This window comes from Spirillospora sp. NPDC052269 (assembly GCF_040679435.1).
In the GTDB taxonomy this organism is placed as follows: Bacteria; Actinomycetota; Actinomycetes; order Streptosporangiales; family Streptosporangiaceae; genus Spirillospora.
The window spans coordinates 235-115,577 of sequence record NZ_JBFAUU010000004.1 but is presented as its reverse complement, the minus strand read 5'-3'; the positions used below and the strand labels follow the sequence as shown (position 1 = coordinate 115,577).

Sequence of the window (115,343 nt, the reverse complement as noted above, 5' to 3'; positions counted from 1 at the left end):
GTACGCTGCGGGTGGTTCACCGAACGATGCTCGGAGTTGGTGCGCATGACGTCCTCCCCGTCCGCTTCCTCGTCTGTGTCCCGGGCCGCGCGGCCCGGTCCCGCCTCGTCCCGGACGACTCCGCCGCCCGGTGCGGCCACGCCCGCCCCCTCGGGTGACCGCGCCGATGTCGCACTCGCCGCGCTGGCGGGGTTCGACGGGTGCTTCGGGTGCGGCGGCGAGGCCGAGAACGGGCTGCGTATTCGTCACACCGGTGTCGAGGACGGCGTCATGACCTGCGAGTTCACCGTCCGGCGGGAGCACCAGGGCGCGCCCGGCCTGTGCCACGGCGGGGTGCTCGCCACCGCGATGGACGAGGCGCTCGGCGGCGCCGCCTGGCTGCTCGGCCACCGTTATGTGACCGGACGGCTGGAAACCGACTACCTCGCTCCGGTCCCCGTCGGCTCGGAGGTGTACCTGCGGGCATGGTGCACCGGCGTCGACGGGCGTAAGGCTTACCTGGAAGGGGAGGCGCGGGTGGGCGGACCGGATGGGACCATCGCCGTCCGGGCCGCGGGTGTGTTCATCGAGGTTCCCGGAGAACACTTCGTTCCGGAGAGCTGACGGGCAAGCTACGGAAATGCCACGGGCGAGCCGCGGGCAGGGACGCCACGGTTGGGCCACGGGGCCAGGGCCGGCCATTAGAGGAGCTGATCGTCATGGGTGTTCGCGTCGAACGCGACGGGACCGTCACCACCGTGATCCTGTCCCGGCCCGAGGTGCGCAACGCGGTGGACGGGCCGACGGCCGAGGCGCTGGCCGAGGTGTTCCGGGAGTTCGACGCCGACGACGACGCGTCCGTGGCCGTCCTGTGGGGCGAGGGCGGGACGTTCTGCGCGGGCGCCGACCTCAAGGGCATGGGCGACGGGCGCGCGAACCGCGTCGCCCCGGACGGGGACGGCCCGATGGGCCCGACGCGCATGCGGCTGTCCAAGCCGGTCATCGCGGCCGTCGCCGGGTACGCCGTCGCGGGCGGGCTGGAGTTGGCGCTCTGGTGCGACCTGCGGGTCGTCGAGGAGGACGCGGTGTTCGGCGTCTACTGCCGCCGCTGGGGCGTCCCGCTGATCGACGGCGGCACGTTCCGGCTGCCGCGCCTGATCGGGACGTCCCGCGCGATGGACATGATCCTCACCGGACGTCCCGTCGACGCGGACGAGGCGTACGACATCGGGCTCGCGAACCGGGTCGTCCCGACGGGGACGTCGCGGGAGGCGGCGGAGGAACTGGCGGCCTCACTCGCGTGCTTCCCGCAGGCGACCCTGCGCAGCGACCGCCTCTCACTGCTGGAGAGCGACGGAAGACCCGAGGAGGAGGCCATCGCGGTCGAGTACCGGCACGGCCTCGGCTCGCTGGACGCGGCGTTCACCGGCGCTGCGCGGTTCGCCGCCGGCCGCGGACGGCATGGTGATTTCGCCGACATCTGACGACAAGATCAACTTGGGCTTGATCGAACGGGATTCGGCTTCTAGGTTCCGTAACGGACCACCCGTGAGGAGCCGAGATGACACTGACGGTAGGCGAGGCCGGCAGGGCCCTCGCGACCCCGTCCGCCTACGCCGATGATGTGCGGTTCCACGAGGCGCTCGCGCTGCTGCGCCGCGAGTCGCCCGTGCACCGCGTCGAGGTGGAGGGCTACAACCCGTTCTGGGCGATCACCAGGCACGCGGACATCATGGAGGTCGAGCGGCGCAACGACCTGTTCCTGAACGCGCCGCGCCCGATCCTCGGCACCGCCGTGTTCGACCGGATGAACTCCGCGCGCAACGACCAGGGCACCGCGATGCGCACGCTCATCCACATGGACGACCCCGACCACCGGGTCGTCCGGGCGATCGGCGCCGACTGGTTCCGGCCGAAGGCGATGCGCGCGCTCGAACCGCGCGTCCGCGAGCTGGCCCGCCGGTACGTGGACCGGCTCGCGGACCTCGGCGGACGCTGCGACTTCGCGCAGGAGGTGGCCGTCCACTTCCCGCTGTACGTGATCCTGTCGCTGCTCGGCCTGCCCGAGTCGGACTTCGACCGGATGCTGAAGCTCACCCAGGAGCTGTTCGGCGGCGACGACGAGGAGAGGCAGCGCGGCACGACGCCGGAGGAGAAGCTCGCCGTCGTCCTCGACTTCTTCGCCTACTTCCAGCAGCTCACCGCCGCGCGCCGCGCGAACCCCACCGACGACCTCGCCTCGGCCATCGCCAATGCCCGCGTGGACGGCGAGCCGCTGAACGACATGGACACCGGGTCGTACTACGTCATCATCGCGACGGCGGGGCACGACACCACCTCGTCCACGATCGCGGGCGGGCTGCACGCCCTGATCACCCATCCCGACCAGCTCGAACGGCTGCGCGGCGACATGTCCCTGATGCCGCTCGCCGTGGACGAGATGATCCGCTGGGTCACGCCGGTCAAGGAGTTCATGCGGACGGCCACGACCGACTACGAGCTGCGCGGCGTGACGATCCCGAAGGGCGACTCGCTGCTGCTGTCCTACCCGAGCGCGAACCGGGACGAGGACGTCTTCGACGACCCGTTCCGCTTCGACGTCGGGCGTGACCCGAACAAGCACCTCGCGTTCGGGTTCGGCGTCCACTACTGCCTGGGCGCGGTCCTCGCCCGGATCGAGGTCCGCGCGTTCTTCGAGGAACTGCTGCCCCGGCTGGAGACGGTCGAACTGGACGGCGAGCCGATCAGCACCGCCACCACGTTCGTCGGCGGCCTCAAGCGCCTCCCGATCCGCTTCACCCTGAAGGGCTGACCCGCCATGGCGTCCGCGACGGAGCCCGAGCCACGGCCCGCGACGGCCAAGGTGTCCGCGACGGCGGCGGTGTCCGCGACGGCCGGGACGGGCGGGACGGCCGGGGTGTCCGCGACGGCGGCGGTGCTGCGCGCTCATGACGGGCCGTACACGCTGGAGCCGGTGGAGCTGTCCGAGCCGGGACCGGGTGAGGTGCTCGTCCGGATCGCGGGCGCCGGGATGTGCCACACCGACCTGCTCGGACGCTTCGCGGACGAGCGCGGCGACCGGCTTCCGAAGCCCGTCATCCTCGGCCACGAAGGGTCGGGGGTCGTCGAGGCGGTCGGGCCGGGCGAGAGCGGCGGGCTCGCGGCCGGCGACCACGTCGTCCTGTCATACGACTCGTGCGGGCTGTGCGCGAACTGCCGCGACGGACGGCCCGGCTACTGCGCCCGGATGGGCCGCCTCAACCTGGCCGCCGTGGTTCCGGACGGCCGTCCGCGTGCTTTCGACGAGGCCGGATCGCCCGTCCACAACCGGTGGTTCGGGCAGTCGTCGTTCGCGACGCACGCGATCGCGACCGTCCGGAACACCGTGAAGGTCGATCCGGAAGCGCCGATCGAGCTGCTCGGGCCGCTCGGCTGCGGGATCCAGACGGGCGCCGGGTCGGTGCTGCTGGCGCTTTCGGTCCGTCCGGAAGAGGCGCTCGTGGTGTTCGGCGCGGGTGCGGTCGGGCTGTCCGCCGTGATGGCCGCGCGGCTCGCGGGCGCGGACCCGATCGTGGCCGTCGACCTGCACGCCTCCCGCCGCGACCTGGCCCTGGAGCTCGGCGCGACGCACGCGCTGGACGGCGCCGACCCCGACCTCGCCCGCCGTCTCCGGGCCCTGGTTTCGGACGGGTTCCATCACGCGCTCGACACGACCGGGCGGCCGGACGTCGTCGCGACCGCCGTCGCCGCGCTCCGCACGACCGGCGTCTGCGGCCTCGTGGCCGTGGGAGGCGAGGATTATCGACTCGATTCCACCCTCATGCTCATGGGTCGGACGGTTCGGGGCATCATCGAGGGCGATGCCGTTCCCCAGACCTTCGTCCCCCGGATGCTCGACCTGTGGCGGCGCGGCCTGCTGCCGTTCGACCGCCTGATCCAGACCTATCCGCTCGCCGACATCGCCCGCGCCGAGGCGGACGCGCTGTCCGGCACGACCGTGAAGCCCGTCCTGCTGCCGTAGGGCCGTCCCGCCCGGGGCCGCGAGGACCGGCACCCACCCCGCTCTTCCGCGACGTCCGTGAACCCCCCGAGGTGGACATGAGCACCGAAGACCGCGCCCTCGCCCTCGTTCTCGGAGAGACCCGCCCGGACCCGGGCGAGCTCGCGACCCTGTTCCGGGCGCTGCCGCCCGTCGAGCCCGGCGGACTGTCCGGGCTCTGGCGCGGCGGGGTGTTCGACCCGGAGGACCGGATGGCCCGCATGCTCGCCCGGCTGCGCTGGTACGGCAAGCGGTTCAGCGACCCCGAGAACGTGGACCCGCTGGTCTGCCGCACCGACGACGGCGCCCTCTACACCTATGACGGGATGGGCTCGGCGCGGCTGCGCGAGGTCGTGTGCGACGGCGTCGCGTCCGTCGCGATGATCTACGACGGGCGGCCGATCATCGACCACTTCCGCCGGATCGGCGACGACGTCCTCATGGGCGCGATGGACGCCAAGGGCGAGGCGTCCCTGCTCTACTTCCACCTCACCCGCGACCCCGACGAGCGCTGAGGCCCGGCCGCCTAGCGGACGCGGTGGAGGAGTTCGCGCCCGGATGAAAGGCGGCGGACGTTCTCCATCGCGACCTCGAAGTAGCGGTCCCACGTCTCGTGCGTGAGCCACGCGACGTGCGGCATCACCACGACGTCCTCGCGCTTCAGCAGCGGGTTGTCGTCGGCCACGGGCTCCTGTTCGAAGACGTCCAGGCCCGCGCCCGCGAGGTGGCCGGAGTCGAGCGCGTCCACGAGGGCGCGCTCGTCGATGACCGCGCCGCGGGCGGTGTTCACGACGACCGCGCCGGGCCGCAGCAGCGCCAGCCGGTCGCGGTCCAGCAGGTGGTGCGTCTCGCCGGTGAGCGGGATGTGCACCGACACGATGTCGCTCGCCCGCAGCAGGTCGTCCAGCGGACGCCACGCCGGGTCGTCCGGACGCGGCGTCCGCGAGGTGTACAGGACGGTCGCGCCGATCGCGGTGAGCATCCCGCGCAGCAGCGTCGCGATCTCGCCGCCGCCGAGCAGGCCGACGGTCCGCCCGGCGATCTCGCCGCCGGTCAGCGCGGGGTCGGCGGGCCAGCCGCGGCCCGCGCGGGTGTGCGCGTCGAACGCGACGACCTTGCGGAGCGCGGCGAGCATGAGCAGCAGGCTGGTCTCCGCGACGGCCTGCGCGTTGCGTCCGGGCATGTTCGCGACCGCGATGCCGCGTTCCCCGGCCGCGTCCAGGTCGATGGTGTTGACGCCCGTGCCGAGCTTCTGGACGAGCCGGAGCTTCGGCGCGCGGTCGAAGTCCGCGCCGGTCAGCGGGCGCAGGACGTGCCAGATGACCTCGGCGTCCGGGAGCAGTTCGGCGAACCTCGCCTCGTCCTGCTCCGAGCAGGTCACCACGTCCCAGCCGGGCCGGTCGAACTCCCCGTCGTAGTGCAGCAGGATCCGCACGCCGCCCCCTCCCGATCGCGCCACGTGGTCAGCGGACTATCTTGCCGGGAGGAGGGACGTCCCCGCCGGGCGGGGGCCCGCGCGAGCTCGGGAGGTTCGGGATGGGCGGAGCGATCTGGGCAGGACGGCGGCCCGTGGTGCTGGCGCCGATGGCGGGCGGCGCGGGCACGCCGGAGCTCGTCGCGGCCGTGGTCGAGGCCGGTGGCCTGGGCTTTCTCGCGGCCGGGTACAAGACCGCCGCGGGGATGCGCGCCGACATCGCGGCGGCGCGGGCGCTGACCGGCGGTCCGATCGGCGTGAACCTGTTCCTGCCGTCCCATGACGAGGCGGACGACGCTGCCGTCGCCGCCTACCGCGACCGGCTCGCGGACGAGGCGTCCCGCCTGGGCGTCGAGCCCGGCACGCCCAAGGCCCGCGACGACGACTACGACGCGAAGGTCGCCGACCTCCTCGCCGACCCGCCCGAGCTGGTCAGCTTCACCTTCGGCTGTCCTTCCCGCGACATCGTCGGCGCGTTCGGCCAGGCAGGTGTGACCACTGTGGTCACCGTGACGACCGTGGACGAGGCGCGCGAGGCCGTGGAGTCGGGCGCGGACGCGCTCTGCGTCCAGGGCGCCGAGGCGGGCGCGCACCGGGGCTCGTTCACCAACACGACGGAGGGCGCGCTGCCGCTGCGCGAGCTGCTGCCCGCCGTCCACGCGATCACCGGCCTCCCGCTGCTGGCCGCCGGAGGCGTCGCCACCTCGGGGGACGTCGCGGAACTCCTCGACCTCGGCGCGGTCGCGGCCCAGGTCGGAACGCTGTTCCTGCGCTGTCCGGAAAGCGGCGCGACGCCCGTGGCCAAGGCCGCCCTCGCCGATCCCCGCTTCACCGAGACGGCCGTGACCAGGGCGTTCAGCGGACGTCCCGCGCGCGGACTGGTCAACCGGTTCATGATCGAGCACTCGGACGAGGTCCCGGCCGTCTATCCGGACGTTCATTACGTCACATCCCCGCTCCGCAAGGCCGCCGCCGAGCGCGGCGACGCGGACGTGGTCAATCTCTGGGCCGGAACGGCCTTCCGCGGCGCCACCGAAAGCCCCGCCGCCGACGTTCTGGATCGCCTTACCCCACGTTGACCTTTCCATTACCGGGGGTTGGGTGGAATGCCCGGCGGGGCGGGTGACAAACAGGGGTGAAACGCCGCTAGGTTGTGCCATCGGGGATCGTTTGACGGGGAGGTTGCCGGGTGGGGACCGGTCTTTCTGCTGCCTCAGGGCGGCTCGTCGCGGGCATCGGCTGCGCGGCACTTCTGCTGGCCGGACTGGCCGGATGCAAGACGTCGGGCGCGTCCGAGAGCAAGGGGCCGGAGGGCGCTCCGGCGAACGCCAAAGGCAAGGACGGGGCCGACAAGGTCGATCCGGCCGCCTGGGGGAAATGGGGCCTGAAGCCGATGCGGCCCGCGCCCGCGCCGCCGGCCGACAAGCCGATCAAGCTCTCGAAGAAGGGCCCGGCGAAGGTGTTCAACACCGTGCCGACCCAGGAGAAGATCGTGTTCGTCACGATCGACGACGGCGCGGAGAAGGACCCGAAGTTCGTCGAGATGGCGCGTGAGCTGCGCGTCCCGTTCTCGATGTTCCTGATGAACGACGCGGTCAGGATGAACTACGGGTACTTCAAGCCTTTGCAGGCGCTCGGGAACCACGTCCAGAACCACACGCTGAACCACCCGGTCATGCGCAACCTGGGCCCGGACGCCCAGAAGGCGCAGATCTGCGGCGACCAGTCGATCCTGGTGAAGCAGTACACGACCAAGCCGTACCTCTTCCGCCCGCCCTACGGCATGTACAACCTGGCCACCCAGGAGGCCGCGGCGGCCTGCGGGATCCATGGCATCGCGCTGTGGCGCGAGTCGATGCAGATCCACAACATGCAGTACGACGACGCGCAGAAGAAGCTGCACCCGGGCGACATCATCCTCGCCCACTTCCGCGGGCCGAAGGAGCTCAAGGGCTCGACGATGACGCAGATGTTCGCGGCCATGCTGAAGCACATCAACCAGCAGGGCTACACCGTCGCCCGCCTGGAGGACTACGTCCGCCCGCCCGTCTAGGACGCCCCACGGTCGCCCGCCTGACCGATTCCGTCCGGAGTTTCCGTTCCGCCCTCGCCGGGGAAAGGGACTCCATCGGACGGAGGTGACGGACGGGCATGCAGGGGCAGGGGTGGGTCCAGCTCGGTGAGCTGCTGCTGGCGATCGTGCTGTCGGCGGCCATCGGGGTCGAGCGCGGCCTGCGCAACAAGAGCGCGGGCGTCCGCACGCACACCCTGGTCGGCGTCGGCGCGGCCCTGTTCATGCTGGTCAGCAAGTACGGCTTCCAGCACGTGCCGGGCCCGCACGTGTCGTTCGACCCGTCCCGGGTGGCGGCGCAGATCGTGTCCGGCATCGGGTTCATCGGCGGCGGACTGATCTTCGTCCGGCGGGACGCGGTGCGCGGGCTGACCACCGCCGCCGTGGTCTGGGTGACCGCCGCCGTCGGCATGGCCGCGGGCGGCGGCCTCTGGCTGCTCGCGATCGCCGTCACGGTCGCGCACTTCGGGGTGGTCCTGGGGCTGAACACGATCGTCCGGTGGCTGCCGCTGGCGCGCTTCGCGCGGACGCCCGGACGCGTCCGCGTGCGCCTGAGCTACAAGGACGGACGCGGCGTCCTGCGGCGCGTCCTCATGGAGTGCACCCGCCGCGGGTTCGTGGTCGAGGAGGCGGCCGTCGACCGCGAGTACCTGGACGACGAGGCCGACGTCGGACGCGACGAGCGGCACGGCCGGGACGAGGCCGACCACTTCCGCACGGCCGCCGTCACCCTCGTCCTGGACGGCTCGGGCGACGTCCACGGCCTCACCGCCGCGCTCTCCGAGCTGTCCGGCGTCATCGCCGTCCACACCGGCGGGGAGCACGACGACCACGACTGACCGCCGCCCGGTTTCCCCTGAATGGCGAAAGGCCCGTGCATGACGCCCCATCGCGGACTCGGCCGACGAGGAATGCCTTGCGTTCGGACCCTTCGTGTTCACCATAAGTCAGCCCCGGCCTCTCGTAAAGAGGCGGTCACCCTTGGTGAGAGAGGGGTCAGTGCGCCTTGCGGGTGGAGGTGTTGCGGACGTGGTTCCGCCGCCTCGCGCGGCATAGGGATTGCCCTATGCGGCATCCGCAACCATTGTCCTGCTTTGAGGGGCCGTTCAGGCTGCATGGAGACCGGGGCTCCCACCCCGCCGTCGGGTGTGCTCCACCGCCAAGGACGCCTCGCGTCCGGAGCCGACCGCGACGGTGCGGTCCCCTCGGTGCCGCCATAGCCGAGGGGGCCGCCCCAGCGGCCTGCGTGCCTGGGACCCGCGCATGGCCGACGGCAAGGGTGTGCTCGACGAGCGACCGGTCGCCTCTGGGCGCGTCGCCAAGGTACGCGTCCTCGTCCCACGGAGGGATTCGCCCCGTGAGCTCCCACCACCTGCCCAGGCGCGCCGGACTGACCGTCCTCGCCGCCGTGGCGCTGACCGCCGCCGCCGCACCCGGCGCGCACGCGGCCCAGCCCAAGCCGCACGACCCCGCGCAGACCGCCCGCCAGCTGGCCGAACAGCTCGGCGGACGCTCGGCGGGCGCCTACGTCGACCGGGCGAGCCACAAGCTCGTCGTCACGGTCACCAACGACGCCGACGCGCGGACCGTCCGCGCCGCCGGCGCCGAGGCCCGCACGGTCGGCCGCGACGGCGCCGCGCTGCGCGCCGCGACCGCCCGGCTCGGAAAGACCGCGAAGGTGCCCGGCACCGCGTGGTCCGTCGACCCGCGCACCGACCAGGTCGTCCTGTCCGTGGACCGGACGGTCACCGGATCCAAGCTCGCCAAGGTGAAGGCCGCGGCGGCCGCGCTCGGGTCGTCGGTGCGGATCAGGCAGGTCAGCGGCACGTTCAAGCCGCTGATCAGCGGCGGGGACGCGATCTACGGCGGGAACGTCCGCTGCTCGCTCGGGTTCAACGTGCACGACTCGAGCGGCACCGCGTACTTCATCACCGCCGGTCACTGCGGCAACGACGCGTCCACCTGGACGGACGAGAGCGGCAACGAGCTCGGGCAGAACTACGACAGCCAGTTCCCCGGGACCGACTACGCGATCGTCCAGTACACCGGGAACGCCGACCACCCGAGCGACGTCGACCTGTACGACGGCACCACGCAGCCGATCACGCAGGCCGGGGACGCGTACGTCGGCGAGTCCGTGCAGCGCAGCGGCAGCACGTCCGGCGTGCACGGCGGCACGGTCCAGGGCCTGGACGCGACCGTCAACTACCAGGAGGGCACCGTCAACGGCCTGATCGACACCGACGTGTGCGCCGAGCCCGGCGACAGCGGCGGCTCGCTGTTCGACGGCACCTCCGCCCTCGGCCTCACCTCCGGCGGCAGCGGTGACTGCACGTCCGGCGGCGAGACCTTCTTCCAGCCGGTCGGACCCGTCCTCAGCGCCTACGGCGTCGACGTCGGCTGACCGGTCCCCTCACTCCCGGCCGGCCGCCGTTACCCCGCCGGCGGCCGGCCGGGCGTCCCGCCCCAGCTCGGCGAGCGCGGTGCGGGCCCGTTCGACCAGCGGGTCCGGGTCGCCTGCGCGCCACACCAGGTGCTGCGTCGTGGACGTCCCGGCGAGCGGGCGGGCGGCCACCCCGACGCGGCGCAGCGAGCGCATCGCGTCGGCCAGCACCGCGCCGCCGAACCCGGCCGCGACCAGCGCGAGCAGCGTCGGGACGGTGCGTCCCTCGGCCGTGATCCGGGGCGTCACCCCGGCCCGGTCGCAGAGGGCGATGACCTCGTCGTGCGAGCGCGCCGACACCTCGCGCGGCCACAGGACCAGCGGGATCCGGCCGAGCGCGCTCAGCGGCAGCGGTCCCGTCCCGTCCGCGAGCGCGTGGTTCTCCGGGACGAACAGCGTCATCGGCTCGCGCCACCACACCCGCGTCGCGAGCCGCGCGTCCCCTCCGGGCAGCCGCTGGACGGACAGGTCGTACCGTCCGGAAAGGACGCCGTCGGACATGTCGGCGTCGCTGAAGCTCTCCTCCAGCCGCAGGTCGACGCCCGGCAGCTCGCGGTGCAGCCGTCCGAGCGCGGCGCCGAGCGGCCCGTTGATCCCGGACGGCCCGAACGCGACGGTCAGCCGTCCGGACAGTCCGCGCGCGGCGAGCCGGACGTCCTCCAGCGCCCCGTCCGCCTCGGCGAGGATCACCCGGGCCCGGCGCAGCAGCGCCCGCCCGGCCCCGGTCGGGACGAGCCCGCGCCCCTCCCGCTCGAACAGCCGCGTGCCGAGCTCCCGCTCCAGTTCACGCAGCTGGCGGCTCAGCGTCGGCTGCGTGAGATGCATCCGCCGCGCCGCCGCGCTGATCGATCCCTCCTCGGCGATCGCGACGACGTAGCCGAGCAGCCGAATCTCCATCCATACCTCCCAGGCATGGGAAGCATAGAACATCATGCCTTGGGGGCAGTTCCTCGGCCCTGCCGGGACAAGATCGGTACATCGCCTCAAGCGGAGTGGAAAAGGAGCACGCGATGAACCGGAACGAGCGTTTCGAGCACGGCATGGAGATCCTGGAGCGGGTGGACGGCGAGGGCGGGCAGCGCGTCGTCGCGTCGCTCGGCGACGTGTCGCCCGAGCTCGGCCACCAGGTGGTGGCCTGGGCGTTCGGCGACATGTACGACCGGCCCCAGCTGGCGCCGCGCGACCGCCAGCTGGTCACCCTCGGCATCCTGGCCGCGCTCGGCGGCTGCGAGATCGAGCTGGACGTGCACATCAACGCGGCGCTGAACGTCGGGCTGACCGCCACGGAGATCTCCGAGGCGCTGCTGCACACGGCCGTCTACGCCGGGATGCCGCGCGCGATCAACGCGACCCTCGTCGCCAAGAAGGTGTTCGCCGAGCGGGGCCTCCCGCCTGTCCGCAACAGTGATGATCACCTAACCTCGGCGGAGTGACCGACCGAGGGGGACGCATGACCTGGTACGAGCCGACCGAGACCGAGCGCGCCCACCTGCGCCGCTGCGTGGACCTGGCCGCCGAGGCCCTCGCGGACGGCGACGAGCCGTTCGGCTCGGTGCTGGTCGCGGCGTCCGGCGAGGTGCTGTTCGAGGACCGCAACCGCGTCAAGGACGGCGACCGCACCCGGCATCCCGAGTTCGAGATCGCGCGCTGGGCCGCCGCGAACGTCCCGGAGTCCGAGCGCGCCGCCGCGACCGTGTACACCTCCGGCGAGCACTGCGCGATGTGCTCGGCCGCGCACGGCTGGGTCGGCCTCGGACGCATCGTCTACGCGTCCTCGACCGTGCAGCTCGGCGCCTGGCTGGACGAGCTGGGCGCGGCGACGCCCGCGGCCGTCCGTCCGCTCGCCATCAACGAGGTCGCGCCGGACCTCCCGGTGGACGGCCCGGTGGAGGAGTTCGCGGACGAGATCCGGGAGCTGCACCGCGTCCTGCAGAGCCGAGGCTGAAGCCGCAGGTCAGGCCGGTGGAAGATCACTGAGCGTGGGTATGTGTCCCTCCGGGGGACGGCGGAACGGCCGTCCGGAACGAGGGGGGAGCAGGCGATGAGTGATCTCGTGGCGATCGCCTACGACGACGTGGAGACCGCCGAGCGGGTCCGGGACAAGGTGCGGGAGCTCCAGACCCAGCACGTCATCGAGGTCTCGGACGCCGTGGTGGTGGAGCGCCGCCAGGACGGGAAGATCAAGCTGCACCAGTCGGTGAGCACCGTCGGCGCGGGCGCGGCGGGCGGTGCGCTGTGGGGAGGGCTGATCGGGCTGATCTTCCTCCAGCCGCTGATCGGCGCGGCCATCGGCGGCGCGACCGGCGCGGCCATGGGGGCCGCCACCGACATCGGCATCAACGACCGGTTCATGCGCCAACTCGGCGAGGGCCTGCGTCCGGGCGCGGCGGCGGTCTTCCTACTCATCACCAAGAGCACGCCGGACAAGGTGCTGCCCGAACTCGCGCATTTCGGCGGCCAGGTCATCCAGACCTCGCTGTCGGAGGAGCAGGAGGAGCAGCTCCGCGAAGCCCTCAAGGGACAGCCCGCGGCGCCGGAGCACCACGACTCCGGCAGCGCCATGCCCGCCGACTGACCGCCGGCCGAGTCGGCGGATGCCGGGTGACGGGCCCGGTTTGTCCTGGCCGCCCCGGTTCGGTGATCATGGACGGATGAGCGTCACGCGACTTGTCACCCTGGCCGACGCGGCCGAACTCGCCGACCTGTACAGCGCGAACCGGGAGTTCCTCGCGCCCTGGGAGCCCGTCCGCCAGGAGGACTTCTTCACCGAGGCCGGGCAGCGCGCGGGGCTGACCGTCATGCTCGACGACCACGCGCACGGGAGGGCGGTGCCGCGCGTGATCGTGGACGACGACGGTGCCATCGCCGGACGTGTCAGCCTCGTCGACATCGTCCGGGGGGCGTTCCAGTCCGGGAACCTCGGCTACTGGGTGAGCGGCACCGCGAACGGGCGCGGGCTGGCCACGCGCGCGGTCGGGGAGATCGTGGAGATCGCCTTCGACGGCCTCGGCCTGCACCGCGTGCAGGCCGCGACGCTCGTGCACAACGAGCGCTCGCAGCGGGTGCTGGGGCGCAACGGCTTCGTCCGGTACGGGATCGCGCCGGACTACTGCAAGATCGCGGGACGCTGGCAGGACCACGCGCTCTACCAGGCCATCCGCGCGGAGGGCTGAGGCAGGAGTGCCCGCCCCGCGAGGGGCGGGAGCGTCCGGCCGCCCCGTGTGGGGCGGCCGGACGGGGGCCTAGCGGCCCCGGTTGAACTGCCGGGTGGGCGTGCGGCCGGCGTTCTTGCGCCCGTGGTCCTTCACTGCGGCCGCCCGCGGGTTCTTGAAGTCGTTCTTGGACTTCTTCTTCGCGAGGGCCTTGGCGAAGGGCGTGGTGTCGTCGTTTTGGGATCGCATAAAGAATCCACCTTCCAGGCATGCTCGAATTCGGCCTGTGAAAGGCCGCGAAAAATGGTCGGCGGTCCGTGCGGGCAGGCGTCGGGCATGACTGGACGCACGCATGGGGCGTGGACAGGCATGCAGAACGAAGCCGAGGGACGGCCGAGGGAAGAGAGATGGGGAGCGGCCGCGGACGTGCGCGTCGTTCAGGACGGGCACGTGGCGGGCGGCTCAACCCGGAAGATGAATCACAGCTCCATGGCCGCAATATTAGTGGGATGCCCGGGGATGTTGTCAACCGATAATTCGCGGATTCTCGCGGAATAATGCGCGGCGCCCTGTTCGGCACGCCGTTTGGCGCGATGTGTGGGGTACGTGTCGTTGACGCCATCGCGGGCGGGCAGCACGCTTGGAGGTGTGAAGCGTGTCGTGTTCGTCGTCTACGACGGGTTCCAGTCGCTCGACCTGTCCGGTCCGTTCGAGGTGTTCTCGTTCACCGGGCGGTACGAGTGCCTGGTCGTCGCGCCCGAGGCCGGGGAGGTCCGCGCGCACAGCGGGCTGCCGGTCGTCGCGCGGCACGGCGTCGCCGGCCTCGACCCGTCCGGGGGCGTCGACACGCTCGTGGTCGTGGGCGGGGCCGGGGTGGACGCGGCCGCCGGGGACGAGGCGCTGGTCGGCTGGATCAGGGACGCGGCGCGAGGCGCCCGGCGGGTGGCGTCGGTGTGCAGCGGCGTGCTGCTGCTCGGCGCGGCCGGTCTCCTCGGCGGCAGGCGCGTCACGACGCACTGGGAGCGCGAGGAGCAGGTCCGCCGGGCGCATCCGGAGGCCGTGGTCGACTGCGACCCGATCTACGTCCGGGACGGCCGGGTCTGGACCTCGGCGGGCGTGACCGCCGGGATGGACCTCGCGCTCGCCCTGGTCGAGGACGACCTCGGCCGGGACGTCGCGCACCTGGTCGCCCGCGAGCTGGTGATGTTCCTGCGCCGGCCGGGAAGCCAGTCGCAGTTCAGCGTCCCGCTGTGGACGGCCCGTCCCTCGAGCGACCCGATCCGGATGGCCGTGGACGCGGTCAACGCCCGCCCCGGCGACCGGCACGGCATCGCCGACCTGGCCGAATGCGCCGGGCTCAGCACCCGGCAGCTGCAGCGCCGGTTCACCGCGGAGATGGGCGTCCCGCCCGGCGGATACGTCGAGCGGGTCCGGATCGAGGCGGCGCGGCGGGCGCTCGCCGAGACCGCCGAACCGGTCGAGGCGCTGGCCCGGCGGCTCGGCTTCGGCACCGGCGAGACGCTGCGCCGGGCCTTCCACCGGACGGTCGGCGTCGCGCCGTCCGACTATCGCGAACGGTTCAGATCGACGGGAAGGGACGTCTGATGACGACTCAGGGACTGACCTATGGACTGCTGTTGTTCGACGGCGCGGAGGAGCTCGACTTCGCCGGCCCGTGGGAGGTCTTCACGGCCTCCTCGATGGTCCGGGAGGGCGCGGACACCGCGGTGCTGATCTCCGCGACGGACGGGCCCGTCCGGTGCAACAAGGGCATGCGGGTGCTGCCGCACGCCACCTTCGACGACCACCCCGACCTGGACGTCCTGCTCGTCCCGGGCGGGAACGGGCGCGTCCGGGCCGGTCAGGACCCGGTGACCACCGGGTGGCTCGCGGCGGCCGCGGCCAAGGCCCGGTGGGTGACCAGCGTGTGCACCGGCTCGCTGCTCCTGCACGACGCCGGGCTGCTGGACGGCAGGAAGGCCGCGACGCACTGGGCCGCCGAGGACGAGCTGGACGCGCGCGAGGGCGTCACGCTCGTCCGGGGCGAGCGGTTCGTCGTGGACGGCAACGTCGTGACCAGCCAGGGCGTCTCGGCGGGCATCGACATGGCGCTGTGGCTGATCGGCCAGCTGCACGGCGTCGACCACGCGCGCGGCGTTCAGAAGTACATCCAGTACTTCCCCGAGCCGCCCTACGCCGACTGAGTCAGAGCGGCTGCTCGGCTTCGGCTTCGGCCTCGGCGCGCATCTCCTCCATCTCGCGCAGCACCTTCTTGCGGGCGCGGGTGGAGAGGCGGTCGATGTAGAGCTTGCCGTTCAGGTGGTCGGTCTCGTGCTGGAGGCAGCGGGCGAGCAGCCCCGTCCCCTCGACGGTGATCGGGTTGCCCTCGAGGTCGAAGCCGTGGCACGTGGCGCGGTCCGGGCGGGCGAGCGGCGCGTGCGGGCCGGGCACCGACAGGCAGCCCTCGTCGCCGTCGTCGAGGTGCCGGTCCGGGCCCTCGGGCAGGACGACCGTGGGGTTGCAGACGACGCCCTTCTGGTGGACGTCGTCCGCGTCCGGGCAGTCGTAGACGAAGATGCGCAGGTCGACGTCGATCTGGTTCGCGGCGAGCCCGACGCCGTCGGCCTCGTACATGCTGGCGAACATGTCGTCCGCCAGGGCCGCGAGGTCGGCGTCGTAGCTCTCCACCGGACGCAGGGGGCGGTGGAGGATCGGCTCCCCCACCACGGTGATCGGTCGTGCCTGTCCGCTCGTCATGGCCTGCATGGTAGCCAGCCGAGGGTCCAACCTGCGCAAAGGGCGGTTCGGGACGATAATCACGGTCATGCGGTTCGGGGTTCTCGGGTCGACGGCGGCGTGGCGGACGGACGGGACACAGGTCCCGCTCGGTGGCCCGGCTCGCCGTGCCCTGCTGGCGTTGTTGCTGGTCAGGCCGGGTGAGGCGGCGTCCGCGGAGGGCCTGGCAGACGAGCTCTACCCGGGGGACGGGCAGGGCGGCCGGGGTGGTCCGGCGCACGCGCTCCAGTCGCAGGTGTCGCGGCTGCGGGGCGTCCTGCGTCCGGACGCCGACATCGAGAGCACCCCGGCCGGATACCGCCTGACCAGCGCCGACACGGACGCGGCCCGGTTCGAGGCGCTCGCGGACGACGGCCGCGCGGCGCTCGCCGCCGGGGACGCGTCCCGGGCCGCCGACCTGCTCGCCGAGGCGCTCGGCCTGTGGCGCGGCCCGGCCTTCGCGGACGCGGCGGAGACGACGTCCGGCGGCGCCGCGGCCACCCGCCTGGACGAGCTGCGCTTCGCCGCGCTCGTCGCCCGCGCCGAGGCGGATCTGGCGCTCGGCCGCCACGACGCCGCCGTCGTCGAGCTGCGCGATCTGATCGCGCGGCATCCGCTGCGCGAGGACCTGCGCGCCCTGCTGATGCGGGCGCTCGCGGCGGGCGGACGGCAGGCCGAGGCGCTCACCTTCTTCGAGGAGACCCGTGTCCTGCTGGCGGACGAGCTGGGCGCCGACCCGTCGCCCGAGCTGACCGCGCTCCACCAGGCCCTCCTCCAGGGCGCGCCCGCCGCGCCGCCCCCGGCCGCCAGGCACCCGAGGACGGCCCGCCCCGGCACTCCCATCAGCGGTTTCGTCGGACGGGACGACGACGTCGCCGGTGTGCTGGACGGCCTGGCGTCCGGACGGCTCGTCACCCTCTTCGGCCCGGGCGGCGTCGGCAAGACGCGGCTGTCCGGGGAGGTCGCGCGGCGCTGGGACGGCGAGGTCGCGTTCGCGCCGCTCGCGCCCGTCGCCGATCCCGCGCAGGCCGTGATCCAGGCCCTCGGCCTGCGCGAACACGGCCTGCTGGGCGGCCCCGGGGCCGATCCCGACCCCGAGGAGCGGCTGGTCGCCGCGCTCGCCGAACGCGATCTGCTGCTCGTCCTGGACAACTGCGAGCATGTCGTCGCGGACGCGGCGAACCTGGCCTGGCGTCTCCTCTCCGAGTGCCCTGACCTGCGGATCCTCGCGACGAGCCGGGAGCCGCTGGACGTGGCGGGCGAGCGCCTGTGGCAGGTCCGGCCGCTCCCGCAGGACGACGCGGTGCGGCTGTTCGAGGAGCGGGCCAGGGCCGCGCGCCGCGACGTCGTCCTGCCCGGGGCGCTCGTCCGGAAGGTCTGCGCCGCGCTGGACGATCTGCCGCTCGCGATCGAGCTGGCGGCGGCCCGGCTGCGCACGCACGAGCTGTCGGACGTGGCGGAGCGCCTGGACGACCGGTTCGCGCTGCTCGCGCGGGGCAGCCGCACCGCCGACGCCCGGCACCGGACGCTCCGCGCCGTCGTCGACTGGAGCTGGGAGCTGCTGACCGAGGACGAACGCGCGGCGGCCCGCCGGTTCACCGTGTTCGCCGGGGGAGCGACCGCCGCGACCGCGCTCGCCGTCGCGCGCGCGGACGAGGAGACCCTGACGGCCCTCGCCGACCGCTCCCTGCTCGACTTCTCCCAGGGCCGCTACCGGATGCTGGAGACGATCCGCGCCTACGGGACGGAGAAGCTGGACGAAGCGGGCGAGGCGGACGAGATCCACGCCGCGCACGCCGCCCACCTCCTCGCCCTCACCGCGGGCGCCGACCTCCTCGGGTCCGGGCAGCTCGCGGCCCTCGACCGGCTCGCCGCCGAGCACGACGACCTGTTCGCCGCGCTCCGCCGGGCCATCGGCGCCGGACGGGCCGGGACCGCGTCCCGCCTGCTCACGGCCATGTCGATCTACCTCTGGATCCGGGGCCTGGCGGGCTCGGCCGCGCCGCTCGCCGCCGCGATCCTGGACCTCCCGGACGCCGACCGCCCCGGCTCCGGGCCGCCGCCCGAGGAGTACGCCGTCTGCGTCACGATCGCCGGGACGCACGCGACCGAGCGGCAGCGCGAGCGCGCCGCGTCCGCGCTGGCCGAGGCGGAACGTCCGCTGAGGAACTCCATGGCCGCGCTGCAGTGGCTCATGAACTCGGTCGGCGGCGGTGACGTGAGCGTCCAGTTCAGGACGCTGATGGCCGAGCGTGAGAGCCCGGACCGCTGGGCGCGGTCGGCGGCGCACCTGATGTCCGGCTACCCGCAGCTCGCGCAGGGCGACCTCGCGCAGGCCGAGCAGGAGTACCAGACGGCCGCCGACGGCTTCCGTGAGCTGGGCGAACGCTGGGGGACGGCCCTCGCTCTGGACGCCCTGGCCGGGCTCGCCGCGATGGCCGGGGACACCGCCCGCGCGGTCGCCCTCACCGACGAGGCGCTGGCGCTCGCCGGGGAACTCGGCGCGGCCGACGACACGGCCGACCTGCTCTGCAACCGCGGCGACCTCCGCGCGGCGGACGACCCGGAGGCCGCCCGGGCCGACTACGCCGAGGCCGCCGCCGTGGCCCGGCGCGCGGGAAACGCCACCTGCCTCGCCGCCGCCTTGCGCGGGCTAGCCGACATGGCCTTGGCCAAGGGCGACAAGGACGAAGCCCAACACCTCTACGAAGAGGCCCTGGAGCACTTCGACCCGACCTGGGTGAAGAGCGTGGGCAACCGCGTCCGCACCCTCATCGGCCTAGGACGCATCGCCGAACCCGCCCCGAAGGCCGCCGACCTCTACCTCCAGGCCGTTGAAGTGGCCGCCACCATCGGCGCGCTATCGGAAGCCGCTCGTGCCGTCGTCGCCCTCGCGCGCGTGCGCGAAGGGGAGGAGGCTGCTCGCCTGCTCGGCGCTGCGACCGTCCTACGCGGAATGGACGCGGTGAACGATCCCGACGTCACCGAGATCGAACAGGCGATGCGGGCGCGGCTCGGGGACGACGCCTACACGGCCGCCTACCGGGAGGGCCTCCGGCTCAGCCACGACGAGGTTCTGCTTCTGGCGGGGCTGTCCGAGGAGACCGTCCAGAGCACGCCACTTCACGTCCTTCCGGAGTTCTAGACGGCGGCGGTGAGCCGGCGGTGAGGTCGCGGTGAGCGGCCTCCCGCAGAGTCATGGCCATGACGAAGAACATCCTGATCTCGGGCGCCTCGGTCGCCGGTCCCGCCCTCGCCTACTGGCTCCACCGCCACGGCCACTCGGTCACGATCGTCGAGAAGGCCACCGACCTCCGTGACGGCGGCTACGCCGTCGACTTCCGGGGCAAGGCGCACCTGCGCATCCTCGAGGAGATGGGCGTGCTGGAGGACATCCGCCGCGAGCAGACCCACACCGGCGCGATGGTCTACGTGAACACGAACGGCAAGAAACTGGCGTCCATGCCCGCCGACCTGTTCGCGGGCGACGTGGAGATCCTGCGCGGCGACCTCGCCCGCATCCTGTTCGAGAAGACCGCGCCGTACACCCGGTACGTCTTCGGCGACTCGATCGCCCGCCTGGACGAGGACCCCCACGGCGTGACCGTCACCTTCGACAGCGGCCAGGCCGGACGCTACGACCTGGTCATCGGCGCGGACGGCCTGCACTCCAACGTCCGGCGGCTCGCGTTCGGGCCGGAACAGGACCACGTGTCCCACCTCGGCCTCTATTGCGCGATCTTCACCGTCCCGAACTACCTCGGCATCGACCACGCGGGCCTCGCCCACACCACGCCCGGCAAGGTCCTCACGATGTACAGCGCGCGGGAGAACACCGAGGCCAAGGCCGTGTTCTACTTCTCCGCGCCCCTCACCGACATCGACCGCCGGGACGTCGGGGCGCAGCAGCGGCTGCTCGCCGAGACGTTCGCGGGCAGCGGCTGGGAGGCCGACCGGCTGCTCGGCATGATGGCGGACGCCCCCGACTTCTACTTCGACTCGGTCAGCCAGGTCCGCATGGACGGCTGGACGCGCGGCCGCGTCGCCCTCCTCGGGGACGCCGCGTACTGCCCGTCCTCCCTCTCCGGGATGGGCACCGGCCTCGCCATGGTCGCCGCGTACGTCCTCGCGGGCGAGCTGGCCGAGGCCGGTGGCGACCACCACGTCGCGTTCGCCCGCTACGAGGAGGCGATGCGCGAGTACGTCGCGGGATGCCAGAAGCAGGGGCAGGGCGTCGCGAAGATGATGGTCCCGGAGAACCGCGTGATCGCGTGGCTGCTCCGGCAGAACTACAAGCTCATGCCGTACATGCCGGGCAAGAAGATGATCGCGAACAGCGTCCGGAAGACGGCCGAGAACATCGCGCTGCGGACCTACCGGGTGCGGCGGTCGAGCCAGACCGGGACGATCGTGAGCGCGAGCAGCCCGGCCGTGATGGCGAACCCGCCCGCGTAGGACGCGACGGACACCACGATGCCGAACCCGACCGCGCCGACGCCCATCCCGCCGTCGTACGCGATGTTCCAGAGCGCGCTGACCCGGCCGAACTCCGGCCGGGTCACGCGGCCGAGCATCAGCGCGAGCGTGGCCGTCTGCGCGATGCCGAACCCGGCCCCGAACAGGCCAGGCCCGAGGATCACCGCGACCGGGTTGCCCGTCCACACCAGCGTCGCCGCCCCGGCCGTGGTCAGCAGGACCATCGGGACGAGCAGCGGCCGCGCCCCGTACCGGTCGGCGAACCGCCCCGACAGCCAGCGCGTGACCGCCGTCGCGAGGGACTGGGCGAACAGCGACCCGGCCACCAGCCCGGCCGTCGCGCCGTGCACCGCGAGCGGCAGGAACGTCTGGAGCACGCCGGTGGTGAACGTGATCGCCGCGAAGATGATCGCGGGCCGTGCCAGCTCGGGCCGCAGGGCGGCGGCGAGCAGCCCGCCGTGCTCGGCCGGCTCGTCCTCGCCCGCCTCGCCCTCGCTCGCGCCGCGCACGCCCGGGAGCCCGCCCGCGACGGCCAGCGGGACGACCGCGACCACCGCCGCCGCCACGAACAGCACCCGGAACCCCGTGTGCTCGCTGAGCCAGATCCCCAGCGGCAGGCAGGACAGCGCGGGGACCCCGACCGCGATCCCGTAGACGCCGAGCGCCTCGCTCCGCCGTTCGGGCGCGACGGTCTCGGCGATGAGCGCCGTGCCCGCGACGACCATGATCCCGAGCCCCGCGCCGCGCAGCGCGCACGCCAGCAGGACGACGGGCAGCGCGCTCGACGTGAGCGGCAGCAGCGCCGGAACCCCCATCAGGAGGAGGCCGGCGGTGAGCGTCAGGCGGTAGCCGTAGCGGCTCGCCAGCCGCGGCGTCACCGGCTCCAGCAGGATGGTCGCGAGCATCATCGTGCCGGTGGTCAGCCCGGCCCCGAACCCGCCGCCGCCGTGCCGCGCCGCGAACAGCGGAAGCGTCGACATCAGCAGGTAGCAGCTGGCCATCCCGCCGAACGAGAGCACGCACATCGTCACGTAGGCGCGGGTGAAGATCGGGGGCCGGACGGTCTCGGGTGTCCGGGTCGGGACATCCTGGACGCTCACAGGCACGCTCCTCGCGAGGCAGGGTCGATGGGATTTCCATCGTCCGCCGAGGGGACGGTCCGGAAATCAGGCAATAACCCTATTTTCCCGGCTCCCCGTCGTGGGACGGCCCCCGCGAGCGCTAAGCCGGTCGCGTTCCGGCAGGTGAGGCTCCGGCCGGGCCGCGGAGCGCGGCGGGGTCGACGACGTCCAGGACGGGGAGGAGGCGGCGCTCCTCGTCGGCGAAGTGGGCGTCGATCTCGTCCGCCAGCCGTGAGATCTCCTCGAGCCGCCGGCCGGGGTCGAGGTCGGTCCGGGTGCAGAGGGACTCCAGCTCGGCGCGCTTCTCGGCGAGGACGACGTGCTGGCGGCGCAGTTCGTCCAGCATCGGGGCGAGGGCCGGATACAGCCGCTCGATGCGCGGGAAGACGCCCTCCTCCTTGCCGTGGTGCGACTCCAGGTCACCGCACACGGTCAGGCAGTGCGAGCGCAGCTGCTCCAGCAGTGTCGGCGTCGGCTCGGCGCCGAAGGCGGCGGCCTCGAAGAGGTCGCGGAGCGCGGTCCGGAGGTCCTCGTGGACGCGGGCGAGCTGGGCGCCGATCGCGTTCTCGCGCGCCGCGTCCACCTTGTACAGGACGACGACCGGGAACGTCCGGGTCGTCCGTTCCCGGTACGCGGCGAACGCCTCGGACGACTCGGCCATCCGCGCGAACAGCCGGTCCCGCTCCTCGCCGTGCGCCGGGATCGCGGTCGCCGTGTACGTGGACGTCCCGATCTCGACGGTGACGCGCGGGTCCTCGACCAGGTTCCGGAACCAGAGCGGGTCGTGGTCGCTGCCCGCGTTGGTGGCGAAGACGACGGGACGTCCGTGACCGTCCTCCTGGTAGGCGAGGGGCGCGGTCCGCGGCTCGCCGGAGCGGGCGCCGGTGGTGGTGAGCAGCAGCAGCGGCGTCCCGGCGAAGTACCCGCCGACCTTCCCGCCGTTGGCCCGGAACTCCTCGACGATCGGACGGTTGCGCTCGGTGTGGGTCATGTCCCTGGCCTCCGCTTTATGCTGAACCCGGCGAATCATGTTTGCTTTGCAAGCAAATCTACTTTGGATGCAAAGGTATCTGTATGTCAACGGGCCGGGAGTCCAAGGGGGCGGACGTCCATGCCGAAGGTTCGGACGTCCACGCCGGGGGTGCGGATGTCGAGACCGGCATCCGCGCGATGCTGCTGCTCATGCCGCGTCTGATCGGCCGGACGAAGAAGCTGCCGCCGCCGGAGTCGCTGTCCGGGTTCGCGCTGGCGCCGCGCCACCTCTCCCTGCTCGGCTACCTGGTCTTCGACGGCCCGATGCCGGTGAACGCGCTGGCCGAGCGCCTGGAGGTGGCCCCGACCACGGTCAGCCTCATGGTCGGCGACCTCAGCCGCCAGGGCATCCTGGAGCGCCGCGCGGACGACGCCGACCGACGCCGCACGATCGTCGCGATCGCCCCCGACCACGTCGACGCCATCCACCGCTGGCTGGCCCGAGGCGCGGACGCCTGGCGCACCGCGCTCGAACCCCTCACCCCGTCCGAGCGCCAGGTCTTCATCGAGACCATCCGCCGCTACGAGGACGCCACCAGGGACCTCTGAACAGGCGTGAGGCCCGGACGGTCCGTCCGGGCCTCTCTTCAAGGTCGGGGCCTACCGGCCGGGGACCGGGGCCTCCAGGTTCTTGGTGAACCAGGCGAGGATGTCCGGCAGCAGCTTCTGGAGGTCGGCGGTGTAGTGCCCGCCGTTCTTCTGGATCTCCACCTGGGCGGTCGTGGGGGACTGGACGAGCCGCTTGAACGCCATGATCCGCTCCTTGTCGGAACGGAACAGCTTGCGGTCGCCCGCGAGGAGGAACAGCCGCACGTCCGGCCGCTTCCTGATCATCTCGGCGGGGGCGTTCGCGCGCATCTGCTGCGGCGTCCAGCGCGGGCCCGCCTGCGGCTCGGGCACGAAGTACCCGGCCCACGACATCGCCGCGCGGTAGCGGTCGGGGTGCTGGAGGGCCAGCTTCACCGCGCAGAACGCGCCGGACGACGCGCCGCCGAGACCCCAGCCGTCGCGTCCGGGGAGCGTGCGGAAGTTGGCCTTCACCATCCTGTAGACGTCGTCGCCCAGGAACGTGCCCATCTTCGGCATGCCCGGGATGTCACTGCACTCGGTGTCCTGGCGCGTCGACATCTGGAGCACCGGCATGACCATGATGAACGGGTGGGCCTTGTGCCGCTTCTCCATCTGGACGGCCGTCTTCTGCATGGGCTCGACCTCTTCGTGAGCCCAGAAGTTGTAGTTCACCCCGGTGTTGCCGGTGTAGAGCATCAGAACCGGGAAGCCGCTCCTGGCGTAGCGCGGGTTCTTGTACTCCGGCGGTAGCCACACCCACACCTTGCCCGTGACGCCGGACTTCGCGCCCTTGAGCGTGGTGACCATGATCGGGCCGCCGGACGTCTTGTGCGAGAAGGTGAAGTGCGCCTTCGGGCCGGTCGGCATCTCGACGGGCGGCTCGGTGCGTCCGGCGGGCGCCGCGGGCGCGGGCGTCGTGGACGACGCCGGCGGCGGTGCGGCCTTGGCGCCGCTCGAACCGCACGCGGCGACCGTCGACGCGATGAGTGCGATGGCGGCGAGCGCGGCCCCGATTCCGCGCGTCCTCGGTCGTGGTTCCAATTCTGGCCTCCCCGTAGGCCGTCCTCTGTATGTCCGAAACAGATCACAGAAGCACACGAACGGGCAGGAGCATAGGACTGGCGGGGTGAAAGGCGAAAGTTCCGCCAATGGTCACCTACTCGTACATGCCGGGTGAGAGAGCCGAACCGACCCCGGTCACCGCGAACCCATGCCTATCGGTATTTGCGCAACCACGCAACTTTGTGCCCCGGGGGGAGGGAGTGCGCCTCAAGGGGTGAGGAGGCGGGTGATGAGGACGTCCATGGCCGCGCCGATCTCCGCGCGGGCCGCGGCCTGGTCGGACGCGACGGCGATCGCCGCCCCGGACTGGTTGGCTGCACCGAACAGCAGGTGGGCGAGGGCGTCGGCGCGTCCGGGCGGGACGAGCCCGAGCCGCTCGGCCTCGCGCAGTCCCGTGCGCATCGGCCTGCGGGCGCAGAACGGGTCGTCGTAGGTGACCGACCTCTCCCAGCCGAGGACGAGCGGGCCCTCGCGCAGCAGGACGCGCTGGACGTGCGGCTCCAGGCAGGCGTCCAGGTAGGCGGCCATGCCCGCGCGCAGCCGGTCCGCGGGGGTGGCCTCCGCGGCCTGCGCGGCGGCGGCGCAGCGGCCCGCGACCTCCCGCTGGACCTGCTGGTAGGCGGCCTCGAACAGGGCCTCCTTGTCGGCGAAGTGGTGGTAGAGCGCGCCCCTCGTGACGCCCGCCGCCTTCACCACGGCCGTCGTGGACGTCCCGGCGAAACCGTGCTCGGTGAACAGGGCGACGGCCGTGTCCACGAGCCGCTGCCGCGTCGCGTCGCCCTGTTCGACCTTCTTGCTCATGAGCACATGCTAGGGACCTATTTACCGTGGACGTTCACCTGAGCGGGGAGGCCCAGGGCGGACGAGTCGAGCCGTCCGGTCGCGACGAGGACGAACCGGTGCGGGTCGCCGGTCACGACCGTCCCGCCGCCGCCGACCTCGGCCTCGGGGAAGCCGTCCAGGCGGAGCGTGACCGCGACGCGGTCCTCCAGCTCGTCGCGCAGCCAGGACAGCGCCGCGCCGAGGCCGGGCCCGGACTCGGCGGGGCGGCCGAGCGCGTCGCGGACGTCGTCGGTGTGGACGTAGGCGTCGTACCAGAGCATCGTGACGCCGTTGCCGATCGTCCGGTCGAGGGGGCCGGGCGCGGCCCACAGCTCGTCGGTCAGCCGGGTGAACCGGGACTTGAGGGCATCGACCGCCTCGCGCAGCGTCGCCGCGTACGCGGCGGGGGAGTCCTCCCGCAGCGCGACCGTCTGGTCGTCGGGGGAGCGGGTGCCCGCCGCCCCGGCGTTGACGTCCACGATGTTGCCCAGCACGTGCGCGGCGACGTCCCGGACGAGCCACCCGGTGCAGCGCGTCGGGGTGTTCCATTCGTCCTCGGTCAGGCCCTCGGCCAGGTCGGCGAAGGCGCGGAACTCGGCCAGCAGGCCGGTGACCGTCGTGTCGCGGTCGATTCGTCGGGTCATGCCGCGACCATACATACATGCAGTATGTATGTATAGGGCCGCAGGCGGGGGTGGGGACAACCCGAAGGCCGGTTCGGTGGAAGGCCCCGTTCCTGCCGAGGGGGCCGGAGAGATGGGATCGGAGCATGACGTACCCAGCCCCCCACGCCGCCGCTCCGCACGGGATGCCGCCCTTCCCGCAGGGCGCTCAACCCCTGGTCCCGCCCGCCGTCGAACTCCAGTCCGTCGTGCGCCGGTACGGTGCCGGCGACACAGCCGTCACCGCCCTGGACGGGGTGAGCATCGCCTTCCCGCCCGGCACCTGGACGGCCGTCATGGGCCCGTCCGGCTCCGGCAAGTCCACGCTGTTGCACTGCGCGGCCGGGCTCGACCGCGCCGACGAGGGACGCGTCGTCGTCGCCGGGCGCGACATCACGCGCGCGCCCGAGCACATCCTCACCGAGCTGCGCCGGCGCTCGCTCGGGTTCGTCTTCCAGAACTTCAACCTCGTCGGCGCGCTGACCGCCGAGCAGAACGTCGCGCTGCCGATGCGCCTCGCCGGGGTGCGCGTGGACCGCCGCCAGGTCCGGGCCGCGCTCGCCGACGTCGGCCTCGGCGACCGGGGGAGGCACCGTCCGCGCGAGCTGTCCGGCGGTCAGCAGCAGCGCGTCGCCATCGCGCGCGCGATCGTGACCCGCCCGGCCGTCCTGTTCGCGGACGAGCCGACCGGCGCGCTCGACTCCCGCTCCGCGCGCACCGTCCTGGGCCTGATGCGCCGCGTCGTGGACGCGCCCGTCCCGCAGGACGGCGGGCCGTCCCAGTGCGTCGTCATGGTCACGCACGACCCGGTCGCCGCCGCGGCGGCCGACGCCGTGGTGTTCCTGCGCGACGGACGCCTGGTGGACCGGCTCATCGGGGCGTCCGCCCGCGACGTCGCCGACCGTCTCGCGACCCTGGAGGACTGACCCGTGTGGCGGATGTCGTGGAGCACCTTCCGCGAGCGCTGGACGCTGTTCGCGGGGGCGCTGCTGACTGTGGTGTTCGGGGTCGGGCTCGTCCAGGCGTCGGTCATGGTGTCGCTCGGGGCGGAGAACCCGAGGATCCCGGCGGGGACGTCGCCGCGGGAGGCCGAGAGCCTGCGGGAGGCGTACGACGGCGCCGGGTCGCTGCTCGGCATGACGGCCATGCTGGCCTGCTTCCTCGCGGTGTTCATCGTCGGCTCGACCTTCGCGTTCACCGTCGCGCAGCGCCGCGCCGACCTCGCGCTGCTGCGCACGCTCGGCGGCAGCCGCCCGCAGGTGATGACGCTGCTGTTCGGCGAGGCGGTGCTGCTCGGGCTGCTCGGCTCGGCGGGCGGGATCCTGTTCGGGATCCCGCTGATGTGGGCGCAGGCGTACCTGCTGACCTCGACCGGGATCCTGCCCGGCTCGTTCGCGCCGGAGTGGGACAGCGCCGTGCTGATCGGGTCGGTCAGCGCGGGCGTCGGGATGGCGCTGACCGGGTCGATCGCCGCGACCGTCCGGGCGGCGCGGGTCCGCCCGCTGGAGGCGCTGCGCGAGATCGGCGGAGCCGCGCGGGTCATGACGCTCGGCCGCTGGATCTGGGGCGTGAGCATGCTCGCCCTGGCCGCCGTCATGGTGTCGGGCGAGGGCCAGGTGGACTTCCTCGGCGCGATGCTGATCGCGATGGGCGTGTCCTTCGCCGGGGCGATCGGGCTGAGCTCGCTGAGCCCCCTGGTCGTCCCGCTGGCCGGGCACCTGCTGCGGCCGTTCACCCGGTTCGGGCCGCTCGCCGAGCTCGCCCAGGCCAACCTGCGGGACGGCAAGCGCCGCGCCGCCGCGACCGCCGCCCCGATGATCGTGCTGACCGCGCTGGTCGTCGGGCTCATGGCGATGCTGGGCACGCAGGCCAAGGCGGGCGGCATGGACGTCAAGCGCAAGATCGTCGGCGAGTACGTGGTGACGTCCAACGGCGCGGACGCCGAGAAGATCGCTTCCGTGCCGGGCGTGCAGACGGCGTCCACGGCCGTCACCGCCGACATCGTGCTCACGGTCACCCGGTTCGAGGACGGACGGCGGCTGCACACGAAGGTCCGGTCCGGGATCCTGGCGATCGACCCGGCCGCCTACCAGGCCACGCACACCCTGAAGCCGGTCTCCGGATCGTTCGACCGGCTGCAAGGCAAGGCCGTGATCGCGGGGCCGGGATCGGCTGAGGAGGGCATCCGGACCGGCACGACCGCCATCGCCGAGGTCGGCGGCCGGAAGGAGAAGCTCAAGGTCGTCGCGCGGATGCCCGCCACCCTGGAGAACAACGCGGACGCGTTCTTCGTCCCGAACTGGCTGCTCACGCAGGACATGATCGCCAAGTCCGAGGCCGAGACGACCGTCAAGGTCGCGCCCGGGACGAACCCGGCGGACGTCGCGAACCGGCTGCGGGACCTGCGGATCGGCAAGGTCCAGACCGTCTCCGCCTGGGCGGACGCGCGGGTCGGACGGCAGATGGAGCAGAACGACAGCGTGATGATGGTCCTGATGGGCCTGTCCGCGGTCTACGCGGTCGTCGCGATCATCAACGCCATGGTCATCGCCGGGACCGAGCGCCGCCGCGAGTTCGCCGTCGCGCGGCTGACCGGGCTGTCCCGCCGCCAGGTCGTCCAGGCCGCGCTGATGGAGGCGTCCGGGGTGACGCTGATCGGGGTCGGCCTCGGGCTGCTGGTCGCGTTCGCCGCGCTCGGCGGGTTCCTGTTCGGGCCGTCCGGGACGGAGATCCTCGCCATTCCGTGGACGCTGATCGTCCTGCTGGTGCTCGGGGCGTTCGGGATCTCGACCCTGACCAGCGTCCTCACCACCCGCTCCGCGACCCGCGCCGCCCCGGTCACCCTGGCCGCCGCCCGCGAGTGACCCGGTCAGGACGCCCTCCCGCCTAGCATGAACGAGTGGACATCCTCGAGATCGACGAGTGGCGGGCGCGCGCCGAAGCGCACCGCCACCGCGTCGACGCCTGGCTCGAGCCGCACCTGGAGCGCCGCCGCCGCGGCGAGAAGCACCCGGTCGAGGACTTCCTGTTCACCTACTACAGCTACCGGCCGAACCGGCTCCAGCAGTGGCATCCGGGCGCGTTCGTCGAGCTCGTCGGCGCTCGTGATCATGGCCGCGACTACGTGAACACCGGGCGCGGCGCGACCGTGGACGTGGACGGCCTGGTCGAGCGGCGGCGGTCCTCGATCACGTGGACGGCCACGCTGCTGGGCCGGACGGCGTCCCGTCCGGCCCAGTTCGGCTGCTTCGGCCTGCACGAGTGGGCGATGGTCTACCGGACGCCCGAGGTGCGGCACGCGGCCTGGCCGATGCGGCTGCCCGCGGACGAGGTCGCCGGGATCGTCGAGGCGCGCGGCGTCCGGTGCAGCCACTTCGACGCGTTCCGGTTCTTCACCGAGGCGGCGCGTCCGCTGAACGTGCTCCAGCCGTCCCGCGAGAGCCAGCACGAGCTGGAGCAGCCCGGCTGCCTGCACGCCAACATGGACCTCTACAAGTGGGCGTACAAGCTGTCGCCCCTCGTGCCGTCCGAGCTGGTCGCCGACTGCTTCGACCTCGCCCGCGACATCCGCGCCGTGGACATGCGGGCCAGCCCGTACGACCTGGCCGAGCTGGGCTACCCGCCCGTCCGGATCGAGACGGCGGAGGGCCGCGCGGAGTACGCGGCCCTCCAGCGCGACTTCACCGCACGCGCGGAGCCCCTGCGCCGCCGCCTCCTGGAGGCGTGCGAGGGGCTCCTGGCGGTCCCTGTTTAGTCGCGGGCGGCGAGGGTTCTCGTCGGGTCGGCGCGGAGGACGGCGCGGGCGGGCAGCGCGGTCGCGGCGAGCGCCAGCAGGGTCACCGTGGCGATGATCCCGAGCGCGGCCGCCGGCGGGACGTGCGGGGTCGCGTCGCCGGTCATGCCCGCGCTGTAGGACGTCAGCGTCCAGAACGTGATCACCGTGCCGAGGACGGTCGCGATCACCGCGACGGCCAGGGTCTCCCAGCGCAGCATCCGCAGCACCTGGCGGCGGGTCGCGCCCGCCAGCCGCAGCAGCGCCAGCTCGCGGGAGCGGCCCGCGACGGCCATGGCGAGGGTGTTGACCATGGCGATCCCCGCGAAGGCGACGATCAGACCGAGCGCCAGGTAGTTCACGGCGGACGCGTTGTTCGCGCCCTTGTTCGCCTCGGCCCGGCTCGCGAGCGCGACCCCCGGAGGCAGGAGCTGGCGCAGCGCGTCCGCCCGGACGCCCGGCGCGGACACCAACACCGTCCCCATCGGGGAGTCCGAGTGCGCCGCGACCAGGTCGTACGGCAGCGTCAGGTCACCGAACCCGAGACCGCGCCCGTACACGGCGACGACCTTCTGCGTGACGCGCGTGCCGTCCGCGAGGGCGAACGCGACGCTGTCGCCGACCTTCATGCCGATCCCGTCGCGGACGGCCATCGTGCCGGGGCCGAGGCGGTCGAGCGAGCCGTCCCGGACGTCCAGGTTCATGGTCCGGGACAGGCCGTCCGGGGTGACGCCCTGCACGCTGTACGGGCCGTCCACAGCGCGCACCCGGCTGTGGACGACCTCGGTGACCGCCCGCACGCCCGGGACGCGGCGCAGCGCCTCCGCCGTCGGGGCGGGGACGGCCGGGCCGAGCCGGTAGTCGGCGACCGTGCCCGTCCGGGCCTGCGCCTCGGCCGCGCCGGTGAGGGTGGACTGCGCGAACAGCAGCGTCCCGGCCATCGCGATCATCAACGTCAGCGGCGTGATCACCGCGGCGAGCCGCCGCGCGGACGTGCTCAGGTTCGCGGCGGCGAGCTCGCCCGTCCCGCCGGACGCCCGCAGCGGCAGCGCCACGACCGCGATCGCGCCCCGCGCCAGCGGCGGCCCGAGCAGCGCGACGGCCATGGTGAACAGCAGCGCCGTGAGCGGCGTCAGCGGACCGGCCGCCGCGTCGGTGTGCACCGACCGCAGGACGAAGCTCAGCACGACCCCGCCCGCGACCGCCGCGACACCCGCGACCAGCCGGGCCACCGGGACGCGCGACGGCGTCAGCGCGGCCTCGCCGAGCGCCTCCACCGGACGCAGCCGGGTGATCCGCCGCGCCGAGACCCGCGCCGCCAGCCACGCCGCCAGGAGGGTCGCCGCGGCCGCGGCCAGCGGCGGGAACGGCCCGGTGACCAGCGGAAGGTTCGACGGGATCACGTCCCCGGCGACCATCCGGCCGTGCAGCCAGCCGCCCAGCGGCAGTCCGGCGAGGGCGCCCGGGACGGTCGCGAGCGCCCCGACGAGCAGCGCCTCACGGCCGAGCATCCGGCGCAGCTGCCGGGGCGTGGCGGCGATGGCGCGCAGCATCGCCAGCTCCCGCTCGCGCTGCTGGATCGCCAGGCCGAACGTCCCGACGACGGCGAGCAGCGCCACGATCAGCGACGTCCCGCCGAGCGCGCCGCCCATGCTGAGCAGCTTCGTCCGGGCCGCTCCGACGCCCGCGAACTCGACGCGTCCACGGTCCTTGCCGGTGGCCACGGTCGCGTTCGTGCCGTCCACAGCCTTCGCGATGGCCTTCGGGTCGCCGCCCCAGACGCCGATCGCGGTCACCTGCCCGGGATGCCCGGCGAGGCGGCGCGCCTCGTCCGGCGCGACGTACGGACGGTCGGCGACCCCGACGACCCGGTACGTGCGCGGCCCGACCGCCGTCAGGACGGTCACCCGCTCCGCCCTACTGTCCAGGACGATCTCGTCGGCCGCCCGCGGAGCCCGCCCGGAGCGCAGCCGCACCGGCGTCAGCGGCTCCCAGCTGTAGCCCTCGGTCGGTCCGACACCGGCCATGACCAGCGGGAACGTCACCTCGGACACGACCCGCCGGACGCCCGGCAGGGTCCTGACCTTGTCGGCCAGGTCGGCCGGGATCCAGGCGCGCGCCGCGTTCGGCTTCGACTTCCGCTTCGTCTTGTTCTTCTTGTGCTTCACGAAGTGCGTCTGCGGGTCACCGGCCACCACGACGGGGGCGCCCGCGTACCGGACGGGCTCGACCGTCCCGCGCAGCCCGGTGTCCATCAGGGTCCCGCAGGCCGTGACCAGCGCGGCGGCGAAGAACAGGGCGACGAACGCGCCCGCGAACGCGGCCTTCCGGTACCTCAGAGTGCTCAGGATCATCGCGCGTACGCCCCCAGACGGGTCATGCGGTCGGCGACGGCGGACGCGGACGGCGCGTCGAGCGCGTCCACGATCCGGCCGTCCGCGAGGAACAGGACGGTGTCGGCGAACGACGCCGCCACCGGGTCGTGCGTGACCATCACGACGGTCTGGCCGAGCTCGTCCACGGTCTGCCGCAGCAGCCGCAGGACGTCCTGGGCGGTCATCGTGTCGAGCGCGCCGGTCGGCTCGTCGCCGAACACCACGTCCGGGCGGGTGACCAGGGCCCGCGCCAGCGCCACCCGCTGCTGCTGCCCGCCGGACAGCTCGCCCGGACGGTGCGTCGCCCGCTCGCTCAGCCCGACCCGCTCCAGCACGTCCGCGAGCAGCGCCTTGTCCGGCTTGCGGCGGGCCAGCTTCAGCGGCAGCGTCACGTTCTGCTCGACCGTCAGCGACGGGACGAGGTTGAACGCCTGGAACACGAACCCGACGCGCTCGCGCCGCAGCTCGGTCAGCCGCGCCTCGCTCATCGACGACAGCGCCGTCCCGCCGAGCCGCACCTCGCCCGACGTCGGCCGGTCCAGGCCCGCCGCGCAGTGCAGGAAGGTGCTCTTGCCCGACCCGGAGGGCCCCATCACCGCGGTGAACGCCCCCGACGGCAGCGTCACCGACACGTCCCGGAGCGCCGCCACCGCGCTTCCGTTCCTGCCGTAGACCTTGCAGACCTCGTCCATGACCACCGCTTCGCTCATGGGTTCCACTCTGCTGACCTGGGCGTTCGTTCTTAAGAGCGGTCGTCATCGATCACCCGTGACATCGTCATGGGTACGCTCGTGCGGTGATCAGGGTGTTGCTCGCCGAGGACCAGCACGTCATCCGGAGCGGCCTCGTCGCGCTCCTGGACCTGGAGGACGACCTGGAGGTCGTCGCGGACGTCGGCCAGGGCGACGAAGCGGTGTCCGCCGCGCTCGTCCACCGCCCGGACGTCGCCGTCCTCGACATCGACATGCCCGGCACGGACGGACTGACCGCCGCCGCGCAACTGCGCGAGAAGCTGCCGCTCTGCCGCACGCTGATCCTCACCGCCAACGGCGCGCCCGGCCAGCTCCGCCGCGCGCTCGACGCCGGGGTCGGCGGCTTCCTGCTGAAGACCGCCCCGCCGGACGACCTGATCGCCGCCATCCGCACGGTTCACGCGGGTCGGCGCGTCCTCGACCCGAGCCTCGCCGTCACCGCCTGGGACCTGGCCGCCGACCCGCTCACCCCCCGCGAGAAGGACGTCCTGCGCATGCTCGCCGACGGCGCCGAACCGTCCGAGATCGCGACGAGCCTGCACCTGTCCGCCGGGACCGTCCGCAACCACCTCACCGCGATCGTCACGAAACTCAACGCCCGAGGCCGCCCCGACGCCGTCCGCATCGCCCGCGAAGCGGGCTGGTTGTGTTGAATGGAGCCTCCGGCTCCGCGTCCTCGCCTGGCGGCTCGGACGCGGCCCGGAAGCTCGTGCGAGCGCGGCATCGCTTCGCGATCAATCGCGCGGGGCTCGCCTTCGGCGTCGCCCCGCGCGATTGGTAGCGCGCTCGCTGCGCAGGCTAGGGACGTCGCTGGAGGCTGACGGTCAGCCGGAAGGATCAGAGGCTGACGGTCAGCCGGAAGCCGTTGGGGGTGCGGGTCGCTTCTAGGGTGCCCTCGATGGCGGCGAGGCGGGTCGCCAGGTTGCCGAGGCCTGAGCCGGGTGGGGTGACGTCGCCGGAGACGCCGTCGTTCTCGATGGTCAGGCCGTCAGAGGCGACCTTGATCTCCACGTGCCGGGCCGAGCTGTGGCGCAGGACGTTCGTGACGGCCTCGCGGAGGACGACCGCCAGCACCGGTTCGGCGTCCTCCGGCGGATCGCCCTCGCGCCGGACGGTCGCCTCGATGCCCGCGGCGTTCAGGACGCCGAGCGCGGACTCCAGTTCGGGCCCGAACTCCAGGTGCGGCGCGGCGCCGGTCACGGCGGCCATGTCGGCGCGCGCCCGCTCGGCCATCGCGACCATGTCGGCGAACTCGCCCGCGGCCCGGTCCGGATCGCGGCCCGCGAGGCGCCGCGCGAGCTCGCCCTTGATCAGGATCGCGGCGAGGCCGTGTCCCAGCAGGTCGTGCAGGTCGCGGGCGGCGCGCAGCCGCTCCTGGACGACCGCCGCCCGCGCCTGCGCCGCCGCCGCGTCCCGCAGCTCGTCCGCGAGGCGCGCCAGGCGCAGCAGCCCGTAGACCACGAGCGCTGTCAGAGGCACGCTGACCAGCGTGTTCACGACCATGCCGTGGCCCCACACGGCCACACCGGTCAGGACGGTCGCCAGCACGCCGAGCACCGCCGCGACCCGGACGGGCAGCAGCACGAACAGCGACCCGACGAGCAGTCCGGGCAGCGTTCCCCACGGCTTGTGCAGCAGGAACAGCGGCAGGAAGGCCGACACCGCCTGGACGGCCAGCAGCACGCCCCACCAACGTCCGCGCGGACGCGTCCAGCGCAGCAGGACCGCCATCGCCAGCATGCACGGCACCACGATCGGCAGCTCGCGCGGCGGCACTTGGAGCAGGCCCTTCACGGTCAGCACGACGGCCGTCGCCGCGAGCAGCCCGACCGCGAGCCGCCGCTCCGCCGTCGCCTCCGCGACCGGACGGTCCGCCGGAACCCGCACGGACGCCTCGACCGCGAACCGGCCGTCCTGCTCAAGCCCGGCCCGGAGCCGTCCGCCCGCCGCCGCGATGCGTTCCTCGAGCCCTTCGAGCGCGTGCGTGCCCTGCTCGGACGTCCGGACGCCGTCGTTGACGATCCGCAGCGTGAGCAGGTCGTTCTCCTCGGCCGTCGTGATCTCGCAGTGTCGGGCCGTGCCGCGCCGCACGACGTCCGTGACCGCCTCCCGCAGGACGACCGCGAGCAGCGCCCCGGCGCGTCCGAGCGGTTCGTGGTGGCCGGTCGTCACGTCCGCGTCGATCCCGCCGGACGCCAGCAGCCCGCGCGCCGCCGCGATCTCCGGCGCGAGCGACAGGCTGCGCAGCTCAACGGACGCGGCGCGCGCCGTCGCCAGGGCCTCGCGCGCGGTCGCGAGCACCACTTCGAGGTCGTCCGGACGGGCGTCGGCGACCGTGTCCAGGCCCTTGCCGAGCCCCGCGTTCAGCTCGGCCGCCACGCGGAGCCGCTCTTCCTCCACGGCCGCGAGCGCCAGCGTCATCCGCGTCGCCGCACGCCCGTCGATCCGCGCGACCAGCTGCGCGAGCCCGACGACCAGGACCGCGCTCAGGACGGCCGTGAGCGTCACGTCCAGGACATGCGCGGGCGACCCGCCGCGCAGCGCGGCCAGCCCGAACGCGCTCAGCGCGACGGCCCCGGCCGGCCACGCCCGGCCCGCGACGACCAGCGCCCCGCCGACCATCCCGACCAGCCCGATCGAGACCCAGCCCGGGATCACGCACGCGTACCCGCACAGAGCGAGAACGCCGAGGTCCCAGACCGTCCAGCCGCGTCCGAGTGAACGCAACCAGACGGCCAGGACCCCGGCGCACAGCACGCACGAGGCGATGAGGACCACGACGGGACGCCCGACCGCCGTCGACGCCTGCAGCCCGCACAGACAGGCCAGCAACGCACCGGCGACGAGCCGAGCACCCCGCGGTCCCATAGGTCAGGAGAACTTCAGCAGCTGACCGGACGAGCTCTTCCAGTCACCGGACGCGTCCATCACGGCCGTGGTCGCGGTGGCGTAGACGACGCCCGTCCCCGGAACGCGGGCAAGCGCGTTCGGGAGTGTCTCCTTCGAGTGCGGCGGGCGGACCGTGCTCCACTTGCCCGCCTTCGAGCGATGCATGAACACTCCGGCGCCCTTGGCGTCCCAGGAGACGAACCAGAAGCCGCCGTACCCGTCCGACGTGATGTCCTGCAGGCAATTCGTGCCGGGCGCGGCGGCCCGCTTCCAGCCCTTGCCGTTCCAATGCAGCAGGTAGTTCGGGTTCTTGGCCCCGTACCGGCAGGCCGTCGCCCACACGCTGCTGGACGACACGGCGAGGATCCCGTTCAGGGGCACGCCCACGTTGGTGATCGTCCACTTGCGGCCGTTGAACCGCCCGACGGTCTTGCCGTCCTTGCCGGGCCCGGCGTCGCGACCGATCGTCCACATGTTCGTGGACGACGTGGCGCTGACCTTGCCGGGCATGAACGTGCCGGTCTTCACGCGCTTCCACGTGCGGCCGTCGTAGTGCCAGGTACCGGAGCCCGGGGAGGCCATGCTCGTCCCGAACACCCAGACGTTCTTCGAACTGAACGCCTGGACGGAAGACGGCACTCCCCGCAGGTCGCGCTTCACGATCGACCAGCGCTTCCCGTTCCAGTGCAGGATCGCGTCCGGCCCTTCGCCCGGCCCTTCGCCCGTGCTGCTGATCGCCCACGCGTCCGAGGCGGACCGGACCGAGACGTCCCAGATGGTGCTGTCCAGCCCCTTCGGCAGGGCGACGTACTTCCAGGTCTTGCCGTTCCAGTGGTAGGAGAACGGGACCATCGCGGGCTTGGCGCCCGGGCGGTAGCCGGAGCCGAACGCCCAGCCGTCCTTCTTCGACGCGATGGTGACCGCGTACATACTGGTGTGCGAGGTCGGGTGGACGTTGAGCGTCACGCGCCAGGCGTGGGTGGCGGCGTCGGCGGACGCCGGTACCGCGACGACGGCCGCGAGGGCCGTTGCGGCGACCAGGGTCGCCTTCAGGGGGTTGGGCACGGAGTGCTCCTGCGGATGGCCCCGAAAGGGGCGAAAATGGGGGTGAGGTGGGAGATCTTCTCACGGGACCATCCGCGTGATCAGCCTAGTTTTCAGGGTGTTCCGGTCACTCCGGGGTGGAGATTTCCGAGATGGGGCGCACCCATCGGTCAGGAGAACTTCAGCAGCTGCCCCGACGAGCTCCGCCAGCTACCGCCCTTGATCACTGCCGTGGTCGAGGTGGCGAAGGTGATGCCCGTCCCCGGAACGTGGGCGAGCTGGCCCGGAAGCGGCGTGCCGGACGGGTGCGGCGGCCGGACCGTGCTCCACTTGCCCGTCTTCGAGCGGTGCAGGAGGACCCCGGCGTCCCGCGACGAGAACCAGGCGCCGCCGTAGCCGTCGAGCGCGATGTCGCGCAGGCACTCCGTGCCGGGTGCGGCGGCCCGCTTCCAGCCCTTGCCGTTCCAGTGCAGCAGGTAGTTCGGGTTCTTGGCCCCGTACTTGCAGCCGACCGCCCACACGCTGGTGGACGACACGGCGAGGATCCCGGTGACCTCCACGCCGACATTGGTGGTCGTCCACCTACGGCCGTCGAACCGGCCGATGGTCTTGAAGTCCTTGCCGGGTGCCACGTCGCGTCCGAACGTCCACATGTTCGTGGACGATGTGGCGCTGACGTTGTTGGGTGTGAACGTGCCGGTCTTCACCGACTTCCACGTGCTGCCGTTGTAGTGCCACGTTCCGGAGCCCTCGGCGGCCATGTCCGCCCCGAACACCCAGACGTTCTTCGAGCTGAACGCCTTGACGGAGTTCGGCCGCCCCTTCAGGCGCTTCACGATCGACCAGCGCTTGCCGTTCCAGTGCAGAACCGCGTTCGGGCCCTTGCCCGGGGTCTCACCGGGCGTGCTGACAGCCCACGCGTCCGAGGCCGAACGAATGGAAGCGCCACGGATAACGCCGTCCAGTCCCTTCGGCAGGGCGACGTACTTCCAGGTCTTGCCGTTCCAGTGGTAGGAGAACGGGACCATCGCGGGCTTCGACTTCGCGTGGAACGCGTTCCCGAAGGCCCAGCCGTCCTTCTTCGACGCGATGGTCACCGCGTCCATGTCGGTGCGCGACGTGGGGTGGACGTTGAGCGTCACGCGCCAGGCGTGGGTGGCGGCGTCGGCGGACGCCGGTACTGCGACGACGGCCGCGAGGGCCGTCGCGGCGACGAGGGTCGCCTTCAGGGGGTTGGGCAAGTAAGTACTCCTGCGGATGGCCCCGGAAGGGGCGAAAGGTGTGAGTGGCGCGATCTTCTCACGGGACCATCCGCGTGATCAGCCCGGTTTCGCGGGTGATCCGGTCACTCTGGGTTGGAGAGCTCCGAGATGCGCATCGCCATCGCGCGGTGGACGGGCGGCAGCCAGCGACGAGGCTGTGCCCGAGGTCCACGGCGTCCTGGATCCCGGTGTTCATGCCCTGGCCGTCGGCGACCCGGCGGACGCCGCCGCCGCGTACGTGCGTGCGATGCTGGATCGCTGGGAGAGCGGCGAGAACACGGCCGAGGCCGTCCTGCTGCGGACGGCCCCGACCCGTTCGGACGCCGCCGCTCAGGTGCAGGAGATCTTCGACCGCGAGATCGTTCCCGCGGTGCGGGCCACCTCACCGCAGCCATGCCCACCTCGCCCTCGGAGGCGCCCGCCTGACCTGGGTACGGTGTGGCGATGTCACAGGGACACACCGCGTCGCGGGGACACGCCGCCGTCGTCGGCACCGGGCCCAACGGGCTCGCCGCCGCCGTCACGCTCGCACGCGCCGGACTCGACGTCGTGCTCTTCGAGGCCGCGTCCGAGATCGGCGGGGGCCTGCGCACCACGTCCTTGTTCGACCCGCGGATCGTCCACGACGTCTGCTCGGCCGTGCATCCGATGGCCGCGGCCTCGCCGTTCTTCCGCGAGTTCGACCTGGCCGGACGCGGCGTCGAACTCGTCCGTCCGGAGGTCAGCTACGCGCACCCCCTGGACGGCGGCCGCGCCGCCCTCGCCCACCGCTCCCTGGACGCCACCTGCGCCGCCCTCGGCGCGGACGGTCCCGCCTGGCGCCGCCTCTTCGCGCCGCTGATGCGCCACAGTGACGACCTGACCCGCCTCTTCCTGTCCGACCTTCGCCGTCCGCCGAAATCCCCGCTGGGCGCGGTGCAGTTCGGGCTGCGCGCGCTGCGCGGCGACCCGTTCCGAAGCGATGAGGCGTCCGCCCTGTTCACGGGCGTGGCGGGCCACGCCGTCGGCGAGGTCTCGGGGCTCGTCGGGAACGCCGTCGCGCTCACGCTCGGCCACCTCGCCCACACCTCGGGCTGGCCACTCCCACGCGGCGGCAGCGCGGCCATCGCCCAGGCCCTGGCGGACGACATCACCGCGCACGGCGGCACCTTCCAGGTCGGCCACCGTGTCACCGACCTGGGCGAACTCGCCGGGTTCCCCCTCGTCTTCTTCGACACCAGCCCCCGCGAGTTCCTCTCCGTGGCCCGCCGCCAACTGCCACCCCGGTACGCGAGGGCGCTGTCCCGCTTCCGCTACGCGCCAGGTGCCGCGAAGGTCGATTTCCTCGTTTCCGAGCCGATTCCTTGGGCCAACCCCGAGGTCGGACGCGCCGGAACCGTCCACCTAGGCGGAACGCGCGCCGAGATGCTGCGCAGCGAACGCCTGGCATCCCGAGGCCACCTGAGCGACTCCCCGTTCGTCCTCGTGGTCGACCCCGGCGTGGTCGATCCAAGCCGGATCGTCGATGGGAAGCGTCCGGTCTGGGCCTACGCGCACGTTCCGAACGGCGACGACACCCCGCCGATCGACCTCGTGCGCGCGCGTATCGAGCGCTACGCACCCGGCTTCGGCGACACCGTCCTGGAAGCGCGCGGCATCACGGCCGCCGAATACGAGACGTACAACCCGAACTACGTGGGCGGCGACATCGGCGCGGGCGCGATGTCCCTACGGCAGATCGCCGCACGTCCGACGCCGCGCTGGGATCCGTACACAACGCCGCTGCACGGCGTGTACCTGTGCTCCGCGTCCACGCCACCGGGACCGGGCGTCCACGGCATGTCCGGCTACCTGGCCGCCGCGTCCGCTCTGCGCAGGCACTACGACCTGCGCCCGCCGTCGCTCGCCGCGCGCCCGTAGCGCTGGGACAACCGCGTCAGATAGTCGACCAGTTCGGGCGGATCGTCCACCTCGAAGTCGGCGTCGAGCAGACCCAGGTGGACGGCCAGCGACTCGACCGTGTCCGCGCCGGTGTGCAGGACGCAGGACGCGTCGTCCACAGCCTCCACAACGCCCACAGCAGGGGAGATACGGGCGGAGACGACCTCGGCCGAGGCGTGGACGACGACTCGGGCCCGGTAGCGCCAGGCCGCGGACGACACGCGTTGTGACACGTAGGCGGCGACGTTCTCGTCCGGGAGTGGACGAGGAGTGAAGCGCGGGCCGGTCGGGGTCTTCGGACGCATCCGGTCCACCCGGAAGGTTCGCCAGTCCTCGCGCTCGACGTCCCATGCGAGCAGGTACCAGCGACGTCCCCAGGTGACCAGGCGATAGGGCTCGACCTCCCGCCGGGACGGCGAACCGCGATGGGACGCGTAGTCGAACCGCAGCCGCTCGCGCATCCGGCACACGCCGGCGATCGCCGTCAGGACATCCGGATCGACCGAAGGACCCGGACGGTCGCTCGGCACCGGAACCGTGTACGCCTGAAGCGTCCCCACGCGATGGCGCAGCCGGGACGGCATGACCTGCTCCAACTTGGCCAGCGCCCGCAGCGACGCCTCCTCGTTGCCCGCGATCGCGCCGCTGGTCGCCGTCCGCAGGCCGACCGCGACGGCCACCGCCTCGTCGTCCTCCAGCAGGAGCGGCGGCAGGGCGGCGCCCGCCTCCAGCCGGTAGCCGCCCGCCGGGCCGCGCGTGGCGCGCACCGGGTACCCGAGGGTGCGGAGGCGCTCGACGTCCGCGCGGACGGTCCGTCCGCTCACGTCGAGGCGTTCGGCCAGCTCAGAGCCGGTCCAGTCGCGGGGGGTCTGCAAGAGCGCCAGCAGTTTCAGCAGCCGTGCCGAGGTTTCCAGCATGTTCTTCACCCTGCCGACCCATTAGGAACGAACCCTGCCTAATGCCGGGACAGACTCTTCCACATGAGCGAGATCAACGAGTTCCGCATCAGCGTCCCGCAGGCCGACCTGGACGACCTGGCCGACCGCCTCGCCCGCACCCGCTTCGCGGACGAGCTGCCCTATGACGAGATCACCGACGGCGTCCAGCGAGGCCCGGTGCGGCCCGGCTGGGAGTACGGCGTCCCGGGCTCGTTCGTCCGCGACACGCTCGCCCGCTGGCGCGACTTCGACTGGCGCGCGCAGGAGGCCCGGCTGAACGCGTTCCCGCAGTTCACGACCGAGATCGACGGCGAGACGATCCACTTCGTGCACGTCCGCTCGCCGCACCCGGACGCGACGCCGCTGATCCTCACGCACGGCTGGCCGAACACCTTCGTCGAGTACCTCGACCTCGTCGAGCCGCTCACGAACCCCGGCGACCCGGCCGACGCGTTCGACGTCGTCATCCCGTCCCTGCCCGGCTTCGGCTTCTCCAGCCGCCCGCACACCAAGGGCTGGAACGCGGCGCGCGTCGCCGACGCGTGGGCCGAGCTGATGACCCGCCTCGGCTACGACCGGTTCGCCGTCCACGGCAATGACGGGGGCGCGATCGTCAGCCCCGAGATCGGCCGCCGCCACCCCGACAGTGTCCTCGCCGTCCACGTGACGCAGATCTTCTCGTTCCCGACCGGCGACCCGGCCGAGCTGACCGACATCACCGAGGATGAACGGAACCACCTGGAGTTCCTCGGAGGCTTCGTCGAGCACTCCGTCCACGACAAGATCCAGCAGGCGCAGCCGCAGACGCTCGCACACGCCCTCGCCGACTCGCCCGCCGGTCAGCTCGCCTGGATCGGCCAGCTCCTCGCGGGCGTCCCCGACCCGGACGTCATCCTCACCAACGCCACGATCTACTGGCTGACCAACACCGCCGCGTCCTCGGCGCGCTTCTACTTCGAATGCCACCATGCGGAGAAGGACACGACGCCCACGACGTTCCCGATCGGCCTGTCCTCGTTCGCGTACGACTTCCGGCCGCTGCGCCGGTTCGCCGAACGCGACCACAAGAACATCGTCGCCTGGACCGAGCACGACCGGGGCGGCCACTGGTCGGCGCACGACGCCCCCGACCTGCTCCTGAACGACCTCCGCGTCTTCTTCCGCGACTACCGCTGAGCCGTCGGGAGCGGGGGCGGGCTATGAGCGGGGGAGGAGACCGAGTTCGAGGGCCTTGACGACGGCGTGGGTGCGGTCGCCGACGTCGAGCTTGGCGAAGATCCGCAGCAGGTGGGTCTTCACGGTCGCCTCGGCGATGACGAGGCGCCTGCCGATCTCGGGGTTGGACAGGCCGTCCGCGACCGCCCGCAGGACGTCGACCTCGCGGGCGGTGAGCGCCGCGGGGGCGGGCCGCCGCATCCGCGCGACGAGCTTCTGCGCGATCTTCGGGGCGAGCACGGTCTCGCCCCGGGACGCGGCCCGGACGGCGTCGACGAGCTGCTCGCGCGTGGTGTCCTTCAGCAGGTAGCCGACCGCCCCGGCCTCCACGGCCCGCTCGATGTCGGTGTCGGTGTCGTAGGTGGTGAGGATGAGGACGCGGGTCCCCGCGCGCGCCGCGACGATCTCGGCCGTCGCGGCGACGCCGTCCAGGTCGGGCATGCGCAGGTCGAGCAGCGCCACGTCCGGGCGGAGCTCCGCGACCAGCGCGACCGCCTCCCGTCCGCCGCCCGCCTCGCCGACGACCGCGATGCCGGCGTCGGCGGCGAGCAGCGCGATGACGCCCGCGCGCATCGCGGGATGGTCGTCCGCCACGATCACCGAAAGCATGTCTTCACTCCTCCAGGGGAAGGACGGCGAGGATCCGGGTGCCGTCGCCGACCGAGCTCGTCACGGTGAGGCCGCCGCCGAGCTCGGCGAGCCGGCGGCGCATTCCGGCGAGGCCGAAACCCCGGGCGTCCTCGACCGCGAAGCCGCGCCCGTCGTCGGTGACCTCCAGCTCGACGTGGTCCGGATGCCTGGACAGGACGATCCCGACGGTCGACGCCGCCGCGTGCTTGCGGACGTTCGCCAGCGACTCCTGCGTGCAGCGCAGCAGCGCGATCCGGGTGGTCTGGTCGCCGTCGACCTCGTCCAGCTCGGCGTCCACGGCGAGGCCGGTGTCCTCGGCGAACCGGTCCAGGGTGCGACGCAGCGTCGCGGTCACCGATCCGGACGCGATCGTCTCGCTCGGGGACGAGCCGACCAGCACCCGCGCCTCGGACAGGTTCTCGCGCGCGATCCGCTCGATCGAGGTCAGCTGCCGGGACGCGTCGTCCGGCGCGTCCCGGACGTCCGAGCGGGCGGCCTCGGCGAGCACGACGATCGACGCGAACCCCTGCGCGAGCGTGTCGTGGATCTCCCGCGCCATCCGCTCGCGCTCGGCCGCCGCGCCCTCCTTCCGGAGCGCCTCGGCCAGCGCCGACCGCGCGTCGGCGAGCTCCTCGCCGAGTCGTTCCGCGTGCCGGTCCGCCCGGTCGAGCATGCGCTGGACGGTGAGCGCCAGGACCGTCCCCGCCCCGAAGCCGACCAGCGTGACGATCGCGTTGCCCTGAAGCCCGCCGCCCCGCAGCAGGTCGCCGGCCAAGGCGGCGACGGCGGCGAGTCCGCTCGTCCAGATCGGCTCCCGGACGGTCCGCGCGTGCAACCAGAACATCGGGAGCGAGGCGATGAACAGCGTCGCCGCCCCGTCCCGCAGGTAGGCGACCGCGCCGATGCCGAGGACGAGCACCCACGGAAACCAGTCCACGCGTCCGGGGAAGCGGCGGTACAGCGCGTACGCGACGCCGAGCGCGACCGGAACGCCGAGCGACCAGACGCGTGTCCCGCCCGCGTCGTCGTGGGACGCGACGACCTCGGGAGCGAGGCCGACCAGCACCCACAGGACGGCGTTCCAGCGCAGGACGCGCGACCGGTCGTCGGGAAGCGGCACATCGATCACCCTACGGGCCGCATCGCCCGGTTCCTCTCGCCGGTGTCGCGCCGCGTCCGCCGGGACGGCCACCACGCGGCCTCGCCGAGCAGCAGCATCATCGCGGGCAGGACCACCAGCCGGATCACGAACGCGTCCAGCAGCACCGCGACCGCGAGGCTGAGCCCGAACTGCTTCATCTCGATCAGGTGCAACGGGATGAAACCGGCGAACACCGTCACCATCACCATGGCCGCGCTGGTCACCACGCCCGCCGACGCCCCGATCCCGTCCATGACGGCCCGCCGCGCCGGCACCCCGCTCCGGACCAGCTCCTGGACGCGGCTCAGCGTGAACACCTGGTAGTCCATCGACAGCCCGAACAGGATCACGAACAGGAACAGCGGCACCCGCGACCCGACCGACCCCATCGAGGTGAACCCGAGCAGCCCCTCGGCCCAGCGGTGCTGGAACACCGCCGCGAGCACGCCGAGCGACGCCGCCGCCGACAGCAGGTTCAGGACGGCCCCGACCAGCCCCATCACGACCGACCGGAACGCCAGCACCGTGATCGCGAACGTGACCAGCAGGAGCGCGCCCAGGATGAGGGGGAGGCGCTGCTTCTGGTGCTCGGGGTAGTCGGCGTACCGCGCGACGTCCCCGGTCACCGCGACGTCCACCCCGATCTTCCCGACGGTCGCCGGGACGTGCACGGCGCGCAGCCGCTTGAGCGAGTCCTCCCCCTGCTTCTGGCTCGGGTACGCCGGGACGGGCACGTCCAGGATCGTGACCCGGTGGTCGGACGACACCCGGACGCGCGTCCGGCCGTCGAACAGCGGGTCGGCCTTCACCCGTGCGGCGAGCGCGTCCAGCGCCGACGCCACGTCCGCCTGCCGCGACGCGTCCGCGCGGACGACGACCTGGTCGACCGCCTTCAGGTCCGGGAACGCCGCGTTCACCTTGAAGAACGCCTGCATCGCGGGCAGCTGCCGCGAGTACGTCTCGCGGCCCACGTCCGTCAGCTTCATGTAGGTCATCGGCGCGGCGAGCACCAGCAGGAGCGCGGTGGCGATCCCCAGCATCACCGCAGGCCGCCGCGCGACCGCCCCGAGCACCGACCCGGTGACCCGTCCCGGCCCCGCCTTCGACGGCGTCGCCTGCCGCGCGGCGGCCGGGTTCCCGTGACGCGCGGCCCGCCGGGCGGCGCGGCGCGAGGCGCGGGCGCCGAGCTTGGCGAGGAGCGCGGGCAGGACGGTCAGGGAGCTGACCACGGCCGCCGTCGTCACCACGATCGCGCCGGTCGCCAGCGACGAGAAGATCACGTCGTCCGCCAGGAAGAGCGTCGCGGACGTCACCGCGACCGCCAGCCCGGACACGACCACCGCGCGCCCGGACGTGGCCGCGGCCAGCTCCACCACGGCCGCCGACGACAGCGTCCCGCCCGCCTTGGCCCGTTCCTCCCGGTCGCGCTTGAGGTAGAAGAGCGTGTAGTCGACCCCGACGGCCATGCCGATGAGCAGGATGACGTTCGTCCCGACGCCCGCGTCCGGGAACACGTGCGAGGCGACCATCGACAGCCCGACGCCCGCCGCGATCGACGACACCGCCAGCAGCAGCGGCACGACCGCCATCACCAGCGACCGGAACACGAGCAGCAGCACGATCAGCGTGACCGGCAGCGCGAACACCTCGGTGCGCGAGAGGTCCGAACTCCGCTGCCCCTGGACGTCCTTGCTGATGGACGGGCTGCCCGCCTCGTCCACGGCCAGGTCGGGGTTGGCCTTCCTCACCTGGTCGGTCTGCGCGAGCACCGGATCGACGACCTTCTTGCCGTCCAGCTCGGGCCCCGTCAGGGTCACGTCGACCCGGACGGCCCGTCCGTCGTCCGACCAGACCGGCGCGGCGGCCGACATGACCTCGGGGAGCCGTCCCAAGCGCGTCCGGACGTCTTCGGCGACGGCCGTTCCCCGCGCCCTGTCGAGCGGCGCCGTCCCCTTCGCCGTGATGAGGACGCGCTCCAGCGGCCGCTGCTGCAGCCCGCCCTGCGCCGCGTGCGACTCGCCCCGGCCCGCCTCGCCGACCCAGTAGTCCTTGGCCTGGGCCGCGTGCCCGCCGATCGAGATCCCGGCGCCGAGGCAGAACATCACGAACAGAAGCCACCCGGCGATCGCGCGCCAGGGGTGATGGGCGCTCCACCGCGCCACTCGCACTGAGGGGTTCTTCATGGTGAAAAGCCTGGCCGGAGGCCCCTTTCCCCCGACAGCCTCGACCGGCTGAACCTGTTGTCCACCGACCGGTGGACACGGACGCCTGGCGGACGAAAGGGAAGCAGGCAGACGAACCACCCGCCCTGGTAGGTGCCGGTCCGCCATGAAGAAGCGCCGAGCCCGTCCAGGGGGCCGGCGCTTCTTCACTTCTGACGAAAGGTGAGGGAGCCAAGTCATGTACCGGATACGTCTGATTGATGGTGTTTAGACTGCGGCTCTGAAGGGCCGCGTTCTTACGAGGGAGTGGTGATGGGCATGCCGGACGAGTTGGGGCGACCGACCCTGCTGGTCAGGATGACGGCCAAGCTGAAGGGGGAGGTGCGGGCGGACACGCTCGAATCGTTCCGGCGCGCGGGCGGCGTCGCCTACACCGAGATGCAGAGGGCGGAGGCACTGCGCCAGAAGCTCGCCGACGAGGGCGCGAACCTGTGGCACGTCGAGCCCGGGGTGTCGAGCCAACTGCTGTGCTCGTGGAACGCGTTCGTCCTGCAGTCCATCGGCGAGAACCTGCTGGACGCCGACTACAGCGCCGACCCGAGGACGGTCGGGTACGTCCCGCCGGTCACGCACACGCAGGTGACGGACTGCTTCGGCCAGGTCGAGACGTGGTCGTCGCGGGCACGGCAGGCCGCCGGCAACACCATGCTCGACATCTCCAAGACCGTGGCGCTGCCGGCCGAACTGCCCGAATGGGCGGAGGCCGCGCCCTGTCCGCTGCCGCACCTGCGGGGCATGCTCGCCGCGGCGCGGGCCGTCCGGGAGCACGCCGAGGTGGCGCTCGGGGTGTTCGAGGCGTCCGTCCAGGACGCCGAGAAGCACGGTCGTGACCTGCAGCGGCTCCGGCAGCTCGCGGCCGAGGGGACCACCGCGGCGGACTACGCCGAGGGCCTGCTCGAGGCCGTCCCCGATCCGGAACTGCACGAGGCGATCGAGGAGCGGCTCCAGCGCGCGCTCGAGGCCTTCTACCAGCTGGGCCAGCTCACGGCCATGCCGTCCCTCATCGCCCGCTACGACTCCGGCGGCCAGGCCCAGGCGCCCACGGCGAAGAAGCTCGCGACGCCCGACTCGTCCGCGTTCGACCCGTGGTGCCTGACCTCGCCGCTCGAGCGCGCCAAGTGGCGCAAGGACCCCCGCGCCCACCAGTCCATCAAGGAGCTGTGGGAGTTCGACCCCGACCCCGCGGCCACCCTCAAGATCCAGGACGAGATCGACGCGGCCAAGAGCATGGGCGCGATCGACTACGCCAAGAACACCAACGGCTCCATGCTCGGCAGCTACTTCTGCTGCCCCTGGGGTGCGATCTACGTCGTCCGCCGCCACGTGACCATCAACGGCCGCCGCCTGCGCCAGGGCCAGCAGTTCACCTACGAGGTCGACGCCGACGACGTCCCCAAGGGCGGCCGCTTCATCCGCCGCCTGATCGTCGGCACCTTTGCCCCCACCGACGACGTCGAGTACTGCGACCCCGACGGCGAGCACGAGTTCTGACCGCCGCATAGCCCCAGGTTCCCGACCTGGGGCTTTGCGCCGTAATCCTGATGCTCCGCCGGAATCGGGCCAGTAGCATGCCCGGTCATGGCGATGTTCGTGCACCTGACTTCGGCGGCGAACGTGCAGCGCATCCGGCGCTCCGGGATCCGAGCGGTCAGCCGCGGACACAGCGGGCGCGGGGTGTACTGCTTTCCTGTGCTGCCGTCCTACACCCTCACCCACCAGTGGCTACGCGAACTGGCCCACTTCGGCGCACAGGGCAGGCTCGTGGCCGTCCACATCCGGCTGGACGACGACCAGCCCGTGCTGGCCGGTCGCTACAACGATGCCCAGCCCACCGTCTCCGCAGCCGAGGCGGTGCAACGGATCGCCGCGCTGGACGACCCGCGTGGCTGGGAGGTGTTCGTCCCCCGAGCGATCCAGCCGCGTGAAGTGCACCGGATCCGCACCGTGCCCCAGGTCGCGGGCTGGCGATACCGCCCGAACGCGCACGGCACCCGCCCCTGCACCTGCTACGGATGCCGAGTGAGGGGCGAATACGGTTCACGCCGCCTGCGTGAGCGCCTGCCCCACCCCCTGGACGGCCCGCCCCCACCGCCCCGAGTGCTACTCGCCAGGATCGCCGAGACCGACGACCCGGCCATCCTGCGCGACACCCTGCACTGGTTCGGCATGCGCCGACGAGGCCCACTCGACCAGCTGACCCACCTCGCCGAGCACCCCGACCCGGCCGTCCGGGAAGACCTGGTGTGGGCGATCTCCCGCTGGTCCACCCCCGGCGTCACTGAACTGCTCGACGCCCTCGCCAACGACTCCCACCCGGACGTCCGAGAGGCGGTAGAGACCGTCCGCGAGCCGTAGCGACCCTCGCGGGGCCGTTCTCACCCGCCTCCCGCCGTCGGGGTGATGAGCGCCGTCCTCGCCGAAACGCTCGAACGTCATGCCCTGCATACGGCAGGCGCGGCCCGCTCGGTCCTCACCGCCAGCCCTGAGAACCGGCCGGAACCAGACCCTTGACCCCAGACGCCTGAGCCGATGGCACAGGCGTCATTCGCATCAGACTTCGATTGGCTGAGGTACGTCCGTGATGTCGGAGGCCGCGGATAGCATCATGCGGGCAGCGGCCGGAGGACATCCGGCACGACGTCTCTCGACACGCGGAGTGGGAATGCTCAAGGGCGGCCGGTGGACGACGGTTACGGAGTCCGAGTTCGAGCATGAGCGCAGAGGCCTGGAGGACATCCGCGAACGCCTTCCGGATGCTGACGGCTGGCGTGCATGGTCGAACTTCACCTTTACGGCCAACACTGGTCACGTCCGGCAGGTCGACCTCCTGGTCGTCACGCCCAGCGGCGTTCACATGGTTGAGCTGAAAGACTGGCATGGCCGTGTGATCTCCGAGAACGGCACTTGGGTGCAGGCGACTCCATCCGGACGCCTTGTCTCCCACGGCAACCCCCTGCATCTGGTGACCCAGAAGGCACGGGAGCTCGCCGGGCTGCTTGCCCAGAACGGCGAACGAGTCTGGGTGGGAGCGGGGGTGTGTTTTACCGATTCGTCATTGGACGTGCGGTTGTCTCAGGGCGATCAACAAGGCGTCCACGTGATCGACGAGCTTGTGCAGATGCTCCGCCGCCCACCGAAGGACGACCACAGGCGGATCACCGAACCGCGCTCCCAAGCGATCAGGGCCGCGTTGGGGCGGATCGGCATCCGGCGCAGCGAGGCGGAGTTCAAGGTCGGACCGTACCGGCTTGAGCGGCACGCCTTCGACACGGGACCGACCTGGGCCGACTATCTCGGCCAGCACAGCGAACTGCACGAGATCGCCCGTGTGCGGATCTATCTGAGCGAGCGCGGTGCGGATGCCTCCCTCCGACGATCGGTGGAGAACGCGGCGCGTCGCGAAGCCGCCGTTCTGCAGAGGTTCCGGCACCCAGGCGTGGTGCACCTCAAGCAATACGACCCGTCAGGCCATTCCGCCGGTCCGGCCCTGATCTTCGACTACCACCCCGACACGCTGAGGCTGGACGAGTACCTCGCCCGTTACGGCGACAAGCTCGGCATCGCCGACCGGATGGCCTTGGTCAGGCAGCTCGCCGAGACGATTCGATCCGCCCACGCCAGCCGGGTTCACCATCGGGCGCTGGCCGCGCGCTCGGTTCATGTCGTTCCCCGCTCGCGACGTTCCGGTGACCCGTCGCGCGACGGCGACGCGCGGTGGCTGTCTCCGATGCTCCAGATCTCCGACTGGCAGATCGCGACTCAGCGCACGGGCTCGGCGGGCTCGTCCCGGTTCGCCCCGACCAAGCTGTCGGCCATCCACATCTCCGACGGGTCGGACGCGTACCTGGCACCTGAGCTCACCGCCCTTCAGCCGGACGCGGTCGCTCTCGACGTCTACGGGCTCGGCGTTCTCACATACCTGCTGGCCACAGGTAAGCCGCCCGGCGCGTCCCAGGCCGAAGTGCTGGCTCGCCTGGACGAGGGCGAGGGCCTCCGCCCGAGTGCGATCATCGACGGGCTGTCGTCGGACATCGACGAGCTGGTGCAGGCAGCCACGGCGAGCAGTCCGGAGCGGCGCCTGGCGTCGGCGGACGAGTTCCTGGAGCTGCTCGGGAGCGCCGAGGACGCACTGAACGCCACCGTCGCCGCCGACTCCGACGCCGGTTCGGCCCCCGCTTCGGAGAAGGATCCGCTGGAGGCGGTCCCCGGCGATGTGCTCGCGGACCGCTGGGAGGTGCGACGGCGGCTCGGAACCGGCTCGACCAGCCGTGCCTTCCTGGTCCGTGACCTGCGGCCGCCGCCCAAGGGACGCGAGCTCGCCGTCCTGAAGATCGCCTTGTCGGACGCTCGGGCCGCCATCCTGATCCGCGAGGCCGAGGTCATGGGGCGGCTGCGCGCCGACTCACGCGTGATCCGCCTGATCGAGCCCGAGCCGCTGGCGATCGGCGGCCGCACCGTGCTGGCGATGGAGTACGTCGGCGACGAGCGGGTCGGCGACGACCAGTCCGGGCTTCCGAGCCGGCACCGAGGCGAGACGGTCGCCCGTGAACTGCGCGAACGTGGACGCCTCCAGATCGACCAGCTCGAGGCGTACGGCGACTACCTGTTCGGCGCGATCGACTTCCTGGAGGGCGAGGGCGTCTGGCACCGCGACATCAAGCCCGACAACATCGCCATCCGCATCCGCCCCAACCGCACCCGCGAGCTGGTTCTGATCGACTTCTCGCTGGCGGGCTATCCCGTCCAGGAGACCAACGCGGGCACAGAGGGGTTCCTTGACCCGTTCATCGGCGGGCTGACCCGGTCGGTCTACGACGCGCACGCCGAGCGTTACGCCGTTGCCGTGACCCTGCACCAGATGGCCTCGCGCGAGCTGCCCAAGTGGGGCGACGGCAAAGTTCCGCCGCAGCAGCTCGCCCCGGATGAGTGGCCCGTCCCGGTCGTCGAAGCCGACGCGTTCGACCCGGCGATCCGGGATGCCCTCGTCGAGTTCTTCCGCAAGGCGCTGCACCGGGACGCGGCGCAGCGTTTCCCCGAGCTCAAACCGATGCGGGACGCCTGGAAGAAGATCTTCCTGGATCTCGCCGGGACCGCCCCGTCCACCGGGTCGGGCAGCCGCCATCCCATACCTGGGAAGACGAAGGAGAGGACGGCCGAGAAGGGCGGGACGCCCGGAATCGCCGCCGCAGAGCCGGAGTCCGCCCAACGGCAGCGTGACCAGCTCGCCGAGGCGGCCACCCGCGAGACGCACCTGTCGGCCGCGGGGCTCACCCCTGCCGCGGAGTCGTTCCTCTACAGCCTCGGCGTCATGACCGTGGGTGAGCTGCTCAATTATCACAAGGGCAAGCTCGTCAACGCGCCGGGTCTCGGCTCCAAGACCCGCACCGAGATCCAGAAGCGCCAGAGCGAGTGGCGCGCACGCCTCGAAAAGACCACGCGCTCTCCGCTCACTCCGGAGGGACGCAAGGCCGCGGCCGATGAGCTCGAGAAGCTCAGCGAGGTCGAGTCGCAGGTGGCCGGCGATCTGGCGGCAGATCACCCGGACGCCGAGATCTCTTCCACCGTGTTGCGGATGCTCAGCCTCGACGCGCTTGCGACACTGCTGGTCCCCAAACTCAAGGCGGACGGCACGAACCGCAACGAGGTGGAGATCGTCCGCAGGCTCCTGCGTCTGCCCGACGAGACCGGTGCGCTGCCCGACCTGCCGATCTGGCCGACGCAGGCGAAGATCGCCGGACCGATGGACATCAGCCGGGGACGCGTCCCCCAGGTGCTGAAGGACCAGCGGCAACGCTGGCGGAAACTGCCCGCCATCAAGGAGCTGCGCGAAGAGGTCCTGGATCTCCTCGCGGAGTTCGGCCGGGTCGCCTCCACCGCCGAGATCGCCGAGGTTCTCACCAAGCACCGGGGTACCGAATACCAGGACCCCGAGATCCGCCGGGCGCTGGGCCTTGCCGCCGTGCGGGCCGTGTTCGAGGCGGAGCAGTACGTCCCGGAGGAGAAGGCGTTCAGCCATACCCCCAATCGGGACGCCGAGGGCGGCGCCGCCAACGGCGGTCTGTTGGCCCTGGAAGTCGGTGAGGACGACGGTCCCGAGACCCCGTCGGCCCCCGCCCTTCTCGACTATGCGGTGCGCCTCGGCCGGGTCGCCGACCGGCTCGCCGGCCTGGACACCCTGCCCACGGCCGCGACCGTCCTCGGCGAGTTGGCCGCGATCACCCGACCATCCGGTGCGATCGACTGGGACGAGCGGCGCACGGTCGAGATCGCCGTCGCCGCAGCCAAGAACGCCGCGGTCACTCCCCGGTTGGAGGTCTACCCGCGCGACCTGCCCCTGGTGCGGGCACTGCGGTTGACCCAGGCAGGTCTGATCCGGATCATCCCTGGTATCCCGGAGGAGAGCCAGCCAGGCCTCCAGTCGGAGGAGATCCATGCCCAGGTCCTGACGAGGTTCCCCCGCTTCAACGACACCGGTGACCGGCTGCCCACGGGCGGGCCGCTGACGAAGGCGCTGCGCGAGGCGGGGTTCGACGTCAGGCTGGCGGAGCACCGGGACACCGGCGTCCTCCGGTACCTGCCCACCAACCCGGACGTCGTGTCCAGCTACATGTCGTCTCCAGCCCAACGACGGACCACGCGGAAGAGCGGAGCAACCCGCTACTCCGACGATCCGCAGATGGCGGCGGCGGCCGAGGCGGAGGAACGGCTGAGGGCGTCGGCCCGTCGGGACGGATTCCGGGTGCTGACCGTTCGGGCCGGGCTGACCGGGCAGGCCGTGGACGAGCTGTCTGGTGTCCGCTTCGGGGCCGAGCCGCTCTCGGTGACGGACCTGTTCCTGCGCACCCTGCACGACCTGGTTCCGCCCGGCACGAAGCCGACGTGGGAGACGATCCTGCGCGCCGACGTCGCCGTGCCCGGGAGCAAGGCCGCGATGAAGTTCAGCGAGTACAGCCGTACGGCGTGGGGCCGGATGGAACCCGTGATCCGCGACCGGATGGCCTCTGGCGTCGGCCCGTTGCTGCTGACCGACGCCACGGCCCTCGCGCGTTACCAGGCGATGGGCGTCCTGGCCTCACTCGCGGCGGCTGCCAGCTCAGGCGGTCGTGGCCTGTGGCTGCTGTGTCCGCAGGGCGACCCGTTCCGCGAGCCGCGCCTCGCCACCGTGGCCGTGCCCTATCAGGACGCGCTCGGCGAGTTGATCAGGCTCCCCGACTCCTGGGTCGCCAACGTGCACCGCGCCGCCTGACCGAGCTGGACGGACGAAGCCCCGGCCCGAGCGTCGAACGCTCCGACCGGGGCTTCGTCTGTTCGTCCTGCCTCAGAGGTCGAGCTCGCCGGAGCGCACCCGCGCGGTGAAGGCTCGCCATTCACGGACGGAGAACGCCAGCCGCGGACCTTCAGGGTCCTTACTGTCGCGCACGGCCGTCGTGTGGTCGCTGAAAGCGGCCAGCTCGACGCAGTCTGCGTTGCCGGTGCCGCTGTAGCTGCTCTTGCGCCAGCCCGTGACAGGAAAAGCCATACCTCGGACACCTACGTTCACATCGCGTCCCTCGTCTGGGTGATCAGCGCACGCGTCTCGTCCGGGTCGAGGGCACGAGCACGAAGCTGATCGAAAATCCTCCCATAAATGGCGACCTCGTCGGGGTCGTCCAGGAAGATGCCGCCAGTCCTGTACTCAATGTACGTCGTCTCCGGATCAGCGGGATCAGGGAAACCGAGGACGTGGAAGCCGTTCTGCATACAAGGGTGCGCGCCCTTAGCGAACGGAAGGACCTGGAGGTCTACGAGCGGGTGGACGGAGAGCTCCAGGAGCCGGTCGAGCTGTGCCTTCATGACGGCCCGGCCGCCGACCATGGTTCGCAGCGTGCTCTCGTGGAGGATGGACCAGATCTCGGCGGGGTCGCGATCGTCGCTGCCGTCCAGCAGTCGAGCCTGACGCTGCTGCCGGACGCTGACGAGGCGTTCGACGGTCTGGTCCTGGGGGACATCGATCTCGGCGCGCGCAAGGGCGGTCATGTAGTCGGCGGTCTGGAAACGGCCGTCGATCAGCGTCGGTTGCCAGCACTGGACGCGGGTGGCCTCGTCCTCCAGGCCGACGAAGACATCGAACCCCTTGGGAAGGACGTCGTTGTACCGGTGCCACCAGCTCGGTTCCTTGCACTGGCGCGCGAGTTCCGCGTATGCGTTGGCCTGGTCGGCGTCCAGGCCGTAGTGCATGCAGAGGGTGAATACGTTGGCGGGCTTGGGGGCGTGGGTCCCGGCTTCGAGGCGGCTGAGGGTGGCGGGGCCGATGCCTGCGTGCTTGGCGGCGGCCTCCCGGCCGATCCCGGCGTCGTCGCGGAGCTGTCGCATCGCGCGGGCCAGCCGCCGTCGGGCGGCTGTGGGGTTCGGGCCTTTGCGGCGACTATTTGTCACTTGACTTCCCTCCTTGAGTGATATGCCGCTGCCTGATCACCATGATTTTTGAGAGTTATCATCTGAACCCCTTGCTGACTGATGTGTCGTGCAACACACTCTGAGCATAGTTAGGCACAGTGCGAAGTGCCCGCAGGTCGTGGAAGGCGGGAGTTCGAGCGCTGCAACCCGAGCTCGTGTGATCCAAGGGCCTGGTGATGACGACACAACCGCAGCAACGACAGACGCGAAAGAGCGGCTACGCCCAGCGACTTCGCGAGTGCCGTATGCACATGTACTCGGAGCTCGTGGACTTGCTACCGGCGCTGACGCCGCCGCTCACCGGCACCCTCATCGGTGGCGCTGATCTCCTGCGCGTGACCAACCCAAGCAACGGGCGTTCCACGGTCGTGATGACCACCGAGGTGCAGAATCGGGCCGGACGCGCGTGGGGCTACTTCTGGCAGAACGGCGGGCATGCCTGGACCGCCGAGGACGCCGCCTTCCTCCTGGCGCGGTGGCTCAGGTGAGCGGGATGGTGGCGACGGTGGGCGCCCTGGTAGTCGCTCTCGGGTGCGCGATGACGCTGCTCCTCTGGGCTGTCCGCTTCCCCGGCGGCCCTCCTGGTGGCCGGAAGAGCGCGGGACGGCATCGGCGCGGACGGAGGACGAGACCGTGAGCGGTGACGCGGCGGATCCGGCCCCCGACGCCGAGATCAGGCGGGCGTTCCACCTCGCGCGGGGAGTGTTCAGTGACGCGATGCGCGAGCACGGCCTGTTGTCCGGTGTGATCAGGCTGATCGACGCCCGCGCCGAGCGCATCCTCGACGAGCTGCTCGCAGTGGACGACGACCCGGAGCCGGGCAACCACGCCACGGGCGAGGAGACGAAGTGACCACACGGATCGGAGGAGGGAACGGAATGGCGCGACTGACCTGTCCGCCCGGCTCGGCGGCGGACTTCCTGTGGGGGCCGGACGAGATGCGTTGGCGTCGCACGTTCTGCGGACGTCCCGACCAGGTGGCGGCGGCGCGCGAGTTCGCCCGGACTCTGTTCGCAGGAACCGGATGCCTGGACCAGGTCGAGTTCGCGGTCGGCGAGCTCGCCGCGAACACCCTGCGGCACACCCGGTCCAGCGAGGACGGCGGCTGGTTCGGCGTCGAGCTGCTCTACGACGATCCGGTCTATGTCGCGGTGACCGACAACGGCGGCACGAGCGTCCCGACCGTCAAGGAACCCGACGACATCTGGGCTGAATCCGGGCGCGGCCTGTGGGCGCTCTCCCAGCTCGCGGCCAAGCTCGGCGTCCAGGGCAGCCGCCAGACCGGCCACCTCGTCTGGGTTGAGATCGACTTGGACGAGCCGTTCACCGCCCAGCCCGGCCTTAGCGGTCACAACAGTCAGTAGCGGTCATGTCCTGATCAGGCCGTTCGTCCTTCTCAATCACCAGAATTCGTCAGATGCTGTGGATAGCCTGTGGGGTTCGTAGGTACTCAGCACTCCACAGGTGATCGGACGGCCCACGTGATCGATCGCAAGACCCTGCTCGCGGACCTGAAGAAGCAAGTCCAGGCTTTCGAGAAGGATCTGAGGCAGCAGGTCAAAGCGCTGCCGGAGACCGGCACCAGGCTTCGGGCGGAATACGATCAGGCACGCAAAATCGGCCGCACCGCCGACACATGGAACTCCTGGCTGGGCGAACGCATTACGCAGGTGGCCGCAGCCTGGGTGCTCGGCTCGGTCTTCGTCCGTTTCTGCGAAGACAACCGCCTGATCCCCGAGCCCTACCTCGCGGCCCCCGAGCCGGACCGATTCGACCTCGCCCGCGCCCGCTACGAGGCGTACGTGGAAGAGAACGACGATCCGACCTACCGAGGCTGGCTGGAGCACGCCTTCGCCGAGATCGGCGAAGGCCAGGCCGGAAAGTTGCTCTTCGACCGAGCACACAACGCCCTCTACCAGATCCCGATCAGCCACGACGCGGCCGGCGACCTGATCACCTTCTGGAAGACGCGGGACGACGAGGGCACCCTCGTTCATGACTTCACTGACCCGCTGAACGACGACGGGACCGCGGGCTGGGGCACTCGCTTCCTCGGCGACTTGTACCAGGATCTCTCCGAATCGGCCCGCCAGACCTACGCGCTGCTCCAGACCCCGGACTTCGTCGAGGGATTCATCCTCGACCGCACCATGAATCCGGCGATTCGCGAATTCGGTTTCGAAGAGCTCAAGATGGTCGACCCGACCTGCGGCTCGGGCCACTTCGTCCTCGGCGCCTTTCAGCGACTCATCCGCCTGTGGAACGATCGCCCGTCAGGCCGAGATCGTCACGAACGAATTCGCGCTGCTCTGGACTCCGTCCATGGCGTCGACATCAACCCGTTCGCCATCGCCATCGCTCGCTTCCGCCTGCTGATCGCCGCAATGGCCGCCGCCGACATCCGCACTCTGGCCGAGGCTGCCAAGTACGAATGGCCCATCCACCTCGCCATCGGCGACTCCCTGATCAAGCACCGCCAACTCGAACTCACCCTCACCGACGAAGAAACCGGCGACCCGCTGGCCGCGTTCACCTACGCCACCGAGGACGTTCGCGACTACCCCGGGATCCTGAATCCAGGCCGGTACCACGTCGTAGTCGGAAACCCGCCATACATCACTGTCAAGGACAAGAAGCTCAACGGTCTCTACCGAGAGTTGTACGATGCCTGTTCCGGAACGTACGCACTCTCGGTGCCGTTCGCGCAACGCTTCTTTGAGCTGGCTCTGCATGATATTGACAACGACCGCTATGGCAGGGTTGGACAGATCACTGCCAATTCCTTCATGAAGAGGGAGTTCGGCGCCAAGCTCGTTGAGAATTATTTTGGCCACAAGGTCGAGCTGACTGAAGTGATCGATACTTCTGGAGCTTTCATACCTGGTCATGGCACCCCGACTGTGATTCTTGTGGGTACTCGGCGTTCAGGAAAATCTCGGGCATCCACGGTGCGCGCCATTCGAGGTGTACAGGGTGAGCCTGCCGCTCCGGCCGAAGGTGAGGTCGGATTGGTCTGGGCTGCGATCGTTGACCAGATCGAACTTCCGGGGACGACAAGCCGGTGGGTTTCCTGCGGCGACCTCGATCGCGATCGCTACTTCGCCAGCCACCCGTGGATCATGGTTGATGGTGGAGTTGAGATGATTGAGCGGATCGGCGAGGCCAGTGAGGCGACGCTGAAGCCGCGTTTGGATGCGGTGGGTAGAACGACCCACACTGGATTGGATGAGGCGTTCTACCTTGGACGGGCCGCTGCGAAGACGCGTGCCCTTGAAAATGCCTGTGTGCCGGTCATCCTGGGCGACGGGGTTCGGGACTACGTCATTACAGGATCCACCCTCACGATGTTCCCGTATGACGAGAAGGGCGTCAGGCGTGCCCCGACGGAGGGTGAGGTCAGATTCTTCTGGCCGCGTAGGATGGTTCTTGAGCGCCGTGTTGACTTCGGGGAGACTCCAGAAGAGCGTGGTCTGCGATGGTTTGATCACAGCATGTTCTTTCCTGGGAGATTTCGAAGCGAATTTGGCCTAGCCTTTTCTTTTGTGGCGACACATAATCATTTTGTGCTTGATAGGGGCGGGCGAGTTTTTAAACAGTCTGCCCCAGTGGTCAATCTGAAAAGCGAGGAGGGGAATGAGGGGGATTATCTTCGACTGCTCGGGGTGCTCAATAGTTCCACTTCCTGCTTCTGGCTCAAGATGGTCAGTCATGACAAGGGCATCCGTGGGGAGGGTGGTGGGTTTACTAGCGACGACTGGGAGCGATTCTACGAGTTCACCGGGACCAAGCTTCAGGAATTCCCCCTGCCGCGCGAATATTCAACGGCACTTGCGTCCGCGTTGGACAGCCTCGCGCAGGAGCTTGCGAAGGTGACGCCATCCGCTGTTGTTGCTTCTGAGGCGCCCAGCGTTTCGCCTCTTCGGGAGGCGCGGAAGCGGTGGGAGGCGTTGCGGGGGCGGATGATCGGGCTTCAGGAGGAGCTCGATTGGCACGTCTACTCGATCTACAGACTGCACCCGGAGGATCTGCGGGCTTCGGAGCAGGACGTCCCCGAGCTGGCGCTTGGGGAGCGGGCCTTCGAGATTGTGCTTGCTCGGCGCGTCGCAGAAGGCGAGGCTTCCGGCGAGTGGTTCAAGCGGCATGGGTCCACGCCGATCACCGAGATTCCTGCGCACTGGCCGGAGTCCTACAAGGAGACCGTCCGGAAGCGGATCGAGGCGATCGAGACCTCGCGAGCCATCGGGATGATCGAGCGGCCCGAGTACAAGCGGCGCTGGGCCACCGAAGGGTGGGATGCACTCCAGGAGAAGGCGCTGCGATCCTGGTTGCTCGACCGGATCGAGAAGCGGGAGCACTGGTTCGACGCCAATGACATGCCCGTCCTGGTCAACCTCTCCCGGCTGACCGACATGCTCTCCCGGGACGAGGACTTCGTCTCCGTGGCGAACCTCTACCGGCCGCGCGAGGAGCTCGCCAAGGTCGTCGCCGAGTTGATGGCCGACGAGCACGTTCCCTTCCTGGCTCCCCTCCGCTACAAGCCGTCCGGCCTGCGGAAACGGGACGACTGGGAGCACGTCTGGGACCTCCAGCGGCAGGAGGACGCCGCGCCCGACGAGATGGCCAAGCGCGACATCAGGAACACGATTCCCACCCCGCCCAAGTACGGCTCGGTCGACTTCCTCAAGCCGTCCTACTGGCGGGCTCGCGGCAAGCTCGATGTGCCCAAGGAGCGCTTCATCTCCTATTCGCCGGCCCTCGGTGTTCAGGCGAAGCTCTTCGGCTGGGCCGGGTGGGATCAGCGGGAGCAGGCGCAGGCGCTCGCGACCCACTTCACCAACCAGTCCCTCGGCCGCGAGGAGATCGCGCCTTTCCTGGCCGGGCTGCTCGAGCTACAACCTTGGCTGAAGCAGTGGCACGATGAGTTCCACCCGCTCTACAGCGGTTCCCCCGCCGCGTTCTTCGACGGTTACCGGCAGCAGGTCCAGGGCGAGCACGGCCTGACGGACGACGACCTGCGGAGCTGGAAGCCGGAGCCGGCGGCGCGGGGCCGCAAGGTGGCGAAAAAGTAACCGGAAGGCAGTGCCGGAAGGCAGGGAGTACAGATGGCACAGCAGCCGCCGCTGCTCCGCGAGCTCATCCCGATCAAAGAGTCGATCTCCACCTCGGACTACGTGCTCAAGCTGGCCGAGGCGACGACTCCCGAGGGGGTCGGGCAGGCGCTCGAGAACTACGTGCTCACCGATCGCCTCCGCCAGAACTTCAACGAGGCTCTGGACGTCATCAGGGCGGCGGTGGAGGGCCACGCGTCCAAGGCCGCCTACCTGCACGGATCGTTCGGTTCGGGTAAGTCGCACTTCATGGCGGTGCTGTACGCGCTGCTGTCCCGCCATCCCAAGGCGTGGGGCGACCCCGACTTCGACCCGGTGCTGACACGGCACGAATGGCTCCAGACCGAGGGCAAGAAGTTCCTTCTGGTCCCGTACCACATGCTCGACGCCCAGTCGATGGAGCAGCGGGTGCTCGGCAAGTACGTCGAGCACATCCGCAGGCTGCACCCGGACGCGCCCATCCCGCAGGTGTACAAGACCGACGCCCTGTTCGAGGACATCCACAGGCTGCGCAAGAGCATGGGTGACGAGGCCGTCATCCGAGGTCTCGCCGCCACGGGCGACGGTGACGACGGCGAGGACGACTGGGGCGACGCGTTCGCCTGGACGCCGGAACTGCTCGATGCGGCCATGTCCGCCGAGGAGTCCTACGACGAGGAAGCCAAGCTCGAACTGCTCGAGCCCTCCACCCCGTCGGAACTGCGCGCGAAGCTGGTCCAGGACGCCTCCATCCACCTCCTGCCGGGGTTCGCCAAGAAGGCGGCCGAAGACCAGCAGGGCTTCATCTCCCTCGACCGGGGCCTGTCGGTGATCGCCGCCCACGCCAAGGACCTCGGGTACGACGGGCTGGTCCTGTTCCTGGACGAGTTGGTGCTGTGGCTCGCCACCCGCATCCATGACCAGAAGTTCGTGGCCCGCGAGGCCGGAAAGATCACGAACCTGGTCGAGGGCGGGGACGCGCGCCGGGCGATTCCGATCGTGTCGTTCATCGCCCGCCAGCGCGACCTACGGGAACTGGTCGGCGAGGAGGCGTCCGGGGCGGCCGAGGCAGCGATCCAGGACACACTGAACCTGGCCTCCGGCCGCTTCGACAAGATCACGCTGGAAGACCGCAACCTCCCGCAGGTGGCGCACGCGCGGCTGCTCACCCCCTTCGGCGGCGACAACGGCGAAGCCGCGCAGCAGGTCAACGCGGCGTTCGAGCGGACCAAGGCCCTCGGCCCGAACGTCTGGGACACCCTGCTCGGCTCGGACAAGAGCACCACGGGCGCCGATGAGGAGTCGTTCCGGCTCACCTACCCGTTCTCACCCGCCTTCATGGACACGCTCGTCCACATCTCGTCGGCGTTGCAGCGGTCCCGGACCGGTCTGAAGCTGATGGGCGAGCTGCTCGCGGCAGGCCGCGAGCAGCTGCGACTGGGTGACCTGATCGCGGTCGGCGACCTCTATCCCGTGATCGCCAAGGGCGGCGACAAGCCCTTCGTCGACGACCTCGAGGTCGTCTTCTCCGCCGCCGACAAGCTCTACAAGAACAAGCTCCGGCCCTACCTGCTCAACGCTCACGAGGTCACCGAGGACGACGTCCAGCGGTACCTGCACGCCCCCGATGCCATCACCGACGCCGGCCTCGCCCAGCGGTGCAAGCTGTTCGTCGGGGACAACCGGCTCGTCTGCACGCTGCTGCTCTCGGCGCTCGCCCCGAGCGTCCCGGCGCTGAACGACCTGACGCTCCGCCGCCTCTACGCGCTCAACCATGGCTCGGTCGTCGCGCCGATCCCCGGCAGCGAGGCCGGGATCATCAAGAGCAAGATCGCCGAATGGGCGGCCCGGTTCCCGGAGATCAAGCCGACCGGAACGCCCGCCAACCCTGGCGTCCGGCTGGAACTGACGGGTGTGGACGTCGACTCCGTCATCGCCAACGCCAGGGTCAACAACACCCCGGGCAACCGCACCGCGCTGGCCCGCCGCCTGCTCATAGAGGAGCTGGGCGTCCAGCACACCGACGGCCGGTTCGGTGGCGACGAGCTGCACCTGGTCTGGAAGGGGTCCCAGCGCACGCTCGAAGTCCTCTTCGGCAACGTCGCCGACGAGGACGAGATGCCCGACCACGACCTGGTTCCGCACATCGAGGGGCAGTGGCGGATCGTGGTCGACCTGCCGTTCGACGAGACCAACTACGGCCCCGTCGAGGACGTCAACCGCATCCACAAGCTCAGGGAGAAGCAGCGCGATCCGTCCCGGACCCTCGCGTGGCTTCCCACCCACCTGTCGGCGCAGCGCTACGAGGACTTCCAGCGCCTGGTCATCATCGACCGGGCGCTGGCGGACGAGCAGCGGTTCGCCACGCAGTACGCGGCCAACCTCAACGCCGACAACCGCCAGCGCGCCAAGGGCCTGCTGGAGAGCCAGCGTGAGGCTCTGACCACGCAGCTCAAGGACGCGTTCAAGCAGGCGTACGGGCTCAAGACCAAGGACGCGGCGCACGTCCAGGTGGACTTCGACCAGCACTTCCAGCCGCTCCCCGACAACCTGCCCGACCTGAAGGTCCAGTTCGGGCAGTCGATGCGGGAGGCGATCCGGCACATCGCGGGCCGGCTGCTGGAAGCCCAGTTCCCCGCGCACCCCGATCTCGATCCGGACGGCACCGGCACGGCCGTGCGTCCGGCCGACGCGAAGACCGTCTTCGGATACGTCCGGGCCGCCGCCGAAGCGCGGGACAGCCAGGTCGAGGTCCCTGCCAAGGACCGCAAGCTGATGGTGCGGCTGGTCGAACCGCTCCGGCTCGGCACGCAGCGGGAGGCGTACTTCAAGCTGTCCCATCACTGGGCCGACCACTTCCGGATGAGGGCCAGCAACGAGGGCGTCCCGGGCGACCTCAGCCTGATCAAGCTGCTGGACTGGATCGACCAGCCGCATTCCTGGGGACTGGACGCGTTCCTGGGCCACCTGGTCGTCGCGTCGTTCGCCGAGATGGACGACCGGGTCTGGGTGCGGGCGGGTTCCCCGCTCATCCCCGCGCCGGAACTGGGGCAGGTCAAGAGCGGTGACGCCCTGCGCACCCAGCCGCTGCCCAGCGAACGTGACTGGGATGCCGCGGGGCAGCGGTTCGAAGCGATCTTCGGCAGGCAGGCTCCGCAGCTGCTGCGTGGACGGCTCGTGAACCAGCTCGCCCGGCAGATCACCGAGGAGGCCAGGGCACACCGGAGCGGGGCCGACGACCTGGTCCGCGAGCTTGAGGAGCACGCCGCCTTCCTCGGACTGGACGAGACCGACGACAGCGGCAGGCTTCAGGTCGCGCGCCGCTCCGTGGAGCTGCTGAAGGCCCTGGAATCGGCCGCGCAGGGCACTGCGGCAGCGAAGAAGACGGTCGAGACCTTCGCCCGCTTCGACCTCGGCGAACTCTCCGCCGACCGCTACGGAACCTCGATCAAGCGTGCCCACGAGGTCGCCCAAGCCCTGGCAGGTGCCTCATGGGACGTCATCGCGCTCGCTCAGGGGCAGGGGGCTGAGGGAGAGGCTCTGCTGGAATCCCTGCGCGGCATCGCCCGTGTGGACCAGCGGACGGCCGATCTCGTCGAGGCGCTCGAGGTGACCCGGCGGAAGGTCACGGCGTTGATCAAGCGTAACCAGCGCCCGGCCCCCACACCGGAACCGCGCATGCCGAAGCCGACGAGGCCGGGCGACGTCGACCTCGGCGGCGGCTCCAGCCACCCGCCCGTCCCGGAGGACGACCCTCCGCCGACCGGCGGGGGAACCAGGAAGGCCGCCACGTCGGGTACCCGCCGCGTCTCGGTGGCCGAGGCCGCGTCCGGCCTGGCGCGCGAACTCGCCGACCTGCCTTCGGACGCGACCATCGAGATCACTTGGCGGGTCGTGCGCTGATGTCCACCATCTCGACCGGCATCGGCGATGCCGAAGCTGTCGGCGGCGCCGTGCGGCTCACCGTTGCGACCGTCACGCAGTACCTGGCGTCGAGCAAGAGCCTGAACGATCGCCCGAAGCGCAGGGTCGTGCTGTTGCGGGCCGTCCCGGAGTGGGACGGTCCAGGCGGACTCACCTGGGGAAGTGAGCAGCAGGCCCAGGTCGTTCCGGCGCCGTCGCCGCTTGCGATCCACGAGCTCATCCTTGGGCACCTCGGGCGGGACGATGGCCCGCCGATGCTGGTGGTGTTGACCGACCGGGAGGAGAGCGAGCTCGATCCCGCGATCCTCGCCCGTGCGCACAGGCAGCGGGTCGAGAGCGTCGACAACTGGAACCTCGTGCTGGAGACGTTCGGTGCCGACCAGCGTGATCCCCGGCTGCGGGCGGAAGGCTGGGCCGCCGAGGCACTTCTGGACGCCACCCCTCCAGGCGGCTGGCCTCGGCTGGCGGGCACCGTGTTGTCTCGGCGCACCGCACTGTCGGCACTGGTGATGCGGCGGTTGCGGCTCGGCCGCTATGACACCGATGGGAACGAACCGCTGACCGGGGCGGCGGGTGGCGATGCCATCGACACCCACCTGTTGTTTCACTGGTCGCTCGTCCCGTCCGGGCCGGACCGGCTGCGCGCTCTGCGTCGTCCCGAACGTGAAGGGCTGATCCGCTTCCTGAGCGAGGAGGAGCAGGCCGGAGCCGCCGGACGCATCCTGTGCGCACTCGTCGAGGCCGACCACGGCCCGGACGCGGTGCCGTTCGGGCTTCTTTGCGCGGCGCTGTGGCTGGATGCCCCTGCCGACACCGACACCTATCAGGCACGCGGCCGGATCGAACGATGGCTGGGAGATCCGCCGCCGGTCACCGGTGAGGCTCTGGACGCCCACTTGAACCGGTTCGGCAGGTCCTGCCTGGAGTTCGTCACCAGTCTTTTGGCAGTCGGCCGCTCCGGCGACGGGGAGACCGGCCGTGCGGCCAGGCGGGCCACCGACCAGATTCTTGGACGGGCCTCCGAACTCTCCAGGCAGCTGGGGATCGGGCAGGTGCGGCACAGCACGGTGTTGCCCGAGGGACTGAACGAGCGTTTCACCGCGCTGGGCCGAGCCCTGCGCGCGGGAGATCTCGCGGCGGTCATCGGCTGCCTGAATGCGTTGGAGGAGCACCAACTGGCCGTCGGTCGCGACGCCCGGGTGCGCATCGAACGAGCGCGGATGGCCGTCCGGCTCACCCACTGGCTCGCTACGTCCCCGGCTACCGAAGTGCCGACCGTCGCAGCCGCGATCGACCGGCATATGACCGAGACCGGCTGGGTCGACCAGGCGCTCGACCACATCGAGGCCGGCGGCGACCCTGATCCCGTGCTGAAATCCGCCTACGACCGGCTCGGTGAGCGGATACGCGAACAGCGCCGCGAACTCGACCGCTCCTTCGCCCGCGTCTTGGCCGCTTGGACCTCTGCGGGCACCGACCCCGGGACGATGCTCACCGTGGAGACGTTCCTTCCGAGGGTCGTCAAACCGGTGGTGAGCGGCAAGACCACACGACGGATCCTGCTGCTGGTTCTGGACGGCATGAGCGCGGCCATCGCGGCCGAGCTCGCCGAGGAACTGCGCCGGGACTGGGCCGAATACGACCCGGTGCCCGACGACTCCGGCAAGCCCCCGCGGCGGCGGGCGATGGCGGCGGCCCTGCCCACACTGACGGCGGTCTCCCGGACGTCGCTGTTCGCCGCCGAGCTGAGCAGGGGAGGCCAGGCCGACGAGAAGCGGATCTTCCCTCTGCACAGGTTCTGGGGCGGCGCGAAGGCCGCCGTCTTCCACAAGGACGACCTGCGCGGCGAGTCGGCCGGAGCGCCGTACGGCCGGGCGCTGACCGAAGCCCTGGACGACGGTTCCAGCCACGTCGCGGTCGTGCTGAACACCATTGACGACCGGCTCGCCAAGGAACAGAAGCTCGGCGACGCCACCTGGCGGCTCGACCACATCGGTGAGCTGCGGGAACTGATGCGAGAAGCCGCCGAGCGCGGCATGGCGGTGCTCCTCACCAGCGATCACGGCCATGTCGTGGACCGTCGTGGCGTCCGGCTCGACGCCGCGAACGCCGCTTCGGCACGACACCGGCTGCCCGGAGGGACGCTCTCCGACGGCGAGATCCCGCTGTCCGGACCGCGTGTGGTCGAGGACGCCCCCGGCGGCGAGATGGTCGCGTTGTGGGATCGCGACCTTCGGTACACGGCGCAGAAGGCGGGCTACCACGGCGGCGCCGCGTTGGCCGAAGTCGCCATCCCTGTGCTCGCCTTCCTGCCGTTCAAGGCCGCGCCGCCGAAGGGGTGGCGGGAGCTGGGCGACCAGCGTCCCGAGTGGTGGCGACTCGAGCAAGAGCCCGCCGCGCCCGAGCGGATCGCCTCCAGTCGTACGCAAGGGGAGCCGTTCGCGGTCAGGACGTCGTCCGACGCGCTGTTCGACCTGGAACCCGAACCGCGCGACGGCGCGCCGCCGGAGGCCGCCTCGCCGGCGGATTCTCTCGCGTCCGCACTGCTCGCCTCCGACGTCTTCAACGATCAGTTGAAGCTGGTGGCGCGCAAGCCGCCGCTCGCCAAGATCGAGACGGCCGTGCGGGCGCTGCTGGATTCCGGCACCCTGCCCGTCACCGCCCTGGCGCAGCGGGTCGGCTATCCGGTCGAGCGCGCGGACGGCTTCGCCGCCGTCCTCGCCCAGCTGCTCAACTACGACGGGGTGCAGGTGCTGGAGAGCCTGCCCGACGGCCGCACGCTGCGGCTCGACACCGCCCTGCTCCGCGACCAGTTCGAGCTGCGATGACGCCGTGCTGGAACACTGGTGCCCGTGAGTAGCGCACGACCCGACAGCAGCGGATCCGACAGCGCCCGAGCCGATGGCGCCCGGCCCAACGGCGTCCGGTCCAGCCAGGTCAGCGCCGTCCGGCGGCGGGCCGTCATCGATGCTCTCCGGCGCGGGGCGGTGCCGGAGAGCGGGCTGGACCTGCTCGCCACAGGGCTCGACCGCTTCGAGGCCGCCCTCGGTGCGGAGCTGGACGCGGTCGCCTCCGGCGGATCGGTCTTCAAGGCCGTCCGCGGCGAGTACGGCTCCGGTAAGACGTTCTTCACCCGATGGCTGGGAGAACGTGCGAAACGCCGCAACTTCGCGGTGGCCGAGATTCAGATCTCCGAGACCGAGACGCCGCTGCACCGGTTGGAGACCGTCTACCGGCGGCTCACCGAACGGCTGACCACCACCAGTTTCCCGCCGAGCGCGCTGCGGCCCGTGGCGGACGCGTGGTTCTACGCGCTGGAGGAGGACGCCCTGGCCGCCGGGGCCGCCGAGAACGACCTCGCGGGCGAGGTGGACCGGCTGATGACCGCGCGCCTCACGGAGGTGTCCCGGCACGCACCGTCGTTCGCCACAGCCTTGCGCGGCTACCGCTCGGCGCTCGGCGCGGGTGACGAGGCCACCGCCTCCGCCGTTCTGGCCTGGCTCGGCGGGCAGCCCCACGTCGCCGCCGCCGCCCGCCGGGCCGCCGGGGTTCGAGGAGACCTCGACCATTTCGGGGCGCTCGGCTTCCTCCAAGGGCTGCTGACCGTCCTCCGGGACAGCGGCCATCCCGGCCTGCTGGTGGTGCTCGACGAGGTCGAGACGCTGCAACGCGTCCGCTCTGACGCCAGGGACAAGGCGCTCAACGCGCTGCGCCAGCTCATCGACGAGGTCCACGCGGGCCGGTTCCCGGGTCTCTACCTGGTGATCACTGGGACGCCCGCGTTCTACGACGGTCGGCAGGGCGTCCAGCGTCTGGCGCCGCTCGCGCAGCGGCTCGCCACCGACTTCACCACGGATCCGAGGTTCGACAATCCGCGGGCCGTCCAGGTCCGTTTGCAGGGCTTCACCCTGGAGTCGCTGACCGGTCTCGGCATCACCATCCGCGACCTGTACGCCGCGGGCGCTGACGCCCCCGAACGTCTCACTTCGCTCGCGGACGACACCTACATCGCCGATCTCGCACGGGCCGTCGGCGGTGCGCTCGGCGGCAAGGTAGGCGTAGCGCCACGGCTGTTCCTCAAGAAGCTCGTCGGCGACGTGCTCGACCGCATCGACCAGTTTCCCGATTTCGACCCCCGCGTTCACTACACACTCACCGTGTCCGGCACCGAGCTCACCGACGTGGAACGGAACCTCACGGCGGACGACGTCGACCTGGACGTGTGATGGAACGGCTGCACCCGGTCGTCCTTCACCACATCGTGAACAGCCTCGGATGGCCGGACCTGCGTCCGCTGCAACGCCGGGCCGTCGCGCCGATCCTCGACGGCGAGGACGTCCTGCTGCTGGCTCCGACCGCGGGCGGCAAGACCGAGGCTGCGGTCTTCCCGATCCTTACCGCGATGGCCCAACAGCAGTGGACCGGGGCATCCGTGCTCTACCTCTGCCCGCTCAAGGCGCTGCTCAACAACCTCGCCCCCCGCATCGACCAGTACGCCCAATGGCTCGGCCGAAGCGCCGGACTCTGGCACGGCGACACCCGCGAATCGGCGCGTCGGCGCATCCGCCTCGTCCCTCCGGACATCCTGCTGACCACGCCCGAGTCGCTGGAGTCGATGCTCATCAGTCACAAGACCGACCACGACCAGGTACTCGGCGGCGTCCGCGCGGTCGTCATCGACGAGGTGCACGCCTTCGCGGGCGACGACCGAGGCTGGCATCTGCTCGCCGTCCTCGAACGACTGACCAGAGTCACGGGCCGTCCCATCCAGCGGATCGGCCTGTCGGCGACCGTGGGAAATCCTCACCGGCTGTTGTCATGGTTGCAGGGTGCTGCCGCTGGGGCCCGATCCGCCAGGGTCGTCGCGCCTGAGACGGTGACCCAGAAAGCACCCGTCGCGGCGCGGATCGAGCTCGACTTCGTCGGCTCCATCGAGAACGCGGCCAAGGTCATCGCCTCGTTGCACCAGGGGGAGAAGCGTCTGGTGTTCTGTGACTCGCGTAGCCAGGTCGAGCAGCTGGGCGCGGCGCTGCGAGCCCGGGACGTCACCGCCTTCCTGTCCCACGCCTCATTGTCGGCCGGGGAACGACACCGATCGGAACAGGCTTTCGCGGAGGCCCGGGACTGTGTGATCGTCTCGACGTCCACGTTGGAACTCGGCATCGACGTCGGCGATCTGGACCGTGTGATCCAGATCGATTCCCCCGCAACCGTGGCATCGTTCCTGCAACGCCTCGGCCGCACTGGCCGCCGGTCGGGCACCGAACGAACCTGCCTGTTCCTGGCCACCAAAGAGAACGCACTTCTTCAAGCAGCGGGACTGCTGCTGCTGTGGGGGTGCGGATGGGTCGAGGACGTGGTGGCCCCGCCCGCACCGCGTCACCTGGTCGCACAGCAGATCCTGGCCGTCGCACTCCAGGAGCATCGTCTCGGGAACAGGGAATGGGCGACGCAGTGGAACGGGCTGTCCCCTTTCGATCGGTCGGGTGAACCGATCCTGCGACACCTGCTCGCGGAAGGCTTCCTGGACGAGGACGACGGCATGGTGTTCATCGGTCCGGAGGCGGAGAAGCGGTTCGGCCATCGTCATTTCATCGAACTGACCGCATCTTTCACAGCGCCGCCCCAGTTCACGGTCCTGTCGGGTCGCTCGGAGATCGGCCGCACCGACCCCTCCGTGCTCACCGAGGACCGTCCGGGCCCACGACGCCTCCTGCTGGCCGGGCGGACCTGGCAGGTCACCTACATCGACTGGAAGCGGCGACGTTGCTTCGTGGAGCCGGCCGAAGGTGGCGGCATCGCGAAGTGGACCTCCGGGGGCATCGCGGGTCTCTCTTTCGAACTTGCCCAGGCCATGCGCGACGTTCTCCTTGGTGCGGACCCGCCTGTGGAACTCACCCGGAGGGCCGCCGGGAAGTTGGCGCTTCTGCGGTCGGAACGGGCACCTGGTTCGGTTCACCCGGCCGGACCGGTCATCACCCGCGCGGGGACGGACGTTCGTTGGTGGACATGGGCCGGGTATCGCGCGAATGCCGTTCTGACCGCGACCTTGTCGTCAGTGACCGATCCCGTTCAGCGGCCCACGGACCTGTTCGTGCGGCTTAGGGATGACCTGACGCCGGAGATGTGGGCGGCAGCGCGCACCGACGCCCCGCTCGTCCTGCCCGACGTCGACGCCCGGGCGGTCCGGGGCCTGAAGTTCGCGGCGGCCCTGCCCGCTCACCTTGCGGTCGCGACGGTGGCGGCCCGGCTAGCCGACCTCGATGCTGCAGCGAAGACTCTCGGCGAGACCACCCGTTTCATTACCGTCCCTCGCTCGTGAGGCAAGGCCGGAAAGCACTGACGGCGCCGGGGTCTTCCCGGTTAGAGTGACCCGCATGGCCTTGGTGCGCATGGCGGTGGAGAACTACCGTTCCTTCAGAGAACGGCAGGAGATCGAGCTGCGGCCGATCACGGTCATCCTGGGTAAGAACAACTCGGGGAAGAGCGCCCTCACGCGCCTGCCGCTCATTCTTGAGACCGGCCTCAACACAAACTCTCGCCTCCCTCTCGACCTCGACATGCTCGGCGATGATCCGCCTGATTTCTTGGATCTCGTCCACGGGCGCAGTGTGCATCGTCCGTTGCGTCTGGGGTTGACCGTGGCGAGTGCAAGGCAAAAATACGAGCTGAACGCCACAATTCAGAACGTTGATGAAAAGAAGACTCAGTTCATCACGGATATGGAGATCAGTCGGGACGGACAGGCGTTCCGGTTGGCGTGGGAGCCGGCAGAGGGAGACGATTCGTATGAGGTCACCTCGAACGGCGGTCCGCCTGAAATCCATGAGCTGACGTTCAAGGGGTTGGTTCCCCTTCCCATTTCGCGGGACGCGGGGAAGAACTGGCCGGGCCCCCTGGAGTTCACCGGCCCGGACGGGATCGACTGGATCCGTTACCTGGGCCCGTACCGGCAGCGCCCCGCGCGGCTCACCCGCCTTCCCTCCCGGATGGCCGCGGAGGTCGGTACCGCGGGCGAGAACGCCGCCGGGATGCTCGTCAACGATCACGTTCGGGGCGAGCGAACCCTGATCGACCGGGTCAACGAGCTGCTCGGGGACAGCCTGATGGGATGGCGCCTGGAGGTCGAGCCTCAGGGCCCGCTTTATGCGGTGAACCTCCGATCCTCCGCGAACCCCGACCTCATGGTGAACCTTCTCGACTCCGGCACCGGTGTGGCCCAGGTGCTCCCGCTGCTCGTCCAGCAGGCACAGGGCACGACTCGGTCGCGTTCTCCGGTGCTCCAAGTCATCGAGGAGCCCGAACTTCACCTCCACCCCTCGTTCCACGCCCTTCTCGCTGACCTGTTCCTCGCGTCGGCCAGGGGAGGGACGAGATTTCTGATCGAGACGCATAGTGAGACACTGCTGCTTCGGCTGCGGCGTCGTATTGCCGAGGGGAAGGTCACTCCCGACAAGGTCGCGGTCTATTTCGTCGAGCATAGAGCCGGTGAGTCTCGCGCCCGCCGAATCCATATCGACGAGTTCGGCAATCTGGACTACTGGCCGGAAGGTGTCTTCTCCGAAGACTTCGAGGAGACCAAGAAGCTGGCCGAGGCACAGTTCTCCAGGGACCACAATGAAAGTTGAGCTCTCACCCGACGTCTTTACAGACGAGTGCTTCGAACTGATCGCCGCGTTGGTCCGGTATTTTGCCGTGGGCAGGCACGAGTGGCGTGTTGACGTGTCGCACCTTCCCCTTGCGGAGGGGTACTTCCGGGAGCACGTTCCGAAGCGGGCACCGACCTGGAGCGACCTGGCGCGCAAGGGGCTGGTCAGCGGGGCGTGGACGTCCCACACATCCGGGCGCGGTGCTGTGACCGTCACGCGCGAGACTCTGGAAGACCACGTCCACGACCTTGGACTGGCCGCACGGCTCGTCGTGGAGAACCGGGAGGCGGACGGCGCGTTCGTGCTCGCCCTCGCCCACGTCTTTGATCCTGGACGACTCGTCGAGGCCGTCGAACGCGGGTGGTTGAAGATCGTTCAGGGGGGAGGCAGCGGTGAGGTCCCCAAGGTCGTCCGGAACGAGCAGGAGGAGTTCAGGCGGAGGAGCCGGGTGACGTTCCTGCTGGACGGTGACAGGTTGACCCCGGGTGTGCGCTCCAAACACCAGGCGGTCGCCGACGAACTCCGCGAGGTCGGCGCCCAGGGGCACGTACTGCGCTTCCGTGAAGTCGAGAACTACATACCCAACCGCGTCCTGGCAGCCGTGAGCGTGCCGGCTCCCCGTCGCGGCCTGGATGAGCGGATCAAGTGCCTGAAGACGCTCACCCATGACCAGCGTGCCCATTTCGACATGAAGAAAGGGTTCGCCGACCGCAAGAGGGAGCGGGTCGAGATCCACTCAGAGCAGCAGGAGCTCTATGGTTCGCTACCGGAGTCCATCCAAGTTGGTCTCCGGTTGGGGTTCGGTGATGGCCTCACGATCCTCCTGCTGCGCGAGGCAGAAGCAGGCAAGATCACCGAGTCCGACTTCGACGCGCTTGGTCCGGCGGTGTGTGACGAGCTGCGAGCGATCCTCAACCTGTTGTACGAGATCCTCTAGGGAGAGGTCATGGCCACCGATCGTGACGAGCGCGGACTGAGTGGTCTCCAGGGATACGAGGGAACCGGCGGGGAGATCGACGTCCGTCCGGAAGTGAACCTGCTGGAGACCTACCTAGGGGATGTTCGCAAGGGGCAGTTGCGGATCCCGAAGTTCCAGCGGCCGTTCGTCTGGCGACCCGACCAGATGCTCGACCTGTTCGACAGTATCGAGCGGGGCTATCCCATCGGGAGTCTGCTGCTTTGGGAGACCGATCTCGAGCTGGAGAGCCTGGATCACGTCGGCGGTCTGCACGTGCCCACCGCGCCGCGTGAGCTGGTGACCTACGTGCTCGACGGGCACCAGCGAATTTCCACGCTCTTCTCATGCCTCTATCTGTCCGAGGTTGAGGACCTGGTCGACGATGATGACTCTCCGCCCTGGCTGTGGCGGATCTACCGCATTCTCGGCCAAGGGGACACCAGGGCCAACAGGTACGTGCACTGGAAGCAGGCGGGGCCGCCGCCGCCCAACTATCTTCCGGTGAGTGCGGTCCGCAGGACGCTCGATTTCCTCTCTTATGCGCGCACTCTTGCGAAGACCTATGAGGGTCAGCGGCACGATGAGCTCATCGAAGAGGCCGAACGGGTGGCCCAGCGCATCAAGTCCTACAAGATCTCGGTCGTGACCCTGATGAGTGGGAGCCTTGCACAGGCGGTGGAGGTCTTCTCCCGCGTCAACAGCAAGGGCCAGGCGATGAGCCCCGACCAGATGGTCTCGGCGCTCACCTACAAGGGTGGCGGCGAGGAGAGCCTGGCCAACCGTATAGACGCGATCCTTGAACGCATCGCGGAGGACGGCTTCGGGGAGATCAATTCCACGACCGCTTTCCGCGCGGTGCTCGCGGTCGCAGGAGAGGAAGAGGTCACCGGAGCCCGGTGGGACGTGCTGGCCCGACGTGTGGAGGGGCGTGTCTCGCAGGCCGTCGTGGACACCGACCGGGCGCTTTCCCTGGCCGTGGAGTTTCTCCGAGACCGCGTGGGGGTTCCGCTGGCGAGACTCGTGCCCTACAACAACCAACTCATGCTGCTCGTGCTGTTCTTCCACCTGTGCCCGAACCCGTCCGACGAACAGGTCGAGGGACTGACTCGTTGGTTCTGGATCACATCCTGGTCCGGCCAGTTCGCGAGCATGAACTCCACGAGCAGCAGGCAGTCCATTCAGGACATGCGTGCGTTCGCGATCGGTCAGAAGGAGATACGGGACTTCAGCGGCGGCCAGGGCATGTTCGACTTCGCAGATCAGCGGCCGCGTCCGTTCCCGGACCGGTTCGACCTCCGCAGCGCGCGAGTTCGTGCCTACCTGCTGTGGGAGTTGCGCGAGTATCCGGTGAGATACAGCGTATCCGGAGCCGAGTACCAGGCCATCGAGGTGATTCGGAGATTGGATTCCGCCGCCTTCCGGCGTATCTCCAACACGCCGGGGATGGCCAACGGTTCGCACCCGGCCAACCGGATCGTGCTGGAACCCAACCGGGGAATGCCCTCGCGTGACTACATGACCGTGAGCCTCGGCAAGGCGCAGGCGAAAGACATTCTCGGCATCACGAAGGAAGCCCTCACGCTTCAGGCATCCGGAGCTGAGGAGGAATTCGTCAGCGTCCGGGGTTTCGAGCTCGCGAGGCAGGAAAGACGCTTTATTGAGAGCCTCGCGGCGACCACCAGCCCAAGCGACCACGGTGGCTCGGAGATCGACACCGAGTGAGTGAACGCCACGGGCCTGCCACCCTGCCACCTCGAGTGATCGGGTGACTATCTCCACCGTTCTGGCGCTGGACCATAGGGACTGAGGCCAGGAACGGATCCAGGTCGGAAGGCGCTGGCTCTGGGATGCGCGGTGGCTGGGGAGGATTGCGCGTTGGGTTGACCCTGGTCTGAGATCCGCAGTCCGGAAGATCGAGGCCGCTCAGAAACCCCGCCTGACCGCGCGGTCCAACCTCGCAGAGGAGGTGCCGCCATGGTAGACGCGCTTCGGGCGGCGAACGATGTGCTGGAGGTCCATCGTCGGTGACGTCGAATGTTCGCAGGCTTTTTTGAGCAGCTCGCGATTGTCGCTTCGCAGCTGAACTACTCGGACTCCGCCGCAATTTTGGTGCCGTGGGGCGGGTGAGTGGGGCTGTGCTGGTGATGGCGGGCGGTCTGCTGGTCGCGCTCGCGTGTGCGATGGCGCTGCTCTTCTGGGCCGTTCGGGTTTCGGGGACTGCCGGTGGTCAGCACAGTGCGGGGCGTCATCGGCGGGACGGAGGGCACGGTCGTGGGTGACGGTGCGTCGGAGGAGGGGCGTTTCTGGCACGTGCGAGGAGAGGGAGCGGGCATGCGGATCGGAGGGAACGGTGTGGCGCGACTGACCTGTCCGCGTGACTCGGCGGCGGACTTCCTGTGGGCTCCGGACGAGATGCGCTGGCGTCGCACGTTCGGCGGACGTCCCGACCAGGTGGCTGCCGCGCGCGAGTTCGCCCGGACGCTGTTCGCGGGGACTGAATGCCTGGACCTGGTCGAGTTCGCGGTCGGGGAGCTCGCCGCGAACACCCTGCGGCACACCCGGTCCGGCGAGGACGGCGGTTGGTTCGGCGTCGAGCTCGTTTATGACGACCCGGTCTACGTTGCGGTGACCGACAACGGCGGTTCGAGCGTCCCCACCATCAAGGAGCCCGACGACGTCTGGGCTGAGTCCGGACGTGGTCTGTGGGCGCTCTCCCAGCTCGCGGCCAAGATCGGCGTCGAAGGGTGCAGTCGTACCGGCCACCTGGTCTGGGTGGAGCTCCACCTGGACGAGTCGTCCGCCGACCCGCGCGGCACCTGGTAGCGCCAGCGTCGGACCGGGCTTCCGGCCGGTCGGTGGAGGTGGCTTCTGGGCCTCGCCGTCCGGCCGGGCAGCGGGTTTTTAGGGACGGGTTGCGGCTGTGCAGCGGCGGGCGAGGGTTTTGATCTGCTCGACCAGCTCCGGAGGATCGGTGACGGTGAAGTCGGTGTCGATGGACGTGATCATCCAGGACAGCGCCCACGGGGAGTCGGCGCCGACATGGAGCAGGCAGCTGGTGTCGTCGATCGCTTCCAGGACGCCCATGCCGGTCCAGATGCGGTCGGCCAGGTCGGCGGCCGAGCGGTGCAGGGTGACGGTGGCGCGGTAGGGCCACGCGCGCGAGGAGAGCCGGTTCGAGAGGTAGGTGACCACGTCCCCGTCCGGTGCCTCGCGGGGCGGGAAGCGCGGGCCGGTGGGTGTCCGGGCGTGCAGCCGGTCCACCCGGTAGGAACGCCAGTCCGCCGCCGTCGGGTCCCACGCGACCAGGTACCAGTGCCGGTTGAAGTTGACCACCGAGTGCGGTTCGACGTCCTTGGTCGAGCGGTGGCCCTGGAGGTTCGTGTACTCGAAGCGCAGCCGCTCGTGGCGGTGGCAGGCGTCGGAGAGGACGATGAGGGTGTTGGGTTCCACGCGCGGCGCGGTCGGCTCCACACGGACCAGGGAACGCTGCAAGCCCTGCAGGCGGTGTCGCAGTCGCGAGGGCATGACCTGCTCGAGTTTGGTGAGGGCGCGCAGCGCGGAGTCCTCGAAACCGGCGACGGTCCCGCCGGTCGTGGTGCGCAGGCCGACCGCGACGGCCAGGGCCTCCTCGTCGTCGAGCAGCAGCGGCGGCAGGGTGCTGCCCGCGGCCAGCCGGTACCCGGCCGTGCCCTGGACGGCGTCCACCGGATAGCCGAGTTCGCGCAGCCGGTCCACATCCCGGCGCACGGTCCGGGTGCTGACGTCGAGGCGTTCCGCCAGATCGCCGCCTGACCAGTCGCGGCGCATCTGCAGCAGGGACAGCAGGCGCAGGAGCCGAGCCGAGGTTTCGAGCATGGTCCAAGAATGCCACCGTCTTAGGAACGAACTTGTCCTAAGGGCTTCCTAGCTTGAGGGCATGACGAAGATCGTTCCCTTCCGCATCGACATCCCGGACGCCGACCTTGAGGATCTGAACCGGCGACTGGCCGCCACCCGCTGGCCAGAGGAACTGCCCGGCGTCGGCTGGACGCACGGCATCCCGACCGGCTACGTGCGGGAGCTCGCCGAGTACTGGCGCACCGGGTTCGACTGGCGGGCCCAGGAGGCCGCCCGGAACCGGTATCCGCAGTTCGCCACCGAGATCGATGGGCAGCGGATGCATTTCCTGCACGTCCGCTCGGCCGAGCCCGACGCGCTGCCGCTGGTCCTGGTGCACGGCTGGCCGTTCCAGGACTTCACCGCCACGATCGACGCGCTCACCGATCCGGCCGCGCACGGCGGTGCCCCGGAGGACGCCTTCCACCTGGTGATTCCGACGCTCCCGGGGTTCGGCTTCTCCGGCCCGACCCACGTGGCCGGCGAGGCGTCGACCGACCGAAGCGCGGAGCTCATCGCGAAGCTCATGGCGCAGCTGGGATATGAGCGCTATGGCGCACAGGGTGGCGATGCAGGCTCGTTCATCGCGCCGCGGCTGGGCCGCATCGACACCGACCATGTGGTGGGAGTCCACCTCAACGACCCGATCACCATCCCCTCCTGGGGCGATGACGGATCGGGGTACAGCGCGAGCGATCGGGAGAAGCTGGCGCAGTTGAAGGACTGGAGCAGCAAGCAGACCTCGGGCTATGCGGGTATGCAGGGCACCCGTCCGCAGACACTCGCGCCGGCGGTCGCCGACTCGCCCGCGGGCATGCTGGCGTGGGTGCTGGACGTGGTGAACACCTTCAAGGATCCCGCCAAGGCCACGCCGACGGACGCGATCGACCGCGACATGCTGATCGCCAATCTCTCGGTCCTGTGGTTCACCAACACCACCGGCTCGTCCATGCGGCTGTACAAGGAGTCCCAGCACTGGGGCGCGGAGCTTCCCGATTCCGGTGTTCCGACCGGCATCGCGCTCTTCCCGGGCAACAACACGATTCGCGGCATCGCCGAGAAGCAGAACACCGTGGTGCACTGGTCGGAGTTCGACCGCGGCGGCCACTTCGCGCCCATGGAGACCCCCGGCCTCGTGATCGGCGACCTGCGCGACTTCTTCCGCGGGCTCCGCTGACCCGGAGACGTCCCTCCGAGGGGCCCCAGGTCGGTGACCTGGGGCCCCTCGCGGGTGGGCTACGGGAGGGTGCGGAAGAACTGGCGGATGTCGTCGATGAGGAGGTCGGTGGCGTCGTGGGCGGCCCAGTGGCCGCCCTTGTCGTAGTCGTTCCAGTGGACGACGTTGGCGTGGTCGCGGTCGACGAACTTGCGGACCGGACGGAAGTCATAGGCGAAGGACGCCAGGCCCAGCGGGATCGTCGTCCGCTCACCCTGGCTCTCGCCCGCGTGCGTCGCGAACCAGTCGCGGTTCTCGTAGTAGAAGCGGGCCGAGGACGCCGAGGTGTTGGTGAGCCAGTAGATCGTGGCGTTGGTCAGGACCTCGTCGGGGGTCAGCGCGTCGCCGAACAGCTGGCCGATCCAGGCGAGCTGCCCCACGGGGGAGTCCGACAGCGCGTGCGCGAGGGTCTGCGGCTGGTTGGCCTGGGACCGGTCGTGGATGGCGTGCTCGACGAACGCCTGCCCGAACTGCAGGTAGCCGATCTCCTCGGGGGTGAGGCCGTCGAACTCGCCGGGCTCGCCCTTGGGAAAGGAGAAGATCTGGTTGACGTGGACGCCGACCACGTGGTCCCGGTCCAACTCGCCCAGGATCGGCGACACGATCGCGCCCGCGTCGTTGCCGTGAGCGCCGTACCGGTCGTATCCGAGGCGCGCCATGAGATCCGCCCAGGCGGCGGCGGTCCGGGCCGCGTTCCAGCCGCGCGTCCTGGTCGGCCCGGAGAACCCGAAGCCGGGGATGGACGGGACGACCACGTGGAACGCGTCGGACGGGTCGCCGCCGTGGGCGCCCGGGTCGGTGAGCGGGCCGATCAGGTCCAGGTACTCGAGGAAGGTGTTGGGCCAGCCGTGCGTGAGGATCAGCGGGGTGGCGTCCGGCTCGGGTGACCGGACGTGCAGGAAGTGGACGAGCTGGCCGTCGATCTCGGTCGTGAACTGCGGGAAGGCGTTGATCCTGGCCTCCCACTCGCGCCAGTCGTACTTCTCCAGCCAGCGGTTCACCAGCGGCCGGACGTAGGAGCCGGGAACGCCGTACTCCCAGCCGGGTTGCGCCACGCCCTTCTGGACGCCGTCGGTGACCTCCGCCTCCGGAAGCTCGTCCGCCCAGCGGGTGCGGGCCAGGCGGTCCCTCAGGTCGTCCAGCTCGGACTGCGGGACGTCGATGCGGAAAGGCGTGATCTCGTTGCTCACCGGGTTTCCCTTCATGACTGCTCTGACCTGCAGAAGCCTCGCGGGCGACGGGGTCGGCGGGTAGTGCCTGGCGCACTGGCCCCGCTGCGGTCTGCAGCATTCGGGATGGGGTGTGCATGATCGACCGTGCAGAATGCACAAGAACGGCCGTCGTCCCCGATACCGGGCGAACTCGTGTGGGGGGCATGTGATCCGGACCCGTGTCGCCCTGCGGCCGCCCTGGTCTCCCATGGGCCTGTTCCTCGTCTGCCTCGTCCTGTGGTGGGGCTCCAAGGCGTGGTCCGTGCTGATCGGCAGCGCCTTCGTCACGCCCGCCGGAACCGGCCCCGGGATCCTCGCGGCCGCCGGGCTCGCCGTCGAGGCGGGCCTGACGACCGCGATCGCGCTCGGCGTCCTCGCGCGCCGGTGGGTTCCGGCCGCGCTGGTGCTCCAGACGGCCTTGGCCTTCTGGCCGTACGTCCTCTCCGGCAACGGGTGGTGGTCGGCGTCCGCGCTGGTCGTGACCTCGGTGCTGCTGTCCTTCGACGGCCGGTGGTCATGGCTGCCCGCGGGGCTCGTCGTCACCGCCGAGTTCGTCACCTGGGCGGTCTGGCGGCCCGACCATCGCCTCGCCTTCGCCATCTACAGCGCGCTGGTGACCGTGACGATGGGGCTGGCGTTCTTCGCGATGGCGCGGCTCGCCCGGTACGCGGCGGAGTTGCGCGCGACCCGGGCGGAGCTCGCTCCGCTGGAGGTCGCGCGCGAGCGGCTGCGGATCGCGCGCGGCCTCGACGCGGCGCTGGGGGAACGGCTGGCCCTCGTCCTGGCCCTCGCCCGCGCGTCCCGCTCCGACCCGAACGCCCGACCGGACGCAGGCCCCGCCGCCGAGCCCACCAACGGACGCGCCGCCGGGTGTGTCGCTGGGCTCGCCAACGGACGTGCTGCCGGGCCCGATGCCGGGCGTGGTGTCGGAGCGGATCGGATCGCGCGGATCGTGGAGGTCGCGCGGACGGGGCTGGACGAGGTCAGGGCCGTCTCCGCCGACCAGCGGGAACGGTCGCTGGACGACGAGGTCGAGGCGGCGCGCTCGGTCTTGGCGGCGGCCGGAGTCACGGTCGTCGTCGATGGCACGCCGCCGCGCCTGCCCGCCGCCGAGGACGCCGCGCTGGCCGCGCTGCTGCGCCGCACGGTCGTCGCCGTCCTGCGGCAGGGGCCGCCGGAGCGCTGCTCGATCGAACTGGCCGAACCGTCCGGGCTGACGGTGACCTTTCCGGGCTCGCCCACCGACCTGGGCGACGCGCTCCAGGGCCCGGTGGCGCGGCTCGTCGAACTCGGCGGACGGGTCGAGACGACGCCGTCGTCGGTGCGGGCGAGCGTCCCGGCGCGTCGTCCGAAGGGCGCCCGGGTGTCCGGCTCGGCGCCGTGGCTGGCCTGGTTCGTCCTGCTGGTCTTCGAGATCGACCACGTCGGCAGCGCGCTGGTCGCCCTGTACGACGGCGCGCCCGACTCGGACGGCATCGCCTGGGCCAAGTACCCGGTGGCCTTCACGCTCCTGCCGCTGGTCGGCCTGCTCCAGCTCCGCCATGTCTTCCCGCGCGAGAACGGTGCGCCGCCCCGCGCCCTGTGGGCGTCCCTGCTCCTCCAGATCGTCCTGCTCACGACCGCGTTCCTGGTCATCGGCCCGAAGCTGCCGGGCAGCTATACGGCGCTGGTCGCGGGCGTGGTGCTGTTCCACGGGCGTCCGCCATGGTCCTGGGGAGCGGCGGCGGTGCTCGTCTGCCTTCCGGCGCTGCGCGGATACCAGCTCGGCGCGGGCTGGGCGTGGGCGCTGACCAACCTCATCGGCGGCGCCCAGTTCATGACGACGGTCTACGTGCTGTGCCGTCTGCCCGTCGTCATCGCCGCGTTGGCCGAAGCCCGGCGGGAAGCCGCGCGCATGGCCGTGGTCGAGGAGCGGCTGCGGATCGCCCGCGACGTCCACGACCTGATGAGCTTCCAACTGTCCGCCCTCGTCGTGAAGGGCGAGCTGGCCGGACGGCTGGCGGAACGGGACCCGAACGCTGCGCGCGCTCAGCTGGACGAGCTGGCGACGCTCGCCGAGGAGGCGCTGGCGTCGGTGCGGTCGATCACCCGCGTCCGCACCTCGCTGTCCCTGTCGGCGGAGGTCGAGACGGCGCGTTCGATGCTGGCGGCCACCGGGATCGAGGTGCGCGTGGACACCGATGAGCTGCCTCCCGGCATGGACGGCTCGGCGGCGGCGATCGTCCTGCGGGAGGCGGCGACCAACATCGTCCGGCACAGTCACGCCCGCAAATGCACGATCGAGATCTCTGCCGGCGCGGACGGCCTGCGCGTCACCGTTTCCAACGACGGCGCACCCGACCTCGCCCCGCCCTGCCCCAGCGAAACCGCGCCCACCCCGGACCGCGCCGACACCGCGTTCGCCTCGGAGCGCGGCGACACTGCGTCTGCCCCAGGGCGCGGCGACACTGCGTCTGCCTCGGGGTGCGCCGACACCGCGTTGGCTTCGGGTGGCGGTGGCATGGGGCTTGCCAATTTGCGGGTGCGGAGTGCGGAGGTGGGGGGAACGCTGACCGTCCGGCGTGAAGGGGATCGCTTCACGTTGGTCGCCGAGTTCCCCGTGGCCGTCGCCCTGGCGGCCGCGTAGCCGACCGGGGTCAGATCCAGCCGGCGTCGGTGGCGATGCGGATGGCGTCGACACGGTTGCGCGCGTTCAGTTTCGTCACCGCGGACGCCAGGTAGTTGCGGACGGTCCCGTACGCCAGGCCCGCTCGCGCGGCGACCTGGGTGGGCTCGTCGCCCTCGGCGGTCAGGCGGAGCACCTCGACCTCGCGCTCGGTGAGCGGGCAGTCCTGGACGGCCAGCGCCGCGAACGCGAGCTGCGGGTCCACCACGCGGCCGCCCGCGGCGACCTTGCGGATCGCGTCGGCCAGCTCGGCGGGCGCCGCCTCCTTGACCATGAACCCGGCGACCTGCGCGGACAGGGCCCGCCGCAGCGTGCCGGGCCGTCCGACGCCCGTGAGGATCAGGGCGCGGCACTCCGGCAGCCGTTCCCTCAGCTCCGCGGCGGCGGTGATCCCGTCCTGGCCGGGCAGCTCGATGTCGAGCACGGCGACGTCGGGCCGGGTGTCCAGCGCCGCCTGGACGACCGCGTCGCCGCGCTCGACCTGGGCGACGACCTCGATCCCGTCCTCCAGCGCGAGCAACCCGGCCAGGGCCTCGCGCAGGATCCGCACGTCCTCGGCCAGCAGTACCCGGATCATCGACGCCCCCAAGATCGAATGAGGCTCAAGCGTCGGCCACCCGCCCCCGGGAACGCAAGGGGAGATCCGGGGCCACCGGGCTCCGCCGGTGAGCGGCGTTCGGGGACGGTGGTCCGGTGCGCCGGGCTCGGTGTCGATGCGGGACGGAAAGCGCAGAGTGGCGCAACAAGATCATCTATGGAATGACGAACCAGTCCAGGTCAGTGGGCGGACATCGGCCTGTGAGAGCTTCGCCGGAATCGGATCGGCGGGTTTGAATTTCTGCCAGCCAGCGGTGGCACATTCTCTTGGAGGAGAGGCCGCGTCCGGCGGTTCACTTCGCCCTGCTAGCGTGCTCACCGACCGTTCGCCTGACTAAGGAGGTGGGCTTCGCGAGTGCTGTGACTTCGCGAGTGCCGCCTCCGATTTCGTCGTGGCCGAGCGACTTGGATGTCGCCGAGAGTGCCTGAATGCGCGGGCTCATCCGGACGGCGGCAGGGGAGCGCTTCGCCGCACGGAAAACGTCCCGGACGTCGTCGGATGCTCTCGCCCCGGACGGCCGCGGCGGCCCGGCCGGTGTCCGCACGTGCCCCGAGGCCGCCTCCAGGCGGGTCGTGGCGGCCCGGCTTCGGGCGATGTGACCGATTTGGTTCCGAACTCCTCGCGCTTCTGGGGAGTCCTATGTGTTCGGAGTGCCGGACGGGACGGTGATGCGCAGCGCCTGGGTCCGTCCGGTGCCTCCTTCCCCCGGGATGGTGAGGAAATCGGCCGTGAATCCGGTCGACACCTTCCCTTCATCTCGGCTGTCCCTCCACTTCAACAGCGGACGACACAACCAAACATCATGAGTCGAAAAAGACGACAGCTCTCGCCGTCTCGGCGCCTTCGCGACTTGACACCGGTTGCCCGTTCGGACTGTCCAAAAGGGCAATCGGCGCGCGTTCATCCGTTGATGATCGGCGCCCCCGAGACTGCCCGAGTGACACAGCAGCAGAAGGGGCGTCGAATGCCCAGGAGGAGTCGGACCGGGCCGTCCGGCGTGGTGGTCGCGGCGGTCACGGTCCTGGCGGTGGGGGTGCCCGCCGTCCCCGCGCAGGCGTTCTCGGTGTGCTCGCCGGGATGGTCGTGCGTGTTCGCGGACAATGGCGAGCAGGACGGCCTGTGGGCGACCAACAACCCGTCCTACGACCACGACATGGCCGGTGACCAGATCAACGACCGGACGCAGTCGGCGGTCAACATGGGCAGCGGCTACATGGGCCTCTACCGGGACTCGCCGTACCAGGGGCTGGTGGCGTGCCTCGGGCCGAAGACGCGGAACTACCACATACCGCCCGGGACGGTCACGGGGATCCGGTACCACCCGAGCCGGACGGCGGCGTGCGGGGCGTCCGCGCGCAAACCGGCCCACAAGAACTCTCCGGCGAAGCCGCCCACGACGTCCAAGCACACACCCGGCAAGGACACCGCGAAGCCGGACAAGTCGAAGGACAAGCTGAAGGCGGTGCCGCCGTCGCCGGACTCGCCGCCCAGCTCGCTTCCCCTGCCGCAGCCGACCTCCAGCGCCGAGCTTCCGCAGGTCGCGCAGGGGTCGCCGGGCATGAACGTGGCGGCGACCTCGGCCGCCGGGCACGGCAAGAGCGGCAACGGCGGCGGCACCGTGATCGCGGTCGTCGGCGCGGCGGCGGGCGGCCTGCTGCTGATGGGGCTGCTGGTCGCCGGGGTCCTGTTCGCGCGGCGCCGGAAGGACGCCGCGCCGAAGGGACGTCCGGAGACCGGGCCGGAGGCCGTGCGGACCGTCGACCGCGGCCTGCGCCTCCTCGCCGTCGACTGCGAGGAGGCGGGACGGCCGATGCCGCGCGTCCGCGCCGTCGGCCTGGCGGACGGCACGCTCACCGTCCTGCTGACCGCCCCGGACATGGACGCGCCCGAGCCCTGGAAGGCCGACGCGAGCGGCGCCTGCTGGCGGCTGCCCGCGAGCGAGATCACCGAGCTGACCGACGACGTGCGGGACGCGCCCGCGCCGCTCCCGCTGCTCGCGCCCGTCCAGCCGGGAATGTGGGTCGACCTGCGGTCCGTCCCCGGGCCGATCTCGCTGTCCGGGTCGCGTTCGGGCGTCCGCAAGGCCGCGCGGACGCTCGCCGACGGGCTCCGCGAGAGCCCCTGGACCCGGGGAGTCCGGATCCGGGCGGTCGGATCCGCCGACGTCGGGGCCGCGCCGGAGGCCGACGAGATCGACGAGCGCGGACGCGTCGTCTTCCTCGCCGACGACATGAAGGTGCCCCAGACCGCCCCGCCCGGGGGCGTCGTCATCGCGCTCGGCAAGGTCGTCGGCGCGGGGACGCGCTGGCCCGTCCGGCCGGACGGAACCCTGCGCGTCCCCGAACAGATCCCGGCCGAGCCGACTCTTAAGGATCAGGCGCGGCCGACCCCGTCGGCCCAGAACGGGCCGATCCCACCGGCCCCGAACGGGCCGAACGCGGCCGGTGCCGCCGCATCCCCGCTGCACGAGGGAGAGAGCGCGAAATGACCCTGACCATGTCCACCGTTTCCGTCGTGGTGCACGCCCCGGACCCCATCACGCTCGCCGGAGTCACCTCCGGGCTCCGCGGCAGGGCCGAACTCCGGCTCGTGGACGACGCGGACGCCGAGGTCGCCGTCGTGGTGGCCGACACCGTGGACGACTCGACCCGGGGCGCGCTGCGCCGCTACTCCCGCGTCTCCCGGACCCGCACGGTGCTGGTCGCCGCGCACCTCAAGGAGGCCCAGCTCCTGGACGCCGTGGAGGCGGGCGTGGTCGCGATCCTGTGGCGGCACGAGGCCAGCGCGGACACCCTCACCCGGGCCGTCCTGGCGGCGGCGCGCGGCGGCGCGGACCTCCCCCCCGACCTGCTGGGACGCCTCCTCAAACAAGTCGGACGCATCCAGCGCGGCGCGGCGCACGCGCCCGGCGGCGGCGCCATCGGACTCGCACAGCGTGAGCTTGACGTGCTCGGGCTGGTCGCGGACGGGATGGACACCGCCGAGATCGCCGCGAAGCTCTCCTACTCCGAACGCACCGTCAAGAACGTCCTGCACGGCGTGATGAGCCGCCTGCACCTGCGCAATCGCGCGCACGCGGTCGCCTACGCCATCCGCGAGGGATACATCTAAATGATTCACGAGGTCGACGAGGCGCTGCGCGCGCTGATCACCGAGCGCGCGCTGCCGTCCGGCGAGGTGCGGGTCTCCTTCGAGGCCCCCAACCGCGAGTGGGCGGCGCAGCGCAACACGCCCACCGTCAACGCCTACCTGTACGACGTCCGTGAGGACCTCGGCCGCCGCGAACGCGGGCCGCTCGCCGTGCACGGACCGGACGGCCGGGTGATCGCGCGCCGCCAGCCGCCGCGCCACTTCCGGCTGTCCTACCTGGTCACGGCCTGGACGAAGCGTCCCGAGGACGAGCACCGGCTGCTGTCGGCGGTGCTCGCGTGCCTGCTGCGGAACGAGATCCTCCCGGACGGGTCGCTGCCGCCGGGCGGTGTGCTGGCCGAGCTCGGCATGGCCGTCCCGGTCTCCGCCGCCGTCCCGCCGCCGGAGTCCCGGTCGATCGCCGACATCTGGTCGGCGCTCGGCGGCGAGCTGAAGCCGTCCCTGGACGTCGTGGTCACCGCGCCGATGCCGGTGTCGCCGGAGTACCCGGTCGGCCCGGCCGTCACCGACAGCGTCGTGGTCACCGTGGGCGACACCGAGGGCAAGCTGCCCGATCCGCCCGTCCGGACGCGCAGGCTCCAGAAGTGATCGAACCCCAGACCGTCCCGCCACTCGGAACCGACCATCTGGCGGGACGGCTCGAACTGCTGCGGGAACGCGTCCGGCTGCTGGTCGTGGACCGCAGCTCGGACGACCCCACGGCGGCCGATCCGTTCCGAGGGTTGTACCTCGCTCCGGAGACCGCGTCGCGGCTGGCCGCGGGCCCGCCGCCCGCGTCCGTCCGCGACCCCGAGCACGACCGGGCCGTCCACGCCCTGGACCTGGCCGCGGACGACGCCGTCTTGTACCGGCTGGCCGAGGTGTTCGAGCTGGACGTTCTCGATCTGGAGATCCTGCTCACCGCCGCCGCGCCGGACATCGACCGCTCCTTCGAGCCGCTGTACGGCTACCTCAACGACGACGTGAGCCGCCGCCGCGCCACCATCGGCCTCACCCTCGACCTGTGCGGCCTGCCCGCCGGGTCGGCCGCGGCCCGTTCCCGCTTCGCCGCCGCGTCCCCGCTGGTCGGACGGGGTCTGCTCGTGGTGGAAGAGGACGACCGTCCCTTCCTCGGCCGCTCACTCCGAGTCCCCGACCGCATCGTCGACCACCTCCTGGGCGGCGACTCCCTCGACCCCGACCTGCTCGGTGCGGTATCGCTCGAACCTCCGTCCCCACGCATCAACGCAGAGCCGGACCGCGAGGCGCTGAACCTGGCCCGGCTGCTCGCGGGCGAGGCTTCGACGGCGTCCGGGACGTCGCTGGTCTATCTGCGGGAGACACGGCCAGGAGCGGGCATGGCGGCGGCTTGCCAGGCCCTCGCGCTCGCGGGGTACCCAACCCTGCGAGTCGATCCCGCGCGTCTTGAAGCCAGTCTCGTCCCGGCGTTGGTGCGGGAGGCGAGGTTGCGCGGGGCCGGGATCGTGGTCGGGCCGGTACCGGACGGCTCGCTCGTGCGGTCCTTCGCGACGGCCTCCGCCGGGGCGCGTCCAGTGCCGGTGCTGCTGTCCGGGAACCGGCCGTACGATCCGGCCTGGTCGGACGTCCAGCCACTCGTCCTGGAAGTCTCGGCGCGGTCCGCGACCGGCGTGTGGCGGACGGAACTGGCCCGGCTCGGCGTGGACGCCGACACGCTCGGCTTCGACCTGGCGGCCGCGACCGCGACCTTCCGGTTCGACGCGCCGCAGATCCGCCGCGCGGTGAGGGCCGCGCTCGACCACGCGGCGCTGGAGGACGTCCCGCTCGCCGCCGCGCACCTGCATCGCGGCGCGCGGCTCCAGAACGCGACCGGCCTGCAGAAACACGCGCGCCGGATCAGTCCGGCGGTCGGCTGGGACGATCTCGTCCTGCCGGACGAGCAGCGCGAGCAGCTGGCCGAGCTGGTCGGCCGCGCCCGCCACCGGGACCGGGTCCTCGGCGAGTGGCGGCTGCGCTCGGGCGGCGGACGCGGCCGGGGCGTGGTGGCGATGTTCGCGGGGGAGTCCGGCACCGGCAAGACCATGTCCAGCGAGGTCGTCGCCGCCGAACTCGGCCTCGACCTGTACGTGGTGGAGCTGTCGGCCGTGGTGGACAAGTACGTCGGCGAGACCGAGAAGAACCTCGAGCGGATCTTCACCGAGGCCGACCGGCTGGACGCCGTCCTGCTGTTCGACGAGGCCGACGCGGTCTTCGGCAAGCGCTCGGAGGTCAAGGACAGCCACGACCGGTACGCCAACCTGGAGAGCGCCTACCTGCTGCAGCGGCTGGAGTCGTTCGACGGGATCGCGATCCTCACCACCAACCTGCGGGCCAACATCGACGACGCGTTCACCCGCCGGCTCGACCTCGTCGTGGACTTCCCCTTCCCCGACCCGCGCCAGCGCCGCGCGCTGTGGGAGCACGCCCTCGCGCCGCCCGTGCCGTGCGGGGACGACATCGACCTCGCGCGGTGCGCCGCCGAGTTCGAGCTGTCGGGCGGCGCGATCCGCAGCGCCGCGACGACGGCGGCCTACCTGGCCGCGGGCGCCGGACGTCCCGTCGCGATGGCGGACGTCCTGGCCGGGGCCCGGCGCGAGTACCGCAAGATGGGCCGCCTGCTCCCCGGCACCGAGTTCTGACGGACGCCGACCGTTCCGCCTGCTCTCTGGCACCGAGACGCCGACCGTCCCGCCTGCTCCCGGCACTGAGTCCTGACGGAACGGTCGGCGTCGCGTGCGCGCGCGACGCCGACCGACGCTCAGTGGACGGTGCGCCAGCGCTGGTTGTCGCCCTCGTTCCGGTTGAAGAGGTAGACGGCGTGGCCGTCCTCGGCGGTGTCCAGGCAGGACTCGGTCTTCCGGTTGCGGACGCAGTCGCTCTCCCGGCCCCACAGGTCGGCCTCGCCGCAGTCGGCCATGGCCGTGTTGACCGAGCTCACGAGATAGCCCTGCTCGCCCCTCTCACTCAGGCACATGCCGTTCTTCTTGTTCTTCAGCTTCCAGTCCTGGCCCTGCCTGTCCTGCTTGATCCAGGCCCAGGACTGGTTGTCGCCCTCGTTGCACTGCATGACGTACACGCTGGACCCGTCGCTGGCGTTGTCCAGGCAGCCGTGGTTCTCGCCGTTCACGAGCGTCACCCACGTCACGGACTTCTTCTTGGGCTTGTTGCCCCCGCCCCCGCCGCCCCCGGACTTCTTCTGGTCGTCCGGCGAGTCGGACGGCTGGGGGTTCTTGTCCTTCGGCGGCTTCTGGTCCTTCGGGACGTCGGCCGTGGGCGTGGGCATCGCGATCTGGTTGCCGGTCGGGTTGAGCGGCGTGATGCCGTCCCGCGCGCGCGAGGCGTACTGCGGGACGAACACGAACCAGGCGACGGCGAACGCCATGGCCCCCGCGACCAGCAGCGAGAAGAACCCCAGCAGCCAGCGCGGCAGCAGCGCGAGCTGGACGTAGGTGCCGTTCACCGTCATCGGCTCCGTGCCCGAACGCTGCACGTCCACGCTGTACGGGTGGGACTCGCGGGACCCGAACCAGGCGACGCGCGGCGGCCGGACGCGTCCCTTGACCCACGCGGCGCGTCCCGGCTCGATCTGCACGTTCGCGGGGAGCAGCTCGAACCGGAGCTGCCCGCCGTTGTCCTTGCCGACCAGCGACGCGGTGACCTTGGTGTTGCCGAAGTTGTCGACGGCGAACTTCGGGCGCGCGCCGAACCGTCCGCGGACGGTCGGCGGCAGCAGCTCCGCGCGCAGCTCGCTGAACGGCGTGAGCGTCAGGTTCCCCTCGACGACCGTCTTGAGCTGGGGCTGCTCGGTGGGCGCGACCTCGACGGCGAACGGGTGCGACCCGGCGGCGGCGTCCGGCGAGCGGGGCGGCGCGAACGTGATCTGGACGGTCCCGGTGGTGCCCGGATACAACCGGACGACCTGCGGTTCGACCTGCGCCCAGCGTCCGGCGTCGCCCGCGACCGCGATCCGGTACTCCTCGACCAGATCGGTGGTGTTGCGCAGCCGCAACGTCAGCGAACCGGTGCTGCCGGGGTCGACGGTGATCGAGCCGGGTTCGAGGGAAGTCCAGATACTCACCGCCGACATGCTATGCGCGCGTCCGCTTACCCGAAACGTCCGGACGGGCAGACGCGCGGGAGGCGCGCGTTGCCCGGACGGCCCGCCCGCCCGGACCTCCCGGGTTGCCCGAGGGTGTGCCTCTGCGGTCATGCCCTTCCATGACATGTTTCCGGGACCGGACGTCGGACGGCGGGAGGATCCGGGTGCGAGGCCAGGGAACGCGGCAACCCCACCAGCGGGACGCGGAGGCCGGGCCCCGCCCTGCCCGGCCGAGGCCGCGCGAGCAGGACGGCGCGACGCTCGCCGCCGCGATGATGCGCGCGGGATCGTCCGGCGCGTCCCCGGAGATGCTGCACCAGCTCCAGCGCGCCGCCGGAAACGGCGCGACGGCCGACGTCCTGGTCCAGCGAACGGCGACCACCGACCAGCGCGTGGGGACCACCGTCCAGCGAACGGCGACCACCGTCCAGCGGGCGGCGACCACCGTCGAGCACGAGGACGCCATCAAGACCGTCGACCGGGGCGTCAACAAGACCGCCGACAACGCCGGGACGATCGTCGGAACGGTCGGCGGGCCGCTCAGCGGCGCCCACTGGCGTGAGGGCGTCACGGTCGACGGCGCGAAGGCCGCGGGCGAGGTCTCGTCCGACCTGGGCGTCCTCGCCACCGGGGTCGAGACCGTCAAGGCCGTGATGGAGGGCTACGACGCCGTCCAGGACCGCTCGAAGCTCGACGCCGACAGTCCCGAGCGCGCCGTGGCGGACCGCAAGATCAAGACCGCCGCGTACGAGGGGACGGTCGGCGGCGTGAAGACGACCCGCAACGTCATGGGCGTCGCCCAGGGGGCGATGTCGATCAGCGGCGCGGCGGCGAACCAGGGCCTCAGCTTCTCCGGCAGCGCCCTGGGCCTGATCACCGGGATCGTCGGGACGCTCCGCAACGGCCGCAAGACCCTCAAGGCGCTCGGCCGCGTCAAGAAGCTCCGCGCCAACATGATGGACGAGAGCGACTCGCGCGGCGCCTACACGGCCGCGCTGAACGAGGCCAACGAACTCGCCGCACTGCTCACGGAGCTGGCCGAAGGCGTCCGGGGAAAGCAGGCCGAGGTCGCCGAGCAGGCACAGGAGATCACCAGGCGGCAGGCCGCCGTCGCCCAGCAGGAGCGCGCCGAGGAAGCCGCCGCCTCCAGCCGCAGGACCGCGAAGAAGCAGGCCAAGCGCACGCGCGGCGCGTTCGGCACGCGCGACCAGGGCACGGCGCAGGCGGCGGCACGCGGACGGAACGACGCGGCGGTCCGCCTGCGGACGGCCCAGGAGGCCAGGGCGCAGGCCGAGCACGAGCTCGCGCAGGCGCGGCAGGCGCTGGCGCGGCTCGAAGCGGAGGTCCAGACCGCCAAGGACGGCGAGAAGCGCCGCCGGATCCTGTTCGACGAGCTCTCGGACGCGCTGAAGCGCTACACGGTCGAGGTCGAACGCGACGCCGCCGGGAAGCGCACCGACACCGTCACCCTGGACGAACTCCGCCGGTACGCCGACAAGAAGAACACGCGCGGCCTGTCCCGGAAGGCGATCGCGACGGTCGGCGGCCTGCTGTCGGTGGGCAGCGGCGTCGCGGGCCTCGTCGTCGCGATCGTCGCCGCGCTGGGCGGGGCCGCCCTGGCGGGGACCCCGGTCGGATGGGGCCTGGCCGCCGCCGCTGCCGCCGCGTCCATCGGGGTGGCCGCGTGGAAGGGCTGGCAGTTCTTCAGCAAGCGCTGGGCCCGCGAGGAGTTCGTCAAGGACGACGAGGGGAACGTCCGCAAGCGGAAGCACTTCGAGCGCGTCCTCCAGACGGCCGCGTTCTGGCGCAAGTCCGGCCCGACCAAGCGCGACACCCGCGCCGAGGCCCTCTACCAGCTGGCCCTCAACCCGGCCGAGGAGACCTACGGCATCGCGGAGCTCTTCGACGGCACCGAGTGGGACGGCGTCGACCCCGCCGAACACGGGCACGCGGTGCGGACGCGCGAACTCATCGCCGCCCTGGACGAATGGCGGGTCGGGGAGGCGCGCAAGCTCGTCGCCGACCTCGGCCTCGACTGGTCCCTCCTGGCAGGGATGGACCCGGCGACGGCGAAGAAGGAGATCGCGCGCAAACTCGGCTCGTGACCAGGGCCTTGACCACATCACCCGTCCCTTGACCAGATCACCCGTCCCCTGTCCGGGAGGAGCCCGCGCCGTGCAGGACCGTGGCCGTACCGACGACGTTCGCCAGCACGCCGGGATCCCTCCCGCGCACCGCGCCGGGACGCCCCGGCGGCATTCCGCGCCGGACGGCTCCGCCGCGGCGGCCCTGTTCCGCGCCCGTGGCCTGGCCGGGATGTCCGCTCCTCAGCTGACCCAGCTGCAACGCCTGGCGGGCAACGCGGCGATCTCCAGGTCCGCGGATGAGGAACGGCACGTCCACGACGCCTCGTGCGGGCACGCGGTGCAGCGGACGGCGGTGCACCAGGCGCTGAGCTCTCCGGGACGTCCGCTGTCGGCGGGCGTCCGGCAGGAGATGGAAGGACGCCTCGGAGCCGACTTCTCCGACGTGCGGGTGCACACCGACTCGGCGGGCCACGCGGCGGCCGAGTCGGTCAACGCGCACGCGTTCACCACGGGCTCGCACATCGTGTTCCAGCGCGGCCGCTACGACGCGGGATCCGCGTCCGGGAAGCGGATGCTCGCGCACGAGCTGACCCACGTCATCCAGCAGCGTTCGGGCCCGGTCGCCGGGACGGACGCGGGCGACGGCCTCAAGGTCAGCGACCCGTCCGACCGGTTCGAACGCGAAGCCGAGGCCAACGCCGTCCGCGTGATGAGCGGGGAGGCCGCGCCCGTCCAGCGCGTGGAAGAGGAAGAGTCCGCACCCGTCCAGCGCGTGGACGAGGAGGAGTCCACGCCTCGAAGCGGTGGCGGCAGCGTCCAGCGCATGAAGCTCTCCCCCGGAACCGGCGGACGCGGGGTCGCGGGATGGCTGGCGAATGAGGGCGCGGAAGAGCGCGAACACGAACTGACCGCGAAGCACGGCATCGACATCGGCTCGGTCGCGGGCGGCTCCCGGATGAGCCACTCGATGCTGTACGAGATCGACAAGGTCCTGGGCGAACTGCCCGAGGACCACGTCCGCGGCAACCCGTACCTCCGCTCGATCCAGATGGGCGACGGCCTCGGGCAGGCCAGCGCGTACGACTCGCGCACGCAGCGGATCGGGATGGTGAACCCGTTCGGCATGCCCGCCTTCATGTACACCTCGCTCAACCGCGGGTCGCGCTGGCAACGCGGGCTGATGGACACGGGCGCGGCGCTCGGATACGAGGGCCTGGCGACCGGCGAGCAGCTCGGCGTCATGGTGCCCGGTACGGACCGCCATGTGATGGGCGGCACGTCCGACGTGCTGGCCAACGGCAACCTCGTCAAGTGGACGCTGCGCCACGAGATCGGCCACTCGGTGGACCGGAAGGTCGGCTGGGCGCTGCACCTCAGCTCGCGGCCCGAGTTCGGCGGATGGCGCAGCGAGGCCCGGGCGGGCATCGTCGCGGCGCTCGCCGCCCGGTTCGGCTTCGCCCCGGAGGCGTTCGCCGACGGGACCTCGCTCGACCCGGAGGACCTGCGGCAGCACGCCGCGAACCTCGACGAGCACTTCGCCGGATGCGGCTTGGCCGAGGCGCAGCGGAAGCAGGTCGTCGGGTTCGTCCGCAAGGCCCTCGGCCAGCCGTGGATGTTCAACGACGGAGGCCGCGCGGACCTCGAGGTCGGCGGGCGCATCTACCACGTGGACCACTACGACGAGTGGGTCTCCTACGAGTCCGCCGCGCGCGGCAACGCCGTGTCGAACTACCAGTTCTCGACCACGGACGAATGGTTCGCCGAGGCGTACGCGGCCTACTACGACCCCAAGGGGGCGAGCCGCGCCCGCCTGTCGAACGAGGTCCGCCGCTGGTTCGCGACCGAACTCGGCGAACGCGACGCCGAGACGGCCGCGGCCACCGCGCCGCCCACCGGAACCTGCGCGCACGGCCCGCACACCGGCTGACGGGGGTCCCGGCCCTGGGCGGTGCGCACGGCCGCACACCGGCCGGTGGACGCACCGGGCTCACGACCTGCTCGTCCGGTGGCCGAACGGGCAGGAAGGATTGCCCCGGAGGCAAGCCGCCCGGACGTACCGGGCGGCAGGGCGGAACGGCAAGGTCGAATGGTCAGTCGACCGTCCTGTTCGGGGAGTAGCCGAGTATGCCTTCGTACCTGTCGCCCGGCGTCTACGTCGAGGAAGTGGCCAGCGGGTCACGGCCGATCGAGGGGGTCGGGACCTCGGTGGCGGCGTTCGTCGGGTTCGCCCCCGAGGGGCCGCTGAACGAGCCGGTGCTCGTCACCAACTGGTCCCAGTACGTCGCCGCGTTCGGCGACTTCACCGACGGCTACTACCTCGCGCACTCGGTGTACGGGTTCTTCAACAACGGCGGGACCACCTGCTACGTCATCCGGGTCGGCGGCGCCCCGGCGGCCGGCGACAGCGTGGCGCAGGGCGCGCCGAGGGCCATCGCGGCCGCCCGGCCCACGCGGCTCGGCGGGTTCCACGTCGCGGCGCTGCCCGCGGCGGCGTCCGCCGGCGAGATCACCGTCGAGATCGCCGACGTCGACGGCTCCGCCACCGACTCCAAGGGCGACGGCAAGGCGGACGCGAAGGGCGACGCCAAGGACGACGGCAAGTCGGGCGGCTCCGACGACCGGTTCCGGCTGATCGTCAAGCTGGACGGCGACACCGTCGAGAACTTCCACGTCTCCACCCGGAAGAACACCCGCGCCTACATCGTCTCGCAGGTCAAGGAGCGGTCGAAGCTGATCACGGTCACCGAGGCCGTCGGCGCCGGCCAGCTCGCGCGGCCCGAGAACCAGTCGGTCGAGCTGGTCCGTCCGGCCGCGCCCGCCGCCCCGGTCGGCGAGAACGGGACCGTCACCCCCGAGCACTACCTCGGCGACACCGCCGACCGCACCGGCTTCGGCGGCCTGGAGGCCCTCGACGCGGTCACCATGGTGTCCTGCCCCGACCTGATGAGCGCCTACGAGCGCGGCGCGCTGGACATGGAGAGCCTCAAGGCCGTCCAGCTCGGCATGATCGCGCACTGCGAGCTGATGGGCGACCGCGTCGCGATCATCGACCCGCCGCCCGGGCTGAACGCCCGGCAGATCCGCGAGTGGCGGATGGAGACCGCCGGGTACGACTCGCGCTACGCCGCGCTGTACTACCCCTGGATCAAGGCGTTCGACCCGTCCACCGGGAAGGCCGCGATGGTCCCGCCGTCCGGGCACATGGCCGGGATCTGGGCGCGCAGCGACGCCGAGCGCGGCGTCCACAAGGCCCCCGCGAACGAGGTCGTGCGCGGCGCGGTGGACCTCGGCCTCCAGATCACCAAGGGCGAGCAGGACCTGCTCAACCCGATCGGCGTGAACTGCATCCGCGCCTTCCCCGGACGCGGCGTCCGGGTGTGGGGCGCGCGGACCCTCGCGTCCGACCCGGCCTGGCGCTACCTGAACGTCCGGCGGTACTTCAACTACCTCGAGGAGTCCATCCTCATCGGCACCCAGTGGGTGGTGTTCGAGCCGAACGACGAGGCGCTGTGGGCGCGGATCCGCCGCAACATCTCCGCGTTCCTGGTCACCGAGTGGCGGGACGGCGCGCTCTTCGGGTCCAGCCCCGAGGAGGCGTTCTACGTCAAGTGCGACTCCGAGACCAACCCGCCCGAGTCGGTCGACCTCGGACGCGTCGTCTGCGAGATCGGCGTCGCCCCCGTCAAGCCCGCCGAGTTCGTGGTGTTCCGCCTCGCGCAGATCTCCGGCGGCGGCGACCTCGAGGAGTAGGCCCCGGCCGTGTCCGCCCGCGACGGCGCGGCCGTGACCAGACCTTCCTGACCGTTTGACCCGAAAGAGGAACCATGGGCTTCCAGGGCGGCGACGCCGTTGCGTCGCACAACTTCGGCCTCCAGATCGACGGCGTGATGGTGGAGTACCTCCAGAGCGTCACCGGACTCACCTACGCGCAGGACGTCATCGAGTTCAAGCAGAACTCGGCGCAGGGCAAGCCGGTCACCAAGAAGATGCCGGGCGTCGCGCAGGCGGGCGAGGCCACGGTCGTGCGCGGCCAGACCGAGAGCCCGGCCTTCACGACCTGGATCAAGGACTCCATCAAGGGCAACATGGGCTCGGCGCGCAAGAACGCCAGCATCATCGTGATGGACTACCAGAACAACCCGGTCAAGCGGTACCACATGCGCAACGCCTGGTGCAGCAAGATCGAGGCCAGCCAGCTGGAGGCGGGCGGCAACTCGGCGCTCACCGAGTCCGTCACCATCACCTTCGAAGAACTGACGATCGAATAATGCGCCGCTCCGCCCCCGTCGTCCCGGGGCCGCCGCAGTCGTCCGCCACCGCGGCGCCCGCGGCGGCGGCCTCGGCCCCGCCTGTTGAGGCTCAGCTGCGCACCGAGTTCGAGTTCGAGCTCCCGCGCGGCTACGTGGACGAGAACGGCACCGTCCACCGGCACGGCGCGATGCGGCTCGCCACCGCCCGCGACGAGCTGGTCCCGCTCCAGGACGTCCGGGTCCGCGAGAACCCGCCGTACCTGTCGGTCGTGCTGCTCGGCCGGGTCATCACCCGGCTGGGCACGCTCCCGATGGTGCACGACGGGACCGTGGAGAACATGTTCGCCTCGGACCTGGCGTTCCTCCAGGACTTCTACCGGCAGATCAACGCCGAGGGGCACACCCGCGCCGAGGTCACCTGCCCGTCCTGCGACGAGCCCTTCGAGGTGGAGCTGGGCGGGAGCCGCCTGGGGGAATCGTGACGTACGCGCCCGACCGGCTGCACGAGGAGGTCGCGTACATCGCCTACCACTTCCACTGGCCCCGGGCCGAGATCCTCGACCTGGAACACCCGGACCGCCGCCGCTACATCACGAACATCGCCACCTTCGTGAGCCGCGCGAACGCCACGTCCGGCACGGACGGCTGACCTCATGCCCTTCTTCCGCCGAACCCCCCGAACCCCGCCCCCGCCGTCCGCGTCCCCGGCTGCGTCCGCGCAGCCGGACGCCCCCGCACCGCCGACCGCACCATCGGCGGGTCCTGCGCCGTCGGCCGCTCCGGGATCCGGAGCGGCCGAGGCGCCGGGCTGGACGCGCCTGTCCGCTCCCGTGCCGTCCCGGCCTATCCAGACCGTCGCCAATTCGGGCTTCGGCCCGACCCTGCCCACCTGGCAGCGTCCCTCGGTCTCCGGCGACCTGCCTCAGGTCGTCCGCCCCAAGCCCCCGTCCGGCCTGGCCCACGACATGCTGCGCCCCGCTGGCACCCCCCAGGCACTCGGCTCTGGCGGCCCGGCCCTCCCGGTCGTCCGCCCGACCTTCCGTCCCGCGGACCAGCCCGACCCCACGACCATTCCGTCCCCGCCCGCACCTGTGCAAAGGTCCGCGCCGTCCTCGGCCGTGCCCGCCACCGACGGGGGACGAGCCGCCGGGGCTTCGGGGACGGGGGCACCGCCCACGCTGCCGGTGGTGACGGCCCGTCCGGTGCAGCGCGCCTCAACGGGACGGTCGCCCCTGACCGCCGCGCGAGTGACCCCGCTTCCGGCCCGTCGCGTCCGCCCTGTCGCGGCCACGAGGGCCCCTGGACGTAGCGGTGCGGCCAAAGCGCCCGAACCGGCATCCGACCAAGCGGACCCCGGACGACCGTCGCCCCCTCCAAGCACCCCAGCACCAGGCCCTGCCCCCGCGCCCGCGCCCGCACCCGCCGAGCCGGTACAGCGAACGGCCGCCTCGGCCACGCCACCCATGCCCGCCCCGCCGACCCCTGACCTGGCCAGCAGGACAAGACCACACCGCACCGGCCTCGGCGCTCCCATGCGCGAAGCGCCCAAGAGTGCCATGCCCCCCGCGCCCACCCCGTCCAAAGGCACCCCCACCCCGGACGGTCCGGCTGGCCCGACGCGCACGACCCCCGAGCCCAGCGCACCCGCGTCCACAACGCAGAACGCGACACAGCCCTCGTCCGCGCCCTCCGGGCATGCACCGTCCAGCGGGAATGCCGCGGCCACCCCGCGCCCGAACCCGCCTGCCAAACGGGAACCCTCAATACCGGCGTCCGGACCCGCGCCTGCCCCTGTGCAAAGGGCCATGCCATCACCGCCCTCGGCCGGTGCGCCTTCCGGCGGCAATCCGGCGAGCACCCCACGCACAGGCTCACCTGCCGCACCGAAGACGCCCACACCCTCATCCACGTCTAGGCCCGTACGCACGTCCGCATCACCATCGACCTCCGCGCCAGCGCCCGGGGGCGCGCCTGCCCCAGTACAAAGGTCCACGTCAGGGCCCGCGACCCCACCCCCGCCCGCGTCCACACCAAACCCGGCGCCCACCTCGGCATCCGCCTCTGGGCCTGCCTCCACGCCTGGGACAAGCTCCGCGCCACGGCCCGTGCTCCCGCCCCCCAACGCGCTCTCGTCCGGACCCGCGCCCATGACCTCGACGTCCGTGACCTCATCCACGGCCACGTCGGGAGCTGCGCCAGCGTCCGTGCAAAGGACCGCGTCACTGCCCATGGTCCCGCTCCCGCCGGTGCCCGCACCGGGGCTGAGGTCCGCGCCATCTAGGGCAACCCCACTTGCACCCGCCCCGCCCTCGCCCGCAGCCGTGCAAAGGTCCGCATCACGGCCAGTGCTCCCGCTCTCGTCCATGCCCGCGCGTGCGGCGAAATCCACGCCGTCCGTTGCCCCCATCCCGCCTGCGCTCGCCCCCAGGCCCACGTCGGCGTCGTCCTCTGGAGCCGCTCCCGCTCCGTCCGCGCATGCGCCCCTGCCACCCGCGCCCAAGAGCACGTCCACAGGCGACTCCGAGCCCGTCCCCGGGCCCACGTCGGCGTCGTCCGATGGCCCCGCTCCCGCATCGTCCGCGCGGGTGCCCATGCCGCCAGTGCGCAAGGTGACGTCCGCGGGTGAGTCCGCGTCGGTACAGAGGTCTGCGGCGTTGTCTCCGTCCTCGCTCGCGTCTGGACCGGCGTCCGGCTCCGTCCCCGCGCCTGTACCTCTGCGACGTTCCACGCCAAGTCCGGTGATCCCGCCCTCGTCCGCGAACTCGTCTGCGCCACGGCCCACGCCGACGCCCGAGTCCGCACCTGTGCAAGGGTCCGCGGCACCATTTCCCTCCGCGTCCGCTTCCGCGCCTGGGCCGAGGCCTGAAACGGTGTCCACGCACACGTCTGAGACTGCGCCTGCGCCCGTGCAGAGGTCTGCGACACGGCCTGTCGTCCCACTTCCGTCCGTGCCCACGTCCGGACCCATGCCCGCGTCGGCCTCCTCCTCCGCGCCGACCACGTCGTCCGCGCTCGCGCAAAGGCCCGTGGCTCCGAATTCCCCCGCGCCCGAGTCCCGGGACGAATCTGCACCGGCGTCCGGCTCTGCGCGTGCCTCGACCTCCACTCCGACGCCCAGGTCCACGTCCGGGTCCGCCCCTGCGCCTGCGCAGAGGTCTGCGACACGGCCCGGGGTCCCACTTGCGGCCGTGCCCCCGCCCGGACGGACGTCCACCTCGGCGTCCCCCCCAAGGTCGGCCACCGCGTCGACTTCGCCGTCCGCGCCTGCGCAAGCGCCCGCGTCTCCAACTTCCTCTGTATCTGCACCAGCGCCCGCGCAGACCTTGGCACCTGGGACGGGGCCTGGCGCTGCAACGTCGCAGGCAGCGACTCCACCTACGCCCGCGCCCGTACAAAGGTCCGCGTCCACGCCCACATCCGCGTCTCCCGTCATGCCCGTGATTTCTGACGGCGCGGGCTCGGCAAGCGGGGCCGGACGGAGTTCGCGGGGACGGTCCGGACTGGGAGCCCCCTTGCGTGGAATGCCGCGGAGCGCAGTGCCTCCGTCCACGTCCTCCAACAACCCGGCGAAGCCTTCACGCGCGCGGTCGGGGCTGGGGTCTCCGTTGCGGAACACTCCGGCCGCCGTTCTGCCGATCGGCAGGACGAGTGAGAACAGCACCGCGACTCCCGTGCAGCGCGCCCCGCAGCCGCCGAGCCCGAGCCCGAGTCCGGTCGGCGAGCCCCCGCTTCCCGTGCAAGACAACACATCAAGCAGCGCGGACGCGCCGGAAGGTCGTCCCGCAGCGATTTCGCCCGAGCCGCGGGAGAAGCCTGCGGCGAGTCCGACCAAGGCGGTCGCGCTGCCCATAGTGGCGGTGCGTCGGCCGATCCAGCGGACGTCCGTCGATCCGATCACCGCAGGGCAGGACACGTCCGCTCGTCCCAGCGGATCGGGGAAGACGCCCGCGAGCGACAGCGCGGCTCCCAACCGGCGTCCGGCATCCCGGAAGGTGGTCGCGCTCCAACGAAGCGTCCCGGCCCTGGGCATGGCGGCCGCCGCGATGTCGCTCCCCTCACGAACCCCCACTCCGGACGCCGACCACATAACGCCTGCTCAGCCCACCGAAAGGACTGGATCGAGCGCACCGAACCAGCAGGATCAGCCTCCGGCAGCGCCGTCCATGCCCGTCGTGCGGACACATCAACCGGCTCCGGCCCCCCGGACGACCCCAGCCCCAGCCGCACCGCCACCGCAGCGCGAGCAACGGCCGCCGCCGCCATCCGCCCCCGTCGTGCAGCGCGCGGCGTCGAGCGGCGCGGACGGAGCCTCCGGAGGAGGACGACGCGTCGCGCCACCCATGCCGCAGCAACCGCCCCCACCGCAGCGCCGGACGCCCGAGCCCGCCGACCGAACCAACAGGAGACCGCCCAGCGAACCCGACCTGGACGACCTGGCAAGACGGCTGGTCGGCCCCCTGTCCCGCCTGCTCAGGACCGAACTGCGCCTGGACCGCGAACGCGTGGGGAGACTGCGTGACCCACGCCGCTGACGCCCCACCCCACCACCCGACCGCCTCGCCTCAACCCCCGACCACCCCACCCCGATCCGCGACCGACACGACGCGAACCAACGAGAGGAGAGCCGGATGAGCAACATGAAGGATCCGGGGTCGAGCCTGTTCTTCCGGCTCACCATCGACGGGGAGTCCCTCGGCGACTGGAACGGCTGCGACGGACTCGCCGCGCAGGTGGACGTGGAGCTGCGCGAGGAGGGCGGCAACAACGGGCACGTGTGGCAGCTGCCGACCAGAGTGCGCCACTCCAACATCCGGCTGACCCGTCCGATCAACGAAGAGACGGTCAAGGTCATGACCTGGATCTCCTCGGTCTCGACCGGGATCCGGCGCCCCACCGCGCAGATCGAGGCGCTGCGCGCGAACGGCGAGCTGGTCGCGCGCTGGGGTCTCCTGGACGTCCTGCCCGTGAACTGGACGGGCCCGACGCTCGACCCGGCTTCGAACACCGTCGCGACCGAGGTCCTGGAGCTCGCCCACCACGGCTTCACCGGATCCGGGGGCGCGTGATGGCGGGCGGGGGCCGCAGCAGCCACGTCAAGGCGACGCTCAGCATCCACGAGCCGCCCGCCGGGGACTCCACCTCACCGGGCGGGACGATCAAGAAGATCGCGTTCCAGTTCAACCCGGCGCAGCTGGAGATCTCGCGGTCGGCGCAGTGGACGTACACGCCGACGGTCGCGTCCCGGGAGGCGGGCCGTCCCGAGTTCCTCGGGACCGACCAGCAGAGCCTGGACCTCGAGATGTTCCTGGACTGCTCCGACAAACCGGGCGACTCGAAGGTCCGGACGGCCGTGGAGGCGCTGTTCTCCTGCCTGAAGGTCGTCCCGTCCAGCCTGCCGGACCGGCCGTCCCCGCCATGGGTGATCCTCGAGTGGGGCAAGTTCAGCACCGTCCGGTTCGTCTCGTATGTCCGTCAGGTCGGGGCGTCCTACACGCTGTTCGACGCGACCGGCGAGCCGATCCGGGCGACCTGCCGGATCTCCCTCGAGGAGATCCCGCACGCGACCGCCGGGCAGAACCCGACGTCCGGCGCGCTGTCGGCCCGCCGCGTCCACCGGGTCGTCGCGGGCGACAGCCTCGCCTCGCTGGCCTGGCGCGAGTACGGCGACGCGACCGCCTGGCGGGTCATCGCCGAGGCCAACGACCTGGACGACCCGATGCGCCTGCCGCCCGGCCGCGAACTCCTCCTGCCCGCCGCCGACGAACTCCCCGTCTGACCGCCGCCCGCCGACCCGCCCGCCGACCCCGACCCCGCCCGCCGACCCCGACCCCGACCGCCGACCGCCGACCGTCTGGAGCGTTGAGAACCCGTGTCCGAGGGGACCTACACCAACCTGCTGGCCGTCGCCATCGACGGCGCGCCGCTGCCCGTGACCGTGAAGCCGCTCCTGGTGGACGGCTGGGTGGACGCGTCGGTGAACGTGCCCGCCGCGTTCCAGCTCACCTTCCGCGACCCGCACCAGAAGGTGCTCGGACGGCTCGGCGTCAAGATCGGCTCGAAGGTCGTGCTGCGCGCGCTCGCGGTCGGCAGGGACGGCGGCACCCCGCTGTTCACCGGCGAGGTCACGGCCTTGGAGGCCGACTGCGACGGGACCGGGAAGTACAGCGTCATCCGGGGCCACGACCCCGGCCACCGCCTGCTGCGCAACCGGCGCGTCGAGGGCTACGTCAACATGACCGCGTCCGACATCGCGCGCCGTCTCGCGTCCCGCAACGGCCTGTCCATCGGCAAGGTCGACTCGACGAGCACGGTCTACGAGCTGATCACGCAGCCGAACGTGACCGACTGGGACTTCCTGACGCGGCTCGCGCAGGAGAACGACGCCGAGATGTCGTTCGACGACAAGGGCAAGTTCCGGTTCGTCAAGCCCGAGGACGCGTCGGGCGCGCCGGGCGCGGGCACGCACGCGCGGCAGAGCCACCACGTGCTGGAGTTCGGCGTGAACCTGCTGAGCGTCCGCACCGGGGTCACGGCGTCCGACCAGGTCAAGGAGGTCGAGGTCCGGGGCTGGGACGTGGCGGGCAAGCAGCCGCTCACCTCCCGTTCCCCGGCGACGACCAACCCCGAGCTGAAGATCGGCACGACCGGCGGCCAGGCGATCGCCCCGTTCGGCCAGGCGAAGCTGGTCGAGACGAACGTCCCCTACGACCGGCAGGCCGAGGTCGCCGGGGCCGCGGACGCGCTCGCCGCCGACGTCAGTTCCGCGTTCGCCGAGGTCGAGGCCGTGGTCCGCGGCGATCCCAAGCTGCGTCCGGGGCTGCCGGTCGCGCTGAACGGGATCGGCAAGCCGTTCGAGGGCAAGTACACGGTCAGCACCGTCCGGCACGTGTTCTCCGCCGGCGAGCGCTACGAGACGCAGGTGACGGTCACCGGACGCCAGCACCGGTCGCTGTTCGGGCTCGCGTCGGGCGGCGTCCCGTCCGCGCCGCGCCTGCCCGGCGTCGCGATCGCGATCGTCACCGACGTCCAGGACCCGCTGAAGCAGGGCCGCGTCCGGCTCCGTTTCCCCTGGCTGGACGACAAGTACGTGAGCGACTGGGCGCGCGTCGCCCAGTACGGCGGACGGCGCGGCGGATCCCTGATCATGCCCGAGGTGGACGACGAGGTGCTGGTCGCGTTCGACCGCGGCGCGCTCGACCACCCCTACGTCGTCGGCGGCCTCTACAACGGCGTGGACCGGCTGCCCGACTACGAGCGGACGCCCCTGGTCGGCACCGGCGGCAAGGTCAACTGGCGGGCGTTCGCCTCGCGCACCGGTCAGCGGATCGAGCTGCTGGACGCCCCCGCCAAGCGCGGCGTGACCGTCTCCAGCGGCGACGACAGCATGAGGGTCGAGCTGAATGAGCGCGGCACGAAGGTCACCGTCCACAGCGACGGGACGGTCGACGTGTTCGGCGCGCGCGGCGTGAACATCAAGGGCGGCGCCGACGTGAACATCGACGGCGCGACCCGCGTCGACATCAAGGGCGGCGGGCAGGTCACGGTCACCGGCGCCACGGTGGACATCAAGGGCGCCGAGGTGAGCATGGAGGCCGCCCTCTTCAAGATCACCGGCATGGTCGAGGTGCAGGGCAAGCTCAACGTGATGGGCGTGATCACGCAGGACGAGATGCCCGTCATGGTCATCCCCGCCTGAGCAGCGGACCGACGGACAGCGCGACCACGAACAGCGCGACCACGAACAGGGGAACGACGGACAGCGCGACCACGGACAGCGCGACGACGGACAGCGGAACGACGGACAGCGGCCACAACGGCAGGGACGGAAGGAAACGATGGGGGAGCAGTTCGTCGGCGCGGGCTGGGGATTCCCGATGCGCGTCAACGCCTCGGGCGGCATCGCGCTGGTGACCGGGGAGCGGGAGATCGAGGAGGCGATGCGCCTGGTGCTGGCCACGGCCCCGGGCGAGCGCCCGACGCGTCCGGAGTTCGGGTGCGCCGTGCACGACATGGTGTTCGCCCCGGTCAACGAGGAGACGGCGGGCCGCATCGCCTACGAGGTGCGCACCAGCCTGGACCGCTGGGAGCCGCGCGTGGACGTCGAGGACGTCGAGGTCACCGCCGACGCCGAGGACGTGGGCGTCCTCTACATCGACGTCCGCTACAAGATCCGCGGCACCAACAACCCGCGCAACCTGGTCTTCCCCTTCTACGTGATCCCCCGGCACGACGACGAGCCTGGCAACGGGCCCGACGAGATCGAGGCGGCGAGCTGATGGCCCTTCCCTCCCCGAACCTCGACGACCGCCGCTTCCAGCAGTTCGTGGACGACGCCAAGCGCTACATCCAGCGGCGCGCCCCCGAATGGACCGACCACAACGTCTCCGACCCCGGTGTGACGCTGATCGAGGCCGTCGCGCACATGGCCGACCAGCTCGTCTACCGGCTCAACCGCGTCCCGGACAAGAACTACCTGGCGTTCCTGGACCTCCTCGGCATCACCCTCCTCCCACCCTCCACCGCCCGCACCGACGTGACGTTCTGGCTTTCCGCCCCGCAGGAGCAGACGGTCACGATCCCGGCGTCCACCGAGGTCGCCACCCAACGCACCGAGACCGAGGAGGCGACCGTCTTCGCCACCGGGGACGCCCTCGACCTGGTCTCCTGCGAACTCGACCGGCTCGGCGTCCAGAACGAGGGCGGCCCGCTGACCGACCGCACCGCCGACCTGATCGAAGGCCGGGACATCGACTGCTTCGCCGCCGCTCCACGCCCCGGCGACGTCCTCGCGTTCGGCCTGTCCGCCGCAGTCCCCTCCTGCGCCGTCCTCCTCCGCCTGGACAGCCGCGTGGACGGCGTCGGCGTCGACCCCCGCCAGCCACCCCTCGTCTGGGAGGCGTGGACGTCCGCCGGCTGGCGCGAATGCGAACTCGACAGCGACGGGACGGGCGGCCTGAACCGTCCGGGCGAGGTCGTCCTGCACGTTCCGGACGGCCACATCAAGTCGCGCGCGGGCGCGCACGAGGCGGGCTGGCTGCGCTGCCGCGTCCTCGAACCCGAGCCGAACCAGCCGTTCTACTCGGTGTCCCCGACCATCCGCGCGGCCGAGGCCGCCACCCTCGGCGGGACGACCCGGGCGATCCACGCCGAACTGGTCACCGACGAGGTGCTCGGCGAGTCGGCCGGCGTCCCCGGGCAGCGCTTCCACCTGGCCCGCACCCCGGTCGTGAACGGCGACCCGCCGCTCGTCCTCGAGACCTCCTCGGGCGAAGGCTGGGAGACCTGGGACATCGTCGAGGACTTCGCCGCGTCCGGGCCGTCCGACCGGCACGCGCGCCTCGACCCGGCCACCGGCGAGGTCGCCTTCGGCCCGGCCGTCCGGCTGGCGGACGGCGGCCTGCGCCAGTACGGAGCCGTGCCCGACAAGGGCGCCACCCTGCGCGCCCGCTCCTACCGCACCGGCGGCGGACAGCCCGGAAACGTCGCGCGCGGAGCGCTCCGCGTGCTGCGCAGCTCGATCCCGTACGTCGCCCGCGTCACCAACCGGGAGGCCGCGCGCGGCGGCGTCGACCCCGAGACCCTGGACGAGGCCCGCCGCCGCGCCCCCATCACCCTGCGCGCCCAGGACCGCGCCGTCACCCCGCGCGACTACGAGGAACTGGCCCGCCGCGCCGCCCCCGAGGCCGCCCGCCTGCGCTGCCTCCCGGTGGACGACGCGGGCGCGGGCGCGGTGCGCGTCCTGGTCGTCCCGCAGGCCGTCTCCGACCCCGGCGGACGCCTCCGCTTCGAACAGCTCGTCCCCGGGGACGACCTGCTCGGCCGCATCACCCGCTACCTCGACGACCGCCGCCCCATCGGCATCCGGCTCAGCGTCGGCCCGCCCTTCTACCAGGGCGTCACCGTCGTCACGACCCTGCACGCCTTCAGCGCGGCCGACGCCGAGAAGGTCCGCACCTCCGCCCTCGAAGCCCTCTACGCCCACCTGGACCCGCTCACCGGCGGCGCGGACGGCCGCGGCTGGCCCTTCGGCCGCCCGCTCCAGTCCGGCGAGGTGTTCGCCGTCCTGCAACGCGTCCCGGGCGTGGAGATGGTCGACGAGGTCCGCCTGCACGCCGCCGACCCCCTCACCGGCAAGCGCGCCGACGCCGTCGACCGCATCGACCTGTCACCGGCCGCGCTCCTGTTCTCCCACGACCACAAGGTCCGCGTCCTCGGCGGGAAGCGATGAGGGGCGGCGTCGACGGCCTGGGCACCCCCTACGCCCTGGGCGACCACCTCCCGGCCGTCTTCGCCGAGGACGACCTGGCCCAGCGCTTCACCGCCGGACTGGACGAGGTCTTCGCGCCCATCCTCTCCGTCCTGGACTGCCTGGACGCCTACCTCTCACCGTCCCTGGCCCCGCCGGACTTCGTCACCTGGCTGGGCGGCTGGGTCGGCGCAGAACTCCGCGGCGACGAACCCGAATGGCAGGCCCGCGGCACGGTGTCCACCGCCGCCTCCCTCCACCGCCTGCGCGGCACCCGCCGAGGACTCGCCGCCGCCGTCCGCCTGGCCTTCGGCGTCGAAGCGGAGATCACCGAAAGCGGCGGCGCGTCGTGGTCCGCCCGCCCCCTGGGCGACTTCCCCGGCGCCCCGGAACCCCACCTGAACGTCACCCTCCGCGTCCCAGACCCGCAGGCCATCGACACCCAACGCCTGGACGACCTGGTCGCCGCCGCCCGCCCGGCCCACATGCCCTACGAGGTCCACGTCGTCCCGAAGGACGGCCCCACCGGCATGTGGACCGCTCAAAACAAGGAAGCCCCATGACCGCCAAGGACGCCTGCCCCGACTGCGGAGCCCCAGGCCAGTCCGGCTCGTTCTGCGACATCTGCGGCACCGTCCTGGACTGGACCGACCCCACCCCCGCCAAAACACCCCCGCCGAACGCCCCCGCGCCCACCCCGCCGAGCGCCCTCCCCGACCTCCAGACCGCCGCCGCCACCCCACCCCCGCCGCCACCCGGCCACACCGAAGCGCCCCACCCCGCACCAAACGATGCGACCCTCCCCGCACCAAACGATGCGACCTTCCGCCCACCGCATGACGTGACCTTCCACGCACCAAACGATGCGACCCTCCGCGCACCGCATGAGGCGACCCTCCCCGCACCCCCGGAGGACCCGGCCGAACGAGCCCGCCGCCTCCTCGTCCCAGTAGCGGACCAGCAGCCGCAAGCGACGCCGAACCCCCAGGTCGCGCCCGTCCTCCCCGGCGTTCCGGAACAGGCCCGTCCCCAGGTCAGGCAGGCCGAGGAGATGGCCGTCGTCGGCGGCGTGATCTGCCCCTGGTGCGACACCGCCAACCCGCGCGAACGCCACTTCTGCCGCAAGTGCGCGATGAGCCTGGTCTCCGCCGACCCGTCCGGGCCCCGCACCCGCTCCTGGTGGCGCCGGATCATCCGCCCCGACAACCGCGAGGCCCCCTGGGCGGGCGAACGCCCCCGCCTGCGCCGCGGCCTCAACCGCGCCCTCGCCCTGACCATCGCCGCCGCGCTGGGCCTCACCGCCGTCGGCGTCGGCGCGGCCTACGCCGATGACGCCGTGAACGGCGTCTACGACCACTTCGCCAAGCGCGTCCCGGTCTCCGTCAGCGACTCCAAGGCGTCCCACTCCGACCCCAACCACGGCCCCCGCATGGCCTTCGACGGCCTCGCCGACACCTGGTGGGGCGACGGCTACGGAGGCAACGGCGCGGGCCAGTACCTGGAGTCGACGTTCGGCCAGCCCACCGACCTCCTGAACGTCATCATCACCCCGGGTGTCTCCAAGCAGCCCGACCAGTACGCCCGCCAGGGCCGTCCCCAGATCCTCGCCGCGCTGATCACCACGTCCGACGGCAAGACCGTCACCAAGTCCCTCCGCCTGGACGACGCCGCGGGCCCGCAGAAACTCCCCCTACGAGCCCACAAGGTCACGAAGATCCGCCTGACCATCGAGGCCGCCTACGGCGCCGGTCCCAACGTCCAGGTCGGCATCTCCGAAATCGAGTTCTTCGGACGCTCCTTCGCCGGCACCCGCTAGCGGCAAGGCGCTCAGCCGACGCCGGGTCGCACCGCCGACCCGGCGCGCGGAGCGTGCACGTCAGGCGACGGCGCCAGGAACTCGCGGACGGCGAACGCGAGCCCGATCGCGACCGCGAACCAGAACACCACCAGGCCGGTGGGATGGTTCCACAGGACGAAGACGACCGCCGCGACGACCAGGATCCCGACACCGATCCACCGCTTCTGACGACGCACGAAGTCCTCGACCGGACCGGCCCGGAACCCCACCGAATCCGCCACCGAGCGGACGCCGCCGATGCCGGTGCTGCACGCCGTCCGCACGGTGGTGGCGACGCGGGAGGGCCCGCTGAAGAAAGCCGCCAGGGCGACCAGCGCCGCCAACGCCGCCACGGACCGCACGGCCTGCCGCAGGAACAGCACCAGGGCGTCGTAGACGGCCCCGGCCGCGCCGGAGTCGACGTCGGGGGGCAGCTGGTCGAGGAAGTAGGTGCGGAAGACGGCGAGCGCGATGCCGAGGACCAGCATCGCCACAGCGAAGCCGATCGCCGTGCCGATCAGCGCCCTGCGCCGGTCCCTGGCCAGGTAGACACCCCAGGCGGCGGCGAGCAGGGCGATGATCGGGAGCCAGCGGCCCAGGATCTGGAGCAGCCGGAAGCCCGACCTCACCTTCGCCAGCGTGGACGACTCGAACAGCGTGAACTGGGTGTGGACCGTGGGGATGTTGGAGGCCAGGCCGAGTCCGGAGTCCACCAGCTCGGTCTTGACCTTCTCGACGGCGGGCCCGACGTCCAGGGTGACCTTGTCGTTGTTCAGCTGGATGGCGCCGCCGCCCTGCCCGGTCAGCGCCTTGGCCACCGAGGCGTGCGCGGCGGTGATCACCTTGGTCCAGACGGTGGCGAACGCGTCGCTGGCCACGACCCGTCCGGCGACGGTGCCGATCAGGCTGGTCAGCCCCTTGCCGACGGGCCCGCTGAGCGTGTTGATCAGGTTGGCGGTCCGCGGCGGCACACCCCTCGCCGAGGCGGCGGCGGACAGCTCCTTCACCAGCGTGTTCACGTCGATCTGCTGCTCCACCTCCTCCGTCACCCGCTTGGTGACGGCGGCCTGCACGTCGGAGTTCCTGGCCAGCGGCCCCACGGCGGCGACGAACCGGCCGGTGTCGGTGATCTCGTCGCCGGCCCACACCGAGACCACCGACAGCATCGCGAGCACACAGGCGCAGACGATGAGCAGCGCGGAACCGAAGGCCCGGACGCGGTGGCGCGGCGGCCGGACCTGTTGCCCCTCCAGCTCGGCCACCCGTCGCCGAAGCTCGCCGATCTCCTCGTCGCCGGGGCGCTCGCCGCCGGCCGCGGCATCCGTGGGCGGCATACCCCTCTCCCTTCCAGGCAGCCCGGCCCCGCGCGACGGCGCTCAGCGCCAAGCCCCCATGATCGAACGCGAGAGTACGATTCCCGTCACGCTCAGTCACGAACCACGTCGCCGCACGAACCGTCCCTCCATGACCCCCTGGACATTCGGACCACGGTCCGCTTAATATAAGCGGACTACAGTCCGCATTTGGGAGTGTCCATGAAGCGCGTGCGCCGGCTAGTGATCGCGGCGGCCCTCGGCGGCCTGCTGCTCACCGCCTCCGAAGCGGCCGCCCAGTCGTCCCCGTCCTCGTCCCCGGCGCCCAAGGCGACAGCCGACAAGCCGGTCTACGTCCCCCTCCACGGCGGACAATGGCTCCCCTGCGAAGGACTGGACGGCTGCACCTACAAGCCCCTGCGCGGCAACCCCGCGACGGGCCCGTCCGAAGCCGTCTTCCGCCTGAAGGCCGGCACGGCGTTCGCCCCGCACTGGCACACCAGCCCCGAACACGTCGTGGGCATCTCCGGCAAGCTGGCCTGGAACGTCCAGGACGGCCCGCACGCCCGCATCGGCCAGGGCGACTTCCTCTACTACCCGTCCAAGGCCGTCCACTGGGGCCAGTGCCTGAAGGGCGCCGACTGCGTCTACAAGGTCTACGACGACCTCCCCTACGACTTCCACTCCGGCAACTAGAACCCGGCCCGTGCCGTGCCGGCCGAGGCGTTCGAGCGCGCTCAGCGCCGGCGCTGCATGGAAAGGGCCTGACGCCAGTGCTCGGCCGCCTCGGCCATGTCATGGCCGAGGCGCTCGAAGAACTGGCTGGTGATGTGGAGCCGTTCGCCGGTGGCCGTGTCGGTGCCGAAGATCCCCGCGCCGCGCCGGGTGGCGTCGGCCCACATCGCCATCGACCGGGCACTGGCCGCCCAGGTGCGGTACCAGACGTCGACGTCCACGACGTACCGCTCCCGCCGCGCCTCACGCTCCCGGGTGACCATCTCCCGCTGCTCGAGCCACCGGATGGCCTTGGAGATCGTCGCCGGGCTCACCTGGAGATGGCGGACCAGTTCCGAGGCGGTCATGCTGCCGCCGTCGCTGATGAACAGCGCGGCGAACACCTTGGCCGTCATGGGCGTCATCCCGCTCTCGATCATGATCGCGACGAAGCGCTCCTCGACGTCCCCGGCCGTGCCGCGGTGCTCGGCGACGTCCGGAAGGGCGGCAGGGGGAGTGCGCTTGCGGCGGCGGGCGCGCCAGTCCGTCGCGTGCTGCGCGCGGGCCGCCCGGTAGCCGTGCGGGCCGCCGTTCCTGGCGATCTCGCGGGTGACGGTGGACCGGGACCGTCCCAGCCTGCGGGCGATCTCCGCGTAGCTCAGGCCCGCCGCCAGCCCCTCGGCGATGCGGCGGCGATCCTCGGCGGTCAGCCGGCCTTCCGGCATGGGGTCCCCCTCCTCAGGGCGCTCGTGGCGATAGCGCCACCCGAACAACGTTGTTGCACTCAGCTACAAGCTCAATGCACCAATAAACTGCTTTCTACCTGGCCTTACGCATTCTGAATGTTGTCTCGTTGCTCAACGCGATCCTAGCCTTCTCGCATACCGCCAAGGAGGTTCGGCATGCAGAAGGTCATCCTGGTCACGGGCGCGTCCGCCGGCATCGGCAAGGCCACCGCGCTCGAACTCATCCGCGCCGGCCACATCGTCTACGGCGCCGCGCGGCGCGTGCGCAGGATGGACGACATCCGCGACGCCGGCGGACACGCCCTGGCCCTGGACGCGCGCCGGCCGGAGGATCTGGAACGGGTCGTCGGCACCGTCGTCGGGGAGCAGGGCCGCATCGACGTCCTGGTCAACAACGCCGGCACCGTCCTGCACGGCGCCGCCGAGGACACGCCCATCGACCTGGCGCGCGACCAGTTCGAGGTCAACCTCTTCGCGCCGGCCCGGCTGATCCAGCTCGCCCTGCCGTTCATGCGCGAGCGGGGAGCCGGCACCATCGTCAACGTCTCTTCCATCGGAGGCGAGATCGCGCTCCCGCTCGGCGGCTGGTACTACGCGAGCAAGCACGCCCTGGAGGCGTACTCCGACACCCTGCGCATGGAGGTCGAGCCGTTCGGCGTCGACGTCGTGATCATCCAGCCCGGCATCATCAAGACCGAGTTCGAGGACCGCACGGCCCAGGACCTCCGCGAGATCTCCGGCGGGACCGCGTATGGGGAGATGGCCGAGGCCATGGCCAGGCGCGCCGAGTCGCAGCTCGGCGAGGACGGCCAGGGCGCGGCCCCGGACGTCGTCGCCGCCACCATCCGGCAGGCCGTCGAAGCCGGCAGGCCCGAGACGCGCTACGCGGTCGGCTGGATGGCCGACAAGCTCCTGGAGCTCAACCGGACGCTGTCCGACCGCGAATTCGACAAGCTCGCCATGAACGCCGCGAAGTAGACCCCCGCGACGCCGCGCCGACATTGTCCCGCCCCTCCGGGCCCACCCGCTTCCGTCAACGAACTCCGGCGGTGATGACCTCCATGAACGTGCAGGACGAACAAGAGCCGGACGCCCGGCCGGGCCGCCGCGAACGCGTCGTCGACCGATGGCTCTCCCGCCGCCTCGGGTTGCGCTCGGAGAGCAGCGAGTACACGATCGACCGGCGCGTGCGGATCCCGATGCGTGACGGGGTCGAACTGCTCGCCGACCACTACGCCCCTGTCGGGGACGCGGTGGGCACGGTGATGATCCGCTCGCCCTACGGCTGGGAAGGGATCAACGCGGCCCTGTACCGGGCCCAGTTCCCCGTCCGGCGCTACCACCTGCTGCTCGTCCGCTGCCGAGGCACGTTCGGCTCCGGCGGCGCGTGGAATCCGTGGGTGCACGAGATCGACGACGGCATCGACACGATGGCCTGGCTGCGACTCCAGCGATGGTTCGACGGCAGGCTGGCGACCGTCGGCAACTCCTACCTGGGCTGGACGCAGTGGGCGCTGCTGATGGACCCGCCTCCCGAACTGGCCGCCGCGGTGATCCAGACCGCGCCGCACGACTTCGGGGAGACCGCCTACTTCGGCGGGGCCTTCAACCTCGGTGACTGGCTCGGCTGGAGCGACCAGCTGGCGCATCAGGAACGCGCCGGCGCCATGCGCGCCGTCCTGCGCATGGCCACCGCCGAACGGCGGCAAGCGCCTGCCATGTCGTCGCTGCCACTGGCGGACGCGGCGGACGATCTCTGCGACGGGCAGGCGCCCTGGTTCCGGGACTGGACGAGCTCCCGCGACCTGTCCGCCCCTTTCTGGGAGCCGATGCGCCTCGGCGAGGCCCTGGAAAGGGTCCGGGTACCCGTACTACTGCAATCCGGCTGGCAGGACATCTTCCTTCCGCAGACCCATCGGCAGTACACGTGCCTGCGTGAGCGCGGCGTGGAAGTGGCGCTGACCATAGGGCCCTGGACGCACCGGCAGACCGGCACGCAAGGCATGTCCATGCTCGCCCGGGAGACGATGGACTGGCTCGACCGGCACGTCGCCGGCATCCGCGACGACCTCCGCCCGGCTCCGGTGCGGATGTTCGTCACCGGCACCGACGAATGGCGCGGACTGGCCGACTGGCCCGAACACCCCTCGGACCGGGCCCTGCACCTGAATCCGGAAGGCGCACTCGGCGAAAGCCGCGCAGCCGACGACACGCCACCGGCCCGCTTCACCTACGACCCGGCCGACCCCACTCCCACCATCGGCGGCCGGCTGCTCGGCCCCGGCGGCGGCTACCGGGACGACAGCGCCCTGGCCGAGCGCGCTGACGTGCTCGCCTTCACCGGCCCGCCCCTGGCCGAGGCGATAGAGGTCATCGGCACGCCCTGGGTGGAACTCGCGCACAGCTCCGACACGCCGAACGCCGACGTGTTCGTCCGCCTCAGCGAAGTGGATCGCAAGGGTCGGTCACAGAACGTCAGCGACGGATTCGTCCGGCTCGACCCCGGCCGGACCGACGGCCTCCTCCGGATCGACCTGGACCCGATCGCACACCGCTTCCGGGCCGGTCATCGCGTCCGGCTCCTGGTGGCGGGCGGTTCGCACCCACGCTGGGAACGCAACCTGGGCACCGGCGAGGACCCGGCCACGTCCACCGGACTCGCACCGTCCCGCCGCGCCATCGACCTCACCCGCTCTCAACTCCGCCTCCCCACCTCACCCCAGACGTGAGGCCACGGCGACGCGGCCCGATGGTGAACGCGTCCGGACCGGCCGGCATCGCCGATCCGGACGCCGCGGACGTCAGCCCAGGCCGTGCACCCGCTTGTACTCCAGCGCGTAGGCGAGCTTGCCGGGCTTGGACGCGTCGTAGGGCTTGCTGAGCTTGTCGAACTCGCCCTTGTCGTCAGGCTTCCCGGCATTCCACTGCTCAAGCGCGCCGAGCTGCCCGGCCGTGAACCCGCTGTCGACGACGGTGCTCTTCGGCAGCGCGGTCATCTTCCGCGTCAGCGTCTTGACGGTGCCCAGGTAGCTCGCCAGGTCATTGGCGTTCCACGCCGAAAGGTCGACCGGCTTGCCGTCCCGAACCCAGCTGCCCCAGTAGAACTCCTGGAACGGCACGCTGTTCTGCGTGTAGCCGATGTCGCGGCCGAAGTAGAGGAGGCTGCGGTACTTGTCGTCCTGGAAGTTCGAAAGGCCGACGCTGTCCGGCAGCTTGTTCACCTTGACCGGCCTGCCCTCGGGGTCGCGCAGGTAGTCCCACTTGTTGGCGGTCATCTCCGACCAGAACTTCTTCCTGGTCAGAGTGCTGAGGTTGCCCAACACCCGCAGCCGCACCCGCATGTTGAGCCCGCCGTCCGGCGTCTCGGCGAACGACGTGAGCGTGTGGTGCCCGTCCGTCAGATAGGGCCGTCCGCCGGGACCGATGACGACCGTCTTCATCGCCGCGACGCTGTCGGCCGTCTCACCCCCGACCGGCAGCTCGCAGGTGAACGAGGACGGATCGTCCAGCCTGGCCCCCGGCTTCACGCTCGCCGCCGAGACCCGCCCGTCCGCCTCGCACCAGTCGTCGAACTTCTTGTTGACCGCGTCCTTGCCCAGCGTGTAGCGCCCGAGCTTGTAGTAGACCTCGTCGTACCCCAGCGACGGCTGCGTCGGCTTGACGTCCCCGATCCGCACGTCCAGCAGGTCGCCGGTCTTGGCGCACAGATACCGTGCGTAGGGCGTCGCGCGCTGGTCATGCCCGCAGAACGACGGCGCGGCCTGCGCCGGCGTGGCCACCGCGAGCCCGCTTCCGACCACCAGCGCCGCCCCGACGAGCGAAAGCCCTCCGACCCGCATCGACCAGCTCCTCGAACCCGGCGCGCGAACCCCTGGGGCCCGCCGCGCGACCACCGGACGTCCCACGACGCCCGTCGGTGACCCTGACGCCCACCGGTTCCACCTCAGCGACACAAGCCAGAACAATCCGGGTACTCGAGCTGAACAGTCGGAAGCCCCGCCACGCGAAGGCGCGGCGGGGCTCCGGACGGTCCCCCGTCGGTCAGGCGATCAGAAGTGGAGCATCCACTGGAAGGCCGACTGGGCGTTGCTCACCCGGATGTGGTGACGCGTGCCGTAGTGCAGCGGCGTGTTCCAGTTGTACTCCTCCACGTCGAAGGAGCCGTCGGAGTAGACCTTGTTCACGTAGGCGACGTGGCCGACCTTGTGGACGTCGTTGACGGCGATCGCGCCGACCTTCGGCGTCTTGTCGACCTTCACGCCGACCCGGCGCGCGGCGTTGTCCCACATGCCGGCGTTGCCCCAGGTGGTCTTCCAGTGGTTGTTGAAGCTGCGGACGCCGAGCCGGCTCGCGATCCGGTAGGCGGCGAACGCCGTGCAGTTGTTCTGGGCGAAGCCCCGCGCGTTGTGGTCGTAGTCATTGCGCGGCGTCTGGCCGGTGCCGGGCTTCGGCACACCGAACGAGTGCGAGGCGTTCTGGTTCTTCAGTCCGGAGTTCAGGTTGCCCTTCGCGCCCGCCTTGAAGTCCTGGTAGCGGCCGCCGTAGTTGCTGTTGAAGTAGACCCGGACGGTCTTGCTGCTGCGGTTCCACACCGACGCCGCGGAGTTCTTGACGCACTTGCCCTTGCCGGCGCCCGCGCTCTTGAAGTCGTAGCAACCCGGCTGCTTGGCCCCGTAGTTGCTGACCGACGTGGTGAAGTCCGACAACGAGCCCTTCTGATTGCTGTTGTAGTACAGACAGAACTCGCCGGTGTCGCACTTGCCGTTCCGGCCGGCCGCGTCGGCGGCGGTCCCCGTGACGGCGATGACGCCCCCACCGAGCGCGGCCACAGCGGCCGCCGAGGTCAGGGCCTTGCCGAGCATCTTCATGCTTTCCCCTTCAAGTCTGTGGAGCCAGGAGCGGATCGGACTGTGGCCCGTCATCCATGCCGCGAACCCGGCGACGCGCGGCGCGGGCGCCGACGAGGGAGGCGAGCAAGAGAGCCGGTGACCAGGACGACGACGCAGGAGACCTGCCCCGTCGGACCTCCTGGCGGCCGGCGAGCAGACGCATTGCCCGAGGCGGGGATCATGCTTGTCGACTGCCCGGCCTGTTCACAAGAAGTTCGGTGTTGTCAGCCTGTAAGCCGATTCCCGCACCCCAGCCCCCGCACCACTTGACACCCCGTAAAGCCCGTAAACCACCCATCTGTCCCAATCAACCCACCACCGCACCACCCCAATCCCCCCGCCGTCCGCCCCCCAGAACCCCCCACCCGCAACAGCCCCCGCCCACCAGAACAGCCGCCCCGCCCACCGGAACAGCCGCCCCGGCCCACCGGAACGGCCGCCCCGGCCCACCGGAACGGCGGCCCCGGCCCACCGGAACGGCGGCCCCGGCCCACCGGAACGGCGGCCCCGGCCCACCGGAACGGCGGCCCCGGCCCACCGGAACGGCGGCCCCGGCC

General features: G+C 71.3%; 90 protein-coding genes. 61 read left to right on the top strand and 29 right to left on the bottom strand.

Translation table 11 applies throughout. The annotated features are described in order from the left end of the window. Positions 1-45 precede the first annotated feature (45 nt). The 5 genes from AB0L06_RS09450 to AB0L06_RS09430 all read left to right on the top strand — a co-directional run bounded on the left by AB0L06_RS09450 (position 46) and on the right by AB0L06_RS09430 (position 4,533). Positions 46-603 (top strand): PaaI family thioesterase, encoded by a 558-nt coding sequence (locus AB0L06_RS09450; RefSeq protein WP_500230479.1) that lies wholly within the window; start codon positions 46-48, stop codon positions 601-603. Between the two features lie 95 nt (positions 604-698). Then, positions 699-1,463: a crotonase/enoyl-CoA hydratase family protein gene (locus tag AB0L06_RS09445; protein ID WP_500230478.1), complete on the top strand. Its 765-nt coding sequence runs from the start codon at positions 699-701 to the stop codon at positions 1,461-1,463. A gap of 77 nt (positions 1,464-1,540) precedes the next feature. Next, positions 1,541-2,791, top strand: a complete 1,251-nt coding sequence (locus AB0L06_RS09440; RefSeq protein ID WP_500230477.1) for a cytochrome P450 — start codon at positions 1,541-1,543, stop codon at positions 2,789-2,791. 6 nt (positions 2,792-2,797) lie between these two features. Next, the gene (locus AB0L06_RS09435) at positions 2,798-4,000 is read left to right on the top strand and encodes an NAD(P)-dependent alcohol dehydrogenase (protein WP_500230476.1); all 1,203 of its coding nucleotides are present in this window, start codon (positions 2,798-2,800) and stop codon (positions 3,998-4,000) included. 77 nt (positions 4,001-4,077) lie between these two features. Continuing rightward, on the top strand, positions 4,078-4,533 hold the full coding sequence (locus AB0L06_RS09430; RefSeq protein ID WP_500230475.1) for a DUF4334 domain-containing protein: 456 nt from the start codon (positions 4,078-4,080) through the stop codon (positions 4,531-4,533). 11 nt (positions 4,534-4,544) lie between these two features. Here the strand turns inward: AB0L06_RS09430 and AB0L06_RS09425 are convergent, their stop codons facing one another. After that, on the bottom strand, positions 4,545-5,453 hold the full coding sequence (locus AB0L06_RS09425) for a 2-hydroxyacid dehydrogenase (protein WP_500230474.1): 909 nt from the start codon (positions 5,451-5,453) through the stop codon (positions 4,545-4,547). A gap of 101 nt (positions 5,454-5,554) precedes the next feature. On the opposite strand from AB0L06_RS09425, the gene AB0L06_RS09420 reads away from it, so the two are divergent. From AB0L06_RS09420 to AB0L06_RS09405, 4 genes are all read left to right on the top strand, one after another. Next, on the top strand, positions 5,555-6,571 hold the full coding sequence (locus AB0L06_RS09420) for a nitronate monooxygenase (protein WP_500230473.1): 1,017 nt from the start codon (positions 5,555-5,557) through the stop codon (positions 6,569-6,571). Positions 6,572-6,681: 110 nt separating this feature from the next. Further along, positions 6,682-7,545 carry a polysaccharide deacetylase family protein gene (locus AB0L06_RS09415; protein ID WP_500230472.1) on the top strand — a complete coding sequence of 288 codons (864 nt, stop codon included), beginning with the start codon at positions 6,682-6,684 and terminating at the stop codon, positions 7,543-7,545. A 98-nt stretch (positions 7,546-7,643) separates the two neighbouring features. After that, positions 7,644-8,402, top strand: a complete 759-nt coding sequence (locus tag AB0L06_RS09410) for an MgtC/SapB family protein (RefSeq protein ID WP_500230471.1) — start codon at positions 7,644-7,646, stop codon at positions 8,400-8,402. A 518-nt stretch (positions 8,403-8,920) separates the two neighbouring features. Next, positions 8,921-9,967: a S1 family peptidase gene (locus tag AB0L06_RS09405; protein ID WP_500230470.1), complete on the top strand. Its 1,047-nt coding sequence runs from the start codon at positions 8,921-8,923 to the stop codon at positions 9,965-9,967. Between the two features lie 9 nt (positions 9,968-9,976). On the opposite strand, the gene AB0L06_RS09400 is transcribed toward AB0L06_RS09405, so the two are convergent. Further along, positions 9,977-10,903, bottom strand: a complete 927-nt coding sequence (locus tag AB0L06_RS09400) for a LysR family transcriptional regulator (protein ID WP_500230469.1) — start codon at positions 10,901-10,903, stop codon at positions 9,977-9,979. Between the two features lie 113 nt (positions 10,904-11,016). Between AB0L06_RS09400 and AB0L06_RS09395 the strand changes: the two genes are divergently transcribed. From AB0L06_RS09395 to AB0L06_RS09380, 4 genes are all read left to right on the top strand, one after another. Further along, positions 11,017-11,439, top strand: a complete 423-nt coding sequence (locus AB0L06_RS09395) for a carboxymuconolactone decarboxylase family protein (RefSeq protein WP_500230468.1) — start codon at positions 11,017-11,019, stop codon at positions 11,437-11,439. A gap of 17 nt (positions 11,440-11,456) precedes the next feature. Next, on the top strand, positions 11,457-11,951 hold the full coding sequence (locus AB0L06_RS09390) for a nucleoside deaminase (protein WP_500230859.1): 495 nt from the start codon (positions 11,457-11,459) through the stop codon (positions 11,949-11,951). 96 nt (positions 11,952-12,047) lie between these two features. Next, on the top strand, positions 12,048-12,581 hold the full coding sequence (locus AB0L06_RS09385; protein WP_500230467.1) for a DUF1269 domain-containing protein: 534 nt from the start codon (positions 12,048-12,050) through the stop codon (positions 12,579-12,581). A gap of 76 nt (positions 12,582-12,657) precedes the next feature. Next, entirely contained in the window at positions 12,658-13,179 is a 522-nt protein-coding gene (locus AB0L06_RS09380) for a GNAT family N-acetyltransferase (protein WP_500230466.1), read from the top strand. 69 nt (positions 13,180-13,248) lie between these two features. On the opposite strand, the gene AB0L06_RS09375 is transcribed toward AB0L06_RS09380, so the two are convergent. Further along, positions 13,249-13,407: a hypothetical protein gene (locus AB0L06_RS09375; protein WP_500230465.1), complete on the bottom strand. Its 159-nt coding sequence runs from the start codon at positions 13,405-13,407 to the stop codon at positions 13,249-13,251. 399 nt (positions 13,408-13,806) lie between these two features. On the opposite strand from AB0L06_RS09375, the gene AB0L06_RS09370 reads away from it, so the two are divergent. Both AB0L06_RS09370 and AB0L06_RS09365 read left to right on the top strand, forming a co-directional pair. Then, a complete protein-coding gene (locus AB0L06_RS09370) occupies positions 13,807-14,763 on the top strand; it encodes a GlxA family transcriptional regulator (RefSeq protein ID WP_500230464.1) in 957 nt (318 codons plus the stop codon). After that, a complete protein-coding gene (locus AB0L06_RS09365; RefSeq protein ID WP_500230463.1) occupies positions 14,763-15,362 on the top strand; it encodes a DJ-1/PfpI family protein in 600 nt (199 codons plus the stop codon). Before AB0L06_RS09370 ends, AB0L06_RS09365 begins: the two co-directional genes overlap by 1 nt. A 1-nt stretch (position 15,363) precedes the next feature. On the opposite strand, the gene def is transcribed toward AB0L06_RS09365, so the two are convergent. Then, on the bottom strand, positions 15,364-15,915 hold the full coding sequence (def, locus tag AB0L06_RS09360; protein ID WP_500230462.1) for a peptide deformylase: 552 nt from the start codon (positions 15,913-15,915) through the stop codon (positions 15,364-15,366). 67 nt (positions 15,916-15,982) lie between these two features. Here def and AB0L06_RS09355 point away from each other — a divergent pair, with 67 nt between their 5' ends. Continuing rightward, the gene (locus AB0L06_RS09355; RefSeq protein ID WP_500230461.1) at positions 15,983-19,078 is read left to right on the top strand and encodes an ATP-binding protein; all 3,096 of its coding nucleotides are present in this window, start codon (positions 15,983-15,985) and stop codon (positions 19,076-19,078) included. Positions 19,079-19,137: 59 nt separating this feature from the next. Next, positions 19,138-20,388: an FAD-dependent monooxygenase gene (locus tag AB0L06_RS09350; RefSeq protein WP_500230460.1), complete on the top strand. Its 1,251-nt coding sequence runs from the start codon at positions 19,138-19,140 to the stop codon at positions 20,386-20,388. Here AB0L06_RS09350 and AB0L06_RS09345 read toward each other — a convergent pair. Both AB0L06_RS09345 and AB0L06_RS09340 read right to left on the bottom strand, forming a co-directional pair. Further along, positions 20,307-21,509 carry an MFS transporter gene (locus AB0L06_RS09345; protein ID WP_500230459.1) on the bottom strand — a complete coding sequence of 401 codons (1,203 nt, stop codon included), beginning with the start codon at positions 21,507-21,509 and terminating at the stop codon, positions 20,307-20,309. The two genes, AB0L06_RS09350 and AB0L06_RS09345, sit on opposite strands and share 82 nt — an antisense overlap. Positions 21,510-21,630: 121 nt before the next feature. Beyond that, the gene (locus AB0L06_RS09340) at positions 21,631-22,521 is read right to left on the bottom strand and encodes a nitroreductase/quinone reductase family protein (RefSeq protein ID WP_500230458.1); all 891 of its coding nucleotides are present in this window, start codon (positions 22,519-22,521) and stop codon (positions 21,631-21,633) included. Positions 22,522-22,604: 83 nt separating this feature from the next. Here AB0L06_RS09340 and AB0L06_RS09335 point away from each other — a divergent pair, with 83 nt between their 5' ends. Beyond that, positions 22,605-23,111, top strand: coding sequence for a MarR family winged helix-turn-helix transcriptional regulator (locus tag AB0L06_RS09335; RefSeq protein WP_500230457.1), 507 nt, complete (start codon positions 22,605-22,607; stop codon positions 23,109-23,111). A 51-nt stretch (positions 23,112-23,162) separates the two neighbouring features. Here the strand turns inward: AB0L06_RS09335 and AB0L06_RS09330 are convergent, their stop codons facing one another. The 3 genes from AB0L06_RS09330 to AB0L06_RS09320 form a co-directional block, all read right to left on the bottom strand. Continuing rightward, on the bottom strand, positions 23,163-24,173 hold the full coding sequence (locus AB0L06_RS09330) for an alpha/beta hydrolase (RefSeq protein ID WP_500230456.1): 1,011 nt from the start codon (positions 24,171-24,173) through the stop codon (positions 23,163-23,165). A gap of 228 nt (positions 24,174-24,401) precedes the next feature. Beyond that, positions 24,402-24,995 carry a TetR/AcrR family transcriptional regulator gene (locus AB0L06_RS09325; protein WP_500230455.1) on the bottom strand — a complete coding sequence of 198 codons (594 nt, stop codon included), beginning with the start codon at positions 24,993-24,995 and terminating at the stop codon, positions 24,402-24,404. 17 nt (positions 24,996-25,012) lie between these two features. Further along, positions 25,013-25,660, bottom strand: coding sequence for a maleylpyruvate isomerase family mycothiol-dependent enzyme (locus AB0L06_RS09320; RefSeq protein WP_500230454.1), 648 nt, complete (start codon positions 25,658-25,660; stop codon positions 25,013-25,015). Positions 25,661-25,785: 125 nt separating this feature from the next. On the opposite strand from AB0L06_RS09320, the gene AB0L06_RS09315 reads away from it, so the two are divergent. The 3 genes from AB0L06_RS09315 to AB0L06_RS09305 are packed head-to-tail and all read left to right on the top strand — an operon-like array spanning position 25,786 to position 29,432. Then, entirely contained in the window at positions 25,786-26,604 is an 819-nt protein-coding gene (locus AB0L06_RS09315) for an ABC transporter ATP-binding protein (protein ID WP_500230453.1), read from the top strand. 12 nt (positions 26,605-26,616) lie between these two features. Next, positions 26,617-28,542, top strand: coding sequence for an FtsX-like permease family protein (locus AB0L06_RS09310; protein WP_500230452.1), 1,926 nt, complete (start codon positions 26,617-26,619; stop codon positions 28,540-28,542). Positions 28,543-28,577: 35 nt separating this feature from the next. Continuing rightward, on the top strand, positions 28,578-29,432 hold the full coding sequence (locus AB0L06_RS09305) for a 3-methyladenine DNA glycosylase (protein ID WP_500230451.1): 855 nt from the start codon (positions 28,578-28,580) through the stop codon (positions 29,430-29,432). Here the strand turns inward: AB0L06_RS09305 and AB0L06_RS09300 are convergent. Then, entirely contained in the window at positions 29,429-31,804 is a 2,376-nt protein-coding gene (locus tag AB0L06_RS09300; protein ID WP_500230450.1) for an ABC transporter permease, read from the bottom strand. The genes AB0L06_RS09305 and AB0L06_RS09300 overlap by 4 nt on opposite strands. Further along, a complete protein-coding gene (locus AB0L06_RS09295) occupies positions 31,801-32,535 on the bottom strand; it encodes an ABC transporter ATP-binding protein (protein ID WP_500230449.1) in 735 nt (244 codons plus the stop codon). The genes AB0L06_RS09300 and AB0L06_RS09295 overlap by 4 nt, the downstream gene beginning before the upstream one ends. 86 nt (positions 32,536-32,621) lie before the next feature. Here AB0L06_RS09295 and AB0L06_RS09290 point away from each other — a divergent pair, with 86 nt between their 5' ends. Then, positions 32,622-33,230 carry a response regulator transcription factor gene (locus AB0L06_RS09290; protein WP_500230448.1) on the top strand — a complete coding sequence of 203 codons (609 nt, stop codon included), beginning with the start codon at positions 32,622-32,624 and terminating at the stop codon, positions 33,228-33,230. Positions 33,231-33,414: 184 nt separating this feature from the next. On the opposite strand, the gene AB0L06_RS09285 is transcribed toward AB0L06_RS09290, so the two are convergent. The 3 genes from AB0L06_RS09285 to AB0L06_RS09275 form a co-directional block, all read right to left on the bottom strand. Then, entirely contained in the window at positions 33,415-35,445 is a 2,031-nt protein-coding gene (locus tag AB0L06_RS09285; protein ID WP_500230447.1) for a sensor histidine kinase, read from the bottom strand. 3 nt (positions 35,446-35,448) lie between these two features. Further along, a complete protein-coding gene (locus AB0L06_RS09280; RefSeq protein ID WP_500230446.1) occupies positions 35,449-36,531 on the bottom strand; it encodes a hypothetical protein in 1,083 nt (360 codons plus the stop codon). A 149-nt stretch (positions 36,532-36,680) separates the two neighbouring features. After that, positions 36,681-37,751 (bottom strand): hypothetical protein, encoded by a 1,071-nt coding sequence (locus tag AB0L06_RS09275; RefSeq protein WP_500230445.1) that lies wholly within the window; start codon positions 37,749-37,751, stop codon positions 36,681-36,683. 465 nt (positions 37,752-38,216) lie between these two features. Here AB0L06_RS09275 and AB0L06_RS09270 point away from each other — a divergent pair, with 465 nt between their 5' ends. Next, positions 38,217-39,671: a phytoene desaturase family protein gene (locus AB0L06_RS09270; protein WP_500230444.1), complete on the top strand. Its 1,455-nt coding sequence runs from the start codon at positions 38,217-38,219 to the stop codon at positions 39,669-39,671. Here the strand turns inward: AB0L06_RS09270 and AB0L06_RS09265 are convergent. Next, positions 39,632-40,609, bottom strand: coding sequence for a helix-turn-helix transcriptional regulator (locus AB0L06_RS09265; protein WP_500230443.1), 978 nt, complete (start codon positions 40,607-40,609; stop codon positions 39,632-39,634). The two genes, AB0L06_RS09270 and AB0L06_RS09265, sit on opposite strands and share 40 nt — an antisense overlap. A gap of 63 nt (positions 40,610-40,672) precedes the next feature. On the opposite strand from AB0L06_RS09265, the gene AB0L06_RS09260 reads away from it, so the two are divergent. Next, positions 40,673-41,806 carry an epoxide hydrolase family protein gene (locus AB0L06_RS09260; protein WP_500230442.1) on the top strand — a complete coding sequence of 378 codons (1,134 nt, stop codon included), beginning with the start codon at positions 40,673-40,675 and terminating at the stop codon, positions 41,804-41,806. A 21-nt stretch (positions 41,807-41,827) separates the two neighbouring features. Here the strand turns inward: AB0L06_RS09260 and AB0L06_RS09255 are convergent, their stop codons facing one another. From AB0L06_RS09255 to AB0L06_RS09245, 3 genes are read right to left on the bottom strand one after another with little or no spacing between them, the layout of a single operon-like run. Beyond that, positions 41,828-42,454, bottom strand: coding sequence for a response regulator (locus tag AB0L06_RS09255; protein ID WP_500230441.1), 627 nt, complete (start codon positions 42,452-42,454; stop codon positions 41,828-41,830). 4 nt (positions 42,455-42,458) lie between these two features. Further along, complete coding sequence (locus tag AB0L06_RS09250; protein WP_500230440.1) at positions 42,459-43,595, bottom strand: sensor histidine kinase; 1,137 nt, start codon at positions 43,593-43,595, stop codon at positions 42,459-42,461. A gap of 5 nt (positions 43,596-43,600) precedes the next feature. Further along, positions 43,601-45,799 carry an MMPL family transporter gene (locus tag AB0L06_RS09245; protein ID WP_500230439.1) on the bottom strand — a complete coding sequence of 733 codons (2,199 nt, stop codon included), beginning with the start codon at positions 45,797-45,799 and terminating at the stop codon, positions 43,601-43,603. 291 nt (positions 45,800-46,090) lie between these two features. On the opposite strand from AB0L06_RS09245, the gene AB0L06_RS09240 reads away from it, so the two are divergent. The 3 genes from AB0L06_RS09240 to pglW all read left to right on the top strand — a co-directional run bounded on the left by AB0L06_RS09240 (position 46,091) and on the right by pglW (position 53,084). After that, the gene (locus tag AB0L06_RS09240; protein ID WP_500230438.1) at positions 46,091-47,329 is read left to right on the top strand and encodes a hypothetical protein; all 1,239 of its coding nucleotides are present in this window, start codon (positions 46,091-46,093) and stop codon (positions 47,327-47,329) included. Between the two features lie 87 nt (positions 47,330-47,416). Next, entirely contained in the window at positions 47,417-48,193 is a 777-nt protein-coding gene (locus AB0L06_RS09235; RefSeq protein ID WP_500230437.1) for a HEAT repeat domain-containing protein, read from the top strand. Between the two features lie 307 nt (positions 48,194-48,500). Beyond that, the gene (gene pglW / locus AB0L06_RS09230; protein WP_500230436.1) at positions 48,501-53,084 is read left to right on the top strand and encodes a BREX system serine/threonine kinase PglW; all 4,584 of its coding nucleotides are present in this window, start codon (positions 48,501-48,503) and stop codon (positions 53,082-53,084) included. Positions 53,085-53,156: 72 nt separating this feature from the next. Here the strand turns inward: pglW and AB0L06_RS09225 are convergent, their stop codons facing one another. Both AB0L06_RS09225 and AB0L06_RS09220 read right to left on the bottom strand, forming a co-directional pair. Then, positions 53,157-53,357: a DUF397 domain-containing protein gene (locus AB0L06_RS09225; protein ID WP_500230435.1), complete on the bottom strand. Its 201-nt coding sequence runs from the start codon at positions 53,355-53,357 to the stop codon at positions 53,157-53,159. Between the two features lie 17 nt (positions 53,358-53,374). Beyond that, complete coding sequence (locus AB0L06_RS09220) at positions 53,375-54,253, bottom strand: helix-turn-helix domain-containing protein (RefSeq protein ID WP_500230434.1); 879 nt, start codon at positions 54,251-54,253, stop codon at positions 53,375-53,377. Between the two features lie 197 nt (positions 54,254-54,450). Between AB0L06_RS09220 and AB0L06_RS09215 the strand changes: the two genes are divergently transcribed. The 12 genes from AB0L06_RS09215 to AB0L06_RS09160 all read left to right on the top strand — a co-directional run bounded on the left by AB0L06_RS09215 (position 54,451) and on the right by AB0L06_RS09160 (position 74,715). Further along, a complete protein-coding gene (locus AB0L06_RS09215; RefSeq protein ID WP_500230433.1) occupies positions 54,451-54,762 on the top strand; it encodes a hypothetical protein in 312 nt (103 codons plus the stop codon). 145 nt (positions 54,763-54,907) lie between these two features. Beyond that, complete coding sequence (locus AB0L06_RS09210; protein WP_500230432.1) at positions 54,908-55,126, top strand: hypothetical protein; 219 nt, start codon at positions 54,908-54,910, stop codon at positions 55,124-55,126. Between the two features lie 26 nt (positions 55,127-55,152). Next, positions 55,153-55,638 (top strand): ATP-binding protein, encoded by a 486-nt coding sequence (locus tag AB0L06_RS09205; protein ID WP_500230431.1) that lies wholly within the window; start codon positions 55,153-55,155, stop codon positions 55,636-55,638. A gap of 117 nt (positions 55,639-55,755) precedes the next feature. Beyond that, positions 55,756-59,343: a BREX-2 system adenine-specific DNA-methyltransferase PglX gene (gene pglX / locus AB0L06_RS09200; protein ID WP_500230430.1), complete on the top strand. Its 3,588-nt coding sequence runs from the start codon at positions 55,756-55,758 to the stop codon at positions 59,341-59,343. 33 nt (positions 59,344-59,376) lie between these two features. Beyond that, positions 59,377-63,264: a BREX-2 system ATPase PglY gene (gene pglY / locus AB0L06_RS09195; RefSeq protein WP_500230429.1), complete on the top strand. Its 3,888-nt coding sequence runs from the start codon at positions 59,377-59,379 to the stop codon at positions 63,262-63,264. Further along, entirely contained in the window at positions 63,264-66,113 is a 2,850-nt protein-coding gene (gene pglZ, locus AB0L06_RS09190) for a BREX-2 system phosphatase PglZ (RefSeq protein WP_500230428.1), read from the top strand. Before pglY ends, pglZ begins: the two co-directional genes overlap by 1 nt. 24 nt (positions 66,114-66,137) lie before the next feature. Continuing rightward, positions 66,138-67,511 (top strand): BREX system ATP-binding protein BrxD, encoded by a 1,374-nt coding sequence (brxD, locus tag AB0L06_RS09185; RefSeq protein WP_500230427.1) that lies wholly within the window; start codon positions 66,138-66,140, stop codon positions 67,509-67,511. Then, positions 67,511-69,607 carry a DEAD/DEAH box helicase gene (locus AB0L06_RS09180; RefSeq protein WP_500230426.1) on the top strand — a complete coding sequence of 699 codons (2,097 nt, stop codon included), beginning with the start codon at positions 67,511-67,513 and terminating at the stop codon, positions 69,605-69,607. Before brxD ends, AB0L06_RS09180 begins: the two co-directional genes overlap by 1 nt. A gap of 55 nt (positions 69,608-69,662) precedes the next feature. Further along, entirely contained in the window at positions 69,663-70,913 is a 1,251-nt protein-coding gene (locus AB0L06_RS09175; protein ID WP_500230425.1) for an AAA family ATPase, read from the top strand. Beyond that, complete coding sequence (locus AB0L06_RS09170; RefSeq protein WP_500230424.1) at positions 70,903-71,871, top strand: hypothetical protein; 969 nt, start codon at positions 70,903-70,905, stop codon at positions 71,869-71,871. The genes AB0L06_RS09175 and AB0L06_RS09170 overlap by 11 nt, the downstream gene beginning before the upstream one ends. 9 nt (positions 71,872-71,880) lie before the next feature. Beyond that, on the top strand, positions 71,881-73,614 hold the full coding sequence (locus AB0L06_RS09165) for a DUF262 domain-containing protein (RefSeq protein WP_500230423.1): 1,734 nt from the start codon (positions 71,881-71,883) through the stop codon (positions 73,612-73,614). 609 nt (positions 73,615-74,223) lie between these two features. Further along, complete coding sequence (locus AB0L06_RS09160) at positions 74,224-74,715, top strand: ATP-binding protein (RefSeq protein ID WP_500230422.1); 492 nt, start codon at positions 74,224-74,226, stop codon at positions 74,713-74,715. 78 nt (positions 74,716-74,793) lie between these two features. On the opposite strand, the gene AB0L06_RS09155 is transcribed toward AB0L06_RS09160, so the two are convergent. Further along, on the bottom strand, positions 74,794-75,747 hold the full coding sequence (locus tag AB0L06_RS09155; protein WP_500230421.1) for a helix-turn-helix transcriptional regulator: 954 nt from the start codon (positions 75,745-75,747) through the stop codon (positions 74,794-74,796). Positions 75,748-75,808: 61 nt separating this feature from the next. Between AB0L06_RS09155 and AB0L06_RS09150 the strand changes: the two genes are divergently transcribed. Further along, positions 75,809-76,945 carry an epoxide hydrolase family protein gene (locus AB0L06_RS09150; RefSeq protein ID WP_500230420.1) on the top strand — a complete coding sequence of 379 codons (1,137 nt, stop codon included), beginning with the start codon at positions 75,809-75,811 and terminating at the stop codon, positions 76,943-76,945. Positions 76,946-77,004: 59 nt separating this feature from the next. Here the strand turns inward: AB0L06_RS09150 and AB0L06_RS09145 are convergent, their stop codons facing one another. Beyond that, entirely contained in the window at positions 77,005-78,189 is a 1,185-nt protein-coding gene (locus AB0L06_RS09145; RefSeq protein ID WP_500230419.1) for an epoxide hydrolase family protein, read from the bottom strand. 172 nt (positions 78,190-78,361) lie between these two features. Between AB0L06_RS09145 and AB0L06_RS09140 the strand changes: the two genes are divergently transcribed. After that, complete coding sequence (locus tag AB0L06_RS09140; protein WP_500230418.1) at positions 78,362-80,821, top strand: sensor histidine kinase; 2,460 nt, start codon at positions 78,362-78,364, stop codon at positions 80,819-80,821. A 10-nt stretch (positions 80,822-80,831) separates the two neighbouring features. Here AB0L06_RS09140 and AB0L06_RS09135 read toward each other — a convergent pair whose 3' ends face one another. Then, the gene (locus AB0L06_RS09135; RefSeq protein WP_500230417.1) at positions 80,832-81,437 is read right to left on the bottom strand and encodes a response regulator transcription factor; all 606 of its coding nucleotides are present in this window, start codon (positions 81,435-81,437) and stop codon (positions 80,832-80,834) included. 985 nt (positions 81,438-82,422) lie between these two features. Here AB0L06_RS09135 and AB0L06_RS09130 point away from each other — a divergent pair. Genes AB0L06_RS09130 through AB0L06_RS09115 form a run of 4 tightly spaced genes read left to right on the top strand, consistent with a single transcriptional unit; the run spans position 82,423 to position 87,244 of the window. After that, complete coding sequence (locus AB0L06_RS09130; RefSeq protein WP_500230416.1) at positions 82,423-83,946, top strand: peptidase inhibitor family I36 protein; 1,524 nt, start codon at positions 82,423-82,425, stop codon at positions 83,944-83,946. Between the two features lie 8 nt (positions 83,947-83,954). Then, positions 83,955-84,569, top strand: coding sequence for a helix-turn-helix transcriptional regulator (locus AB0L06_RS09125; RefSeq protein WP_500230415.1), 615 nt, complete (start codon positions 83,955-83,957; stop codon positions 84,567-84,569). Next, the gene (locus AB0L06_RS09120; RefSeq protein ID WP_500230414.1) at positions 84,570-85,196 is read left to right on the top strand and encodes a Pvc16 family protein; all 627 of its coding nucleotides are present in this window, start codon (positions 84,570-84,572) and stop codon (positions 85,194-85,196) included. Beyond that, positions 85,193-87,244 carry an ATP-binding protein gene (locus AB0L06_RS09115; RefSeq protein WP_500230413.1) on the top strand — a complete coding sequence of 684 codons (2,052 nt, stop codon included), beginning with the start codon at positions 85,193-85,195 and terminating at the stop codon, positions 87,242-87,244. Before AB0L06_RS09120 ends, AB0L06_RS09115 begins: the two co-directional genes overlap by 4 nt. A 119-nt stretch (positions 87,245-87,363) precedes the next feature. Here AB0L06_RS09115 and AB0L06_RS09110 read toward each other — a convergent pair whose 3' ends face one another. After that, a complete protein-coding gene (locus tag AB0L06_RS09110; RefSeq protein ID WP_500230412.1) occupies positions 87,364-88,683 on the bottom strand; it encodes a hypothetical protein in 1,320 nt (439 codons plus the stop codon). 185 nt (positions 88,684-88,868) lie between these two features. On the opposite strand from AB0L06_RS09110, the gene AB0L06_RS09105 reads away from it, so the two are divergent. From AB0L06_RS09105 to AB0L06_RS09065, 9 genes are all read left to right on the top strand, one after another. Then, complete coding sequence (locus tag AB0L06_RS09105; RefSeq protein WP_500230411.1) at positions 88,869-90,809, top strand: hypothetical protein; 1,941 nt, start codon at positions 88,869-88,871, stop codon at positions 90,807-90,809. Between the two features lie 70 nt (positions 90,810-90,879). Continuing rightward, the gene (locus AB0L06_RS09100) at positions 90,880-92,718 is read left to right on the top strand and encodes an eCIS core domain-containing protein (RefSeq protein WP_500230410.1); all 1,839 of its coding nucleotides are present in this window, start codon (positions 90,880-90,882) and stop codon (positions 92,716-92,718) included. A gap of 197 nt (positions 92,719-92,915) precedes the next feature. After that, positions 92,916-94,541 (top strand): phage tail sheath family protein, encoded by a 1,626-nt coding sequence (locus tag AB0L06_RS09095; RefSeq protein WP_500230409.1) that lies wholly within the window; start codon positions 92,916-92,918, stop codon positions 94,539-94,541. 74 nt (positions 94,542-94,615) lie between these two features. Continuing rightward, on the top strand, positions 94,616-95,059 hold the full coding sequence (locus AB0L06_RS09090) for a phage tail protein (RefSeq protein WP_500230408.1): 444 nt from the start codon (positions 94,616-94,618) through the stop codon (positions 95,057-95,059). Next, the gene (locus tag AB0L06_RS09085; RefSeq protein ID WP_500230407.1) at positions 95,059-95,523 is read left to right on the top strand and encodes a hypothetical protein; all 465 of its coding nucleotides are present in this window, start codon (positions 95,059-95,061) and stop codon (positions 95,521-95,523) included. Before AB0L06_RS09090 ends, AB0L06_RS09085 begins: the two co-directional genes overlap by 1 nt. Beyond that, complete coding sequence (locus tag AB0L06_RS09080) at positions 95,520-95,690, top strand: DUF6760 family protein (protein WP_500230406.1); 171 nt, start codon at positions 95,520-95,522, stop codon at positions 95,688-95,690. Before AB0L06_RS09085 ends, AB0L06_RS09080 begins: the two co-directional genes overlap by 4 nt. A gap of 3,979 nt (positions 95,691-99,669) precedes the next feature. Beyond that, positions 99,670-100,107 carry a phage tail protein gene (locus tag AB0L06_RS09075; protein ID WP_500230405.1) on the top strand — a complete coding sequence of 146 codons (438 nt, stop codon included), beginning with the start codon at positions 99,670-99,672 and terminating at the stop codon, positions 100,105-100,107. Next, positions 100,107-100,817 carry a CIS tube protein gene (locus tag AB0L06_RS09070; RefSeq protein WP_500230404.1) on the top strand — a complete coding sequence of 237 codons (711 nt, stop codon included), beginning with the start codon at positions 100,107-100,109 and terminating at the stop codon, positions 100,815-100,817. The genes AB0L06_RS09075 and AB0L06_RS09070 overlap by 1 nt, the downstream gene beginning before the upstream one ends. Before the next feature lie 93 nt (positions 100,818-100,910). Beyond that, positions 100,911-102,737, top strand: a complete 1,827-nt coding sequence (locus AB0L06_RS09065; protein ID WP_500230403.1) for a VgrG-related protein — start codon at positions 100,911-100,913, stop codon at positions 102,735-102,737. Here AB0L06_RS09065 and AB0L06_RS09060 read toward each other — a convergent pair. Further along, positions 102,724-102,855 carry a hypothetical protein gene (locus AB0L06_RS09060; protein ID WP_500230402.1) on the bottom strand — a complete coding sequence of 44 codons (132 nt, stop codon included), beginning with the start codon at positions 102,853-102,855 and terminating at the stop codon, positions 102,724-102,726. The two genes, AB0L06_RS09065 and AB0L06_RS09060, sit on opposite strands and share 14 nt — an antisense overlap. 21 nt (positions 102,856-102,876) lie before the next feature. Here AB0L06_RS09060 and AB0L06_RS09055 point away from each other — a divergent pair, with 21 nt between their 5' ends. Genes AB0L06_RS09055 through AB0L06_RS09040 form a run of 4 tightly spaced genes read left to right on the top strand, consistent with a single transcriptional unit; the run spans position 102,877 to position 107,103 of the window. Continuing rightward, the gene (locus AB0L06_RS09055) at positions 102,877-103,317 is read left to right on the top strand and encodes a GPW/gp25 family protein (RefSeq protein ID WP_500230401.1); all 441 of its coding nucleotides are present in this window, start codon (positions 102,877-102,879) and stop codon (positions 103,315-103,317) included. Then, positions 103,317-105,269 carry a putative baseplate assembly protein gene (locus AB0L06_RS09050; RefSeq protein ID WP_500230400.1) on the top strand — a complete coding sequence of 651 codons (1,953 nt, stop codon included), beginning with the start codon at positions 103,317-103,319 and terminating at the stop codon, positions 105,267-105,269. The genes AB0L06_RS09055 and AB0L06_RS09050 overlap by 1 nt, the downstream gene beginning before the upstream one ends. Then, on the top strand, positions 105,266-105,850 hold the full coding sequence (locus AB0L06_RS09045) for a phage tail protein (protein ID WP_500230399.1): 585 nt from the start codon (positions 105,266-105,268) through the stop codon (positions 105,848-105,850). Before AB0L06_RS09050 ends, AB0L06_RS09045 begins: the two co-directional genes overlap by 4 nt. Further along, the gene (locus AB0L06_RS09040; protein WP_500230398.1) at positions 105,847-107,103 is read left to right on the top strand and encodes an NADase-type glycan-binding domain-containing protein; all 1,257 of its coding nucleotides are present in this window, start codon (positions 105,847-105,849) and stop codon (positions 107,101-107,103) included. The genes AB0L06_RS09045 and AB0L06_RS09040 overlap by 4 nt, the downstream gene beginning before the upstream one ends. Positions 107,104-107,114: 11 nt before the next feature. Here the strand turns inward: AB0L06_RS09040 and AB0L06_RS09035 are convergent, their stop codons facing one another. Then, positions 107,115-108,458: a hypothetical protein gene (locus tag AB0L06_RS09035; RefSeq protein WP_500230397.1), complete on the bottom strand. Its 1,344-nt coding sequence runs from the start codon at positions 108,456-108,458 to the stop codon at positions 107,115-107,117. A 201-nt stretch (positions 108,459-108,659) separates the two neighbouring features. On the opposite strand from AB0L06_RS09035, the gene AB0L06_RS09030 reads away from it, so the two are divergent. Beyond that, the gene (locus AB0L06_RS09030) at positions 108,660-109,133 is read left to right on the top strand and encodes a cupin domain-containing protein (RefSeq protein WP_500230396.1); all 474 of its coding nucleotides are present in this window, start codon (positions 108,660-108,662) and stop codon (positions 109,131-109,133) included. Between the two features lie 41 nt (positions 109,134-109,174). On the opposite strand, the gene AB0L06_RS09025 is transcribed toward AB0L06_RS09030, so the two are convergent. Further along, complete coding sequence (locus AB0L06_RS09025; protein ID WP_500230395.1) at positions 109,175-109,876, bottom strand: helix-turn-helix domain-containing protein; 702 nt, start codon at positions 109,874-109,876, stop codon at positions 109,175-109,177. A gap of 177 nt (positions 109,877-110,053) precedes the next feature. Here AB0L06_RS09025 and AB0L06_RS09020 point away from each other — a divergent pair, with 177 nt between their 5' ends. Together AB0L06_RS09020 and AB0L06_RS09015 are read left to right on the top strand one after the other, a co-directional pair. Further along, on the top strand, positions 110,054-110,875 hold the full coding sequence (locus tag AB0L06_RS09020) for an oxidoreductase (protein WP_500230394.1): 822 nt from the start codon (positions 110,054-110,056) through the stop codon (positions 110,873-110,875). Positions 110,876-110,958: 83 nt separating this feature from the next. Continuing rightward, positions 110,959-112,626, top strand: coding sequence for a CocE/NonD family hydrolase (locus AB0L06_RS09015; RefSeq protein WP_500230393.1), 1,668 nt, complete (start codon positions 110,959-110,961; stop codon positions 112,624-112,626). A 72-nt stretch (positions 112,627-112,698) separates the two neighbouring features. On the opposite strand, the gene AB0L06_RS09010 is transcribed toward AB0L06_RS09015, so the two are convergent. Further along, on the bottom strand, positions 112,699-113,736 hold the full coding sequence (locus AB0L06_RS09010; RefSeq protein ID WP_500230392.1) for a ParB-like protein: 1,038 nt from the start codon (positions 113,734-113,736) through the stop codon (positions 112,699-112,701). A gap of 210 nt (positions 113,737-113,946) precedes the next feature. Beyond that, on the bottom strand, positions 113,947-114,765 hold the full coding sequence (locus AB0L06_RS09005) for a CHAP domain-containing protein (RefSeq protein ID WP_500230391.1): 819 nt from the start codon (positions 114,763-114,765) through the stop codon (positions 113,947-113,949). Positions 114,766-115,343: the final 578 nt, after the last annotated feature.

What these genes read in the sequence shown, in the direction of transcription:
- AB0L06_RS09450 (WP_500230479.1), top strand. Translation starts at nt 46, where the DNA reads ATGACGTCCTCCCCGTCCGCTTCCTCGTCTGTGTCCCGGGCCGCGCGG.
- AB0L06_RS09445 (WP_500230478.1), top strand. Translation starts at nt 699, where the DNA reads ATGGGTGTTCGCGTCGAACGCGACGGGACCGTCACCACCGTGATCCTG.
- AB0L06_RS09440 (WP_500230477.1), top strand. Translation starts at nt 1,541, where the DNA reads ATGACACTGACGGTAGGCGAGGCCGGCAGGGCCCTCGCGACCCCGTCC.
- AB0L06_RS09435 (WP_500230476.1), top strand. Translation starts at nt 2,798, where the DNA reads ATGGCGTCCGCGACGGAGCCCGAGCCACGGCCCGCGACGGCCAAGGTG.
- AB0L06_RS09430 (WP_500230475.1), top strand. Translation starts at nt 4,078, where the DNA reads ATGAGCACCGAAGACCGCGCCCTCGCCCTCGTTCTCGGAGAGACCCGC.
- AB0L06_RS09420 (WP_500230473.1), top strand. Translation starts at nt 5,555, where the DNA reads ATGGGCGGAGCGATCTGGGCAGGACGGCGGCCCGTGGTGCTGGCGCCG.
- AB0L06_RS09410 (WP_500230471.1), top strand. Translation starts at nt 7,644, where the DNA reads ATGCAGGGGCAGGGGTGGGTCCAGCTCGGTGAGCTGCTGCTGGCGATC.
- AB0L06_RS09400 (WP_500230469.1), bottom strand. Translation starts at nt 10,903, where the DNA reads ATGGAGATTCGGCTGCTCGGCTACGTCGTCGCGATCGCCGAGGAGGGA.
- AB0L06_RS09395 (WP_500230468.1), top strand. Translation starts at nt 11,017, where the DNA reads ATGAACCGGAACGAGCGTTTCGAGCACGGCATGGAGATCCTGGAGCGG.
- AB0L06_RS09390 (WP_500230859.1), top strand. Translation starts at nt 11,457, where the DNA reads ATGACCTGGTACGAGCCGACCGAGACCGAGCGCGCCCACCTGCGCCGC.
- AB0L06_RS09385 (WP_500230467.1), top strand. Translation starts at nt 12,048, where the DNA reads ATGAGTGATCTCGTGGCGATCGCCTACGACGACGTGGAGACCGCCGAG.
- AB0L06_RS09380 (WP_500230466.1), top strand. Translation starts at nt 12,658, where the DNA reads ATGAGCGTCACGCGACTTGTCACCCTGGCCGACGCGGCCGAACTCGCC.
- AB0L06_RS09375 (WP_500230465.1), bottom strand. Translation starts at nt 13,407, where the DNA reads ATGCGATCCCAAAACGACGACACCACGCCCTTCGCCAAGGCCCTCGCG.
- AB0L06_RS09365 (WP_500230463.1), top strand. Translation starts at nt 14,763, where the DNA reads ATGACGACTCAGGGACTGACCTATGGACTGCTGTTGTTCGACGGCGCG.
- def (WP_500230462.1), bottom strand. Translation starts at nt 15,915, where the DNA reads ATGACGAGCGGACAGGCACGACCGATCACCGTGGTGGGGGAGCCGATC.
- AB0L06_RS09355 (WP_500230461.1), top strand. Translation starts at nt 15,983, where the DNA reads ATGCGGTTCGGGGTTCTCGGGTCGACGGCGGCGTGGCGGACGGACGGG.
- AB0L06_RS09350 (WP_500230460.1), top strand. Translation starts at nt 19,138, where the DNA reads ATGACGAAGAACATCCTGATCTCGGGCGCCTCGGTCGCCGGTCCCGCC.
- AB0L06_RS09340 (WP_500230458.1), bottom strand. Translation starts at nt 22,521, where the DNA reads ATGACCCACACCGAGCGCAACCGTCCGATCGTCGAGGAGTTCCGGGCC.
- AB0L06_RS09335 (WP_500230457.1), top strand. Translation starts at nt 22,605, where the DNA reads ATGTCAACGGGCCGGGAGTCCAAGGGGGCGGACGTCCATGCCGAAGGT.
- AB0L06_RS09325 (WP_500230455.1), bottom strand. Translation starts at nt 24,995, where the DNA reads ATGAGCAAGAAGGTCGAACAGGGCGACGCGACGCGGCAGCGGCTCGTG.
- AB0L06_RS09320 (WP_500230454.1), bottom strand. Translation starts at nt 25,660, where the DNA reads ATGACCCGACGAATCGACCGCGACACGACGGTCACCGGCCTGCTGGCC.
- AB0L06_RS09315 (WP_500230453.1), top strand. Translation starts at nt 25,786, where the DNA reads ATGACGTACCCAGCCCCCCACGCCGCCGCTCCGCACGGGATGCCGCCC.
- AB0L06_RS09310 (WP_500230452.1), top strand. Translation starts at nt 26,617, where the DNA reads ATGTCGTGGAGCACCTTCCGCGAGCGCTGGACGCTGTTCGCGGGGGCG.
- AB0L06_RS09300 (WP_500230450.1), bottom strand. Translation starts at nt 31,804, where the DNA reads ATGATCCTGAGCACTCTGAGGTACCGGAAGGCCGCGTTCGCGGGCGCG.
- AB0L06_RS09295 (WP_500230449.1), bottom strand. Translation starts at nt 32,535, where the DNA reads ATGAGCGAAGCGGTGGTCATGGACGAGGTCTGCAAGGTCTACGGCAGG.
- AB0L06_RS09285 (WP_500230447.1), bottom strand. Translation starts at nt 35,445, where the DNA reads ATGGGACCGCGGGGTGCTCGGCTCGTCGCCGGTGCGTTGCTGGCCTGT.
- AB0L06_RS09270 (WP_500230444.1), top strand. Translation starts at nt 38,217, where the DNA reads ATGTCACAGGGACACACCGCGTCGCGGGGACACGCCGCCGTCGTCGGC.
- AB0L06_RS09265 (WP_500230443.1), bottom strand. Translation starts at nt 40,609, where the DNA reads ATGCTGGAAACCTCGGCACGGCTGCTGAAACTGCTGGCGCTCTTGCAG.
- AB0L06_RS09260 (WP_500230442.1), top strand. Translation starts at nt 40,673, where the DNA reads ATGAGCGAGATCAACGAGTTCCGCATCAGCGTCCCGCAGGCCGACCTG.
- AB0L06_RS09255 (WP_500230441.1), bottom strand. Translation starts at nt 42,454, where the DNA reads ATGCTTTCGGTGATCGTGGCGGACGACCATCCCGCGATGCGCGCGGGC.
- AB0L06_RS09245 (WP_500230439.1), bottom strand. Translation starts at nt 45,799, where the DNA reads ATGAAGAACCCCTCAGTGCGAGTGGCGCGGTGGAGCGCCCATCACCCC.
- AB0L06_RS09240 (WP_500230438.1), top strand. Translation starts at nt 46,091, where the DNA reads ATGGGCATGCCGGACGAGTTGGGGCGACCGACCCTGCTGGTCAGGATG.
- AB0L06_RS09235 (WP_500230437.1), top strand. Translation starts at nt 47,417, where the DNA reads ATGGCGATGTTCGTGCACCTGACTTCGGCGGCGAACGTGCAGCGCATC.
- pglW (WP_500230436.1), top strand. Translation starts at nt 48,501, where the DNA reads ATGCTCAAGGGCGGCCGGTGGACGACGGTTACGGAGTCCGAGTTCGAG.
- AB0L06_RS09225 (WP_500230435.1), bottom strand. Translation starts at nt 53,357, where the DNA reads ATGGCTTTTCCTGTCACGGGCTGGCGCAAGAGCAGCTACAGCGGCACC.
- AB0L06_RS09215 (WP_500230433.1), top strand. Translation starts at nt 54,451, where the DNA reads ATGACGACACAACCGCAGCAACGACAGACGCGAAAGAGCGGCTACGCC.
- AB0L06_RS09205 (WP_500230431.1), top strand. Translation starts at nt 55,153, where the DNA reads ATGGCGCGACTGACCTGTCCGCCCGGCTCGGCGGCGGACTTCCTGTGG.
- pglY (WP_500230429.1), top strand. Translation starts at nt 59,377, where the DNA reads ATGGCACAGCAGCCGCCGCTGCTCCGCGAGCTCATCCCGATCAAAGAG.
- pglZ (WP_500230428.1), top strand. Translation starts at nt 63,264, where the DNA reads ATGTCCACCATCTCGACCGGCATCGGCGATGCCGAAGCTGTCGGCGGC.
- AB0L06_RS09180 (WP_500230426.1), top strand. Translation starts at nt 67,511, where the DNA reads ATGGAACGGCTGCACCCGGTCGTCCTTCACCACATCGTGAACAGCCTC.
- AB0L06_RS09175 (WP_500230425.1), top strand. Translation starts at nt 69,663, where the DNA reads ATGGCCTTGGTGCGCATGGCGGTGGAGAACTACCGTTCCTTCAGAGAA.
- AB0L06_RS09170 (WP_500230424.1), top strand. Translation starts at nt 70,903, where the DNA reads ATGAAAGTTGAGCTCTCACCCGACGTCTTTACAGACGAGTGCTTCGAA.
- AB0L06_RS09165 (WP_500230423.1), top strand. Translation starts at nt 71,881, where the DNA reads ATGGCCACCGATCGTGACGAGCGCGGACTGAGTGGTCTCCAGGGATAC.
- AB0L06_RS09160 (WP_500230422.1), top strand. Translation starts at nt 74,224, where the DNA reads ATGCGGATCGGAGGGAACGGTGTGGCGCGACTGACCTGTCCGCGTGAC.
- AB0L06_RS09155 (WP_500230421.1), bottom strand. Translation starts at nt 75,747, where the DNA reads ATGCTCGAAACCTCGGCTCGGCTCCTGCGCCTGCTGTCCCTGCTGCAG.
- AB0L06_RS09150 (WP_500230420.1), top strand. Translation starts at nt 75,809, where the DNA reads ATGACGAAGATCGTTCCCTTCCGCATCGACATCCCGGACGCCGACCTT.
- AB0L06_RS09145 (WP_500230419.1), bottom strand. Translation starts at nt 78,189, where the DNA reads ATGAAGGGAAACCCGGTGAGCAACGAGATCACGCCTTTCCGCATCGAC.
- AB0L06_RS09135 (WP_500230417.1), bottom strand. Translation starts at nt 81,437, where the DNA reads ATGATCCGGGTACTGCTGGCCGAGGACGTGCGGATCCTGCGCGAGGCC.
- AB0L06_RS09130 (WP_500230416.1), top strand. Translation starts at nt 82,423, where the DNA reads ATGCCCAGGAGGAGTCGGACCGGGCCGTCCGGCGTGGTGGTCGCGGCG.
- AB0L06_RS09125 (WP_500230415.1), top strand. Translation starts at nt 83,955, where the DNA reads ATGTCCACCGTTTCCGTCGTGGTGCACGCCCCGGACCCCATCACGCTC.
- AB0L06_RS09120 (WP_500230414.1), top strand. Translation starts at nt 84,570, where the DNA reads ATGATTCACGAGGTCGACGAGGCGCTGCGCGCGCTGATCACCGAGCGC.
- AB0L06_RS09095 (WP_500230409.1), top strand. Translation starts at nt 92,916, where the DNA reads ATGCCTTCGTACCTGTCGCCCGGCGTCTACGTCGAGGAAGTGGCCAGC.
- AB0L06_RS09090 (WP_500230408.1), top strand. Translation starts at nt 94,616, where the DNA reads ATGGGCTTCCAGGGCGGCGACGCCGTTGCGTCGCACAACTTCGGCCTC.
- AB0L06_RS09085 (WP_500230407.1), top strand. Translation starts at nt 95,059, where the DNA reads ATGCGCCGCTCCGCCCCCGTCGTCCCGGGGCCGCCGCAGTCGTCCGCC.
- AB0L06_RS09075 (WP_500230405.1), top strand. Translation starts at nt 99,670, where the DNA reads ATGAGCAACATGAAGGATCCGGGGTCGAGCCTGTTCTTCCGGCTCACC.
- AB0L06_RS09070 (WP_500230404.1), top strand. Translation starts at nt 100,107, where the DNA reads ATGGCGGGCGGGGGCCGCAGCAGCCACGTCAAGGCGACGCTCAGCATC.
- AB0L06_RS09055 (WP_500230401.1), top strand. Translation starts at nt 102,877, where the DNA reads ATGGGGGAGCAGTTCGTCGGCGCGGGCTGGGGATTCCCGATGCGCGTC.
- AB0L06_RS09050 (WP_500230400.1), top strand. Translation starts at nt 103,317, where the DNA reads ATGGCCCTTCCCTCCCCGAACCTCGACGACCGCCGCTTCCAGCAGTTC.
- AB0L06_RS09045 (WP_500230399.1), top strand. Translation starts at nt 105,266, where the DNA reads ATGAGGGGCGGCGTCGACGGCCTGGGCACCCCCTACGCCCTGGGCGAC.
- AB0L06_RS09040 (WP_500230398.1), top strand. Translation starts at nt 105,847, where the DNA reads ATGACCGCCAAGGACGCCTGCCCCGACTGCGGAGCCCCAGGCCAGTCC.
- AB0L06_RS09035 (WP_500230397.1), bottom strand. Translation starts at nt 108,458, where the DNA reads ATGCCGCCCACGGATGCCGCGGCCGGCGGCGAGCGCCCCGGCGACGAG.
- AB0L06_RS09030 (WP_500230396.1), top strand. Translation starts at nt 108,660, where the DNA reads ATGAAGCGCGTGCGCCGGCTAGTGATCGCGGCGGCCCTCGGCGGCCTG.
- AB0L06_RS09025 (WP_500230395.1), bottom strand. Translation starts at nt 109,876, where the DNA reads ATGCCGGAAGGCCGGCTGACCGCCGAGGATCGCCGCCGCATCGCCGAG.
- AB0L06_RS09020 (WP_500230394.1), top strand. Translation starts at nt 110,054, where the DNA reads ATGCAGAAGGTCATCCTGGTCACGGGCGCGTCCGCCGGCATCGGCAAG.
- AB0L06_RS09015 (WP_500230393.1), top strand. Translation starts at nt 110,959, where the DNA reads ATGAACGTGCAGGACGAACAAGAGCCGGACGCCCGGCCGGGCCGCCGC.
- AB0L06_RS09010 (WP_500230392.1), bottom strand. Translation starts at nt 113,736, where the DNA reads ATGCGGGTCGGAGGGCTTTCGCTCGTCGGGGCGGCGCTGGTGGTCGGA.
- AB0L06_RS09005 (WP_500230391.1), bottom strand. Translation starts at nt 114,765, where the DNA reads ATGAAGATGCTCGGCAAGGCCCTGACCTCGGCGGCCGCTGTGGCCGCG.